Below are 113,132 nucleotides of genomic sequence, written 5' to 3'. Positions count from 1 at the left end.
TGAGCTGTTCGTCCGTCCCCAGCACCGGTTCACGGCGCATTTCCTCGATGCCGGCACCATCGTGGACATCGATGGAAATGGGCCGGACGGAGCACTGCGCACCCCGTTGGGCAGCATCGCGCCGGTCGCGCCGACGCCCGAGATGGCCGCGATCTGCATCCCGGCCGATGCGATCGCCCTCGAGGTCGACGGACCCGGCATCGCCGGCACCGTCGTGGACCTCGACTACGAACAGTCGAGCCTCACTGTGTCCGTCCAACTGAGCGGCAGCGGCATCGTCGTCAAGAGCGCCCAGCCGCTCTCCCGCGATCTGCACTCCGGCCAGCCGATCCACGTCGTCGCCGATCTCGAACGCGCCGTTCCCCTCGCCAGCTGAAAGAAGAGACCCATGAACGACCTCCTCCTGCGCAACGCCCTCGTCCACGATCCGTCCACCGCCACCTCGCGTGAGGCCCATGTCGCGATCGATGCCGGCACGATCGTCAGCCTCGACGCCTCCGACACGACGCCGGCCCGGCACGTGCTGGACGTCGAGGGCGCGCACGTCCTCCCCGGACTCATCGACCTGCACACGCACTACTACCGGTGGTCCACGCCACTGGGCTACGACCCGCGCCGCTACAGCTTCCGGGACGGTGTGACGACCATCGTCGACGCGGGAAGCGCGGGCGCACTGACCTTGCCGGGACTCGTGCAGACCGCGCGGGGCATCGGCCGGGGCAACCTCTTCGCCTTCGTGAACCTCTCCACGATCGGGATCATCCACAACGAGGTGGGTGAGCTCCACGATCTGCGCACCGCCGACATCGATCTGCTCGCGGAGGCCATCGAGGAGAACCGCGACTTCGTCGTCGGCATCAAGCTGCGCCTCTCCCGATGGGTCAACGGCGAGAACCCGGGCAACGCCCGTGAGGCATTGCGACGTGCTCTCGCGGCCGGCGAGCGGACCGGTGTCCCGCTCATGGTGCACGTCTTCGATCCGAGCCTCGCGCTCATCGAGATCCTCGACGCCCTGCGACCGGGCGACATCGTCACGCACGTCTTCTCCCGCTCGCGTGAGTCCGTCGTCGCGAGTCAGGAGAACTGGGACGCGCTGCTCCGCGCCCGAGCCCGTGGGGTCGTGCTCGACGTGGGCTGCGGACGCGGCGGGCTCGACTTCAGCGTGGGCCGTGAGGCGATCGCCCGTGGCCTCTACCCCGACACCATCTCCAGCGATCTCACCGAGGTCACGGCGGATGGACCCGTGTTCGGGCTCACCGCGACGATGTCGAAGATGCTGGCGATCGGCATGCCCTTCGAGGAGGTCCTGCGCGCGGTGACGATCAATCCGGCCACGGTCCTTCGCCGGCCCGAGCTCGCCGAGCTGCGCGAGGGCGCCGTGGCGAATCTGGCGGTCCTGGCGGTGGAGCGAGGCTCCTATGAGTTCGAGCAGCTGCAGTTCCTCGAACAGGTCGTCGAGACCGTGACCCACGATCAGTCGATCCGCGCGCTCGCGACGGTCCTCGAGGGCCGGGTGGTCGTCGGCGACGCGCGACTGTCCACACAGGAGGCCTGATGCCGGCCTCCCCGCTCGCGGTGCTGACCGCCGCCGACGTCCGGACCTCCGGAGTGCTCAGCCCCGACGTCGCGGTCGACGTGATGCGCCGGACCTTGGCCGCGAAGCGCGCCGGCGTCGCGGTGGACAGCCCCTTGTCGACGCTGACATTGGGGGAGCCGGGGCATCGGTTCGTCGCCCACCCGGCGTCCCTCGAGGACATCGCCGGGGTCAAGTGGATCGGCGCGAATCCGGAGAATCTCCGTCATGGCCAGCCGCGGGCATCGGCCTCGGTCCTGTTGAGCGACCGTCAGGACGGTCGCTCGCGCGCCGTCGTTGAGGCGACGTCCATCAGCGCCGCTCGCACCGCGGCGGTCGGCGCCCTGGCCGTCGAGGCGCTCGCATCGACGACCGCTGCGTTCTCCGTGGGCGTCATCGGGGCGGGTGTCTCGTCGCTGGCGTTCGTGGACACCGTGATCGCCCTGTATCCCGACCTGGTCCGGACGGTGACGGTCTTCGACCTCGCCGAGGAGGCCGGGGCGCGCCTGGTCGAGACGCTGCGTGAGCGTGGCGTCGCGGCGACCGTCGCGGGATCCGTGGAGGAGGCCGTCACCGCCCACGAGGTCGTGGTGCTGGGGACGAGCGACGCGGTCACCCCGTACGTCACGCCGGCGATGCTGGACGGCGTCCGGCTCGTGGTCGCGATATCGCTCAACGACCTCACCGAGGCGGCGGTCGCGACCAGCGGCCGATGGGTCACCACGGACCGGCAGCTTCTGGCCTATGATCTGTCATCGACAGCACGCGCGGTGAGATCGGGAGCGGTGTCGCCGGATCGGATCGAGCTACTCGAGGATCTGATGGTCGACCCGGCTTCCGGCGATCGGCCGGAGGGAGAACGGATCGTCTTCGACTTGTGGGGGTTGGGGATGTTCGACATCGCGCTGGCCGCGGCAGCGTGGCGGCGACAGGAGCGTGACCATGGCCAACGATGACGGACCGGCCGCCGGCGAGCAGTCCCTGCAGGTCCCGACGGTGAGTACCGCGGATCTCTCCCACATCGCCGCCTCGCCGCGAACCGGCCGTGGTGCCGGCTCGGCGACCCAGGCGGCCCACATGGAGCTCACCGGCCTGCTCGCGGCTCTCATCAACTCCGGGGAGCTGGCCCCGGGGGTGCGGCTTCCGCCGGAGCGCGACATGTGCAAGCAGTTCGGGGTCAGCCGGACCACCGTCCGTCACGTCCTGGACCGACTCGAGCGACAGAACCTGATCACCCGGCACGTCGGCCGCGGAACCTTCGTGGCCGAGCCGAAGACGGTCCACACCATGTCGGTGCCCGAGAGCATGGTGACCGCCGCGGAGGAGGCGTCGACCTACCGGGAGGTGTACCGCGACCTGCACGTCCCCAACGACCGGATGCGCGAGCTGATGACCGTGGAGGAGGACGAGGAGGTCTCGCGGACCGCCAGGGTGCGTTTCGTCGGCGGACGGTCGGTGTCGGTCGAGGTGGTGCATCTGCCGACGGCCGTCGCGGGCGCGGTGGACGACACGCAGCTGGCCACCGGCCCCCTGGGTGTCGCCCTCGCCGGGGCGGGGGTCGAGGTGGCGAAGGCACGTCAGCGCTACGACCCGGTGCTGTCCGCGCCGTGGGAGTCCGATCTGCTCGACGTGCCGCCGGGGACTCCACTGATGCTCGTCACCCGGCGCAGCTGGGATCACGAGGACCGGGTCGTGGAGTACACGCTGGAGTACCACCGGGCCGATCGCAACAGCTTCCTCATCGAGGTGACCGCCTTGCAGGGTCCGGGACGATCAGCGGGCGACGCGAATCTCGACGCCCGCGGCGTCGAGCGCGGTTCCTAGCTCGCCGCTCGGCTCGATGTCGGTGACGAGTCCGGCGAGCTGATCGAGGTCCGCGACGTGCACCGGCGCGACCACCCGGTGCTTCGAGCCATCGGCCAGCACCCACGAGCGCGCCGAGAGCGCCAGCATCCGCTGACGGAGCCGAGCCTCCTCGTAGTGGAAATCGGTGAGGCCGTCCACGGCGTCGACGCCGCCGGAGCCGAGGAAGGCGATATCGGGCCGGAAGTCGCCGAGGAACTGGTCGGCCCGGCCGCCGGAGACCGCCAGATCGCCCGCCCGCACCCGCCCGCCGAGCACGACGACCTCGCAGGAGAGGCGTTCGGAGGCGAGAGTGGCGGCGGGCAGCGAGCCGGTCAGCAGCAGTCCCTGGAAGGAGGGGGCCATCGCGGCGACGACCTGGAGCGCCGTGGTGCCGACGTCGATGACGATGGTGGCGTCGTCGGCGATCAGCTCGGCCGCGGCCCGGCCGATACGGGCCTTCTCATCGCGGCCGCTCGCGCTGCGCTCGCCGTAGCTGCCCTCGGCCCGGGGATGGTGTCCCGCCCCGACCGCGCCGCCGCGGACCCGGACCAGCGTGCCCCGGGACTCGAGTGCGGCGAGGTCGCGCCGGACCGTCTCGATGGAGACGCCCAGGACGTCGACGAGGTCCACGGTGCGCACGAACTCCCGGGCCGCGAGCTGCTGCTCGATGATGCCCCACCGCTCGGCGGGGATGGCCAGTTGCGTCACCGTGGACCTCCTCGAATCGTGCTCCGCCCTCGACCTCATGTGGTCTCGATACGGGCTCCGCTAGCGCTCCGCCCTACTCGACCACCGAGCGCGAGGGAGCGCTAGCGAGTGAGCGTATCGAGACCAGCTGCCCAGAACACTAGTGCTCCGTGGGCTCGGCATCGAGCACCGCGTCGATCGACTCCATGTCGGGCATGGTGAGCCCGGAGACGCCCTTGCGGATGAGCAGATAGGCGAAGTAGACGGCGCCGATGAGCACCATGACGCCGACGTAGGCCCAGGAGTTGGCGAACGAGGCGTCGCGGAAGATCAGCAGCTCCCACACGAGCCAGACGACCGCGACCACGAGGACCGGGGTCTCCCAGCGTCCGAGGCTGAAGCCCCGCGTCGGCGGCAGGTGCTTGCGCTTGACGATGTACAGCGCGACGGTGGACGCGTAGATGATCGCCGGCAGCAGCGTGGCCGCCGAGAACAGCGCGAACAGCGCGTCGGTGGAGAAGGCGAACACCGCGAGCACGGTCTGGCCGACCGCGAACATCATGAAGGTCGCGTTCATGGGGGTGCCGCGCGACCGCGAGATGCGGTGGAAGGCCTGCCAGCCGGGGAACCGCTCATCGCGCGACATCGCCCAGATGAGGCGCGAGCCGCTCAGCGTGATGACCAGGCCGCAGGAGAAGATCGAGATGACCACCAGGACCAGCAGCGCCTTGCCCAGGAAGGACCCGAGCACGCCCTGGATGATGTCGGCGATGGGCGTCGCCGACCCGGCGAGGGCCACCGGATCGCCGGCCAGGCCGGTCACCGCGATGAGGAACAGGAAGCCGATGATGCCCAGGGTGAGGACCGCCCGGTACATCGCCTTCGGCACGACGTGCGCGGGATCGCGGGTCTCCTCGGCGAGATTCGCGGCCGACTCGAAGCCGACGATCGTGAAGGCACCGAGCAGGAAGCCCATCGCCCACGGACCGGCCTCGGTGAGACCGCCCAGGGAGAAGTAGCCCTCAGCGGGCACGTCACCGCGGCTGAACAGTGTGCTCCAGTCGAACTGGCCGGTGGTGAAGCCGACGGCGAAGAGCAGGACGACCAGCCCGATCATGCCGATCAGCTGGATGGTGACCGCGCCGTTGTTGACCCGCTGCGTCGCCCGCGTGGACAGCGAGACGAGGGCGGCCTGCAGGGTGATGACGACGGCGGTGATGATCCAGGCATTCGCCTGCGTGCCCACGTAACCGAACAGCACCGGCAGGATCGTCGAGGCGATCGTGTAGTCGACGGCCACCACGACCACGCCGAGGAAGGTGAACGAGATCCAGCCCATGATCCAGCCCAGCACCGGGTTGGCCAGGCGCGAGACCCATTGGTAGGCGTATCCGGTGACCGGCACGCGTGCGGCCAAGGCCCCGAAGACCAGCGCCACGGCGAGCTGGCCGATGACCACGATCGGCCACGTCCAGATGCCGAGCGGCCCGGAGGTCGCGAGGACCGATCCGTAGGCCGTGAAGATGCCCGTCGCGATCGACACGAAGCCGAAGGCGACGGCGAACAGCGTGAAGGGACTCAGATCCTTGGCGAGCGTCTGCTCGTAGTGTCCGGCGGGCGCATCCGTCCCGAGGTGTTCATTGCTCATCGGTGTTCCTTGTCTCACGAGAGGTGGAGGCGGACGTCGCCGCCGTTCGGCGCGATGCCGTTCAGGACGTCCCACGGGATCCTGAAGACCCGGCCCGGGGATGCCGGCCAGGGGAGACGGCGACGGGTGACGACGCTGTCCCCTTGGGTGACCGTCACGCGCGGCACGCGCACGAGATCGTTGACCCAGGTCTCGATGCGTCCGCGGGCGGGGATGCCCGCGGACAGGTCGATCAAGCCGGGGGAGACCCATCGGAAGGACGCGTCGCCGAGGAGCCGCACGCCGCCGGCTCCGGCCGTCGTCCCGCCGAGATAGCGCAGCACGGCGTCCGCGACGTGCGTGCCGCCGAGGGCCGCGATGTCCGCGGTGTCGACCGGATGCACGACATTGCCGGCGGCGAAGACGCCCTCGCGGCGGGTGCGGCCCGCGGCATCGACCAGCGGCCCCTTGGTGTCGGGTGCCAGCTCGATACCGGCCGAGCGCACGAGCTCGTGGTCCGGGATCCAGTCGCCGGTGAACACGACCGTGTCGCAGTCGAGCACGCGCCGGTCGCCGGTCGCGAGGTCCTCGACCTCGACCCCCTCGACGCGCCGCCGTCCCAGGACCTGTGTGACGCGGTGTCCCGTCACGAGATCGGGCCGGAACAGGAGTCGCCCGCCCAGGTTGAACACACCATAGGACTCGGGGCTGTCGTAGTGGGTGACCATCGCGGCGGGCACGCAGCCGGCCTCCTTGAGGGTCATCGCGGCCGACCACGAGACCAGCTCACCCCCGACGATCACCGCTCGCTTGCCGACCGTGCCGTGGTGCAGGTGGACGCGGTTCTGCAGCTCACCGGTGGTGTAGACGCCGGCCGGACGCGAGCCGGGGATCATCCGTGCGGATCGGGGCCGCTCGCGCGCACCGGTCGCCACGACGATGGCCTCGGCGGACACGATCTCGCGGCCGCGGGGGCTCGTCAGGTACAGCGATCGCTCGTCGCGCCAGGAGGTCGCCATCGTGCCGGTGAGGATCTCCGCGCCCGCGTCGGCGGTCTCGGTGACCAGTCGGCGTGCGTAGACCGGGCCGCTGATGAACCGGCGACGATCGCGGATGCCGTAGCCGAGATGGTCCGAATGCCGGGGGATGCCGCCGGCCTCGCGTTCCCGCTCCACTACGAGGACGCGATCGACGCCCTGACGGCGCAGAGCCGTGGCGGCGCTCAGTCCCGAGGGGCCGCCGCCGATGACGACGACATCGGCTCGACGTTCGCTGCTCATCGGACCATCTCCTCGATCGTGGCGTCCACGGCGGCACCGCAGTAGAAGCCCTGACACCGGCCGTTCGTGGCGCGGGTGCGGCGGCTGACGCCGGAGCGGTCCACGGCCGGCACCGTCGCGCAGAGGGCGTCGCGGATCTCGCCGAAGCTCACCCGCTCGCAGAAGCACACGAGCTCGCCATAGGCCGGATCGCGGCGGATGACCTCGTCGCGCTCGTAGGGACGGGGCCGCGCCTCGCCGATATTCGGCATCTGCGGGGGGTCGGCGAGCGAGGAACGCCGGCGCAGCTCGACACCGGCATCGCTCAACAGTCCCTCGACGTGTTCCGCGATCGCCATCGAGGCGGTCAGGCCGGTGGATCGGATGCCGCCGACGAGCAGATAGCGCTGTTCCGGATCGGGCTCGATCAGATAGTCGCCGTGGTCGATCGCGGCGCGCAGACCGGCATAGGCGGTCGTGACCTCCTCCTCGAAGAGCGTCGGCATGAGCCGCTCGCCCTTCTCGTGCAGGAAGGCGAAGCCGTTCTCGGAGGTGCCGGTGGCGGTCTTGTCGTGCAGGTCCTCCGCGGTCGGACCGAGCATGACGTTGCCGTAGACGGTCGGGCTCACCAGAACGCCCTTGCCGAGCTTGCTCGGGACGGGCAGGACGATCTTGTCGACCAGCGGACGCGCGAGCTTGTCGAAGACGAGCAGCTCGCCGCGTCGCGGCGTGACGGTGAAGCGGTCGAAGCCGAGGGCGCGGTCCAGCACGTCCGCGCCGAGACCGGCGGCGTTGATGAGCCAGCGGGTCGTGATGTCTCCGCGGCTGGTGTGCACCACGGTGGCGTCGTCGCCGACGGTGACACCGGTGACCTCCCGGCCGAGGAGGAGGGCGGCCCCGTTGTCGACGGCCTCGGTGGCGTAGGCGATCGACGGAGTCCACGGACAGATGATCGTCTCGCCGGGCACCGTCAGTCCGCCGAGCGCCCCGGGGCCCAGATGGGGAAGCGCCGCGTAGACCGCATCGGCGTCGATGATCTCGCAGGCGTCGTAGCCGTTCTGCTCGGCCTTCTCGCGCAGCGAGGGCAGGTTCGCCAGCTCCTCGTCGGTCCAGGCGACGAGCAGGGCGCCGGTGCGTTCCATCGGGATGCCCGTCCGCTCGGCGTAGTCGCCCAGCAGCGTGTAGCCCCGACTGACTAGCCGGGACTCGAGGGTTCCGGGCTTGGCATCGAAGCCGGTGTGCAGGATCGCGGTGTTCGCCTTGCTCGTCCCCTCACCGACATCGTGGGCCGCATCGACGACCGCGATGTCCAGCTCGTAGCGGCTCAGCGCGCGGGCGATGGCCGTGCCGACCACGCCGGCGCCGACGATGGCGACGTCGTACACCCCGTCGATGCTGCGCATTGATCGCTCGCTGCGCTCGCTCATGAGACGTCCTTCCCGGTGAGGCCGGATTCCACCGCGGCGCGCCAGCGCGCCCGGAAGCCGGCGGCCTGCGCGGCCGTCCAGCGGGGTTCGTAGGTGCGGGCCGGCGACCATCCGACGAGCGCGTCGTCGAGGCTCAGGGAGTCGTCGAGGGCGAGGCGCGCGGTGGCGACGGCACCGAGGGCGGTGGCGTGCTCGGAGCCGAAGACATCGACCGGCACCTGGGACAGATCGGCCTGCGCCTGCATGAGCGTGGCGCTGCGGGTGAGACCGCCGTCGACGCGGAGGCGTTCGGGGGCCTCGCCCAGGTCGATCATCTCGGCGACGTGCGCCGCGATGCCCTCGAGCACCGCGCGCACGATCTCACCGCGTCCGGTCGACAGGCTCATGCCGTGCAGTGAGGCGCCGACGTCCGAGCGCCACCAGGGCGCCGCGAGACCGGCGAAGGCGGGGGAGCAGAGGACACCGCCGGAGTCCTCCGCGGCGATCGTGTCGAGCTCGGCGGCGGAGTCGATGAGGCCGAGGTCGCTCATCCACCGGACCGCGGAGGCCGCCGTGTAGACCTGTCCGTCGGCGCAGTAGGTGGTGTCGCCGCGCACGGTCCAGGCGACCGATGTGGCCAGGCCCCCGGGATGCGGCGAGGGATCGGAGCCGCGGTTGGCCAGCAGGAAGGCGCCCGTGCCGTAGGTGCACTTGGCCGTTCCGGGCTGGATGCATCCCTCGGCGAGCAGCGCGGCCTGCTGGTCGACGATGAGCCCGCCCACGGGGATGTCACCGCCGAACGCGCTCGTGGTGCCGACGATCGCGTCGCTCGGCACGAGGGCGGGCAGCTCCTCGTCGCCCAGGCCGAACAGCTCCAGGAGCTCGGGATCCCAGTCGACGCGGGCGAGGTCGAGGATGAGGGATCTGCTCGCGGTGGAGGTGTCGGTCACGAACTCACCGGTCAGCCGGTGCACCAGCCACGTGTCGCTCGTGGTGACGACACCTTGGCGGGTCACCTCGCGCCGCAGCCAGGTCATCTTGGGGGCGGAGAAGTAGGGGTCGAGGAGCAGCCCCGTGCGCTCGTGGATCAGGTCGGCGTGATCGGTGAGGCCGGCGCAGACCGGCTCGGACTGCCGGTCCTGCCAGACGAGGGCCGGGGTCAGGGGCTCACCGGTCGACCGGTCCCAGGCCAGCACCGTCTCGCCCTGGTTCGCCAGTGAGACGGCCGCGATCGTGGCGCCGGCCTTGGCGACGGCGTCGCGTCCGCTCGTCAGCACGCTCTGCCACAGCGCCTCCGGATCCTGTTCGACGACGCCTCCGGCGCGGTATTCCGGCCGCACCCGGCGCTCGGCGACCGCCAGCACCTCGTCCCCCTCGACGACGATCGCCTTCGTGCTGGACGTGCCCTGATCGATGGCGAGGATCGCCACGTTCACTCCTCCCCGGGAAACCGAAACATGCCCGTAATTTCCCGAAGTTAACCGTTACTGCCCGATAGTGTGGAGGAACGGTCACGCCCGTGTCAAGCGTCACCAGCGGGCGGCTCGAACCGGCGTCCCCGGCAGGGCCCGGCCGAGGCGGCCGAGGAGCGCGTCGTCGCCGTCGACGAGCACGACCGCGTCGGCGCCGCGCATCATCGGCAGATCATGCGCGGAGTCGCTGTAGACGAGGTCCCACTTCCGCCAGCCCAGGGCGGCGAGACGGGCGACCTTGCGCTCGCCGAAGCAGTGGTCGTCCCATCGCAGGCGGCCTCGATGACCGGAGACGACCGAGGCGCACACGCGGACGGGCAGGTCCAGGGCCCGCGCCCACGCCTCGATCAGCGGCGTCATCCCGGCGGAGACGATCGTCACCTCATGGCCCTGAGCGATGAGGGAGCGTGCCTCCTCCACCGCCGCGGGGCGTGTCATCGAGGGATCGTCGGCGAGGGCGGAGCCGAACTCGCACAGCTCGGCGATGAGCTCATCGGCCGGCTGACCGGAGAAGGCGATATCCATCAGGTGCCGGGTGACGCGAGTCCGAGCCGTCGGCGTTCGCGATGTCAGGGCGAATCCCGCGAGCCATGGGGCGGCACGTGCCAGCAGTAATGGTCGGGCACGCAGCCGCGGCACCAGCCACGCGGCGGTCGAGTCCGTGGTGGTGAACACGCCGTCGAAGTCCATGACGATCCGTCGCGGGGAAGAGGTCACCGGCCCAGGATGTCAGCCCTGCCCGCATCTGCCCGAAACCCTACCTTCGGTGGTCGACCTCAGGCCGGTGGCGGTACGTCATCAACCTCACGACACCGGTCGCGGTAGGTCATCAACCTCATCACGCACTCGAGGGGTTGACCAGTTACCGCCGTGCCGAGGGAGAGGTTGATGGACTACCGCGAGGTGGGCGGGTGGGTGCTCAGGTCGACGGGCCGTCGAGGAGGCTCTGGGCGGCACCGGCGGCGCGGGCGCCGTAGGAGCCACCGAAGAGCAGCGTGTGCACGAGCAGCGGATGCAGCTGGTGCAGCGCGACCCGGTCCCGCCATCCCTCGGCGAGCGGTGCTGCCTCGTCGTAGGCCTCGAGGATGCGCTGGAGGTGAGGTGCCCCGAACAGCGCCAGCATCGCGAGATCGGTCTCACGGTGTCCGCCGTGGGCCGCCGGGTCGATCACCCAGACGGCACCCTCGGCACCCCACACCACATTGCCCGACCACAGGTCACCGTGAAGGCGCGCCGGGGGCTCTGCCGGGCCGGAGAAGGAATGGATCTTGCGCATCGCGGCCTCGATCGTGGACGCCTCGCCCGAGGTCAGATGGCCACGGTCGACGGCGGCGCGCACATAGGGCATGACGCGGCGGGACGCGTAGAACTCCTCCCACGTCGGCAGCGGGCGGTTGGGCAGCGGCGCGACGCCGATATATCCGTCACGCTCCGCGCCGAAGGTGGGTGCACCAGCGGCGTGGGTCGTGGCGAGCGCCCTGCCGAACTGCTCTGCCAGCTCCTGCGAGGGCTTGCCCGGTTCGATCCAGGCGATCACGAGGCAGTCGTCGTCGACGCCGAGGACCTCGGGAGTGGGGACGCCGCCCGCCTCGCCGAGCCAGCGCAGTCCTTCGGCCTCGCGCCGGAACATTCCCTCGGGGGCCTGCGGACGCGTCTTGATGATCGCGCCGCGGCCGTCGGTGAGGCGAAGCCGGGTGGCGGTGCAGATGTCGCCGCCCGCGACCGGGGTGGTGGAGACGACGGCGGTTCCCAGCAGTGCCTCTGCCCGCGCTGCCGTTCCTGCCATCCTCGCCATACCCCCGACGTTACCGGAGGACCCGTATCAGCTCTGTCGCGAAGCGATCAGCGCCGGAATCTCGGCGACGAGGGCGTCGCTGGTGCGCTCGATCATGGCGAGGACCTCCACGAACCCCTCCTCGCCGCCGAACCACGGATCGGGCACCTCGATGTCCTGCTCCGTCGCCTGCGGGTCGAAGCTGCGGAACATGCGCAGCCGTTCGGTGTCGGCGACGGTGGGGGCGAGCTCGGCCATGTCGGCGTAGTTGCTCTCGTCCATCGCGAGGAGGAGATCGTTCTCGGCGTACCAGTCGGTGGTGAACTTGCGGGCGACGTGCCGCGAGGCGTCGTACCCGGCCTGGGTGAGCCGGTCCGCCGCTCGCGGGTCCATGGGGTCGCCGGTGTGCCAGCCCCCGGTGCCGGACGAGACGATCTCGACATCGTCCACCCCGGCCTCCTCGAGCTTCTTCTCCAGGACGACGTGTGCCATCGGGGAGCGGCAGATATTGCCCAGGCAGACCACGGCGATGCGATAGGTCACCGGGTCACTCCCCGATGATGGCGTTGACGACGGTCTGTGCGATCGAGATGACGATCGAGGCGAGCACCGCCCACCAGAATCCGTCGACGAAGAACTCGATCGCGAACTGGCCGGTGATCCATTCGGTCAGCATCAGCAGCAGGGCATTGATGACCACGAGCAGCAGTCCGAGGGTCAGGATGATGAACGGCAGCGAGAGCAGTTTGACGATCGGGCCGAGCAGCATGTTCACGATGGTGAACACCAGGCCGACGATCGCCAGCGCGAGGACGCGGTTGGCGGTGGTCTCGCCGGGGTCGCCGATGTTCATGTGATCGCCGAGCAGCAGCGCGGCGAAGGCCAGCGCGAGACTGCTCGCGAACCAGGTGGAGATGAAGCGTGCCATGAGCCCATTGTCCCAGGGCGAACCTCGGGCCGCTCGATCGCGTCATCGGCGCGCCGAGGTCGGTGGCGGTGCGTCATCAACCTCACGTCGCGGGTGGCGGTAGCTGATCAACGTCACCTCGCGGGTGGCGGTAGCTGGTCAACGTTATGCGGGCGCGGTGGGGTTGATGACGTACCGCCACCGGTGGAGGTAGGGCTGGCGAACGTCACCTCGGGAGTGGGGGTAGCTGGTCAACGTCACCTCGCGGGTGGTGGTAGCTGGTCAACGTTATGCGGGCGCGGTGGGGTTGATGACGTACCGCCACCACGGGCGTGGGGTTGATGGCGTACCGCCGCCGGGCCGAGCTGGTCAGGTCGGGGGCGGGAGCTCCTCCGGGGCGGCGAGTCGTGCGGTCTGCGCGACCACGACTCCGGTGAGCACCACGAACACGCCGATCGACTGCGCGAGGCTGAGCACCTCGGCGTACCAGAGCCAGCCCGTCACGAGCGCGACCACGGGCTCGAGCATCGCGACCACCGAGGCACGGGTGCTCGGGATGTACTGCATCGCCGCGAGATAGAGGAAGAACGGCGTGACGGTGCCGAGCAGCACGATGTAGATCATCGCCACCCACGCCGGTGCCGTGAGATGGTCGAGCCGGCCGAGCAGCGTCGACTCCTCCCCGAGCACGTCGATGGCATTCCACGCCGGTTCATACAGATTGGAGACGACCGCCGCGAGACCGAAGGACCACACCACCACGTGCAGCGGACTCGAGCCTCCCTCAGCCGCCGTCAGGGCCTCGCCGATGAGGAAGTAGCTCGCCAGGCACACGGCCGACAGGAGGCCGACGAGCAGGCCGACGGTCTCGATCGTCAGCCCGTCCCACACCTGGCCCACGAGCGCCAGCCCGACGAGCGAGACGGCGATGGCCGGATAGAGCCGCGGGTGCACGGGTTCGCGCCGCACGAAGCGCACCCACAGCACGACGAGCGCGGGGGCCAGGTACTCCAGCAGCAGCGCGATGCCGAGGGGGAGGCGGTTGATGGTGACGTTGTAGGCCGCCTGCACGCCCAGCACCCCGACGATCGCGAGGGCCGCCATCAGCACCGCCGCGCGGCCGCGCGGCACCCGGAACGCGGAGCGGTCGAAGACGAGGGCCAGGGCGATGAAGACGAGTGCGGCGCAGGTGAGGCGGAAGGTCGTGTAGGTGTCGATCGGGAGTCCGGCCTGCACGGGGATGCGGGAGACGCCGGCGTTCACGCCGAAGGTGACGGCAGCGGTGACCACGAGGGCGTAGCCGATGACGGCGGGACGTGATGACACCGGCACATCCTCGCAGGGTCACTAGGGTGGCGCCATGTCCACCGTTCCGAGACCGCGCGCCGTCTTCGAGCGGCTTCCTGCCTACCGTGCGGGGCGGCCGGCGCCCGACGATGCGCACAAGCTGTCGAGCAACGAGAACCCGTTCCCGCCGCTGCCGAATGTCCTCTCCGCCGCCACCCGCGAGCTGGGCCGGATGAACCGCTACCCCGATGCCGGGATGGGCCGGCTCTACGCGGCGATCGCGGCCCATCTTGGGGTGGAGGAGGAGCGTCTCGCGGCCGGCACGGGCTCGGTCGGCGCCCTCTTCACGCTGCTCTCCGCCTACTGCGATCCCGGCGACGAGGTCGTCTACGCGTGGCGCAGTTTCGAGGCCTATCCGATCGGCATCGAGCTCGCGGGCGCCACGCCGGTTCCCGTCCCGCTTCGGCCCGATGCCACGCACGATCTGCCGGCGATGGCGGCCGCTGTCACCGGGCGCACCCGCGTGGTGCTGGTGTGCACACCCAACAATCCGACGGGTCCCGTCGTCGCGCGCCGGGAGCTGGACGCCTTCCTGGCGGGGGTGCCGTCGAGCGTCCTGGTGGTGATCGACGAGGCCTATGTCGAGTTCGTGCGTGATCTCGATGCCGCCTCCGGCCTGGACTCCCTCGCACGTCACGACAATGTCGTGGTCCTCCGCACCTTCTCCAAGGCCTACGGGCTTGCCGGGTTACGCGTCGGCTATCTCGTGGCGCATCCGGAGGTCGCCGCGGTCGTGCGCACGGCGACTCCGCCGTTCGCCGTCAGCGACCTCGCGATCGCCGCGGTCGCGGCGTCCCTGGACGAGCTCGACGAGCTCGACGAACGCGTCGAAGCGGTGGTCGCCGAACGCGATGCGATGGCCGCGACGCTGCGGGCCGGAGGCTGGGCGATTCCCGAGTCGCACACCAACTTCCTGTGGCTCCCGCTCGGGGACGATGCCGTGACCTTCGCCGAGCACGCCTGGCCCGTCTCCGTGCGCCCGTTCGCGGGGGAGGGGGTCCGCGTCACGCTCGGCGATCCGGCCGTCAACCGCGAGTTCCTCGACAGGATCGAGGGGTGGCACCGCGCGATCGAGTAGCCGCTGGGGTACCTCCCGCCAGGGGAGGGGCGGCGTATCGGGTCGTCCTGCTCAGGACATCGCCGCGATGAAGGCGACCTCCGCCGCTCGCCCACGGAGGCTGGCATCGCGGCGGTGAGGCGGCTACGCTGATCTCACGATGTGAGCACCATCACATCGTGGCGCACCCGATTCCGCCACCCCTGGAATCAGCGCCCCAGACACCGCCGGCGGCACCCCGCCGGGCGGCGATTGGAGGATCGCATGACCCTGCCGATGACCCCGCAACCCGGCGCGCTCGACGGCGAGCACGATCTCGTGCAGCTGCTCGCCCCCGATGGCACGCGCCGCCACGACCCGCGTTATCCGCTCGAGGTCGACCACGCCCAACTCGAAGGCTGGTACCGCGACCTCGTCCTCGCCCGGCGCATCGACACCGAGGCCTTCGCCCTGCAACGCCACGGCGAACTCGGACTCTGGCCCCCGGCGCTCGGCCAGGAGGCGGCGCAGATCGGCTCGGGGCGCGCACTGCGCGGCCAGGACTTCGTCTTCCCCACCTATCGCCAGCACGGCGTGGCCTACTGTCGCGGGATCGATCCGGCCCTCCTCCTCGGCGTGTTCCGGGGCACCGAGCTCGGTGGCTGGGATCCGCAGGAGTATCGCTACGCGCTCCCGCAGATCATCATCGGCGCCCAGACCCTGCATGCCACCGGGTACGCGATGGGTCTGCTGCTCGACGGGGCGGTGGGTCATGGTGATGCTGAGCGGGACACCGCGGCCATCGCCTATCTCGGCGACGGTGCCACGAGCCAGGGCGATGTCGCCGAGGCCTTCGTGTGGGCGGCCTCCTATCAGGCTCCGGTGGTCTTCTTCTGCGAGAACAACCAGTACGCCATCTCCGTGCCCTTGGAACGTCAGACGCGCGTGCCGATCGCTCAGCGCGCCGCCGGATTCGGCTTCGAGGGCGTCCGGGTCGACGGCAACGACGTGCTCGCCTGCTACGCGGTGACCCGCGCGGCTCTCGACGCCGCACGCCAGGGATTCGGTCCGACCCTCATCGAGGCCGTCACGTACCGGGTCGGCGCGCACACCACCTCCGATGATCCGACGCGCTACCGCGAGGACGCCGAGACCGAGGCATGGCGCGCGAAGGACCCGATCGACCGCGTACGGATCCACCTCCAGCGTGAGGGCAGCGATGCGGCCTTCTTCGCCTCCGTCGAGGCCGAGGCCGACCAGCTTGGAGCGCACCTGCGGGAGGTCTGCGGCCGGCTGCCCGAGCCGGACCTCGTCGGCCTGTTCGATCACGTGTACACCGACGTGCCAGAGGAGCTAGCCCGCCAGCGCGACGATGCCATCGCCTGGCAGGCCACGGACGAGGGAGGCGACCGATGACCACCACGATGACGCTGGGTGCGGCCATCAACGCAGGACTGCGGGCCGCGATGGAGCGCGACGACAAGGTCGTACTGATGGGCGAGGATATCGGCCGGCTCGGCGGCGTCTTCCGGGTGACCGACGCCCTGCAGAAGGATTTCGGCGCCAACCGGGTCATGGACACCCCGCTCGGCGAGGCCGGGATCATGGGCACCGCCGTCGGTCTCACCACGCGCGGCTATCGGCCGGTCGTCGAGATCCAGTTCGACGGATTCGTCTACCCGGCCTACGACCAGCTGGTCGCTCAGGTCGCGCGGCTGCACTTCCGCAGCGCCGGCCGGATACGCGTCCCGATGGTGATCCGCATCCCCTTCGGCGGCGGCATCGGCGCGGTCGAACACCACTCGGACAGCCCCGAGGCGCAGTTCGCGCTGACCTCGGGGCTCAAGGTCGTCTCCTGCGCCACCTCGCACGATGCCTACTGGATGATCCAGCAGGCCATCGCCTCGGATGACCCGGTGGTGTTCATGGAGCCCAAGCGCCGGTACTGGGAATCCGGCGAGGTCGATACGGGGTCGGCGGGCGCGGAGCTCTGGTCGTCCCTCGTGCGGCGCTCCGGCACCGATGCGACCCTCATCGCCTACGGTCCCATGGTCAAGACCTGCCTGGACGCCGCGACCGCGGCTGCCGAGGAGGGCCTCGACCTGGAGGTCATCGACCTGCGGGCGCTCTCCCCGCTCGATCTCGGGCCGGTGTTCGCCTCGGTGCGCCGCACCGGACGCGCCGTCGTGGTGCACGAGGCGCAGCGCACCCTCGGCCTCGGCGCGGAGCTCTCCGCGCGGATCACCGAGGAGTGCTTCTACTCGCTCGAGGCGCCGGTGCAGCGAGTGACCGGCTACGACCTGCCGTATCCGCCGAGCCGGATCGAATCGGAGTTCCTGCCGAGTGTCGATCGCGTGCTCGATGCCGTCGACACCGCGAGGGGGTTCTGATGCCGGAGTTCTGCCTGCCCGATGTGGGCGAGGGCCTGACCGAGGCCGATATCGTCACTTGGCGCGTCTCGGAGGGCGACGAGGTGCGGGTCAACGATGTCCTGGTCGACATCGAGACGGCCAAGTCGATCGTCGAGCTGCCGAGTCCCTTCGCGGGGACCGTCGGTGCCCTGCTGGTCGCCGAGGGCGACACCGTCCGCGTGGGCGCGCCGATCGTCCGGATCGAGACGGCGGACACCGCGGAGGAGGCCGCGCCCCGCACAGCGGTGCTGGTCGGCTACGGACCGCGGGACGAGAAGGTGGGCGGGCGGCGACGTCGTCGTGCCGGCCGGGTCGCCGAGCCCGTGCCGTCTGCCGAGCCCGAGTACACCGCGTCGGTGGTCGCGCTCGCCAAGCCTCCGGTGCGCAAGTTCGCGAAAGACCACGGGGTGGATCTGCGCGCGATCACTCCCGCGGACCCCTCCGGCATCGTCACCCGGGCCGACGTGGAGAACGAGCTGCGACGCACGCCCGCTCCCGCTCCTGCCGAGAGGCCCGCGGTTGTCGGTGTCACGGAGGAGCGCCGGGTGCCGATCGCGGGGGTGCGCAAGCGCACGGCCGAGGCGATGGTGGAATCGGCCTTCACGGCCCCGCACGTCACCGAGTGGATCACCGTCGATGTCAGCGCCACGATGGAGCTGCTCGACCGGCTGCGCGCCGACCGGGCCTTCGCGGACGTCAAGGTCACCGCGACGGTTCTCGTGGCGAAGGCGGTCTGTCTCGCCCTGCGTCGCACCCCCGATCTCCACGCGAGATGGGACGGCGAGGCCGGGGAGATCGTCTTCCCCGCGCATGTCGGTCTCGGAGTGGCCGCTGCGACGGACCGGGGGCTGCTCGTGCCGGTGGTCCCGCAGGCCGACGCGCTGCCCCTTCCCGAGCTCGCCCGGGAGATCGCCGCGCTCGTGCGGACCGCGCGTGAGGGGTCGCTGCAACCCGAGCAGATGACCGGCGGCACCTTCACGATCACCAATGTCGGCGTCTTCGGTGTCGACGCTGGCACGCCGATCCTCAATCCCGGTCAGTCGGGCATCCTCGCGGTCGGTTCCGTCGAGAGACGGCCGTGGGTCGACGAGGAGGACCGCATCGTGCCGCGGTGGGTCACCACGCTCGCCTGCAGCTTCGATCACCGGGTCGTCGACGGCGAGCAGGGCTCACGCTTCCTGGCCGATGTCGCGTCCCTGCTGCGCGACCCCAGCCGGGCGATGATGTTCTAGGCGATCACCTGGTGTCAGTGGTCTCGATACGCGTCGGTCGCATGGAGCCATCGCAATAGGGGCATCGCCGCGATGGAAGCGACCTTTGGCTACTCGACCACCGTGGGTCGGGAGAACTCGGTGGTTGAGTAGCCGCGAGGAACGAGCGGCGTATCGAAACCACCACCGCGATGTGGTCTCGCTCCAGCGCGGCTACGGCCTTTGGCTACTCGACAGCCGGGCACAGTTCGGCCGGCCGGGCATGCGGAAGGGGCGGGAGAGAATCTCTCCCGCCCCTTCCGTGGGTGGATGTTCAGTCGCCGGGGCGCACCATCATGATGTTCACCGGGCCGCCTTCGGCCAGCATGCCGACTTCCTCGAAGCCGCGGCCGGAGTGGAAGGCCAGGGAGGCGTCATTGTGGTCGTAGACCTCCAGGCCGATCGGCTTCTCGCCCTCGATCGCGTCGTAGAGCTTGGAGGCGACGCCCTTGCGGCGGTGGTCCGCCGAGACGACGATCCGGTCGAGGTAGACGTACTCGGAGGTCTCGAAGTACTCGTCGAACCAGCGATACCGCGTGGAGTCGTAGGCGACCCCGGGAGGGAGGGTGATGACGAAGCCGGCGATATCGCCGTCGTCGGTCATGACGAGTGCGTCGTCGGCCATCTCCACGAGCGCTGCCGTGGCGGCGCGGTCGAGAGGACCGACGCCTTCGAGGGCGTCCTGATTGATCTCGACGATCGTGTCGAGGTCCTCGTCGGTGATGGGTCGGATGGTCGTGGTCTGCGTCAGAACTGGGCTCATCGTCTTCCGACGTTATGTCAGGTCCGGGGGTTCACGCCAGTCGAATACCCGGTTAAGTGATAGAGATCACAGTATTGCGGCCGGCGACACGGGGATCTGACCGGCTTCGTAGAATGCCTTGGTGAACCAGGCTTTTCGAGATCCTCGCTATCGCGCGGCTCTCGTGGTCTGGGGCGTCGCCGTCACGACCTATCTGCTGGCGGTCTTCCACCGTTCGTCGCTCGCGGTCGCGGGACTGGCCGCCTCGGAGCGGTTCGACATCTCGGCCGCGCAGCTGGCCACCTTCACCATGCTCCAGTTGCTCGTGTACGCGGCGATGCAGATCCCGGTCGGCCTCCTCGTCGACCGTTTCGGCCCGCGAGCGGTGATGCTCACCGGCACGATCGTGCTGGCCCTCGCGCAGGCGGGGTTCGCGGTGGCCGACACCTATCCGATGGCGATCGTGGCCCGTGTCTTCGTCGGTCTCGGCGATGCGATGACCTTCGTCTGCGTGCTGCGGCTGATCAATTCGTGGTTCTCGCCCCGACGGATCCCGATCATCACGCAGATCACCGGTCCCATCGGGCAGATCGGTGCCATCGCGGCAGCGGCGCCGATGACGTGGGCTCTGGGGACGATCGGTTGGACCTCGGCTTACCTGGTGGCGGCATCGACGAGCGTGGTCGCGGCGGTCGCGGTCCTCGTGCTCGTGCGCGATGAGCCGGCGCGCCGCAGCGTGCGCGGAGTCGAGCTGTCCTGGACCAATATCCGCACCAGCCTCGCGGCATCGTGGGCCCACCCAGGCACCCGGCTCGGCTTCTGGTGCCACTTCACCACGCAGTTCAGCTCGACGTGTCTGGGACTGCTGTGGGGCTTCCCGTTCTTCGTGCGCGGTGAGCACACCAGTGAGGCCTTCGCCAATGTGCTGCTGACGATCATGGTGGTCGCGGTCGTCGTGGCGGGGCCGCTGCTGGGGTGGTTCGTGGGCGCTTATCAGTGGCATCGGTCGTCCCTCGTCCTGGCGATCGTCTGGGCGATTATGGCGGCGTGGAGCCTCGTGCTCTTCTGGCCAGGCAGCGCGCCGAGCTGGCTGTTGATCCTGCTCGTGGTTGTGGTGGGCGTCGGCGGCCCGGCATCGATGATCGGGTTCGACCTGGGCCGCACGTCCAATCCGATCGAACGGCTGGCGAGCGCGACCGGGATCATCAACCAGGGCGGTTTCACGGCGAGCCTGATCCTCGTCGTCGCGATCGGCGTCATCCTCGATCTCGCCTCGCCCGCCTCGGGCACCTACACGCCTGAGGCGTTCACGCTCGCGATGAGCTTCCAGTACGTGCTGTGGGGGATCGGCCTCATCCAGATCTGGCGCTACCGCCACAAGGCGCGCAACTTCCTGCGCGCCGACTACCCCGAGCAGTGGAAGCGCTGGTCCGGCCGCGACTGGGACTGAGGAACGCGTTCCCGTCCCCTCTCCCGCGAATGTGCACCACGCGTCGAGGTCGGTGGAGAAGAAGCGGCGACCGATCACCAGGCCGGACACGTGAGCGGAGACCGCTCGCGAGCGACGGCGGAGGATGTGCTCCTGTGGTTGCCATGACGACCGCCGACGCACATTCTTCGTCGCCGGTCCGACAAGGATGTGTCCTCGTGCCGGATGCTCAGGTCACGTCGAAGACGACGCCGGTCGCGCTCTGTGAGGCGGACCAGAGCGCACCGGCGAGACGCGGATCGCGAGCCAGCCGGGTGGAACCGACCGTGCGGGGGTGGCGGCCGCGCAGCTGCTGGAACCCGTCCGGGCCGATGTAGTCGCCGCCCGTCAGCGTCGGATCCGTCGCCGCGCGCAGCAGCGGCAGGGCGCCGTGAGCCGCGGGCTGGCCGATGATGCCGGTGACCTGGTGGATCGCGATGCCCGGCAGCGACCTGCCCCGCAGGTTGAGACCGGACTTGGTCAGGTTCGTCGAGGCGTAGCCGGGGTGAGCCGCGACGCTCACCACCGGAAGACCCGCGGCTTCGGACCGGCGCGCGAGCTCCCACGCGAACAGCAGGTTCGCGAGCTTGGACTCGGCGTAGGCGTTCCACCGCCGGTAACGGCGTGGGGAGCCTTCGGGGGTCAGCGTCCGCAGGTCGATGCCCCGGGCGCTGGCGTGCGCGAGGGACGAGACGGTCACGACCCGGGCGCCATCGCGCAGTGACGGCCAGAGACCGGCGGTCCAGGCGAAGTGGCCGAGGTGATTCGTCCCCATCTGGAGCTCGAAGCCGTCCTGCGTGCGGGCGAAGGGCGGGATCATGACGCCGGCGTTGTTCACCAGGATGTCGATCCGCGGCTCGGCTGCGGCGAGATCCTGGGCGGCGGCGGTGGTCTGGGCGAGGTTCGCGAGATCGAGCTCGACGATCGAGATGTCGCTGCCCGGAGCCTCCTCTCGCAGCCGGCGCACGGCGTCCTCGGCCTTGCGGGTGTCACGGGCGGTCACGATGAGACGCGCGCCCCGCCGGGCGAGGCCGAGGGCCGTGTGCGCCCCCAGTCCTCCGGTGACGCCGGTGATGACCGCCGTCTGTCCGGAGAGATCGCCGATATCGGTCGTGCTCCACCGCTCGCTCATGGTCACGAGACTACGCGGGGACTCAGGGAGTGACCGCGAGTCCGGTGAGGACACGGTGGGCCAGTTCGGTGTCGCCGTCGACCTCGACCGGCACCTGCCCGGGTTTGCGCCGGCCTCCGCCGAGGACGATGAACGCCTCCGTCGACATCGTCAGCGTCGTCTCCGGGGTCGCATCGTCGTCGATGGCCGCGCGTCCGTCGTCGTTGACGACGACGGTGGCCGCGAAGGGCACGGGACCCGTCACGACGACGGCCACGGGATGACCGGACGGCGCCTTGGCTCGCTTGCCGATGACGAAGGGCAGCGCCGCCTGGAAGGACTGGACGGTCACCTGCGCGCCGGGGGAGTCGAGGTTGCCACTGCGGTTGAGGGCGCGGCGCAGATCCTGCTCGTGCATCCAGGCATCGATGACCCGGTTGCGCAGGAGCGTCTCCCAGGTCCAGGGCGCGCCCGCGGGCGTGCTGGGTGCGGGCGCGGCGGGGTCGTCGGGGAGCACCGCCAGCTGGGTGGCACGCCGGTCCACGAGCTCGCGGAGACGGACCAGGAGGTCGGGCAGGCCGACATCGTGCAGCGCATCGACCCCGGCCTGCGTGTAGTCCTGGGGCACCGTCGAGGGACCGGCGGTGTCAGCGGTCTCGGTGCCGTCGGCGAGGACGTCCTCGAGGTGGACGAGGTGGGCCAGGATGTCGCGCACGGACCATCCGGGCAGGTCGGTGACGCGGTCGGCATCCTCGGGGAGGAGTTCGAGATCGAGGATCGCGCCCATCGAGTGGCGCCACGCGTCGACATACGTCCGCAGGCTCATGGCTTCAACCTAGGGCATCGCCGTTCGCCGGCCCGTCACGAGCGCCGCCCGAGCTCGTTGAGTGTGGGGGCAGCTCCTACGAGCGCAGCGAGTAGGGGGAACGTTTGGACGGTCGAACGGGGCTTTTCACCGTCCAAACGCCCCGCTCAACGGGGAACCGGATCAGCGGAGACCGATGGGTCAGGAGGCGGCGCGGCGGCGCCAGGCGGTGACGGCGGCGAGGACGATACCCGCGGTGAGGGAAACCCAGGCGATCAACGAACCCATCAGGTCGCGTCCGTCGAGGTCGTTGACGAGCGCATAGCCGTAGCTCGCGCTGTCGGAGAGCTCGTCCCCGGGCGTGCACTCGACGGTCATGTCGGCGCGCCCGTCCTCCATCAGGGCGATGAGATGCCAGCGGGTTCCGTCCGTGGTGACCGTGACGTCGACGATCGAGTCACTCGAGATCTCGGTGCGCTCCTCGCCGGGCCCGACCGCCTCACAGGCGATGTCGCGACCGGGCTGGGGGAGATCGGTGAGGACGGCGACATCGTGGCCCTCGGCATCGAAGGGCTGACCGGACGGGATGACCGTGCTGCCGCGCAGCTCGTCCCAGGTGCCGGCCGTGAAGGCCACCGCGACGATCCATCCGACGGCGGCCACGAGGGCAGCGACGACGTACCACCAGCGAGACCTCACTGCGCCACCTTGCCATAGAGATGGCCATGCGCCGGGGAGAACTCCCCGGCGCATGGCCGTCATCACATCCGCGTCAGGTCAGAAGACGGACTCGTCGAGGTCCATGAGGTCGAGGTCGACGGATTCGGCGAGCTGGCGCTCCGCGGTGAGCTTGGGCAGCACGGTCTTGGCGAACCAGGACGCGGCGGCGACCTTGCCCTCGTAGAACGAGCGGTCCGTGCCCGTCACGCCGGCATCGAGCTGGGACAAGGCCACCTCGGCACCGCGCAGCAGCAGCCAGGAGACGACCAGGTCGCCGAGCACGTAGACGAGGCGGGTGGTGTTCAGGGCGACCTTGTAGACATTGCGGGCATCGCCCGTCTCCTCGGCCGGGTTGGCGGCCATCAGGTCGTTGAACATCGCCCCGACGATCGCCTGGGTGTCTGCGAGCCCCTGGGCCAGCAGACCACGCTCGACCTTGAGGCGGCCGTTGCCCGCCTCGCTGTCGATGAAGGACTGGATCTCGTTGTTCAGGAAGGTCAGCGCCTGGCCGTTGTCCTTGACGATCTTGCGGAAGAACAGGTCCTGACCCTGGATCGCGGTGGTGCCCTCGTAGAGCGTGTCGATCTTGGCGTCGCGGACGTACTGCTCGATCGGGTAGTCCTGCAGGAAGCCCGATCCGCCGAAGGTCTGCAGCGCCTCGGTGCCCAGCAGCACCCAGGAGCGCTCCGAGCCGTAGCCCTTGACGATCGGGAGCAGGAAGTCGTTGATCGACTCGGCCAGAGCGGCGTCCTCGCCGGCGGCCTTCTTGACGGCGATCTCGTCCTGCCAGGTGCCGGTGTAGATCATCAGCGATCGCAGGCCTTCGGCGAAGGACTTCTGCGTCATGAGCGACCGGCGCACGTCCGGATGGTGGGTGATGGTGACCCGAGGGGCCGTCTTGGCCGGGTCGAGCAGGTCGGCGCCCTGCACGCGCTCCTTGGCGTACTCGAGGGCGTTGAGATAGCCGGTCGAGAGCGTGGCGATCGCCTTGGAGCCCACCATCATGCGGGCGTTCTCGATGACGCGGAACATCTGGTCGATGCCGTTGTGGACCTCGCCGAGCAGCCAGCCGGTGGCGGGCTCGCCGTCGCCGAAGGTGACCTCGCAGGTGGTGGAGACCTTGATGCCCATCTTCTTCTCGACATTGGTCACATAGGCGCCGTTGCGCTCGCCGGTGAGCTCACCGGTCTCGAGGTCGAAGTGCAGCTTGGGCACGAGGAACAGGCTGAGACCCTTGGTGCCCGGCCCGCCGACGCCCTCGACGCCCTGGGGGCGTGCGAGGACGAGGTGCATGATGTTCTCGCTCATGTCGTGCTCGGCCGACGTGATGAAGCGCTTGACGCCCTCGATCCGCCACGTGCCGTCCTCATTGGGGAAGGCCTTGGTGCGGCCGGCGCCCACGTCCGAGCCGGCATCGGGCTCGGTCAGCACCATGGTGGTGCCCCAGCGGCGTTCGATGATGTGCTCGGCGATCTTCTGGTCGCGCTCGGTGCCGTTCTCCCACACGATGCGGGCGAAGGCCGGGCCCGCGCCGTACATCCAGATGGGCGGGTTGGAGCCGAGGATAAACTCGCCGAGGGACCAGATGAGCGAGGAGGGGGCGGGCTGGCCGCCGAGCTCCTCGGGCAGCTGCAGGCGCCACCATTCCGAGTCCATCCAGGCCTGGTAGCTCTTGGCGAACTCGGGATTCATGGTGACCGTCTTGGCATCCGGGTCGTAGACCGGCGGGTTGCGGTCGGCATCGGCGAAGGAGTCGGCCAGATCCTCGCGGGCGAGGCGCTCGACCTCCGCCAGGATGCTCTTGGCCGTGTCGGTGTCGACCTCCGCGAAGGGCCCGCTGCCCAGCACCGAGCTCCGGTCGAACAGCTCGAAGAGGTTGAACTCGACATCGCGGAGATTGCTCTTGTAGTGGCTCATGCCATCGTCCTTTGCACGAGATGGGGGTGGGCCCGGCGGGCTCGGTACTACTGCCGGGTAACTTAAGTATCTCGCGAGTAACTTACCGGATCAAGTCCGGGGTGGCGGTTGGTTCGTGCAAAAAGAAGAAGGCCCCAGCTCCTCGGGGGAGAGCTGGGGCCTTCGCTGGTCGGCAGCGGGTGGTCACTGCCAACGCGCGGGCACGCGGCGGTAGCCGTCCGTGCGTACGAGCTGCACCGTGCGGGTGACCCCCACGGCGAGCGTGATGGCTGCCAGTGCGGTGATGGCGATCATGAGGGCTCCCTTCGTTCGAGTCGGTGTCGATCTCCATGATGGCCGCACCGATTGCCAAGAACAATCGAACTGAACTACACGCAACGTGTAGTTTTTCTATATGGATGTACGCCGCCTTGGGATTCTGCGGGAATTGGCCGAGCGGGGGTCGGTCGCTGCCGTCGCCGATGAGATGAAGGTCACTCCGTCGGCCATCTCCCAGCAGCTCAAACTGCTAGAACGCGAGGCCGGATTCCAGCTGGTGGAGCCGGCGGGGCGCGGTGTCGCGCTCACCTCGGCCGGGCAGGCTCTGGCGCGGACCGCGACGGAGATCGCCGTGGCGATCGAACGGGCGGAGGCGAAGTGGCACGACTACATGTCGCGTCCGGCCGGTGACGTGCGGCTGACGACCTTCCCGACGGGTGGGGAGATGCTCCTGCCGGGCGCGTTGCGGCGGATGGCCGAGGAGCCGAGTGTGCGGCTGGTGTGTCACGACACCGATCTCTCGCGGTGGCACGATGTCGCCGAGCTGGTGCCCGACTACGACATCGTCGTGGCGGACTCGCCGGACATGCGTGAGACCTGGCACGAGCGGGGTCTGCAGGTCGTGTCGCTGATGAGCGAGCCCCTGGACGTCGCCCTCCCGGAGGACCACCGGCTGGCGCGGAAGGCGACCCTGTCGCCGCGCGATGTCGCGGAGGAGACGTGGATCGGGGTGCCGAGCGGTCATCCCTATGACGATGTGCTGATCCGGCTCGTGGCCGTCACCGGCGAGCCTTTGCGGATCACGCAGCGGATCGTCGACAACGGCATCGTCGAGGCACTGGTGGCCGCCGGCCACGGGATCGCGATCCTCCCTCGCTTCACGACACGAGAGCATGGCAACGGCCTGGTCACGAGGCCGTTGGTCGGTATCCGTGCCAAGCGGGAGATCGCGGCCGTGCTGCGACCGGACCGGCTCGAGAGGCCTTCGGTCAGATTCGTCGTGCAGGTGCTGCGCGAGGAGGCCCGTGCCGTGGCCGATGCTCACGCCTCGGTCTGACCGCGCCGGGGCCGGGCACCCCGCCCGTCTCGATCTGGAGCGACGGACGATGTGACTCGGCGGCGGTCATGGCAACCGCAGAGTCACATCGTGCGTGACCGAGTGACGGAGGATGTGACTCCATGGTCGCGCTGGCAACCGCAGAGTCACATCTTCCGTAGCCGGCGAGGGCTGGTGGAGAGGGTAGTCAGCGGCGGAACGTGGCGGAGAAGGCGGCGAACTCCTCGCTCGCGAGCGACTCGGCCTGAGCCCAGGACTCGAAGTCGAGGGATTCGTTGAGGTCGCCGGTCGCGGCGATCTGGACCGACCGCTTGATGTCGCCCATGAGGTCGGCATTGCGGGAGGTGTAGCGCTCGGCGAGTTCGCGGGCTCGACCCTTGGGGTCCTCGACGAGCTCCTGGGCGATGCCGAGACGAAGTGCCCTCTCTGCCTCGATGATGTCCCCGGCGTAGAGCGCGGCGGCGGTGTTGGCCGAGCCGATGCGCTGCGTCAGCATCCACGTGCAGCCTCCTCCGGGATGCAGGCCGATCTTCGAGAAGGTGGGGCCGAAGCCGGCGAGCGGCCCCGCGATGATGACGTCACAGCACAGGGCGATGTTGAGTCCCGCGCCGACGGCGGCGCCCTGGACGGCGGCGATGGTCGGGATGGTCAGGCCGCGCAGCCCGAGGAACGAACCGTAGACGTGCATGAGGTGCTCGCGTAGCTGCTCGGTCGGCCGGCTGGTGTCGCCGAACAGGCTGTCGACGTTCGCGCCGGAGCAGAAGGCCTTGCCCTCGCCGGTGACGACGAGGGCTTGGGCGTCGGGGTCGGCGGCGACCGCGGCGATCGCGTCGCGCAGTTCGTCGAGCAACGGCATGTCGAGGGCGTTGAGCCGGTCGGGTGCGTTGAGGGTGATGGTGCGGATCGGGCCGTCGGCTTCCAGCAACACGAGAGGCATGGCGCCACCGTAGCGTGGACGGGTCTCGCGGGGCGCTATAGTCGGGGACGTTGCCGGTGTAGCTCAATGGCAGAGCGCTTGCTTCCCAAGCAAGATACGCGGGTTCGATTCCCGTCACCGGCTCTCCCGGCGAAGCCGGCTCTTCCCGGTGGCGGGAATCGAGTTGGGCCCCTCGTCCGCGCGGAGCGCGCTGGGCAGGGATCCCGTCACCGGCTCTCGCGCGGAGCGCGCTCTTCCCGGTGTCGGGAATCGAGTCGGGCCCCTCGTCCGCGCGGAGCGCGCTGGGTAGGGATCCCGTCACCGGCTCTCGCGCGGAGCGCGCTCTTCCCGGTGTCGGGAATCGAGTTGGGCCCCTCGTCCGCGCGGAGCGCGCTGGGTAGGGATCCCGTCACCGGCTCCCCCGGACCTCCCTCTCGCGTGAAACGCATCCCCTCTTTCCCCTGCCTCCCTCGGACCGTGATGGCACAGTGGTGCGCAACCGAGGAAAGGGGCGTCATGGGGTGCGACGCGGTCACTGTGCTGGTGTCCTCCTTCGATGCGGGCCGCCGCGATTGGCGAATGGGCGCCGGACCGCAGCAGATCCTCGCGACCGGTCTGCTGGAGGTGCTCGCCGCCGATGGTGTCGATACTCGGAGTATCGAGATCGAGGCCCGCGATGCCCTGCCCAGCGAGTTGAGTCGCGGTTTCGCCGTTCAGCGCGAGATCGCCGATGCGACCGCCGATGCGCTATCCGAGGGTCGTCTTCCGATCCTGTTGTCCGGAGACTGCAATTCCTCGCTCGGCGTTGTCGCGGGCGCGCAGCGGAACGGGGCATCGCCGGCCTTCGTCTGGTGCGATGCGCACGCCGACTTCCACACGCCGGAGACGGACCGCTTCGGCTCCCTCGACTGTCAGGGCCTCGCGATGCTCACCGGGCGTGCCTGGGAGGGGCTGGTCCGGGAGACCGGTCTTCGGCCGATCCCGGACTCGCACGTGGCGCTGGTTGGAGCGCGTGCCGTCGACCCCGAGGAGGAGGTCGCCTTAACGGCCTCGGGAATAACTCGTCTCGCGGTGGCCGAGGTCGCGAACGAGCGGAAGCGGGACAACATCCTCGGTGGACTCATGGCATCGGGCGCCACCAGCGTCCACCTGCATGTCGACGCCGATGTCCTCGATTCCGGGATCGCCCCGGCGAATGACTACGCGGAGCCCGGCGGACTCCAGCTCGAGGAACTGCTCGGGCTGTTCGTCGAGACGATCTCGCGGCTGCCTCTCGGCTCGCTCAGCATCGCGTCCTACGACCCACGCCTCGATGCTGATCGCGCCTTGGCTCGTGCCCTCGTCGACGTGATTCGTCGCGTCGTGCGGTTCGGCGATGACGCTGGAGCGTCGTGATCTCTCCTACACTCTTGAGTGGCGTGCAACGGGGGTCCGGATGGTGAAGCGGCGATGGCTGTTGGGGATCGCGGTGGCTGTCATCGCGGTTCTCGTGGCGGGGTCGATCTGGTGGTGGGTCGAGCGGACTGGTGACGATGACGAGCCCGAGTTCGTCGCGACGCTGACATCGGTGAGTCCGCACGAGGTCCCCGGTTATGCCCACCCCGAATGGTGGAGCGACGGGACGACCCCCGTGCGACTGTCCTGGGATGACGAGACTCTGGTGGTGGACTCGCCGCGACCGAATATCGAACGTGTGCGCGGTACCCGTCTCGACACGGCTCTGGCCGCCCCCGCGACCGCCGATCCGGCCGCGGTCGCCTCGTTGCCGGGCGGTGAGGGGGCCCCGTGGATCGCCGTGGCCTTCGAGTCCAAGAGTGTCGATCAGGACGACAAGGAGACGACCGAGAGCCCGCTGACCTGGACGGGGTCCGATCTCACCTCCGGTGAGCGACTCGATGGCGGGGCCGCGGCGACGCTGCCGGTGAGCCTGCGCAGCAATGAGATCAGCCCGGCCGAGGGACCGAGCGCGATCATGACCGCCGACGCCGCCGTGGCGCGCCTCGGCGATACCGACACGGCCCTCGTCACCACCTCCCAGCTGGGCACCATCACACTCCACCGCTGCGCGCTGTCGGCCTGCGAATGGGAGGAAGCGGCAGGGCCCGAGGGCGAGACCCCCTTCTCGATCGCCTCGACCGGCGATGGGTTCGTCACCACCACCGGCGATCGCGACGACGGGCACACGATCTGGTTCGCCGAGGATGACGGGTTGCAGTGGCAGGCGATCGGCGAGATCCCCGCGGGGGAGACCATCAGCGAGCTCCGTGATGGGGAGAACGGCGTCCTCATGCTCACACAGAGTGGCCGCGATGATGAGACGATCTACGGCATCCGCACCGTCGATGCCGGCGGTGTCGAGCAGGTCGTCGAGCCGACGCCCTTCTCGGGATCGGGACAGGTGATGGATGTCGCCCGGAACGGTGACGACTGGTTCCTCGCCGGATTCCGTGCGAGCGATGCGCGGGTGGACCTCGGTCCCCAGTCCACCGCCGCCGAGCTGTGGACACTGGGCGACGAGGAGTGGGAGCCGCTCGGTGATCCGTTGCTCGAGTACCAGCCGCTCCAGTGGATCCGGGTCCTGTTCACGAGCCTCGACGGCGAGCTCGCCGCCGCCAGCGATGCTCCAGGCCCCGATATCACCATGACCTGGACCTTCGGCCCCGCCGAAGACTGAACCGCGAGGAAACCGGGACCGGTCGGGGTGCCCCGAGACCACCCCGACCGGTCGGGATCAGACCGTCGCCGCGCCGGCGTCCCGGACAGCTTCTCCTACCCACGGCACGACGGCATCGCTCCCCGTCACCGCTCGCGGCAAGAGACGGTTGGCGAACAGCAGATCGGTCGCACGGATCTGTGCATCGTCGGCGAAGGCCTGTGCCGCCTCGCGCGGATGTGCCGTGATCCAGGTGTCCGACTCCCGCAGCCTCGATGAGCGCTGTCAGTTCCTCCCGGCGCTGTTCGGTTACGTCGCGCCGGGTGGACCACGGCGAAGGATGCGAGAAGAGCTCTTCGGCGTCGGCGAGCGTGCGCGCCGGGGTCCGTGCCCCACTGCACGAGGTCCGTCGAGAAGTCCGATGCCGGTGAGGTCGTGCGCCGGCTGACCGACCATCTCCGGCCGGCGAAAGACATCCTCGTTCAGGCGGTCCGGGCCGATCGCGAGGAATGAACCCCGCGTCCGGCGCCGGAACACGTGGCCGGGCGATGCCGGTGACCGGTGATGTCACCTCGGCCCGATCGACGCCGTCGCTGGACAGGGCGCCGCTAGGACTCGTTCTAGTAGGGTGCGGGCATGCTCCACGCTCGTGACTGATCGGTGACCCGCGTCCCCGGGACGCGCCGCCGATCCTTCTCCTCAGCACGCCCTCGGCGTGCTCTCTCGCCTGGAGCCCTTCACCCATGTCTGCTTCGACAGCGCGTTATGTCGACGTGCTCTCCCGGCCCGGCGTCCCGATGACGTTCGGTGCCGCGCTCATCGGCCGGGCCGCCTACGCCCTGGTCTTCCTCCCACTGTTCTATGCCGTCGCCGAGGCCACCGACTCCGTGGGCCTCGCCGGCACTGCCGTCGCGGCATACGGCGCGACGGCGAGCCTGCTCGCCCCCGTCCGCGCCTGGGCGATCGACCGGTTCGGGGCACGCCCCGTGCTCACCGCGCTGACGTCGCTCTTCGCCGGCAGCCTCACCGCCCTCGCCCTCGTGTCCGTTCTCGGCGGTGGCGGGGTTGTCCTCATCGTCCTCGCCGGTGTCGCGGGTGCCTTCGCACCGCCGCTCGGCCCGACGATGCGTGTCGCCTGGGGCGAGCTCGCACCGGACAGGGCTTGGCTGCGCAAAGGTCTCAGTCTCGACGCGGTCGTCGAAGAACTGCTCTACCTCGCGGGTCCGGCCGTCGCGGGGCTCGGGCTGACGGTGATCGCACCCGGCCCGGCCCTGCTCGCTCCGGCGGCGCTCGTCGCGGGCGGCGGCCTGATCTTCGCCGCGACGCCCGCGATCGGCGCGATGGGACCTCGGTGTGACCCGGCGGACTCGCGAGACCACGGACCTCTGCTCCTCGACGGCCGTTTCGCTCGCTCTCTGTTCCCGGCCCTGGTAGCCGGCGGGGTCGTCGGCACCATCGGTGTGGCGGTGCCGGTCATGTTCACCGGGTCAGGAGGTTCCGCGGCCGCCGGGATCGCGCTCGGTTCTTTCGCGGCCGGCAGCGCCGTGGGCGGGCTGCTCTACGGCGGACTCCCGATTCCCGGTTCGCCCCCGCGACAGCTCACGGTGCTCGTGCTGGCGCTCCTCGCCTCGGCCTCGGCCCTCGTCGGCGCCTCGGGCATCATCGCCGTCAGTGCTGTGCTCGCCCTCGCCGGGATGTTCTTCGCTCCGGTGATGATCGTCTCCTACCTCGCCGCTCACACCTCCGGCGGAGAGCATCGCCGGAATGCCGCGACCACCTGGGTGAACACGAGCCACAACCTGGGCTCGTCCGCGGGCAGCGTCCTGGCCGGAGTCCTGCTTCAGTCGGTCGGAGGCGGGTGAGGGTCAACTGCGCAGCACCTTCGCCGGGACGAACCAGATGTAGAAGATCATCGCGAACAGCTCGATGATCGACTGCATGACGACGACGATCGCCGCGGTCTCCCAGCCCACGGGCAATGCCAGGGCGAACGGCAGCACGAGGAAGGAATTGCGGGTAGCGAGTGTGAACACGAGGGTTCGCCCCTCGTTCACCGGGAGCCGGGCGACGCGAGCGGTGACGACCGCGACCAGGAGCGCCACGATCAGATAGCCCACGGCGACGGCCAGCACGATCGGGAAGACCCCGACGGCTCCGAGCGCCGACTCGGCGTGTGCCATCGCCACCAGCGTGATCACCACCGTGAGCAGCGGCACGGGCCACCAGCCGCAGCGATCCCGCACCCTGCGACCCCGAGACGTCGACTCGAGCGGCCGGGCGATCGCGAGAGCCAGGAGGAGAGGAAGACCGATGACGAGCAGCGCCGGCCAGAGATCGCTCAGGGTGAACACGGCGGTGGTGTCGCCACCGGTGAAGGCGGCGAGGTAGAGCGGCAGCAACAGGAGCTGCGCGATCAGCAGTACCGGGGACGACGCGGTCGCGCGTGAGGCATCACCCCCGCCGAGCTGTGTGAAGCTGATGAACCAGTCGGTGCACGGCGCGAGCAGCACGAGGAGCAGGCCGAGTCGGAGCGCGGGGTCATCGGGTGTCAGCGAGACGAGACCCCACACGATCGGCGGCATCACGACGAAGTTGGCGATCAGCGACGTCACCAGGAAGCGTCGGTCGCGAACGGCCGACACCAGTGCGGTCGCCGGGATCTGCGTGAAGGTGGCGAACAGCAGGAGCGCGATCACCGGCCAGACGAGGGGTTCTGCGCGCTCGCCGGCCCCGGGCGCGACCGAGCCCACAGCGAGTCCGGCTCCCGCGCCGACCAGGTACCACCAGACCTGGTGGCGTTCCAGGCTCTCTCGCGCGATCACCCCTCGACCGTAGACGGGTCGGCCCCGGGGCGACTCGCCTCCCCGTGATCGCTGCGCCGAGCCCGGAGCAACAGGCGGAGACGGAGCGTTGGCTACAGTCGAAGTGTGAGTCCCGTGAAGGTCGCCGTGACCAATGACTACGCGCTCGTGGTGATCGGACTCACCGAGATGCTCCGCCCGTTCGCCGACCGCGTCATCGTGGTCGAGCAGGAGAGCGCGCTGCCCGTGACCAGCGATGTCGACGTCGTCCTGTACGACACCTTCAGCCAGGTCCAGGGCAATGAATTGGATATCGACGGGATTCTCGGGGAATCCCGGGCCCGGGCCGTCGTCTTCAGCTGGTTCACCGATCCCGAGCTGGTGAAGTGGAGCCTCGCCGCAGGGGCCCACGGCTACGTCGCGAAGTCGGCATCGGCCGCGGAGCTGGTGGAAGCGATCGAGCGAGTCCACCGGGGTGAGCTGGTGACCCCCGGCTCGTCCATCCGCGACCCCGGTGACATCGAGCAGGGCCGCTGGCCCGGTGACGACCAGGGCATCACCGCGCGGGAGGCGGAGGTGCTCGCCCTCATCTGCCAGGGATTGACCAATGAGCAGATCGCCCAGCGGGCGTTCATCGGCATCAACACGGTCAAGACCTATATCCGCAGCCTATACGCGCGTATCGGGGTGACCACCCGTACGCAGGCGGTGCTCTGGGGCGTCGATCACGGGTTCCGGCCGCAACCCGTGCGGCGGGTCGATCCGACCGGGCTCTGACGCGACCCCGAGGTGTCGCAGGAAGCCGGCGAAGCCGCCGGGTGTGCGACCATCAAGGCGTCCCGAGGTCAGCACATCGGGCACCGGCGCCACCCGTGCCCCGACCTCGCGCAGCCGTCCGACCAGGTCCACATCCTCGTGTTCCTCCAGGTCGGCGAAGCCGCCGACGCGCCAATAGGCGTCCAGTGAGACCCCGAGGTTGGCGCCATGGATGTGGCGTGACGTCCCGCCCTCGGCGTAGCGCCGGGCCCATCGCCGATACACCGCGATGCTCACATCGGCCGGATCGAGACGGGCCCGGCCGAGGACGAGGTCGGCCCCGGCGGCAGCCTGCCGAGACTGGGCGAGGAGCCAACCGATGGGGACTCGGCTGTCGGCATCGGTGCAGGCGATCCACACCCGTGTGACGGCTGTGGTCCGGACGATGTGGTCGACGCCGGCGGCGCGGGCCGCGCCGACGCTCCTCCGGCTGATGTGGACGGTCTCCGCGTGATGGGCTGCGGCGATCTCCTCGGATCGGTCGGTGCAGTCGTCCAGGACCACCACGAGGCGCGCGGTCACGCCGACACGCTTCGTCAGGTGTCTCGCGGCGGCCTGGACCGATCCCAGGCAGCGCGCCAGCAGGCGCTCCTCGTTGTGGACCGGGACCACGACGACGATCTCCTGGGGCGGCTTGAAACCCTCACGCATCGGGAGCGATCCAATCCCGTGCCATCACGAGGATCTCGACATCGTCGTCGAGGTAGCGGGCCTGCACCGAGGGCAGCTCGCCGCTCTTCTCCGCACTCGCATGGACCTGGGGACCGTCGAGGGGCCAGCCGCGCACCTCTCCTCGCCAATGGCACAGGACGACCGTCCCGCCGGGCGGGAGGGAGCGGCGGATCGCCGTCCACAGCCGCTCGAGCGCGACAGGCGACAGGAAGTAGCCGACCTCGGAGACGACGATGAGATCGAACCGGCCCTCGGGCCACGCGTCGGGCACCCGCAGGTGCTCCACATCCACGGAGGAGGGGACCCGCTCCCGCGCCAGTGACACGGCGTGCTCGCTCGCGTCGACGGCGAGCATCCGATCGGCGCGCCGGCTGAGCAGCGCACTCAGCGAGCCCCTGGAGCACCCGACCTCCAATGCCCGCTCGTAGTGGTCACGGGGCAGGCAGGCGAGCAGGAGATCGCTCTTGCGTCGCTCGTACCAGCGTTCGTCCACTCTCCACGGATCGTCGTCCTCGGCATGTAGCCGGTCGAGCGCATCGTCGACAGGGGCGTCGATGATGAAGTGCTCGTCCGTGCCCCCGAAGTGCTCGAGGAACTCAGCGCTCAGCAGGACCTCGTCCCCGGGCTCGGAGGACAGCGGGGCCACTTGTGACCGGTGGGCGGCGATGGCGGCGGCCTTCTGCTCGCGGATCGCCCCGTTCACACTCCACCGCCGTGTGGACGAGTAGGGCAGCTCGTCGATATCGGCCCAGTGCCAGAACCAGATGGGGTACTCGCCGAGCATCGCGCCGGTACGAACGGCGGCGGCAGCGGCGGCGCGACCGGCCGCCTCGTGATCGGGGTGCCCGTCGTGACGCCAGGGCGCGAGCAGCAGGGTGTGCCGGCCGTCGCCGATGATGTCGACGATGGTCGTGACGAGAGCCTCATGCTGCCCCGTCAGGTCGCCATCGCCGAAGTCCGCCGGGTGCAACCGGATCGAGGGCGAGAGGATGCGCGCGGCCAATGCCGCTTCCTGCGCCCTCATGTCGGCACGTTGTTCCGGTGTCGTGGTGGACGACTGCGGGTGGCTGTTCTCGCCGCGCGTGAGGGTGACGATGTCGACTTCCCAGGCCCGCCGTGCGAGGTCGGCGGTGATCAGTCCCGCGCCCAGCGTCTCGTCGTCGGGATGGGCCGCCACGACGACGAGCCGGTCGAACCGCTCGAAGCCCGGCTCGGAGGACAGCGCCGGTATGGCCGTCTGGTTCAGGCGTCGGGTCCAGGACCTCGCCGGCGTGCTGGCCTGGTCGTGGGTGAACGGGGGCGAGCTCATCGGCCTCTCGCATCGCGGAGCAGGCGTCCCAGGGCGGCCGCGTCGCGTTCGGCGTGGTGCTGGCGGAGGTAGAGCTGAAGATCGCGGACCCGGTTCACGAGCCGCTCGTCGGTGGTGAGGGGCCCCGGGCCCAGCGCATGCCCGGCCGTCGTCAGGACCGTCTCGGCAGCTGTCGCGGTGGCCTGCCGCACTCGGGCGGCGAGCAACCGACTGGTCTCGGGATCGTCCGGGTGTGCGTCGATCGTCGCGGCGGCACTCGCCATCGCCCGCTGTGCGGGCCAGAGGGCGGCGTCGATGGCACCGACGAGCGACCAGCCCAGCGTGTCCGCGTCACGGTGCGCCATCACCGCGAGCACCTGATCGGCGACGGCGGTCGCGGCGCCGAGCCAGATCGCGGCGACTCCGATCCCGCCCCACGCGAACCCCGGCCGTCGTAGGTACCACTCCGGATCGCCCACGGGCTTCACCGCCACCCCGTCGCAACGGACGGTGCTCGTGACGATCGGTTCGAGTCCGAGCGGAGACCAGGCCGATGAGTCGATCTCGACACCGGTCGACGCGAGGTCGACAGCGAAGAGCGCACGGCGGGAGTCGTCGACCCAGGCCGTGACGAGGGCGTGGTCGACATCGCCCGCGAGCGAGCACCACGGCTTGCCGCCGGTGAGGGTCCACTGCTCGCCGCGCTCGGCGGCGAGACGCATGCCGGGGCCCTCGGCGGCCCACACCGCCCAGCTGCCGGGTTCGGCAGCGATGCCCGCCTCGGACAGGATCGCGAGCGCGTCGAGGTGAGGTTCGACGGCCCGGGCGAGGACGAGATCGGCGCGGCCCAGCTGGGCCAGGAACTCCCAACGAAGGATGGTCCGGCCGGCGCCGGGCGGGGGCACCCGATCGGTGAGAGCGGCGATCCAGGCGAGGGCCGAGCCGGGCTCACGATCAGTCGGCGGTCCGCCGCCTGTCGCGAGCCAGTCGGCGACATCCTCGCGTCGGGCGTGGGTCTCGTCGAGGACGACGGGCTCGGCAGCTGTCGAAGGGGTGCTCATCGTGTACCGAGGTGACGGTCGCTCCACCGTGCGCGCTGGGGGAGCATGGCTGCCAGGCGGGGGACGATCTGCGCGGGCTCGTCGAGAAGCCCGACACCCGCGGCGGCCTCGTCGATCTCGGCGAGGGCGAGAGAGTCCGCCACCTCGCGCAGAGCGAGGATCGCGCAGGGACGCGAGAACGCGCCGAGCAGCAGAGTGATCAGTCGCGGGTCGGGATCGCCGTGCTCGTCGGAGGGCGCGCCGAGGAGCACCAGCGCATCGACCTCCTCGGCGGTGGTCTCGCCGAGGGGGGACTGGCCGATCCCGATGGCCTCGACCTCGCTCTCGGGGGCGATCACCCGCGGCTGGAACTCGGCGTGGGCGAGCTCGGCCACCACCGAGCCGAGTTGCCAGGAGTCCGTCTCCGGGTCGATCACGATGCCCACGACCGCAGTGGTACCCCGATCAAGGGAAGATGAAACGGGGGCCGTCGTCGATGACATGAGTTCCACGATGCTGCAGGGGCGGTCTCGCCCGCTTCACCCCAATAGGTGAAATCCCGTGCGCAGTGGTGCGGCCCCGCCGCCATCCCGACAGCGCATGTCGGGGATGGAGTGCGGGACCGGCTTCTCATCGATCGTAGACCTGTTCGCGCCAGAGCGCACCTCCTCGTGACGACGGACCTCGACTCGCCCACCGGGCCCCGTCGCGGGCGTAGCCTGACAACGACCCACCATCGAGGAGCCTCCATGTCCGCAGCGCACATCGCCGTCACCGGCTCGACAGGGGCGGTGGGGGGCCTGGTCGCCCACGCCCTGAGCGAGGCGGGCGAGCCGACTCGTCTGCTCGTCCGGGATCCAGCGCGGGCGCCGCGCCTCGAACGCGGCGATGTCCGCGAGGCGTCCTATGGCGATCGAGACGCGGTGGGTCGCGCGCTCGACGGGGTCTCCACCGTCTTCATGGTGTCCGCGGCCGAGAGCGCCGAGCGTCTGGAGGAGCACCGCACCTTCATCGACGCCGCTGCCGCCGCCGGTGTCGAGCATGTCGTCTACACCTCCTTCCAGGGGGCGGCCCCCGATGCCACGTTCACGCTCGCCCGCGACCACTGGGCCACCGAGCGGCATCTCAAGGACTCCGGCATGGCGTGGACCTTCCTGCGCGACAGCTTCTATCTCGATCTGATCCCGCTGTTCGCCGGAGACGACGGCGTGATCCGTGGACCGGCCGGCGAGGGCCGGGTGGCCGCGGTGGCCCGCCACGATGTCGCCGCCGTCGGGACGCGCGTGCTCCTCGACGGCACCTCCCACCGGGACATGAGCTACACGCTGACCGGACCCGAGGCGCTGACCCTCGCCGAGATCGCCGCGACCGTCACGCGGGTGACCGGCCGGGAGGTGAGCTTCCACGACGAGACGATCGAGGAGGCCTACGCCTCGCGCTCGGTCTGGCCGGCGCCGCAGTGGCAGTACGACGCCTGGGTCAGCACCTACACGGCGATCGCCCGCGGCGAGGTCGCCGAGGTGAGCGGAGATGTCGAACGTGTCACCGGTCGCGCACCGTTGAGCCTCGAACGGGTGCTGCGTTCGGCCGAGCGCTGAGGGCGTCTACTCCGGGCGGTCACGATGCCCACGGTCGCTACCGCCGGAGTCGCTCCCCGATCGAGGTGTGAGTTCCCACCGATGAGCGTGAGGTCGACTCGGCTTCTTTCCCAGGATTTCGTGCGAGCGCTCGGCTGCGAACCTGTGCCGTCAGGACGGTTGCACGACGATGTGAGCTGAAGCACAGTATGTTACGTTCAGCAATCGGGTCGTCAGAGAGAGGCTTCGTCGTGACGAACTGGCCGTGTCTTCGAGTTCTGGAGCTTGTTGCGGAGATCCAAGAACGGTCGAGCTTGTCCGAGGCGGCGCGCTCGCTCTCGATCCCGCAACCCACGGCGAGCAAGTCGATCGCGAAGCTCGAGCGGCAGCTGGGTCTTCAACTGTTGCAGCGCTCCACTACCGGATCACGACTCACGCCCGATGGTGAGCGGGTCGCGGGCTGGGCCCGCGACATCCTCACCGCCGGCGCTCAATTGTCCTTCGGCGCGGAGAGTCTCAGGAAGCGGAACCGGCGGTTGTCGCTGGCGGCCACGGAGAAGATCGCGATCCATCTCCTGCCGGAATGGCTCCGGGCGGTGCGCGAGTCGCAACCCACCCTGCAGTGTGATCTGGAAGTCGGCAATGCGGCGAGCATTCTCGACGGCCTGCGCCACGGGACGCGATCGCTCGGCTTCCTGGACTCGCACGAGATCCCTCGGGGGCCTTCTCCGTGACCGTGGGCAGCGACTCGCTCGTGGTGATCGTCGGCCCCAGCCACCCGTGGGCCCGTAGGACCGATGTCCTGGGCGCGAGCGAGCTCTTCTCGACCCCGTTGGTGCTGCGTGAACCCGGTTCGGGAGCGCGAACATCCTTTGACGCGGCAGTGGCCGGACATTCGGCGGCCCGCCCCGTCGCCGAACTGCCCACGGATGCGGCGGTGATGCTGAACACCGAGTTCGGAAGCGCTCCCGGGGTCGTGAGTCGACGGTCGGCGCAGTCGGCGATCGCCGACGGGAACCTCATCCAGGTCGAGTGCGATGTCTTCGAGCATCAGGAGCTCAGCGCAGTCTGGCTCCAGCCGTGGCTCTTGGAGGATGCTGCGTACCGCGCCCTGGTCGACATCGCCCGCACCGGCAAAGCCCACGATTCTTCAGCATTCGCAGCACGATGAGGTGACGAGGCGACCTCGTTATGTCGATGGGGAATGGTCGGCATAGCAGAATGATGGCTACCCAAGATGCGACGTACGTCACATGGTTGCTCCATGGACGCCACGAATCAGGCACCACGGGTCACCGCCCTCGATCGCCTGCCCATCTATTCCTGGGACGGGCTGGCCCCGCTCCTGGAGGCCGCGAAGGACTACCCGGGTCCGACCGTCAATCTCTCAGCCGGTAACCCCGTCGACCCCACCCCGGCCTTCATCGCGGAGGCCATGGCGCGAGGCTCCAACGCCCCCAGCTATGTGACGCCCGATGGCTCCGTGGAACTGCGCACGGCGATCACCGACTGGCTCGCACGGATGCGGAATGTCTCGATCGACCCGACTGCCGTTCTCCCGTTGATCGGGACCCGAGAGGTGTTGTCGTGGATCGAACTCTTCCTCGATCTCGGGCCCGGAGACGTGGTGGCCGTCGAGACCCTGGCGTATCCCGCCTACAAGATCGGGGTCGGTCTGGTCGGGGCCGAACTTCTCGTCATGAACCAGCTCGCCGACCTGCCGACCGACGGCTCGGTCAAGTTGATCGTCATCAACACGCCACAGAACCCCGGCGGCACGATCCTCGGGGTGGACGAGCTGCGGGGCCTGGTCGACTGGGCGCGTCGTCACGATGCCGTCATCCTCAGCGACGAGTGCTATAGCGAGTTCGTCTGGGAGGGGGAGGCGATCTCACTGCTCGACCCACGGGTGACGGGCGGAGACACGACGAACCTGTTGATCACCAATTCCTGTTCGAAGCGGTCCAATATGGCCGGTTACCGACTGGGGTTCATCGCGGGCGATCCACACCTGACGGGACCCATGCTCGGATTCCGGAGTCAGATGGGTCTGGGCATACCGCTGGCGATGCAGCACGCCATGATCGCAGCCCTCGGCGATGAGGAACACGTACGTGTTCAGGCCGAGCGTTATCGTGCCCGCCGCGATGGGTTGACCCAAGCGCTGCGGTCGACCGGATGGACCGTCGCCGACTGCCGAGGCGGCCTCTTCCTGTGGGCCTCGCTGCCAGGCCGGGATGGCTGGGATGCCGCCCAGGAACTGGCCCAGCTCGGCATCATCGTGGCGCCTGGAGAGCTCTATGGAGCAGCGGGGCTCCAGAACGTGCGGATCGCCTTGACCGCCGTCGACCGCGATATCACGGCGGCGATCGGACGCATCGCCGCCCGTACGGACTTCTCTGGATCATCATCGACCGGCCTCGGCCGGCAGCCTGAAGGGAAATGACCATGCCGAAATCGTTCCGATCGCTGCGGCGACTGCATCGACCGGTCGTCGTGCTGGGGGCAGTCGCCCTCGCGATGACGGCGGCCGCGTGTGGCGGGGAGGCCGCGGACACCTCGGCCTCATCGTCCGACGAGTTGACGGTCGTCATCGGCACCGGTGTCCCGACCGTCTCCGCGGCCCCGTATATCGCCGTGCCACAGCGGTTGTTCTGGGAGGAGCAGGGGCTCGACGTGAAGGTCGAATACGTTCAGGGCGGTGTCGCATCGAATCAGCTGATCCTCGCGGGCCGGGCCGACATCGGGCTGAACGGCATGAGCGGTTCGCTCGCCGCTGCCACCAAGAGCGAGGACGTGCGGGTCGCCGGCGTCACGCCGGGGAATCTTTACAACATCACCGTTCCGGGTGATTCCTCCTATCAATCGATCAAGGATCTGAAGGGAGCCAAGATCGGTGTCCCCGAAATCGGCACGGCCGACTACCTGTACGCGCGCGCCATCGTCCGGGCCAGCGGACTCGATCCCGACACGGACGTCACCTGGGTACCGGTGGGCGCCGCCGACCAGGGCGCGTCGGCGCTGAAGTCCCTCGATGTCGTGGCCTACGGGGCCCATGACGGCACCACCGGGCTGATCGGCACGAAGCTCGACGATGGCCTGCGCATCCTGCCCTCGCCCATCGCCGATCTGCCGGGCACCGGGACCTGGACTGTCAGCAAGAAGGCGCTCGAAGACAAGCCCGATCTGGTGGAGAAGTTCCTGACGGCGCAGTTCAGCGGCGCGCTATTCACCGAGACGAATCCGAAGGCCGCGATCGAGATCTTCTGGGACGCCAATCCCGACCAGAAACCGGCCGACGATGTCTACGACTCGACGCTCGAGACCACCGCCCAGGCAGTCGACCGTTTCTGGACCACCGGCTTCGCTGTCAGCCGCTACCCCGAGTACGGGTACATCAGCGACGAAGAGGTCGACGAGCTGATCAAGTTCCACGAGGACGCCGGCCTGGTCGAAGGCAACATCCTCGACCCGGAGAACTTATTCCAGCTGGAGTACGCCCGGGAAGCCATCGCGCGGGTCGACCGCCCGGCGGTCGAGAAGCTGGCGCACGACTTCACCCTCGATGACTGACGAAAGCAGGAAGCTCATGCAGGACCACTCCACGCACCACTACCACGAGCCGACCGACCGCGCCTATGTGGCGGAGATCAGGCGTGCCGCACCAGAGGTGTTCGCCGCCTACCGTGCCTTCGACGACGCGATCCTCCGAGCGCCCGAGCGGGTGATTCCGCGGAAGTACAAGGAGCTCATGGCGACGGCGGTGGCCTTGACGACCCAGTGCGCCTACTGCATCGAGTCGCATGTCGGTGCGGCACGCAAGGAGGGCGCGACCGATGAGGAGATCGCGGAGACAGTGTTCACCGCCGCAGCGCTGCGGGCCGGCGGCGCGATGGGACATGGCCTGATGGCCTTCAAACTCCTCGACGTCGCCGAGAAGTCCGCCGCGGCCAGGGAGTGACCCAGCCCGCGGGCGGGTTCATCGACCCGCCCGCGGCCGACACCGAGGAGTGAGATGAAGCTCGAGTTGACTGAAGCGGAACTGCGGGCCCGCGGCAGCGCGAAGTGGACGATGTTCCCTGCCGATGTCCTGCCCGCATGGGTGGCCGACATGGACTTTCGGGTCTGTGACCCGGTGACGGATGCGCTCCAGGCGATGGTCGAGGAGTCGAACCACGGATACCCGCTCTTGCGCGGCCGCGACAGTGTCGCCGAGGCCTTCAGCACCTATATGACCCAACGCCATGGGTGGTCACCCGACCCGGACAACACCCTGTTGTCCGCGGACCTGGTGCAGGCACTCATCGCCTGTCTCCTCGCATTGTCCGATGACCACGCGGACGTGGTGGTTCCCACGCCGGCCTATCCGCCGATCCTGGAAGCGGTCCGTGCGACGGGTCGCCGGCTGCACATGGTCGAGGCGTGTGACACGATCCCAGCCTCGTGGCCGGACGCCGTGGAGGCCGGTCGCCTGTACTTCGTCTGCAATCCGCACAATCCCACGGGCCGGATGTTCTCTCGTCACGAGCTCGAGACGGTCGCGGAGGCGGCGATTCGCCACGACGCGATCATCATCTCCGACGAAGTACATGCCGACATCGCCTACGAGCGCGACCACATCCCGATGGCCTCGCTGTCCTCGGAGGTGGCGAGCAGGACCGTGACCCTCACGGCGGCCACGAAGGCCTTCAACCTGGCCGGGGTCAGGTGCGGGGTGCTTCACTTCGGCACGGCTGAGCTGAAGAGGCGGTTTCTCCGGCGCATTCCCGCTCGCCTGCTCGGCGAGGTCAGCACCGTCGGTCAGGTGGCCACGGTGGCGGCCTGGCGTGAGGGCTCACCGTGGCTCGCCACCGTGCTGTCGAGACTCGAAGAGAATCGCGCGACCGTCGACGACTGGGTCCGCCGGACTCCCGGAGTCCGATGGACACGCCCCGAAGCCACCTACCTCGCCTGGCTGGACGTCCGCGCCCTCGACCTGGACGACCCCCACCGGTTCTTGCTGGAGACCGCCGGAGTGGCCCTCAGCGACGGGCGGACCTTCGGCACCGGCGGTGCTGGTCACGTCCGGCTGAACTTCGCCACCTCGCCACAGATCCTCGAACGGATCCTGCACCGCACGTCCGAGGCTATCGACCACCACACCGCAGCCGGGGCACTCGGCTGCACCGATTCGACCACTATGGAGATCGCGTGACCACTGAACTGACAACATCGGACCTCGCCAAGGAGGTTCCGCTCATCGCCGCGGATGAGCTGATCGCGGCATCGCAGGATTCCGCTCCGCCCGTGATCATCGATGTCCGCGAGCGTGGCGAGTACGTCGGTCGGCAGATCTCCGGTGCCGTGACCGTGTCACGAGGGTTGTTCGACCTCGTCATCGGCGACGTGGTTCCCGAGCCGTCCACACCGATCGTTCTCTACTGCGATGACGGCTATCGCAGCCTGCGGGCGGCTGAGACGGCCTCGCGACTGGGATATCGAGAGGTCTCGGTGCTCGCCGGTGGTATCGACGCCTGGATCGCCGCAGGCGGCGAGACGACGTACGGAGCCAATGTCATCGGGAAGGACTTCGGGGAGAGGCTCGCCGTCCGCGAGGAGATCGATGAGCTCGAGGCGAACGCCGTCGATGATGTGATTCGCGCCGGTGGCAGTCTGATCATCGACTCGAGAACGCCGTCCGAGTACGCCGAAGGCCATCTCCCGACAGCCGTCAACATCGCCGCGGGAGAGATCCCTGCCGCGTTGTTCGCCCTCAGGGAAGCGGGTCGCCTGCCCGCACGCGTCGTGGTGCACTGTGCCGGGCGCACACGGAGCCTGGTGGGAGCGCATATCGTCGATCGTCTGGGGATCGTCGAACATGTTCACGCGCTGCGCAACGGGACCATGGCCTGGCTCATGTCCGGGCGAGAACTCGAGCTGGAGTCCTCGAAGGCTCCGGACAACCGAGGGGGATGGCAGGAAGCGGGTCGGTTCGCCAGGGCGCTGACCGATGAGGCGGGCATCGAGGCTACGGCGCAGTCCGAACTCGGTGCGGTGCCGTCGCACGGCCGCTCCTCCTACACGATCGACGTCCGGCTGACGCCGGAATACGAGGCGGGGCACATCTCGGGATCCATCTCGATCCCCAGCGGCCAGCTCGCGAATATCGCGGACGAGTTCATCGGCGATCGTCACGGCCGAATCGTCTGCGTCTCCCATGACGAAACACGTGCCCGCCTGGCCGCGCACGTACTACGCGAGATCGGCTACCCACGAGCGAGCTGGCTCGAGGGTGGGATGTCTGCCTGGCTGGAGGCCGGGCGTCCGGTCGAGACGGGACGCGAGCAGATCAGGCACCGGTCGTATCCGGCCGTGACGGCCGCGCGGGGCCGGGTTCCCGCGGTGACGTGGGCGGATATAGCGACTGGCCAGTTCGTGGTGCTCGACGTGCGTCGAAGCAGTGAGTTCGCGGTGCGCCATGTTCCGGGATCCAGGTGGGTCCCTCGCGGAGACCTGGAACGTCGTGTCGGCGACGTGATCGCCGACAGATCCCGCCCGATCGTGGTGGTCTCCAATCGTGATCTGCGCGGAACGCTGGCGGCCTCGACGCTGCTCCGGCTCGGATACGACAACGTCTTTCGGCTGGAGGGCGGACTCGACGGTGTGCCGGACGCCCCTTCGCGTCTCGTCGAGGGTCTCGACGGAGCGGATGTAGATCTTCAGGAGGCGAAGGACGATGTCGATCTCATGGGCGAGCGCGGAACGATCCTGCAGTTCGACCGGCGGGACATGCAGCAGTACCTCGACTGGGAGATCAACCTCGGGGAAAAGTACAAGGACGAACGAAGGAAGTGAGTACATCATGAACGCCACTGCTGACCCCACCACATTTGACGCATTCGTCGAGGCCCTCGATGACCTGGTCCCGCAGATGCACCAGGGACGGCTCTCCGAGGCGGAACTGGTGGAGCAGCTGAAGTCCCCGTTCGCCACTCTCGTCTCCGACGATGTCTGGCTCGACGAGCACTATCAGCTCCCTCAGTACGACTCCGATGTCACGAACCACCTGCTGGCGAAGGCCGCCGACGGCAGTTGGACGGTGGTTTCGGTCGTCTTCCCGCCGGGGTTCAAGACGCCGGTGCACGACCATACGATCTGGGGACTGGTTGGAGTGACGCGCGGACAGGAGCACGAGTGGCGCTACTCGCGGGTGGACGACCACAGCACTCCTGGATACGCCGAGCTGGTCGAGGCCGAGGTCGCCGTCAACGAACCGCGCTCGATCTCCGGCCTGGTGCCTCCCGATGACGACATCCACGCGATCTTGAACCCGGCGACGACACCGTCGTGCTCGATCCACGTCTATGGCGGCAACATCGACGATGTCCTCCGTCATCGTTTCGACCCGGAGCGCAACACAGTGAAGGAGTGGCGCTCCACCTACATGGTCACATGCTGATGACCCCAGTGGCTTCCTCTCCGCTGGACACCGTCGTGATCAACTCCCGCGCCGGCGGGCCGGGCGGCGCGCGTCTGGGGATCGTCGACGGTGTTTTCGTCGGGACGGGTGACGACGAGGCGTGGAGGACGATCGATGCGCGTGACGGCTGGGTCATGCCGGGGGCGACGTGTCTTCACGCGAGACCCGAGGACGCGCAGAAGCTGTGCCGATTGGGCGTCACCACCGCCTGGTTCGATCGAGGGCCACTGGCGATGACCGCGGGCACGGCACACCTGCCGCCGGACGCCGCACCCGCCGGAGTCTGGCGTGTCGATCCGGCGACGGAGCGTATCGAGGTCGACGACCCGACCGCGGTGATCGATCACCGCGGCTGCGACGGTTGGCACCGGTCGGCCTCGTCCGGCAGGCACATCCTGCTGCTCGACCTGCGCGCTGCGCACGGAGACGCGGCGGCATCGGCCGCAGAGTCTGGTCGGCGAGTCATCCTCTGGGTCACGACACCGGACGAACTCGAGGCGGTCGTACCGCTCAAGCATCAGGTGCCGGCCATCCATGTCCGGGTGCCGGTGGATCTGGTCGCGACCGAGGAGCCCGCCGTGTGGGCTGCCCTCACCGATGGGCTGATCGACAGCGTCGATACCGCGGCCGACTCGTCGGTCGGTGCGCTGACCGCGTTGTTGCGACGGGGTTCTGCGGAGCTCGCGCCGGGACGGGTCGTCGATCTGGTCGCCGGCAGTCTGCGGCGTCTGACTGACGTACGAGCCGTGTTCGGCGACCTGGAGCCGGGGTCACGAGCCAGCTTCGTGGTCCTGGACTCTGCGACACCGGGGGTCTCAGACGTTCCGACAGGCGACGGTGAACTGAAGCTGACGGTCGTCCAGGGCCGGCCTGTGCACTTCCACGGACGCGACATCGACCGGGTCGTCCCCGACGATCTGCTCCCGGTGGGTCACTCGACCGACGAAGAATGTGCCGGATCGTGCGTCTGCTGACGCCCCGAGACAGCCGACCCGCAGCGCGTGTCGGGCAGGCGCACATCACAACGAACAACGCCCCCTCAGGGGCGGAAGAAGGAGAACCCATGTCAGTCGATGCAGTCATGGCGCGCCCGGCCCAATCGATCCAGATCAACGACGTCTCGAAGACCTATCTGGTCGAGAAGTCCGATCCCGTGGTGGCACTCGAGCCGGTGCGCCTCGACCTCAACCCGGGCGAGTTCTTCAGCCTCGTGGGCCCGAGCGGTTGCGGCAAGTCGACGATCCTCAACGTGGTGGCCGGCCTCCTCGACGCGACGACGGGCAATGTCGTCATCGGCGGCCGGGAGGTCACCGAACCGGATAACAATGTCGGAATCGTGTTCCAGAAGCCGACTCTGCTGCGTTGGCTCACGGTGCGCGAGAACATCATGCTTCCCGCGAAGATCGCGCGGTCGATCGATGCCGACACCCGGGCGCGAGCCACCGAGCTGCTCGAACTGGCCGGCCTCGCCGACTTTGTCGACCGTTATCCGAACGAACTCTCAGGCGGCATGCAACAGCGCGCCTCGATCGTGCGCGCGCTGGTATCGGACCCGCCGGTGCTGCTCATGGACGAACCCTTCAGCGCGCTCGACGAGTTCACCCGCGAGGTGCTGAACGATGAGCTCCTCCGGCTGTGGACCGTGCGTCCGAAGACTGTCATCTTCATTACGCACAATATCGCCGAAGCGGTCTATCTATCCGATCGCGTCGGCGTCATGACGAGCCGACCAGGGCGCCTCCAGCGCATCGTCGACATCGATCTGGCGCGACCCCGAGGCACCGAACTGAGATCCGACGACTACTTCTACGACCTGGTACGTGATGTGCGGTCCAGTATCGGGACGCCCGATCGAGGAGCTGCGGCATGACCATCGAGCACATCATCGAGCGCAGCGCGCCGGTCGAGCTGCCTTCGGCACGGGACCGGCGTCTCAACCGACTCGGCAAGATTGCCTATCAGGTGCTTCCACCGCTGGCCATGCTGGGGGTGTTGCTCACCGCCTGGTGGTGGTTCACACGGCACGGGCAGCTCCCGAGTCTCCTCTTCCCCAAGCCGTCGGAGGTCGGCGCCTCCCTGCAACGGGGCCTGATCGAAGGACTGTGGTGGCCGCACATTGGTACGACGATGTCATCGATGGTCCTGGGACTCGCCTTCGGCGTCGTGGTGGGGCTGATCCTCGGTGCGCTGTTCGCCTATGTCGACATCGTCCGCGTGATCCTCTACCCGTTCGTCATGGCCCTGCAGAGCTTTCCGAAGATCGCCATCGCACCGCTGCTGATCGTCGCACTCGGCTACGGCCAGACGCCTAAGATCGTGGTCGCCGCGCTTCTGGCGTATTTCCCGGTGATGACGGCGTCGGTGGCGGGTTTCACGCAGGTCGACCGCGAAGAGCTCAACTTCATGCGGTCGATGAAGGCGTCGAAGTACGAGGAGATGCGCTACCTGCGGTTGCCGAATGCGATGTCGTACATCTTCCCGGCGTTGGACGTGGCTCTGGTGTCCGCTCTGCTCGGCGCGGTGGGCGCTGAGCTGGTGGGGGCGAACGCCGGGCTGGGGTACATCCTGGTCGAGAGGACGGCCTTCGGTGACACTCCGTCGATCTTCGGCGTCCTGGTGGTCCTCGGCGTGATCGGTGCGCTTCTGCGGGCTGTCATGGTCACGATCCGTGTCATGCTGCCACGCAGCATCGTGCCGCGTTGATGCCGCCGCCGGTGAACATGGGCGTCGCCGATGTTCACCGGCGGGCACGGTTCATGCCGCGATACGGGTTCGATCGGGTTGGCACGTGCGCCTCGGTGAGGGGCTCCCGGCACCATCCCTCGTCGATCGGGGGGCCGCCGGGCGTGGGAGGATCGAAGAAGCCCCTATCCACCCGGACTTCGAGGAGAGAACCGTGAGCAACAGCCAGACCGTCAAGGGTGTCGTCGCCCTGAAGAAGTCCGAGCCCGTCAGCGTGGTCGACATCGTCATCCCGGCGCCCGGGCCCGGTGAGGCGGTCGTCCAGGTGCAGTCCTGCGGTGTCTGCCATACCGACCTGCACTACCGCGAGGGCGGCATCAACGACGAGTTCCCCTTCCTGCTGGGACATGAGGCCGCCGGTGTCGTGGAGTCGGTGGGCGAGGGCGTCACCGAGGTCGCGCCGGGTGATTTCGTCGTGCTGAACTGGCGCGCCGTCTGCGGCGACTGCCGCGCCTGCGACCGGGGCGAGCCCTGGTACTGCTTCGCGACCCACAACGCCACGCAGAAGATGACGCTGACCGACGGCACCGAGCTGAGCCCGGCACTCGGGATCGGCGCCTTCGCCGAGAAGACCCTCGTCGCGGCCGGCCAGTGCACCAAGGTCGATCCCGAGGCGCGCGCGGCGGCTGTCGGCCTGCTCGGCTGCGGTGTGATGGCCGGGGTCGGTGCGGCCATCAACACCGGCGCCGTCACGCGTGGCAAGAGCGTCGCCGTCATCGGCTGCGGTGGTGTGGGGGCGGCGTCGATCGTCGGCTCGGCACTCGCCGGCGCGTCGCCGATCATCGCCGTGGACATCGACGACCGCAAGCTCGAGACCGCTCGCGAGCTCGGAGCGACGCACACGGTCAACAGCAGCCAGGTCGATCCGGTCGAGGCGATCCGCGAGATCGTCGGCCATGACGGCTCGGAAGGTGCCGACGTCGTGATCGAGGCCGTCGGCCGTCCCGAGACCTGGAAGCAGGCCTTCTATGCCCGCGACCTCGCCGGTGTCCTCGTCCTGGTCGGCGTTCCCACCCCGGACATGACGGTGCCCGACATCCCGTTGATCGACGTCTTCGGCAGGGGCGGCGCGCTCAAGTCCAGCTGGTACGGCGACTGCCTGCCCAAGCGGGACTTCCCGATGCTCGTCGACCTCTACCGGCAGGGCCGTTTCGACCTCGACGCCTTCGTGACCGAGGAGATCGGCATCGGCGATATCGAGGCCGCCTTCGAGAAGATGCACCACGGCGACGTCCTGCGTTCGGTCGTGATCCTGTGACCGCGCGTGTCGAGAAGGTGGTGACCTCGGGGCAGTTCAGCCTCGACGGCGGCAGCTGGGATGTCGACAACAATGTGTGGATCGTCGGTGACGACTCCGAGGTCATCGTCATCGACGCCCCCCACGATGCCGCCGCGATCGCGGCGGCCGTAGGGGAGCGGCGAGTCCTCGCCATCGTGCTCACGCATGGCCACAACGACCACATCAATGCGGCGGTCGAGCTGCGTGACCTGACCGGTGCTCCGATCTGGTTCCCCTCGGCGGACACGATGCTCTGGGAGGCCGAGAACACCGAGGCGTCACCGGATCACGATCTGACCGACGGCACCCGCTTCACGGTGGCCGGCAGTGAGCTCGTCGCCATCGCGACTCCCGGGCATTCGCCGGGCAGCACCTGCCTCTACTCGGCGGATCTCGGCGTGGTCTTCAGCGGGGACACCCTGTTCAACGGCGGTCCCGGCGCCACGGGTCGTTCCTACTCGGACTACGACACGATCGTGGCCTCGATCAAGGAGCGCCTGTTCGCGCTGCCCGAGGACACCGTCGTCCACACCGGACACGGTGACGACACTCGGATCGGCGACGAGAAGTCCGCCCTGGAATGACCTCCCCCGGCGGGCGGTGAGTAGGCGTCCGTTCCCGACCACGAGCGGTGGGTAAGCGTCCGATGACCTCGGTGAAGGGACGCCTACCCACCGCTCGCTGCGGAGTGACAGGTGGCGCGTAGGGTCATCGGGTGTCGGTCGGCCTGATAGCGGTACTCGTGGCGGTATTCGCCGGGGCCATCGCCCAGCGGATCGCCGGTCTCGGCTTCGCCCTTCTCGTCGCGCCGTTCCTGGTGATGCTGCTGGGGGCGCACGAGGGCGTGATCGTGGTGCTCGTCTGCGGCCTCGTCTCGTCCACGATCATCATGGCCCGGGTCTGGGCCGAGGTCGAATGGTCCTCACTGTGGTGGCTCGCCGTGCCGGCCGCCGTGGCCACGATCCCGGCCGCCTTCGTGGCGCGCTGGCTGCCGCCCGCGCCGCTGTCGATCGTCGTGAGCCTGCTGGTCCTGGTGGCGCTCCTCGTCTCGCTGTTGCTCCAGCGGACGACGCTGGCGATCCGCGGACGCCTCCCGATGGGTCTGGCCGGCGTCATGTCGGGGGCGACGAATGCACTCGCCGGGGTGGGCGGTCCGGCCGTGAGCGCCTATGCGGTTATGTCGCGGTGGCCACAGCGTGGGTTCGCCGCCACCCTCCAGCCGTACTTCGTGCTCACCAATATCGTCGCGCTGACCGTCAAGTTCGCCGTGGATCCGGCACAGAGCCCCTCCTTCGGGGTGGCGATCTGGCTGGCGATCGTGGCTCTCATCGTCGCGGGTGTGGTGGTGGGCGATCGGTGCCAGCGCTACGTGCGCGACCACCACGCGCGCATGGCGCTGATCGTCATGTCATTCATCGGAGCTGTGGCCGCGCTCGCCAAGGGGCTCGCTGACCTGTAGGGGGCCGCGACTCACGGCCCGGTCGCCGCATCGGCGAGGCAGTGATCGAGAGTGTCGGCGCTCAGGTCCGGGGTCTGATCGGCCCGTCTCAGGAAATGCTCCGACAACGCCTCCGGGCTGATCCCGAGGTAGCTCGCGTACCGGTGGATCAGCACCCGGCCCTGAAGGACGCTCATCGTGCCGAACTCCGCGATCCGCCGGCTCGCCTCGTGGCCCGGGGCGTCCTCACCGATGGAGGGGTCCGGTGACAGATCGAACATGGGCCCCTTCACGACGCGTTGCTCGCCGGTACGGCTGACCGTGCGCAAGCCCATGTAGGTCGGTCTCTGCCGCGCCTGCACCGTGACGACATCGTGGATGAAAGTGAGGTGCTCTCCTTCGAGCAGACGGGCCCAGAGGGCGAAGATCCGCGGATGATCGACATGCTTGGCGTGGGCGATCGCGAGCTCGCGCGTCAACTCCGCCTCGGGGGTCTCGTAGCCGTGGAGCGCCCAGATCTCGTCGGACCAGCGCCAGATATTCGCCGCCGGGACCCACAGGACCTCATGGGCACGCACGGTGAGGTCGGGGACCGTCACGGATCACTCCTCGCGCAAGCTGATGTGCGCAGAGGAACTGGCTGACTCACCGCACGGACGCAGACAGTGAAGCACCCACAGGGAGCATGACGCCAGTCAGCACGGGTTCGGCAGGCGAGTGGTGGGAGGTGCCAGTAGCTTTGCGCCATGCCCTCGGCTGCTCCGCGACGATCGATGCTGCCGTGCGTGTGCGGAGCGATGGGCCGAATCCACGGTGCTCAGCCCGGGCGCGTGGTCGCCACCTCGTGGGATGCCGACCGGTTCTTCGAATGCTCTTATGGCGGACTGTGGCGCCTCGAGCCTCGAGCCTCGAGCCTCGAGCCTCGAGCCTCGAGCCGCGAGCCCGGCATCGGCCGGCGGCCTTCTGACCGCTCGCCTGGTGGCGGTAGATCATCAACCTTTCCATCCCGCTGGCGGTAGGTGGTCAACGTTGTCGGCGTCGGGTGGGGTTGATGCAGTACCGCCACCACGAGGGAAGCGTTGATGGCCTACCGCCAGGCTCAGCTGTCGAGTGCCGCGGCGGAGCGACAGTAGCGCCAGACCTGGTCCGCCAGGTCCCAGGAGGTGTGGTGCCAGGGCAGGAAATCGGTCGGGCGAGGACGGCGATCCTGCCAGAAGTCGCCGGTCGCCCAGGCCGCCTCGGGCGCGGCGACGAGCCAGACGGCCGTGTCGGCGCCCTGCTCGGCGGTTCGGAGGATCGGTTTGACGACCGCGGCGAACCTCGGCAGCGAGTCGGTGATGCCCGGCGTATCGGCCCAGCCCGGATGCATGGCGTGGACGACGATGCCGTCGGCGCCCATCAGCTCGGCCTCGCGCTGCGCCGCGACGACCTGCAAGCGCTTGGTGCGGGCGTAGGCGCGGGTGCCGTTGTACTCCCCGCGCCGGTACTCGGGATCGGCGACGAGCTCCTCGGTCAGCGGAGCGGAGTACATGCCTCCCGAGGACATCCAGACGATCCGGGCGTCGCCGTCCTCGCGGAGCCTGGGGCGCAGGAGGTCGTCCATCAACACCGGACCGAGCACATGGGTGGCCAGCGCCAGCTCGTGACCCTGAGCGCTCTCGGAGCGCTCCGGAGGCATGACGCCGGCACTGTGCACCACGGCGTGGATCGACTCCTCGACGGTCGAGCACCAGGATCGGACGGCGTCGAGATCGCTCATGTCGCATTCGTCGATCACCAGATCGGCGTTCGGCAGGCTCCGGTGAATCGCCCGCGCGGCCTCCTCCAACCGTGATGCGGTCCGCCCGATGAGCCGCACGCGGGCTCCGAGCCGGGCCACACCGGCGGCGGTGGCGCGCCCGAGCCCGGAGCTCGCGCCGGTGACGATCACCGTGCGGCCCGCCAGCGACCCGGGAGCGGGGGAGGGCGGGAGCCATGGCTGTCGGGCGTACCAGCCGATCGAGGAGTATCCGAGCACCAGGGACTTGTCCAACAGGGTCTCGACGGCACACACCAACGGCGAGGGGACGGGCATGCGATCAGCCTAGGAATGTTCGCCGTCTCGCGCAGGCCGTCCGCTGGTGGCGGTAGCTGGTCAACCCCACCTCGGGGCGGGCGGTAGCTGGTCAACCCCATCCGCGTCCGGTGAGGTTGACCGTCTACCGCCGGATCGAGATGACGGCGGCCGCGCGTGGAAGACTGGCCCGGTGACCGACTGGATCGATGCCGTCCTCGACACGAGTCTCGTACGAGGAGCCGCGGAGCTCGAGCAGACCGACCGGGGGCTGCTGATCCACCGCCTTCCCGCGCATGCGCGGGCCCTCGCAGACCCTCAGCTCGCGATGGTCGAGGAACAGCCCGCCGGTGTCCGCGTGGCCTTCCGCACCTGGGCCGATCGGGTCGTCATGACCGCGCACCGCACCACGGTCGAGTTCGCCGGGGTCCCACCGCGCCCCGACTCCGCCTACGATGTCGTCGTCGACGGAGAGCTGATCGAGCGGATCGCCTCGACGGGTGGCGACCGTCGGGTCCTCGATCCCTCGATCGGGGGCGTCGAGACCCACGACGGGCCTGCCACGGTACTCGACATCGAGCTGCCGTCCGGGGAGCACGACGTGGAGATCTGGCTGCCGCACTATGAGCGGCCCGAACTGATCGGGCTGCGCGCGGACGCCCCCGTACAGCCGCTGCCGCCCCGGACCACGTGGCTGCACTACGGCAGCTCGGTGAGCCAGGGATCCAATGCGATCCATCCGACGGACAGCTGGCCGGTCGTGTCGGCGCGCGCAGCCGGCGTCGACCTCGTCAATCTCGGGTTCGGCGGCAGCGCGCTGCTGGACCCCTTCGTGGCACGGGTCATGCGTGACACCCCGGCCGATGTCGTCAGCGTCGAGCTCGGCATCAACATCGTCAACGCGGACCTCATGCGCCGGCGCGCGTTCGGCCCGGCCGTCGACGGGTTCCTCGACACGATTCGCGACGGGCACCCCGACGCCCCGCTGCTGGTGGTCTCCTCGGTCTACTGCCCGATCCACGAGAAGACTCCCGGGCCGGGGGCCTTCGATCCGGCGGAGTTCGCCGCGGGACGGCTGGCGTTCCAAGCCACGGGAGATCCCGAGGAGGTCGCCGTCGGCCGCTTGACGCTGGAGGTCGTCCGTGAGGACCTGCGGCGGATCGTCGATCGACGGCGGGCCGACGACCCGCATATCGCGTATCTCGACGGCCTGGAGCTGTTCGGCCCGGTGGACCATGAGCGCGAGCCGTTGCCGGACCGCCTGCATCCGACCGCGGCGGCACACCGGCTGATCGGTGCCCGATTCGCCGATCACGGCCTCAGCCGCTGATCCGCGATGCGTTAGGTTGAGCACGTGCTGCTCTCCGACCGCGACATCATGGCCCAGATCGATGGCGGACGTGTCGCCCTCGACCCGTTCGAGCCGACGATGATCCAGCCGTCGAGCATCGACGTGCGCCTGGACCGGCTGTTCCGGGTCTTCGACAACCACAAGTACCCGCACATCGATCCGGCCGCCGACCAGTCCGATCTCACTCGCCCCGTCGAGGTGGAGGGCGAGGACGCCTTCGTGCTGCACCCGGGGGAGTTCGTCCTCGGCTCGACCTATGAATACGTCACGCTGCCCGATGACATCGCGGCCCGGCTGGAGGGCAAGAGTTCGCTCGGGCGCCTCGGCCTGCTGACCCACAGCACCGCCGGCTTCATCGACCCGGGCTTCGGCGGCCACATCACCCTGGAGCTCGCGAATGTCGCCACGCTCCCGATCAAGCTCTATCCGGGCATGAAGATCGGGCAGCTGTGCTTCTTCCAGCTCTCGTCCGCCGCCGAGCACCCCTACGGCTCGGAGAAGTACGGCTCGCGCTACCAGGGCCAGCGTGGCCCGACCCCCTCGCGCTCGCACGCGAACTTCTACCGCACCGAGATCGGCTGACCCGGGCGTCCGCGCTCTCCGGGGCTGGTCGATAGCCTCGTCGGGTGAAGGTCGATCTGTCTCCCGATGTCGCCGATGCCCTCGTCCACGGCCACCCGGTGGTGGCCTTGGAGTCCACCATCATCTCCCACGGCCTGCCGCGGCCGGACAATCTCGTGGCAGCGCGGGAGTTCGAGCAGATGCTGCGCGAGGTGGGTGTCACACCCGCCACGGTCGCGGTGCTCGACGGCCGGCTCAAGGCAGGCCTGACCGAGGACGAACTCGAGCGCGTCGCGAATGAGGACATCGTCAAGCTCTCCGTGCGCGATCTCCCGATCGCCGTCGGCACGGGCGCGAGCGGCGCCACCACGGTCGCGGCGACCTCGTTCATCGCGGACCGCGCCGGCATCCGGGTCTTCGCCACGGGCGGTCTCGGCGGCGTTCATCGAGGCGCCAGCCAGAACTTCGACGAATCGGCTGATCTCACCGTCCTGTCGCGGGTGCCGATCACGGTGGTGTCGGCGGGGGTCAAGTCGATCCTCGACATCGGCGCGACGCTCGAACGGCTGGAGACCCTGTCGATACCGGTGCTCGGCTATCGGACCAGCGAGTTCCCGAGCTTCTGGCTCGCGGGCTCGGGTCATGAGCTGGACTGGAGCGTTCCGGATGCCGACGCGGTGGCCGCGGTGATGACCGCGCGCGACGAGCTCGGTGAGGCTGCCGGGATCCTCGTCGCCAACCCGCTGCCGCTCGACCAGCAGCTCGACCCGAGGGTGCACGACGACGCGCTCGCGGAGGCGCTGAGCCGAGCCGCGGATGAGGGACTGAGCGGTAAGGACGTCACGCCCTTCCTGTTGCAGACGATCGTCGACATCACCGGCGGCGAGAGTCTGCGGGTCAATCTCGACATCGCCCGCAACAACATCCGGGTAGCGGCGGAGATCGCCACCGCCTGGGCGAGCCGATGATCCTCGTCGTCGGCGATGTCGTGGACGACATCGGGGTGCGTCCGCTCGAACCCGTGACCCCGCGCAGCGACACCAACGCCGAGATCCGGATGACGGCGGGCGGCTCGGCAGCCAACACCGCCGCGTGGCTCGGCCACCTCGGGACGCCCACGCGTTTCGTCGGCAAGGTCGGCGCGGACGGCGTCGAACGGCACGGTGACGCGCTGCGGAACGTGGGGGTGGACGCACGGCTCGTCGCCGACCCGCTTCTGCCGACGGCCACGATCGTGCTGACCCTCGACGCGGAGGGCGATCGCACGATGTACGTCGACCGCGCCGCCAACACGACCCTGTCGGTCGACGACATCGACGAGGCGGTGTGGGACGGCGTCGACTGGCTGCATCTGACCGGCTACACGTTCTTCGATCCGGAGACCCGGCCGGTCGCCACGGAGCTCGTCCGCATGGCCCGTGAGCGGGGCGTCGGGGTGAGCGTCGATCCGAGCTCGACGGGCTTCCTGCGGCAGTGCGGGGTGGAGGACTTCCTCGGCTGGACGGCGGGAGTCGACCTCGCACTGCCGAATATCGACGAGGCACGCCTGCTCGCCGGGGCGACCGGACCCGTGGTCGACTTCGACGCGCTGGCGACCGCCTACCGGCACGTGGTGGTGACGCTGGGGGTGATGGGGGCGGCCTATGTCGACGCCCAGGACCGCACCCAGGTGACCGCCCCTCGCGTGCAGGTGCTGGACACGACGGGTGCGGGAGACGCCTTCACCGCGGGCTTCCTCGCCGAATGGGTGCGGACCCGCGATCCGCGGGCGTCGCTCACCGCCGGCACGGCGACCGCCGAGCGCTGCATCACGATGCGTGGCGCCCGCCCCTGACCACCCGAAGGGACGGCACACGGAGGATGTGATTTCACGGTCGTCCTGGCAGCCGCGGAAACACATCTTTCGTCGGGCGGTGACGGAGGATGTGCTTCGACGGTTGCTATGGCAGCCACGAAATCACATCCTCCGTCCTTCCCGGGGCCCGAACGCCGAGCCCCGGGGGCGCGGGTCATCCGCCACGCTCGGCGACGACGAAGACCCGTCGGAAGGGCAGGACCGTCCCACACGGCCGCGGCGGGTACGCCTCGCGGAGCGCGGCGCGATATTCCCGCTCGAAACGCGCGCGCAGCTCCCGCGGCAGCGCTTGGAGCACCGGACGGGCGCCGGTGCCCGAGATCCACTCGAAGACCGGGTCCGGGCCGGTGAGCACGTGTAGATAGGTCGTCTCCCACGCATCGACCCGGTGACCCTGCCTCGTCAGGTCGTCGAGATACACGTCCGGGCCCGCGGCGTCCGGCCGTTCGATCCCGGTGGTGTGCGCGGCATAAGGTTCCCGGCCGGCCAGCTCGTGCAGGATCGCATGACTCGGGGCGTCGAAATTGCCCGGTACCTGGAAGGCGAACCGGCCACCGTCTCGCAGCCGCCCGATCAGCTCGGGCAGCAGCGAACGATGTCCGTGCACCCACTGGAGCGCCGCATTGCTGACGATGACGTCGACGGGCCGCTCGGGACGCCAGGTGGCGATATTGGCCTGGAGATAGGTCGTGGACGGGTCATCGTGACGGGCCCGCTCGATCATCTGCAGCGAGGAGTCGATGCCGGTCACCTCAGCCTCGGGCCAGCGTCTGCGCAGGATCGAGGTGAGGTTGCCAGCGCCGCAGCCCAGATCGACCACGGTGGAGGCTGGGCCGGGGACACGGGCGATGAGATCGGCGAACGGACGGCTCCGCTCGTCGGCGAAGCTGAGGTACTGCCGCGGGTCCCAGTCGCTCACGGGGCCACCGTACGTCGGATCGTCGCGTGCTGGTGGCCCTGTCATGCTGAAAGCACCCGACGATGAGGCCCGGCGACGGGCTGGTGAGGAGCGTGACGATGAGCGAGTCCCATGACACCGGTACGCGGTACGAGGAGTTCAAGGTCTCTGGAGACGGCTTGGTCGCCAAGGTGCGCGAGCTGATCCGCGAGGGCAATGTCCGGCGTGTCTTCATCAAGAACGAGAAGGGCGATGTCCTGCTGGAGATCCCGCTGACCGCCGGCGTGGCGGTGACCGCACTCGCGGCGATGGTCTCGCCGGTGCTGGTGGCGGTCGGCGCGATCGCCGCGTTGCTCACCCAGGCGACGGTGGGCGTCGAGCGCCGCGTGTCGGCCGATGACGAGCCCGACGACGATCACGTGGTCGTCGAGGACTGACGCCTCGGGATGGCGGTAGGCCATCAACCTCACCCCGCGAGCAGCGGTAGCTGGTCAACCTCATGCGAATCGGATGACGTTGATGGTGTACCGCCACCGAGGGGTTTCGGTGCGGTAGGTGATCAACCTTTCCGTCCGAGCAGCGGTAGCTGGTCAACGTTATCGAGCCGCGATGAGGTTGACGGTCTACCTCCAGCGCAGGCGAAGGGCTGACGGTCTACCTCCACCCGAGGCTCGCGCTATGAGGACGGCCCCACACCGATCGGTGTGGGGCCGTCCTCATGTGGCAGAACCGGTCAGGACTTGTCGTCGTCCTCGTCGGCCGCCGCCTGGGTGGCGCTGTCGCTCAGCTCGCTCCCGGAGGGATTCTCCTCGCTCAGCTCGGCGACATCCTCGGCGACCGGATCGGGCTCGGCGCCCTCCTCGACCGGGGTGATCGCACCCCGCTCCTCCTCGCGGTCGGAGTCGTCATCGGCCGTGGGGGAGTCGTCGAAGATCTCCTCGGCCGGCGACTCGTCAGGATCGTTCTCCTTGGTCGCCGGGATCTCGGGACGATCGTCCTTCGACGGGACCGACTCCTCCTCGGGGTCGGTGGCGTCACCGGCCTCCGGCTCCGGATCGGGCGTGGGCTCGTCGTCGGCGGCGGTGGACTCGGCGGTCGTCAGCGTGTCGGACACGTTTTCAGTGTCCTCCGCCTCCGTCGACTCCGCAGTCTCCTCGGTCTCCGAGGCCTCCTGCTCGTCGGCGGGCGCGGGCGTCGCCTCCGCCTCGGCGGCCTCCGCGGCAGCAGGCTCGGAATCGTCGGCGGACTGCTCGGCCTCGGGCTCCTCCTCGGAGGGAGGCTCCACGGCGCCGTGGCCCTTGCCCTCGTCGTCGACGGCGATATTGCTCTCCGCCGCGACCGCGACGTCCTCCTCGCGTCCGGCCGAGACCGGCTCGTCGAGATCGGCATTCGCCTCCGGCTCCGCCTCACCGGTCTCGGTCGCCTCAGCGGCCGCACCGACATCGGCGGTATCGGTGAGGGTCTCCGGGTCGGCCTCGGCCGCGGCATCGGGCTCGGCCTCGGTGGCCTTGTCCTCGTCCCCGCCGCCGGTGGCAGCGGCAGCGGTGGCGGCCTCCGCCTCGCTCACGATGGCCTCGGACTCCTCGGCGCTCGGCTCGCGCTTGACCGAGGCGAGCAGCATCTGGGCGACGTCGAGCACCTCGACCTCGACGCGGGCCTCGCCATCGGCCTGCTTGGCGGTCAGGCCATCGGAGAGCATGACCCGGCAGAAGGGGCAGCCCACGGCGATCTGGTCGGCGCCGGTGGCGATGGCCTCCTCGGTGCGGTTGATGTTGATGCGCGAGCCGATGGTCTCCTCCATCCACATGCGCGCACCGCCGGCGCCGCAGCAGAAGGACTTCTCACTGTGTCGCGGCATCTCGGCGTAGGTCGAGCCGGGGATCGCGCCGAGCAGCTCGCGCGGCGGCTCGTACACCTGGTTGTGACGGCCCAGGAAGCACGGATCGTGGTAGGTGATCGTCTTCTCGGCCTCACCGGCGCCCGGGGCGACCGGCTGGAGCTTGCCCTCGCGCACGAGGCGGTTGAGCAACTGCGTGTGGTGCACGACCTCGAGCTCGACGCCGAACTCCTTGTACTCGTTCTTCAGCGTGTTGAAGCAGTGGGCGCAGGTGGAGACGACCTTCTTGACCTTCGTCTCCTTGAAGACCTCGACATTCTCCATCGCCAGCTGCATGAAGACGATCTCGTTGCCGGCGCGGCGAGCGGAGTCGCCCGTGCAGGTCTCGCCATCGCCGAGCACCGCGAAGTCGACACCCGCGATGTTCAACAGCTCGGCCACCGCCTGGGTGGTCTTCTTGGCGCGATCCTCGAAGGCACCGGCGCAGCCGACCCAGAAGAGCCACTCGACCTCGTCGAGGCTCTCGACGTCCGCGCCGACCTGCTTGACCTCGAAGTCGAGGTCCTTGGCCCAGTCCATCCGGTTCTTGGGGTTCATGCCCCACGGATTGCCCTTGCGCTCCAGGCCCTTGAAGATGTTGTTCAGCTCCGTCGGGAAGTTCGACTCCACGAGCACCTGGTAGCGGCGCATGTTGTCGATGTGGTCGACGTGCTCGATGTCGACGGGGCACTGCTGGACGCAGGCGCCACAGTTGGTGCAGGACCACAGGACATCGGGGTCGATGACGCCGAAGAGGTCCTCGTCGCCGATCAGCGGACGCTCCAGCTCGCGCTTCTCGTCCTCGGTGAGGGTGTCGGCGTCCTTCTCCAGCAGCGGCACCTTGGCGTAGGCGTGCTCGCGCAGGCCCATCATGAGCAGCTTGGGCGACAGCGGCTTCTCGGTGTTCCAGGCGGGGCACTGGCTCTGGCAGCGGCCGCACTCGGTACAGGTGGTGAAGTCGAGGATGCCCTTCCAGGAGAAGTCCTCGACCTTGCCGACGCCGAGCTTCTCGAAGTCCTCCTCCTCGAGGTCCTCCATCTTCTCCATGTCGAGGCGCTCGCCGTTGAGGTAGAGCGGGACGAGGCCGCCGAGGGCAGTGCCGCCGTCGACCTCGCGCTTGAAGTAGATGTTGAACCAGGCGCTGAACCGGTGCCACGCGACACCCATCGAGATGTTGCGGGAGATGACCGCCAGCCACACCATCGCCATGAGCACCTTGGACAGCGCGAGCAGCACGATCAGGGTCTCGGTGCCGCTGCCCGACAGACCTCCGAAGAGCGTCTCGCCGATCCAGCCGGTGAGCGGGAAGTGCGCGAAGTTGGCGTGGTCGGAGCCCTCGGTCTGCAGCAGCCGGTACTCGGCGGCGCGGATGAAGACACCTGCCAGGCCTTCGCCGAGGATGATGAGCTCGACGAAGTAGGCCTGCCAGAAGGTGGAGCCGAAGAAGCGGCTCTTGCGGTCCAGCTTGCGCGGATGGTTCTTCTGGCGGATGTAGATGAGCGCCGCGATGCCGATGACGGTCAGCCAGGCGAGGAGATCGGTCAGCCAGATGAAGGGGTACCAGGTGCCGATGATCGGCAGCAGGAAGTGGGGGTCCCAGACCTGGAAGTAGCCGCTGAGCACCGCGGTGCTGAGGTAGATGAACCCGGCGAACACGAACCAGTGCATGACGCCGACGAAGGTCCACTGCAGCATGCGCGTGTGGAGCACCGTCTCCTTGAGCATGGTGCCGATGCGCTTGGCGGGCTGATCGGTGCGGCCGACGGCCGGCTGCCCGGCGCGGATGATCCGCAGCATCTGGCGGATGCCCACCACGGCCAGGTAGACGGCGACCGCGGTGACGGCGAGCGAGATGATACCCGCGACGATCGAGAGGGTGCTCATGCCGCCACCGCCTCAAGGAAACCGCACGATAGGCGGTGCCGGCATGAGGTGGAGCCCATTGTTCGCTCGCTGCGCTCGCTCATGCCGCCACCGCCTCATCGATGAAGCGACAGGCCGGTGCCGGCGTGAGGAGATGCGGGTCGCTCACTCGCTGGCGCTCGTTCATGGGGATCCTCCGGTTCGGACCGTACAGATGGTGCCGACACTAGCGCCGCCTGAGCGACCTGCCTCACTAAGGCAAGCCAAACACCACGATGCGATGGTCGACGTGAGTCGATGTTACCCGAGGGTAATCAGGTGAGCCCAGAGCGGGCGGCGATCGGCTGGATGCTCCTGTCGTGCATGTTCATCTCTGCTGGCCGGCTGCCATGGGAGCGGCTTCCTCGCGCGGAACGAGGGCCACAGCCACCGCCGCGAACACGGCCACACCGCCGAAGGCCCACCCGTAGCCCGCATGCGTGACTACTACCCCGAGCAGCGGTGGCACGGCGGCCGCCGTGAGGTACTGACCGGTGTTCTGCAGGCCGAAGGCGCGCCCGGACCAGAACGCCCCGGCTCGTTCGGCGACGGCGGTGAAGGCCAGCCCGTTGTCGGAGACCGTGACCACCGTCGCCACCACGGCGACGACGATGCCGACGGGCGAGGACTGCGCCACGCCGAGCACGACCATGACCAAAGTGGCCGCGACGGCGATCCAGCGCAGCGGGCGCAGTCGCGATCCGAGCCGGTCGGACCACCAGCCCGCGACGATCCGTCCCGCAGCCGAAAGGGCATGGGTCGCTCCCACGAGGATCGAGGCGGCCGCTACCGACCAGTCGTGCACGTCGACCAGCCACAGCAGGAGGAAGGTCCACACCGCGTACTGGGGGATCACCAGGAGTGCCGAGGCGAGGTGGATCCGCAGGAGCACGGCATCCTGCCGGTACGGGTTGGCGGCCCGTGCCTCGGCCCCGGGCGTCGGGCGCGGGGGTCGCGGCGGATCCACGATGAGCAGTGCGGCGAGCGTGGCGAGGAGCGACACCGCCGCCACCACGATGCAGGCGGCGCGCAGGCCGGCACCCGCGACGGTGTTGGGGATGATGAGCGCGGCAGAGCCGACGCCGAGAGGGAGAGCGGTCTGCCGGATGCCCATCGCCAGGCCTCGTCGATGGGCCGGGAACCAGCCGACGACGAGCCGGCCGCTGGCGGCATTGGTGCTCGCGACCCCGACGCCGCAGAGGAAGAACCAGAGGGAGAGGGTGCCCAGCGACGATGTCGTCGTCGTGCCGACGGCACCCAGCGTCACGAGGCTCAGACCGGCCAGCATGGCGCGGCGCTCGCCATAGCGATCCACGACGAGACCCCAGGCGACGAGCGTCAGCATCGTGCCCACGGCGGGGGCCGAGGCGAGCGCACCGGCGCTCACCAGGCTGACGCCCTGAGAGAGGTGGAGATAGGGAATGAGGAACGGTGGCGTGCTGATGACGAGCGTGCCTGCCCACTGTCCGGCCATCCCGACCATGAGCATCAGCCAGGGGTTGACGGGGCGACGGGTCACCCCCTCATCGTCGCAGGCGCTTCAGAGACAGCCGCTCGGACCTGCGGAGGACGCGGTAGGTCATCAACCTTTCGGCCTCGGTACAGGTGCGGCATCAACGTCATCGGGCGCCGATGGGGTTGATGACCTACCGCCGCTGGGCGGGTGACGTCGTCGACGAGGGGCGGTACGCCAGCGTCACGCGGGCACGCCGAGGTGGGCGAGCGCCTGCTTCAACAGGTGCCCGCGGCCGCCCTCGAGCTGATCGAGCACGGCAGGGCTCGCGGCGTCCTCGGGCGTCAGCCAGGACAGCTCGAGCGCGTCCTGCCGCGGGGCGCATTCACCCGTGACGGGGACGACATAGGCCAGGGCGACCGCGTGCTGACGGGGGTCGTACATCGGGGTCACGCCGGGAACGGGCAGGTACTCGGCGACCGTGAAGGGCGTGATGGTGGCTGGGAGGCGCGGGAAGGCGGTGGGCCCGAGGTCCTTCTCCAGATTGCGCATGAGGGCGCCGCGGACGGACTCACCGTGGAGCACGCGCCCCGAGACCAGGGTGTGGACGATATCGCCGGTCTGCGGCGAACCCCGCAACAGGAGTCCGATGTGCTCGACCTGCCCGAGCGCGTCCACGCGCACGGGCACGGCCTCGACGTACAGGATCGGGACGCGCGACCGCGTCTCGTCGAGCTGGAACTCCGACAGCCAGCCGGGATTCGGGTCAGGGGTACGCACCGAAGACATGTCCCCATTGTGGTGGACGGGTCCACCGATGGAGCGGTGACGCGGCGGTGATCCGGACCTCAGGAGCTCGTGGTGGCGATGATCGTGGGGGTGAAGACGGCGACGGCGAGGGCCGTCTGCGTCTCCGCGATCGCATCCTTGACGCCTGCGCTAGCCCAGTCCCCGGCGCTGACGGCTTTGGCGGCGGCCTTCGCGGGTTTGCGCTCCTCGCGGCTGGTCACCAGCTTGAGCTGGTCGCTCGCCTGGAGCAGGCCGATGAGCGGACCGGAGGTGGCGTCGACGGGCAACCCCTGGAGGAGGGTGCCTCGCACGCGGGCGATGAGGTCCTCGCGGCGGGCGATGTCGACCACGTCATAGCGTCGCAGCCCGAAGCCGAGAATGCTCTCCTTCCGGTCGCGGACCTGTCCGGCGCCGACGAGGCGGCGATAGGCGTTCTGGACGCCGTTCTTTCCGAGCCGGCTCACGGCGTCGCTCGCTTTGCGGGTCTTGCCGTCGCGCATGCGAGCGAGCGCATCCTCCACTTCCGGCTCGGGATAGGGGGAGCCATCGAGCACGTGGACGCGCACCTTCTTGGCCGTTCCCTCGACAGCCAGTCGCCGTGCCGCGACCAGCTCGAGGAGGTGGGCCCCGCCGATGATCGTGTCGTTGTCGACACTGCTCAGCGTCAGCTTGTGGGTGGTCGGATCGGTGGCCACCAGCACGAGATCGGTCGCGATGCTCATGGTCCGAGCCTAGGACGAACCCGCGTGGCACGCTGAGGGTCGTTATCCTGGCGCGATGGCCACCGAACCCGATCCGAAGCTCGTCGAACTCGCGCACCAGCTGTTCGATGAGGCGCGTGCCGGTGATGCCGAGCGGTTGGCCGCCTATGTCGACGCCGGTGCCCCGGTCGATCTGACCGATGCGAGCGGCAACACGCTGCTGATGCTCGCGGCCTACCACGGCCATCCGGCTGCGGTGGCGGCGCTCGCCGAACGCGGGGCCGATGTGAACCGGCTCAACGACCGTGGACAGAGCCCGCTTGCCGGGGCGATCTTCAAAGGCGAGGACGACGTGGTGCGGGTGCTGCGAGAGCATGGCGCCGACCTCGACGCCGGGACCCCCTCCGCGCGGGCTACGGCCGAGATGTTCGGCCGCCCCGACCTGTTGGAGTGACACAGCGCCCCTGAGTCACGCGACAGGCTTCGACGCGAGGAGCCGAGGCACGCGGGATGTCTCGGCGATGTGATCTCCGAGCGGTCTGCCCATTCGCAGCGCGATGTCGAGTAGCCGAGCGTGGTCCTGAGCCAGGTCGCGTCCGTGGATCGGCTCGTGATGGGCGATTCGATTGCGCAGTCGTCGCATCTCATTCAGTTCCGCGTGCAGTCTCCGGCGACGGACCGGTCCGTCGAAGGCATGGCGGAGAGCGGGTTGCCACAGGCGACGGTTGTACTCATCGGCGAGAAGGGACCACCAGAAGCCGAAGGGCAACTCTGCCACGACCTTCCCGTGAGACGCGGTGGTCCCGCCCGCTCGGCTCCGGGCGATGGCGACCACCGCACGGGACCGTTTCGTGAGACGTGACCGATCGCTCGTCAGCCAGTCGTCCCCCACCCGCTCCGTTGCCGCCCGGTCGAGCGCGTTGCGGAGTCCGACCTCGAGGTAGTGGAGCGATTCGAAGAAGGCTGAGCTGATGGAGGTGTTCCAGTCGTAGAGGATCAGGGCCTTCGGCCAGTCGCCGGCTGAGACGGCGAGGTACGGATGCATCCGAGCAGGTGAGAGCAGGGCGTGGATCGTCCATGGATCGCGGATCACGGTGATCTCCTCTGCTGGTCCTGTCTGCTCGGGAGCGTAGACTTCGACTCAGACAGAGAGCCCCGGGACGAACGGCGTAGCGGCGTCAGCCAGCGAACCCCCCCGGGGCCTCGTCGTTCTCGCGGACGGATGGTGCCCCCGCCTCGCTGAGCTTCCGGTGTACGGTGGGTGGCACAACGACAGGGGAGCGCCAAGCAGAGGGCGCTGAGAGTGCGGAGAAGCCGCAGACCCTTGAACCTGCTCCGGTTAGCACCGGCGAAGGGAGTCACGATGAGTTCTGCAACCCGTTCATCGATCGATCTGCGGTACCGCACCATCGATCTCGTCACCATCGCCACCTTGGGCGTCGCCTTCGGTGTCGTCTTCTGGGCCTGGGGCAAGCTCTACGAGCCGATCAGCAATGTCGCGCTGTTCGCCTTCCCGCCCTCCTCGGCATTCCTCGGCGGCGTGTGGCTGCTCGCGGGCGTGGTCGGCGGCCTGATCATCCGTAAGCCCGGGGCCGCCTTCGCCACCGAGTTCATCGCGGCCGCCGTGTCCGCGATCATCGTCGGCGGCACGCAGTGGGGGTTCAGCGTCTTCGCCTCCGGTCTCTTCCAGGGGCTCGGCGCCGAGCTGGTCTTCCTGCTGTTCTTCTACCGGCGGTTCGGCATCGGGGTCGCCGCCCTCGCCGGCGCGATGGCCGCGGCCTTCGAAGCGGTCTACGAGTGGTTCTCGTACTACGCCGACTGGGATTTCGGCTACAAGCTCGCGCACCTGGGCTTCTTCGTCGCGTCCGGCGTCCTGGTGGCCGGCGTGGGCGGCTGGGCGTTGACGCGAGCGTTCGCCAAGGCGGGTGTGCTCGACTCCTTCGCCGCGGGACGCGAGAACACCGTCGAGGTCTAGGTGAGCCGCGGAGCCGCGCGCTTCCGCGGATTCTCCTGGCGCCCGGTCGGGCGCAAGCGGGCGACGATCGCCGGAGTGGAGCTGAGCATCCGCGCGGGGGAGCGTGTGCTCGTGGTCGGGCCGAGCGGCAGCGGCAAGTCGACCCTCCTGCACGCGCTCGCCGGTGCCCTCGGCACGACGATCTCCGGAGAGGCGACGGGCGAGGTCGAGGTCGACGGACGGCTCGGGCTCGTCCTGCAGAATCCGGCGGATGCGATCGTGGCCGAGCGGATCGGCCGCGATGTCGCGTTCGGGCCGGAGAACCTGGGGCTGCCTCGCGACGAGATCTGGCGTCGGGTCGATGCCGCGCTCGCGGCGGTGGGGCTGGGATACGACCGGGATCGGTTCGCCTCGGCGTTGTCCGGGGGTGAGCAGCAGCGGCTCGTGCTCGCCGGGGTGCTCGCCACCGAGCCGGACCTCGTCCTGCTCGACGAACCGACGTCGATGCTCGATGCCGCTACGGCGAGTCAGGTACGCGATGCGGTCGTCGGTGCCCTCGGCGGCCGGACTCTGCTCGTGGTGGAGCATCGTTTCGAGCCGTGGCTGGATCACGTGGACCGCGTGGTCGCTCTCGCGCCCGGTGGGACGATCGCGTTCGACGGCACGGTGGAGGGGTTCCTCGCCTCAGGTGGTCAGCCGGGGCTCTGGATGCCCGGGGCACCGCCGCCCCATCCCTTCGACGTCCCGCTCGATCTGGTGAAACCGGTCGCCGATCCCGATCCTGTGGTGGCCCGTGATCTGACGGTCGAGTTGGTGACCAGGACGATCCGCGGATCGCGACGTTCGACCGCGTTGAGCGGTTTCGACGCGCGAGTCGATCCGGGCCGGGTCCTCGCGGTGACCGGCCCGAGCGGCTCTGGCAAGTCGACCGCGCTGGTGGCGATGACGGGACTGGTGCGTCCACGGTCGGGAACGATCGCGCCGGATCTCAGCCGTCTCCGCTCACCTGATCTGGCCCGGCGGATGGGCTGGGTGCCGCAGAATCCGGAACTCGGGTTCTTGACGACCTCGGTGCGTGAGGAGATCTCGAGGACGGCGACGGCGCTGGGAGCATCGGTCGACGTCGACGCGCTGCTCGAGCTGGTGGGATTGGCGCGTCTCGGGCCCTCGCATCCCTATCGGTTGTCCGGTGGTGAGCAGCGACGCCTGGCGATGATCAGCGCGCTCGCACACCGGCCCGGGCTGGTGGCGCTCGACGAGCCGACGGTCGGCCAGGACCGCGACACCTGGGCGATGGTGACCGGCTGGTACACGGCCGCCGCCCGCGCCGGCGCCGCGGTCGCGCTCGCCACCCACGATCCAGATGCTCCCCGCGACATGGAGGTGGTCCTGTGATCGCCCTCGCCGATGCCCGCCCCGAGACGCAGGATGTGACTCCGTGGTCCCTATCGCGACCGTCGAGTCACATCCTCCGTCGGCTCGCTGCGGACGATTGGATTCCGTGGTTGCTATCGCTGCCACGGAGTCACATCTTCGGTCCGCTGACGCGGGGGTGGGGGTCATGAGGGCGTGGGTGACGCGGGTGAACCCGCTGGTGCTGCTGGCGGTGGGCGCCTGCTCGCTGATCGGCTCGTTCGCGATCCGCTCGCTGCCGATCGCGCTGACCGCGGTCGGGGCCTACGCGGTGGCGGCGCTCCTGTTGTTGCCGACGTGGCGATATCCGCTGCTCTGTCTAGCGTTCTCGGGTTTCGCGGCGGTGACGATCGTCTACTCGACCTGGCGCCTCGGAGGCCAGGACACCGAGACCGCCGTGGTCGCGGGCCTGCGCATCCTCGTGCTCGCCTGGCCCGGCTCGGTGGTGGTCGGCTTCCTCGATCCGGGACGTCTCGGCGACTACGCCGCTCAGACCCTGCGGCTGCCCGCCCGACCAGTGGCGGCGTTCTCGGCGGCACTCCAGCGCTTCGCCGGATTCGCGCAGACCTGGACCGATCTCGAGCGCACCCGCCGCGCTCGCGGCGTCGCCCCAGGACGGAATCCGGTCGCGATGACGAGATACAGCGGCTCGATGGGCTTCGCGCTGTTGGCGCAGGCGCTGCGGGGCGCATCGTCATCATCGATCGCGATGGACGCCCGCGGCTTCGCCTCGGCGAGAACCCGCACCTGGGCTGAGCCCGCCACCTGGACCAGGCTCGACCTCGCCGGCCTCACCCTCGCAGCAGTCCTCGGCGCCCTCCCGATCGTGCTTTACGCGTTGGGTTCGTAGACACCCCGGCATCGGGTAGACGCCGAGAACGCACCCGCCGGATGAGACCTGTTCGGCGGACGACGATGGTGGGAGACTAGGAACATGAGTGCGGCCGCCCCTCTCGACCTCGCGGCGATCAGGCGCGCCTGTGAGCGCCACGGGGTGCGACGACTTCGACTGTTCGGGTCGGCACTCTCGGATCGTTTCGACCCAGCGCGCAGCGACATCGACTTCCTGGTGGATTTCTTCCCCGGCCGGGGCGATGCGTTCGGCGACTACTTCGGACTACGGGAGGAGTTGGTCGATATCACCGGCCGTGAGGTTGATCTGGTGGTTGCTCGCTCCGTACGGAATCCGTACTTCAAGGCCTCCGTCTTGGAGACCGCGAAGGACGTCTATGCGGCGTGAGTCGCCGGCCCACGTCTGGGATGCCGTCGAGTCCGCCACTGCGGTCCGTACGTTCGTCGCGGGTAGGACGGAGTCTGAGTTCCTGAGTGATCTGTTGCTGCGTTCCGCCGTGGAACGGCAGCTCGAGATCCTAGGCGAGGCGTTGAATCGGCTCCGTCAGATCGATCCGGAGACGGCGACGCGGATACCCGACCTCCGACGGATCATCGGGATGCGCAACGTGATCGCCCACGAGTACGGGACCGTCGACTATGAGATCGTGTGGTCCGCGGTCACCACGCGTGTTCCCGAGCTGATCGGATTCCTGCAGTCTCTGTTGGAGGAAGCGCCAACCACACTGGAATGATCGCGGACGTGACGTCCTAGCTGTACCTAGCCGCGCTTGCGGGAGGCGCGGGCGCGGTCGCCAGCGTTGAGGATGACCTTGCGGATGCGCACATTGTGTGGCGTGATCTCGACGCACTCGTCCTCGCGGCAGAACTCCAGGCTCTGCTCCAGCGACAGCTTCTTCGGCGGGATGAGCTTCTCGAAGTTGTCCGAGGTCGCCGAGCGGATATTGGTCTGCTTCTTCTCCTTGGTGATGTTGACGTCCATGTCGTCATCACGGGAGTTCTCGCCCACGATCATGCCCTCGTAGACCTCGGTGCCCGGCTCCACGAACAGCGTGCCGCGCTCCTGCAGCGAGGTCATCGCGTACGACGAGGCCGCGCCCGCGCGGTCAGCCACCAGCGAGCCGGACGGACGCGTGGAGATCTCGCCGAACCACGGCTCATAGCCCTCGAACACATGGTTCGCGATGCCGGTGCCGCGGGTATCGGTCAGGAACTCGGTGCGGAAGCCGATCAGGCCGCGCGAGGGCACCAGGAACTCCATGCGCACCCAGCCGGTGCCGTGGTTGACCATCTGTTCCATCCGGCCCTTGCGCACTGCGAGCAGCTGCGTGACGGTGCCGAGATAGTCCTCGGGGATGTCGATGGTGAGCCGCTCGACCGGTTCGTGCAGCTTGCCGTTGATCTCACGCGTGACCACCTGCGGCTTGCCGACGGTCAGCTCGAAGCCCTCGCGGCGCATCTGCTCGACGAGGATCGCGAGCGCCAGCTCACCGCGACCCTGCACCTCCCACGCGTCCGGACGGTCGGTGGGCAGCACGCGGATCGAGACATTGCCGATGAGCTCGGCGTCGAGGCGGTCCTTGACGAGTCGCGCGGTGACCTTGGTGCCCTTCTCGCGTCCGGACAGCGGCGACGTGTTGGTGCCGATCGTCATCGAGATCGCCGGCTCGTCGACCGAGATGAGCGGCAGCGCCACCGGGTTCTCCGGATCGGCCAGCGTCTCACCGATCATGATCTCGGGGATGCCCGCGATCGCGACGATATCGCCGGGGCCGGCCTTCTCACCGGGCTTGCGCTCCAGCGCCTCGGTCACCAGCAGCTCGGTGATCTTGACGCGGCTGACGCTGCCGTCGCGCTTCATCCACGCGACCTGCTGGCCCTTGTTCAGCTCGCCGTTCTTGACGCGCACGAGCGCGAGGCGGCCGAGGAAGGGCGAGGAGTCGAGGTTGGTGACGTGGGCCTGGAGCGGCGCACCCTCGTCGTACTCAGGTGCCGGGACGTAGTCCATGATCGTCTGGAACAGCGGGATCAGGTTGTCGTTCTCGGGCAGTCCGCCGTCGGCCGGCTGCTCGGTCGAGGCGCGACCGGCCTTCGCCGAGGCGTAGACGACCGGGAAGTCGAGGGCGTCGTCGGCCGCGTCCTCGGGCAGCAGGTCCATGAACAGCTCGTAGGCCTCGTCGACGACCTCGCTGATGCGCGCGTCGGGGCGGTCGACCTTGTTGACCACGAGGATGACCGGCATCTTCGCGGTCAATGCCTTGCGCAGCACGAAACGGGTCTGGGGGAGCGGTCCCTCCGACGCGTCCACGAGCAGCACGACGGCGTCGACCATCGACAGGCCGCGCTCCACCTCGCCGCCGAAGTCGGCGTGGCCGGGGGTGTCGATGATGTTGATCGTGACGCCGCCTTCGGCGCCGGGGCCCTCGTAGCGCACGGCGGTGTTCTTCGCGAGGATCGTGATGCCCTTCTCGCGTTCGAGGTCGCCGGAGTCCATGACCCGCTCGGTCACTTCCTGGTGTTCGGCGTATGCGCCCTGCTGCTGGAGCATCGCGTCGACGAGGGTGGTCTTGCCATGGTCGACGTGGGCGACGATGGCGACATTGCGGAGGTCAGAGCGTGTGGGCACTCAGAAATCTTATGTCGGGCTGTCGAATCCCCCGACATTGGACCGTCACAGAGGCCCCGCCGTGGAGCGATGATGATGCGTCGCGGCTGCTATGACGACCCGAACGCATCGAGTTTCGAGCAGGTCCGCACCGATGACGATGCACGGTGGCTGCCAGGGCCGCCCCAACGCATCATCATTGGCCCTACCGGGATGCTCACGCAGTGGCAAAGATCACGCTACCGAGACAGTTGCGTGAGCGTTACTATTTTGGAGTGACTGAACTGGATGCCCGCGCTGCGGCGTTCTCGGACCTCGAGGCCTTCCTGAGCCGGGTATTCATCAATGCCGAGTCGGACGCCTATGAGGTCTTCCTCGCGATGGACCTGTCCTTCTCGCAGGCTCGGACCCTGTTCACCTTGGCCCAGACCGACGATCCCCTCCCGATCGGTGAGATCGCGCAGCTGGTTTCGCTGTCGGTCGCTTCGGCGGGCCGCAATGTGGATCAGCTCGTCAAGCTCGGCCTCGTCGAACGCGATGAATCCGAGCACGATCGCCGCGTCAAGCTCGTCGCGCTGACCACGAAGGGCCGGGACCTGGCGCGCGCGCATCTGGATGCCAAGCGTGGCTCCGTGCGCGCCATGCTCGACCAGCTCGAGCCCTCCCAGTGCGAGCAGCTCTCCGCCGCACTCGCTCCACTCCTCGATCTCACGAAAGACGATCTGCATGACTAATTCTCAGTCGGCACCGGAGTATCCCGACAAGATCGACGCCGCCGTCCTGAAGGTGGCCGGCGTCGTGGTGCTCGGTGCCATCATGTCCATCCTCGACATCACCGTCGTCAACGTCGCCCTGCCGACCTTCCAGACCGACTTCGGCACCGTCGACCATCCGCTGGCCTACTCCACCGTCGCGTGGACGGTCACGGCATACACGCTCGCCCTCGCGACCGTCATCCCGCTGACCGGGTGGGCGGCGGACCGGTTCGGCACCAAGCGGCTCTACATGACCGCCATCGCGCTCTTCACGATCGGATCGGTGCTCTGCGCGATGGCGTGGAGCATCGAGGCGCTCATCGCCTTCCGCGTCGTCCAGGGCCTCGGCGGCGGCATGCTCATGCCCCTCGGCATGACGATCATGACTCGCGCCGCCGGTCCGCAGCGTATGGGCCGCCTGATGGCCATCCTCGGTGTGCCGATGCTCCTCGGCCCGATCCTCGGCCCGATCCTCGGCGGCTGGCTGATCGATGCCGCCAGCTGGCACTGGGTCTTCCTCATCAACCTGCCCATCGGCCTGATCGCCATGGTCTACGCCTGGCGCGTGCTCGACGCCGACCGCCCCGAGCCGAGCGAGTCCTTCGATGTCGTCGGCATGCTGATGATGAGCCCCGGCCTCGCGTTGTTCCTGTTCGGGATCTCCTCGATCCCCGAGGAGGGCACGATCGCGGCCCCGCGGGTGTGGATCACCATGCTGGTCGGTGCGGCTCTGGTGATCGGATTCGTGTTCTACTCCTTCAAGCCCCAGCACCCGCTGCTGGACCTGAGGCTGTTCCGCAATCGCAATCTCACCGTCAGCATCATCACGATGTTCCTCTTCGGTGCCGCGTTCTTCGGCGGCCTGCTGCTCGTGCCCACGTACTTCCAGCAGGTGCGGGGCGAGAGTGTGCTGATGGCCGGTCTGCTGGTGGCACCGCAGGGCATCGGCGCGATGCTGACGATGCCCATCGCTGGCGCGCTCGCCGACCGCTTCCCGGTCGGCCGCATCGTGCCGGTCGGCCTGCTGCTCATCCTGATCGGCATGTTCGGGCTGACGCAGATCGAGGCGGACACCTCGTACGCCTTCCTCATCGGGACGCTGTTCGTCATGGGCCTGGGTATGGGCGCCACGATGATGCCGATCATGACCAGCGCGCTGCGGACGCTCACGCACCACGAGGTGGCCCGCGGTTCGACGCTGCTCAACATCACCCAGCAGATCGCGAGTTCGGTCGGCGTGGCGGTCATGTCGGTGCTGCTGACCAATGGTCTCAAGAGCAGCGATCTGGCCGGCCCGGCGATCGCCTCGCAGGCCGATCCCTCGCTCGTCGACCGCATCGGTGGACCCGCGGCGGTCGCCAAGGGCCTGTCCGATGCCGCCGAGGCCTTCGCCCACACCTACTGGGTGGCCCTCGCCATGGTGGCCGTGACGGTCGTCTCGGCGCTCTTCCTGCCCAGGAAGCGGGAAGCCAGCCGACTGCTCGATGACGAAGGGCAGCCGCCGGTCGTGATCCACTGACCGATGTCGACAGAACGCCCCGGGGAGCACCAGCTCTCCGGGGCGTTCTGCTGTCGACGGCGTCAGCTCTTGGGCTGATTGTCGTTGCCGTCGTCCTCTTCGGTCGATTCGAAGTCGTAGTCGTCGAGCGCGGTGGTGACGCGTTCGTCGACCTGATCGCCGAAGTGATCGTCGAAGTTCTCCGAGAGCTCGTCGACGACGTGCTCCGTGAGGGCCGGCGTGATCTGCTCGGAGAGCTCCAGCTGAAGCTCGCGTTGGCGTGCTCGCAGGCTCAGCCGGCGGATCTCGCGATGCTCGGTCTTCAACGCGCGATAGGTCGCGACGCACATGGCGATCATGACGAGGCTGAAGGGCACAGCCGTCAGGATCGCGCCGGTCTGCAGCGCTGTCAGTCCGCCGGCGAGCAGCAGGCCGATCGCCACCCCGCCCTCCAGGAAGGACCACATGACGCGGCTCCACGTGGGTGGCTCGGGGTGTCCGCCATGGCTGAGCATGTCGACCACGAGGGAGCCAGAATCCGAGGACGTGACGAAGAAGATGACGATCATGATGATCGCGACTCCGGACAGCAACGTGCCGAGCGGCAGGCTGTTCAGCATGTCGAACAGAGAGTTCTCGGCTGTGACGGTGCCGTCGGCATTGGTGAGTCCGCCCTCGGTGGCCTCCTTGTAGATGGCCGTGCCGCCCATCACGGTGAACCAGGCCATCGTCACCAGCACCGGCACGAGCATGACGCCCGCGACGAACTCGCGGACCGTGCGTCCGCGGGAGATGCGCGCGATGAACAGGCCGACGAAGGGGGACCAGGAGATCCACCAGCCCCAGTAGAAGGTGGTCCAGGCCGACTGCCACTCGATGCCGGCGGCTCCGGTCAGTGCGCCGGTGTCGAAGCTCAGCGGGATGAGGTTGAACAGGTAGTTGCCGATGTTCTGCACGAAGTCGCGCAGCAGGAAGAGGGTCGGGCCGAGGATCAGGACGGTGAGCATGAAGGCGCCCGCCAGTCCCAGGTTGATATTCGACAGCCACTTGATGCCGCGGCCGACGCCGCTGACCACCGAGAGCGTGGCCATCGCGGTGATGCCGATGATGAGCGCGACGCGATGCCAGTCGAGGACCTCCTCGAAGAGGCCGAGGTGCACGAGGCCGGCGGAGATCTGCTCCACGCCCAGGCCGAGCGAGGTGGCGACACCTGCGACGGTGCCGACGATCGCGAAGGCATCGATGGCATCGCCGATCCAGCCCTTGACCCGGTCGCCGAGCAGGGGTTCGAGGGCCCATCGCAGTGACACCGGGCGGCCCTTGCGGTGGATGGCGTAGGCCATGGCGAGGCCGACGACCACGTAGATGCCCCACGCGTGGAAGCCCCAGTGCAGGAAGACCTGCGACATCGCCCCGTCGACATTGCCGTCCGTGCCCGGCTTGGGATCGGAGACGAAGGTCAGCGGCTCCGAGGCGCCCGAGAACACCAGGCCGATGCCCATGCCGGCGGCGAAGAGCATCGAGAACCAGGCGAAGATGCCGAACTCGGGCTCGTCGTCGTCCTTGCCGAGGGTGATGTCACCGAAGCGTCCGGCACCCATCCAGACGGCGAAGATGACGAAGCCGGCGACGATCAGCACGTAGTACCAGCTCAGTCCGCTGACGACATTCGACTGCAGCGTGCCCAGGACATCGCCGACGGTGTTCGGGAAGATAATGCTCAGCGCGACGACGAGGCCGAGGAACCCCAGCGCCGGGTAGAACACGCCGCGACGCAGGGTCGCGACGCCGTCTTGTGTGGCTGTGGCCACGGTCACTCCTTGGAATTGAGGTAAAAACCGTGCCCCACTGTGGCATCGAGACGTGTGTGCTGCAAATCGGCTTGCCGCTCAGCGCGGCGTCAGCGGCCCCTTCGCGACCTTGTGCGCAGCAGCCTGGGCGACGGGTTTGACCACGATCAGATCGACGTTGACGTGGGCCGGTCGCGTGGCGATCCAGGCGATCGCGTCGGCGATGTCGGAGGCGAGCAGGGGCTGGTCGACTCCGGCGTAGACCTGATCGGCGCGGTCCTGGTCGCCGCGGAACCGCGTGAGGGAGAACTCCTCGGTGTGGACCATGCCCGGAGCCACCTCGCTGACCCGGATCGGTTCGCCGTTGAGCTCCAGGCGCAGGGTCTCGGTCATCACCGTGAGCGCGTGCTTGGCGGCCGTGTAGCCGCCTCCACCCTCGTAGGCGCGATGGCCCGCGGTCGAACTGATGTTGACGATCGTGCCGGTGCCGCTCGGGGCCGATCGGAGGGCGCCGATGAGAGCGCGCGTGACATTGAGCGTGCCGATGACGTTGATGTCGTACATCCGCCGCCAGTCCGCGGGGTCGCCGTCGACCACCGCTTCCAGTCCGACCGCGCCGCCGGCGTTGTTGACGAGCACGTCCAGGTGGGGGCCGACGGCCTCGGCCAGTTCGGCCACCGCGCCGGTGTCGGTGACATCGCAGGTGACCGCCGTCCCGCCGATCTCGGCGGCGAGCGTCTCGATGCGTTCGGTCCGGCGGGCGGCGCAGACAACGTGGAAGCCTTCGGCCGCGAGGGTCCGTGCCGTGGCGGCACCGATACCGCTGCTGGCGCCGGTGACGACGGCGACGCGTGGAGAGGTCATGGGGTCCATCGTCGCATCAGGTCTTCCCGGTGGCGATCAGCAACAGCGCCTCGGCGGTCGCGGACAGCCGGCGGTCCCATGACCACAGCACGGTCAGCGGGCGGCGCAGGTCCAGGTCGGTCGCGATCTCGACGAGTTCGCCGCGGTCGAGGTGCCCGCGCACCGCGCGCCGCGAGACCACGGCCGGTCCGATGCCGGCCTGCGCGGCGCCGATGAGGCTGGCGGTCGATCCGGCCTCCAGGGCCACGGTGGGCGTCATCCCCAGTGTGGCGTCGAAGGTGCGGCGAGTGCCGCTGCCCGGCTCACGCAGGACGAGCGGTTCGGCCGCCAGGTCGGCGGCCGTCACCGGCCGTTCGGTCTCCGCCCACCGGTGCCCGGGGGCGGCGACGACCGCGAGCGCGTCGATGCCGACTCGACGCGTGGCGAGATCGGTGGGGAGGTCGGCGGTCTCGATGAACCCGAGATCGGCCTCGCCACGGCGCACGCGATCGATGACATTCGTGCTGTTGACGACGTCGAGATGGGGTGCGGCATCGGGGCGGCGCGTCCGCAGCTCGCTCAGCCACGCGGGGACGAAGAAGCCCGCCACGGTGAGGCTCGCGGCGATCCACACATCGCGATCGTGGCCGCGGCGCAGGGCGTGCAGTCCGGCGGTCATGGCCTCGACCTGCTCCATGACGGCCGCGGCCCAGCCGGCCGCGGCTCGTCCGTCGGCGGTGAGACGGGATCCTCGGGCCGAGCGTTCCACCAGGGTGAGTCCCCACCGTGTCTCCAGCGACCGCAGCCGAGCGCTCGCGGCGGGCTGGGTGATCCCCAGCCGTTCGGCGGCCCGGCCGATGCTGCCGAGCTCGTCCACCGCGAGCAGGACCTCGGCGGCCTCGAGATCGGGAGTCATAGACACAGTTTATGACCCGGGGGCGATCGCGGGTCTACTGCGGGTGGCCGATCGCGTCGAGGCTGGACCCATGGCTCTCCCGCTCCGTCCGCTCCTGCCGCTCGCGGTGGTCGCGGTGGCGGCGCTCTTCCTCGACGGCGGCCCCGTCAGCCCGCTGATGCTGGCCCTGGTGGCCGGCGTGCTGTGCGCGCAGCTCCCGTGGTCCACCGCGTCGATCGAAGTGCTGGGCAAGACCACCCTGCGACTCGGCGTGGTGCTGCTCGGATTACGTCTCAGTGCCGATGTCGTCGCGCAGGTCGGCCTCGCGGGGATCGTCATCGTGGTGGCGACCATCGCCGCGACCTACATCGCGACACAACTGGTGGGCCGATGGCTCGGTGTCGAGGAGGATCTACGCACCCTGGTGGCCGTGGGCTTCTCGATCTGCGGCGCGGCTGCCATCGCCGGTGTCCAGGACCTCGTCCGCGCCCGTCGTGAGGCGGTGGCCCAAGCCGTCGCGATGGTGACGATCTTCGGCAGCGCCATGATCCTCATCGTGCCGGCGGTCACCCGACTCCTGGAACTGAGCGACCGGCAGGCCGCGGTCTGGGCCGGCGCGAGCGTGCACGAGGTGGCCCAGGTGGTCGCGGCGGCTTCGGCGGCCGCTCCGCTCGCCGTGGGGATCGCGGTCTCGGTCAAGTTGCTGCGCGTGGTGGCGCTGGCGCCGATGTCCTTGGTCGTCTCGCGGGCCGCGGGCGGGCCCCGTGGTGTGCCGTGGTTCGTCGTCGGCTTCGTCATCGCGGTCCTGATCCGGACGACCGGACTGCTGCCCGCGGGAGTCTTGGACCTCGCCGATCACGCGACCACAGCCCTGCTCGCGGCCGGCATGTTCGCGCTCGGCCTCGGCGTGCGGCTGAGCATGCTGGCACGCGGAACCGGCCGGCTCGCCGTACTCTCGGCCGTGAGCACAGGCGTTGCGGCGGGGGTGTCGTTCCTCCTCGTCGCCTGGCTGGTCTGAGAATGAGCCACCGCTCGGAGTGCCCTTCAGGGGCGATGCGCGAGAATGCCTAGGTGGATATCAGCCGAATCGCCATGCTGTCGGCGCACACGTCGCCGCTCGAGCAGCCCGGCACCGGCGACGCGGGAGGGATGAATGTCTACGTCCTGGAGCTCTCACGCCGGCTGGCGCAGCGCGGCGTCGCCGTGGACGTGTTCACCCGCGCCACGTCGCGACATCTCCCTCCGGTCCTCGACGCCGAGCCGGGCATCCGCGTGCATCACGTCGCGGCCGGGCCCTTCGACGGGCTGACCAAGAACGACCTCCCCGCTCAGCTGTGCTCCTTCGTCCGCGATGTGATGCGCGTCGATGTCGAGAACGGACCGGGGTACTTCGATCTCATCCACTCCCACTACTGGCTGTCCGGACAGGTCGGCACAGTGCTGCGCGAGCGCTGGGGCGTCCCCCTCGTGCACTCGATGCACACGATGGCCAAGGTCAAGAACGCCGCACTCGCCGACGGCGACTCTCCCGAGCCGATGGGCCGGGTGTGGGGCGAAGAGGAGATCGTCCGGCACGCGGACTGGCTCGTCGCCAATACCGATGAGGAACGACGCGAGCTGCTGGAGCTGTACGGAGCGGACCCGAGCCGCGTCGATGTCGTCCACCCCGGTGTCGACCTCGACGTCTTCAGCGCCCGCGACCGGGAAGCCGCCCGCGACCGGCTGGGGGTGGATCGAGAGACCCCGCTCATCGTCTTCGCCGGCCGCATCCAGCCGCTCAAGGCCCCTGATCTGGTCCTCAAGGCGGCCGCGCTCCTACGGCAGCGTCACGGCATCCCCGCCGAGGTGGCCGTCATCGGCGGGGCCTCGGGCAGCGGTCTGGAGCGTCCCACCGAACTGCAGGACTTGGCGCGGGAGCTCGGGATCGCCGACGGAGTCCGCTTCGTGCCGACCGTGGACCAGGCGAGGCTCGCGGATTGGTACGCCGCGGCGTCCGTCGTCTGCGTGCCGTCGTACAACGAGTCCTTCGGGTTGGTCGCGATCGAGGCGCAGGCATGCGGCACGCCGGTGGTCGCGGCACGGGTCGGCGGCCTCACCACGGCCGTCGCCGACGGCGTGACCGGCACGCTCGTCGACGACCACGACCCGTCGCAGTACGCCGCGGCTCTCGCTCCCTATCTGACCGACACCGGCCTGCGGACCACGGCCGGTGCCAAGGCCGTCGCCCATGCCGAGCTGTTCAGCTGGGAGGCCACCGCCGATCGCATGATCGCGTGCTACGAGGCGGCGGCGCGGTGGCGTCACGCGAAGGAGGCACGATGACCGCGTCCGTACACGAGACCATCGCCACGACGCTGGACGACGCCGGCCTGACCTGGGTGCGGCACGGCGAGGACGTCTTCGAGGTGGATCTTCCCGGGGAGCGCAAGCTCACCACGACCTGCCGGCTCGAGGTCGGCCGGCACGCGCTGAGTGTGCACGCCTTCGTGGCCCGGCACCCCGATGAGAACCACGAGGGGGTCTACCGGTGGCTGCTCGAACGCAATCTCAAGCTCTTCGGGGTGGCCTTCGCCGTCGACGCGGCGGGCGACATCTATCTCGATGGCAGGATGCCGCTGCACGCCGTCACGGCCGAGGAGCTGGACCGGCTGCTCGGCTCGGTGCTCACCTACTCCGACGAGTCCTTCAACACCATCCTCGAGCTCGGATTCGCCAGCTCCATCCGCAAGGAGTGGGCCTGGCGCGAGTCGCGGGGCGAGTCGACCCGCAATCTGGAGGCCTTCCGTCATCTGCGTCCTGCCGGCGGTGACGAGTGAACGCGCTGATCTCAGTCCAGGGGGTGGCACGGTGAAGGCGACGGTCTTCGTCGACGTGACCGATGCGTGGTCGTACATCGGTGCGGTGCGCTTCGAGCGGGCGGCGGCGATGTACACGATCCTGACCGGCGAGCCCATCGACATCGGCTATCGCGCGTGCTCCGTCCCCGGTGCGCCCCCGGCCGTCGAGGTCGCGCCTGCGGCGCGGATCAGCGGCATCGAGTTCAATCTCGACGAGATCGTCCCAGCCGACTCGACGGACGCCTGGCGGCTGCTGACCTGGGCCGTCGAGTCCGGCGACGACGTCCAGCGCGAGCTATTGCATCAGCTGTGGCGCGCGCACTTCCTCGAGGGAGCCGACATCGCCGACCACTTCGTGCTCGCGAGCCGTGCCGCCCTCTACGGACTGGATCTCGAGGCCGCCGACGGCCTGCTGGCGAGCACCGAGTATGCCGAGGATGTCGCGAAACAGCGGGCCACCGCCGAGCATCTGGGTGTCGAGGTGACCCCGTTCATCGTCGTCGACGCCTCACGGACCATCAGCGGCGTGCACTCGCAGGACGACTACCTGCAGGCGCTGCACCGCATCGCTCGCGACGAGGACTGACGGGTCCTCAGCGACGCAGCGGTCGCAGCGAGGTGGGTGCGGGGAACGGCAGCGGGTAGTAGATCTGCGGCGCGCCGACGGCGCCGCCGTCGTCCTGTTTGACCGTGATGACGTCCGCGGTCACCTCGGCGACCCGCACGCGCAGCCACCTGTCGTCCTCGACCTCGAGCTCGTACAGATCGGCCAGGTAGCCGATCCCGAGCTCATCGAGTGCGGCCTCCGCGGTCTCCCAGTCGACGATCCCGGTGCGCTCGCGACCGAGCAGGTCCACGGCTACGAACCCCTCGCCATCCATCCGGATCCATCCGAGGCGCTCGCCGTCACGTCCGCGATGATGCTCGATCCACGAGGAGTCCATGGGCCCAGCCTAGGACCACGCGAGGATGTGCTTCGGCGGCCACCGGGGCGATCACGCGAGCACCTCCTCCGTCGGCGGTGAGTGGTCAACCACCGCGTCGGTCGCCGGAGGAGCCGCCGCCCTCGTTAGGTGGTTGGTGAGTCACCACGATGTGGGGAGGCGCGATCGCGGTGCGTGATGAACCAGCAGAGGTGCCCACGTCGTTGACTGGCCACCGCGATGCGTCAGGACCGAATGCTGGTGAGCTGTCAACCATCGAGGCCCCAGGTAGGAGGTTGACAGCTCACCGCCCGGCTGAGGTGCCCGGCGGTCAGCGGGGCTCGTCCGTGGGAGACCTCAGGATGGGGAGCGGGGCCGACCACTAGGCTGGGGTCATGAGCACCCTCGTCCTGCTGCGTCACGGCCAGAGCGTCTGGAACGCCACGAATCAGTTCACCGGATGGGTCGACGTCGACCTCACCGAGCAGGGAGTCGCGGAAGCCGAGCGCGCTCCTGCGCTGCTCGCCGAGGCGGGCATCCTCCCCGATGTCCTGCACACCTCGCTGCTGCGGCGGGCGATCCGCACCGCCCAGATCACCCTCGACGGCATCGACCGGCACTGGATCCCGGTCAAGCGTTCCTGGCGCCTCAACGAGCGTCACTACGGAGCGCTGCAGGGCAAGGACAAGAAGGCCACGCTCGAGGAATTCGGCGAGGAGCAGTTCATGCTGTGGCGCCGGTCCTACGCGACTCCTCCTCCGCCGCTCGACGACGACTCGGAGTACAGCCAGGTGGGCGATGCGCGCTACGCGGAGCTCCCGCCGGAGCTGTTGCCGCGTACCGAGGCGCTCGCGCAGGTCATCGACCGGATGCTGCCGTACTGGTACGACCAGATCGTCCCCGATCTGCGCGACGGCAAGGTCGTGCTGGTGACCGCGCACGGCAACTCGTTGCGCGGTCTGGTCAAGCACCTGGACGGCCTGAGCGAGGAGGCGGTCGTGGGACTCAACATCCCCACCGGCATCCCGCTCGTCTACGACCTCGACGACGACCTGCGTCCCACCCAGCCCGGTGGACGCTACCTGGACCCGGACGCCGCCGCCGATGCGATCGCCGCGGTCGCCAACCAGGGCCGCTGATCCGTCTCGCCTCCGCTCCGGTGGGCGGTGAGTGATCCCGCACTTCAACGCTCTGAGTGCGGGATAGCCCACCGTCCATCGCGCGGGTGCGGGAGGACTCACCGCCCGGCGTCGGTGTTCAGCTGCCGTACTTGTAGCCGAGCCCGCGGACGGTCGTGAGGAGGACCGGCCGGGCAGGATCGTCCTCGATCTTGGCGCGCAGACGCTTGACGTGGACGTCGAGGGTCTTGGTATCACCGACATAGTCGGCTCCCCACACCCGGTCGATGAGCTGGCCGCGGGTCAGCACCCTGCCCGGATTGCGCAGGAAGTACTCCAGCAGCTCGAACTCCTTCAGCGGGAAGCGCACCTCCTCGCCGCCCACCGTGACGGTGTGCCGGTCGACATCCATGCGCACGGCACCCACCTGGAGTGCCGACTCGTCGGCGGCCTCTGGCGCCGGGATGCCGCGCCGCAGCACCGCCCTGATGCGCGCGAGGAGCTCGCGCGGCGAGTAGGGCTTGGTGACATAGTCGTCGGCCCCGAGCTCGAGGCCGACGACCTTGTCGACCTCGGTGTCCTTCGCGCTCACCATGATGATCGGGACGGCCGAGGTCTGCCGGATGTGCCGGCAGACCTCCGTGCCAGGCATGCCGGGCAGCATGAGGTCGAGCAGGACGATATCGGCGCCGCCGCGATCGAAGAGGTCGACGGCATCCGGGCCGGTCTCGGCCACCGCCACGTCGAAACCCTCCTTGCGCAGCACATAGGAGAGGGCCTCGCTGTAGGAGGCCTCATCCTCGACGATCAGGACCTTGGTCACATGTGCTCCTCTTCGAGTCCCGGCGCCGGCAGCACCAGGGTGAACGACGAGCCGACCCCCGGCTCGCTCCAGACTTCCACGGTGCCGCCGTTGCTGGCGGCGACATGCTTGACGATCGACAGCCCGAGTCCAGTGCCCCCGGTCGCCCGGGCCCGCGCCGGATCGACCCGGTAGAACCGCTCGAAGATCCGCTCGAGCTCCTCGTCGGGGATGCCGATGCCGGTATCCGACACGGTGATCCGCACGTCCTCCCCGGCGCGCTCCGCACTGATCGCGACTCGCCCACCGCGATCGCTGTAGGTGACCGCATTCTCCACCAGATTGCTGACCGCCGAATGCAGCTGTGCGCGGTCCCCGTAGACCGCGAGCTCGGTAAGCGAGTTCACCGTGATCTCGATCTCGCGGCCATCGGCGGCCGTGGTCGAGTGCTCGACCGCCTCGGCGATGAGCTCGTCGACCTTGACGACGGCCGTGTCGTCACTCGCGGTGTCGTTCTGGAGCCGGGAGAGGTCGATGATCTGCTGGACCAGACGCGTGAGGCGGTCGCTCTCGGCCCGCATGCGCGCCGAGAACCGCACGACCGCCTCGGGATCGTCGGCCGCCTCGCCGACCGCCTCGGCCAGCAGGTTGATCGCCCCGATCGGCGTCTTGAGCTCGTGACTCACATTGGCGACGAAGTCGCGGCGGATGGTCTCGACCTGCCGCTCACGGGTGCGGTCCTGGATGAGGACGAGACGTAGCGAACTCGTCAGCGGCGCGACGCGTGCATGGACATTGAGCGGTGCGCGGCGCCGCCGACGGATCATGAGATCGGCCTCCCGGACCTGCCCGTCGCGCTGCACGTCGCGAGCGAGCGCGGCCAGTTCGGGCGGGCGCAGCTCGTCGCCGGCGACCACGCCCAGCGCGATCGCCGGTGCCGACGCCTGGACGACGGTGTCCGAGCTGTCCAGGAGCACCGCCGAGGAGGACAGCACGGCGAGCACGTCCTCGACTCCCCGCGGGACGAGCGGCTCCTCGGAAGGAGGCAGCGTCTGCTGCCGTGACTCGCTGAATCGCCAGACCCACGCCAGCGCGGCTCCGAGGACGACTCCGAGCATCCCGACGATGACGTAGCTGGCGCTGGCTTCCACACCGACGATCGTAGGCCTGCCGTTCACCCGGTGTCCCCACGCCGGCCGTGGAGGCGGCAGGGTTTCGGCTGTCGTTCATGCGGCGTTCACCACGCGTCGCCGAGTGTTCACCCGCGCGGCGTACGGTCGGCTCCATGCGTGACCAGTACTACGAGCAGCTCGACCGGATCGTCGAGGACCTCGTCTCCCTCACCACCACCGTGCGTCGAGCCGTCGCCGAGTCGACGACGGCCCTCCTCGATGCCGATACGACCATCGCCGAGCGGGTCATCGACAGCGGCCGCGATGTCGACGAGCTCATCGACGAGGTCGAGGAACGCGCCTTCGTGGTGCTCGCCACGCAGCAGCCGGTGGCCTCGGACCTGCGGCAGGTCGTCGCTGCTCTGCGGATGCTGGCGGATCTGCAGCGGATGAACGCCCTGGCGGTGCACGTCAGCAAGGTCGCGCGACGGCGAATGCCGGAGTCGGCCGTTCCTCTCGCCGTGCAGCCCACGATCCGATCGATGGCCTCGGTGGCCGACTCGATGATCGACCAGGCCTCACGGATCGTCGCGAACCGCGATGTCACCGCCGCGGCTCGGCTGGAGCTCGAGGACGACACGATGGACCGGTTGCGCACCGAGCTGTTCCGCATCGTGCTCGACGACTCCTGGGACCACGGCCTCGAGCCGGCGATCGATCTGGCACTGCTGGGCCGCTACTACGAGCGGCTGGGGGACCACGCCGTCAACATGGCCCGGCGCGTGGTCTTCCTGGTCACCGGGGAGCTGCCGGTCTCCGGCTGAGCCCCTCCCACTCCACCGACGAGAACGGGCCGCCCCGAGGGGCGGCCCGTTCTGTCAGGTATCGGAAGAACTCACTCCGTGGATTCGAGGTCCGCGGCCTCGAGCTCGGCCAGCTGTTCGGGGCTCGGGGTCTGCGATTCCGTCGCGACCGAGGAGTACATCTCGCTTCGAGCGACGACCGGGACATTGAGCGAGACCTGCTGCCCGGATGAGAGATTGAGGGTCACCAGGGCGTAGCGACCCTCGACGACCTCGTCGTCCTCGACGATGATCTCGCCGTCGGCGCCCACCGGGGCCAGGAGCTCGGCGGTGAGCTCGATGCCATTGGGCAGGTCGACGAGCGTGGGAGTGCCCGACGGCGAGGCATTGACATCGGTGCCGCTGGAGGTGACCTCCACCGACTCGACGACCTGATCCTCCGCGCGGGCGAGCAGGGCGCCGGAGAAGGTGGCGGTGCCGTCGCCATTGTCGACGAACAGCCCGTTGTAGATCTGCACCGGCGCGTCGGTGTCGCGCAGGTTGGCGCCGATCGACTGCTGATACTGCTGGTTGGTCTGCGCGCTGAAGCTCGTTCCGCAGGCAGACAGCACGAGCGGGGAAGCGGCGACCAGGGCGATGGCGGCGATGCGGCGTCGTCGAAGGCTCACGGTGTGCATCGTATCGGAGGGCGTGGCCGGGGGCGAAAACGGCCGGGAAGTACGTCCGAAACCCGTGATATCCTGGATGTCGAGGAAAGGTGCAATGTCTATGGCTTTCACTGTCGGCGAAACCGTTGTGTATCCGAATCACGGCGCTGCAGTCATCGAAGACATCGAGACACGAACGATCAAGGGGGAGATCCGCGAGTACCTCGTTCTGAGAGTCCTGGCGCAGAACGACCTCGTCGTACGCGTCCCGGCGTGCAATGTCGATCTGGTCGGCGTGCGCGACGTGGTCGATGAGGCTGGTCTGGAGCGGGTGTTCTCGGTGCTGCGAGCCGAGCACGTCGAGGAGCCCACCAACTGGTCCCGCCGTTACAAGGCGAATCTGGAGAAGCTGCACTCCGGTGATGTGCTCAAGGTGGCCGAGGTCGTCCGCGACCTGTGGCGCCGCGACCACGAGCGTGGACTGTCGGCTGGTGAGAAGCGGATGCTCTCCAAGGCCCGCCAGATCCTCGTCTCGGAACTCGCGCTCGCGGAGAACACCAATGAGGACAAGGCCGAGACGCGACTGGACGAGGTTCTCGCGTCCTGAAGTGTCCTGACTGTCGAACGGCGCCGGATCAAGGGATCGGGCGCCGTTCGTCTTTTCTCATCACCCAGGTGATGCGCGCATCGCGGCCGTTCAGCCGAGGAGGAGCGCGGTGGCGATCGCCGCGATTCCCTCGCCCCGCCCAGTGAGGCCCAGGCCGTCGGTCGTCGTGCCGGAGACCGCAACCGGGGCTCCGATCGTGTCGCCGAGGATGCGCTGGGCCTCGGCTCGTCGCGAGCCGATCTTCGGACGGTTCCCGATCACCTGCACCGCGACATTGCCGATCTCCAGCCCTTCGGCGCGCACCAGTCGTGCGGTCTCGCCGAGGAAGACCAGCCCCGAGGCGCCGGCGAACTCCGGTGACGCAGTGCCGAAGCGCTCCCCGATGTCGCCCAGTCCGGCGGCCGACAGGAGGGCGTCGACCATCGCATGGGCGGCCGCGTCGCCATCGGAATGCCCGTCCAGTCCGTTCTCGGCATCGGGCCAGTGCAGCCCCGCCAGCCAGAGCTCGCGGCCGGGAACCAGTCGATGCACGTCGGTGCCGATACCGATGCGGGGGATCGCAGCCATGTCCTCAGCGTAGTGGGCATTCGATCCCGGCCCGCCGTCCACAAGCGAGGCCGGGTTCCGCGTCATCCACAGATCTCTCGGCGCACCTGTCCGGGGGCGGTGACGCTGCCTAACGTCAGTGGAAAGGAACGACCGGATCGGTCACACTGAAGGGGTGTTGGGCATGGATCTGCAGACCTGGGTGTCGCTCTTCGCCATCGTGGCGAGCTTCGGCAGCCTCTACGTGATGCTGCGCCGCGAACTGGGCAGCTTCCGTGCCGAGCTCAAACGCGATATCGCCGATCTGCGATCGGAGGTGAAGGAAGATATCGCCGGCCTGCGGTCGGAGGTGAAGGAGGACATCGCCGGCCTGCGGTCGGAGGTGAAGGAGGACATCGCCGGCCTGCGGTCGGAGGTGAAGGAGGACATCGCCGGCCTGCGGTCGGAGGTGAAGGAGGACATCGCGGACGCGCGGTCGGAGTCCCGAGCCGCATCGGCGTCCCTCTCGGAGCGGATGAATCGCCTGGACGATCGCGTGTACCTCCTGGCGACCGGGCTGCGTCCCTACCTGGAGCAGGCTCCGCAGGTCGGCGGCAGCGGCGCCTGACGACGCCGTGCTGGACCCTCCCGGCGCGTCGGCGGTCCACAGCCCCCTGCCGATAGGGTTGGACCCGTGACCGTCCATCTGTATGACTCCGCGACCCGGCAGATCACGCCGCTCGACCCGGTGGTGCCGGGTCGTGTCGGGATCTACCACTGCGGGCTCACGGTGCAGGGTCCGCCGCATATCGGTCACATCCGCAAGGAGGTCGTCTTCGACGTCCTGCGGCGCTGGCTCGAGCGAGCCGGCTACGACGTGCGCATCGTCGCCAATGTGACGGATATCGACGACAAGATCATCGCCAAGGGAGCCGAGAGCGGTGAGCCCTGGTTCGCCGTCGCCTATCGCAATGAGCGCGCGCTCCACGCCGCCTACGAGGTCCTGGGGTGCGAACCGCCGACCTACGAGCCGCGGGCGACCGGCCACGTCCCGGAGATGATCGAGATGATCGAGACGCTCATCGAACGTGGGCACGCCTACGCGGCCGAGGACGGCTCGGGGGACGTCTACTTCGACGTCCGTTCCTGGCCCGCCTACGGCGAGCTGTCGAATCAGTCGATCGACGACATGCAGGAGGCGCCTGACGCTCCCGCCGACGGTAAGCGCGATCCTCGCGACTTCGCGCTCTGGAAGGGCCACAAGGAGGGCGAGCCGGAGTCCGCCTCCTGGCCGACTCCCTGGGGCCGTGGCCGTCCCGGCTGGCACCTGGAGTGCTCGGCGATGGCCGCCAAGTACCTCGGCCCGGAGTTCGACATCCACGGCGGCGGCCTGGATCTGCGTTTCCCGCACCACGAGAACGAGCTGGCGCAGTCGCGGGCCGCCGGTCAGCCGTTCGCGCGGGTGTGGATGCACAACGCCATGCTCAACCTCGGCTCGTCCAAGATGAGCAAGTCGGTGGGCAACACGCTCACCGTCGCGGAGGTCGTGAAGCGCGTACCCGCGATCGCCCTGCGCTACTACCTCGTGGCCGCGCACTACCGCTCGATCATCGAGTACAGCGAGGAGTCGCTCGCCGAGGCCGCCACCACGATGGCCCGGATCGAGGGCTTCGTAACGCGTGCGGCCGAGTTGGTCGGCCGATGCGACGACGGGGAGATCCCGCCGGCATTCGCCGAGGCGATGGACGACGATCTCTCGGTGCCGGCAGCGCTCGCGATCCTGCAGGACACCGTCACCACTGGCCAGCGGCTGCTCGGTGGCGGGCCGAGCGAGGACCTGCGTGCGGCCCTCGGGGCGGTGCGTGCCATGCTCGATGTCCTCGGCCTGGATCCACTGGACCCGCACTGGGGCTCGGGCCGCGATCAGGGGGCGGCGGACGCGGCGCTCGGCGCACTGGTCCAGCAGCTCCTCGACCACCGCGCCGAGGCGCGGGCCACCAAGGATTTCGCGGCCGCCGACCGCATCCGTGACCAATTGACCGCCGCGGGCGTCGCCATCGAGGACACCCCTCAGGGCGCCCGCTGGAGTGTGAAGGAGGACCGCTGATGGCCGGCAACAGCCAGCGTCGCGGCGCCATCAAGAAGACCGGCAAGGGCAACCCCACGGCCGGTTCCGGAGGCAGACGCCGCCGCGGACTCGAGGGCAAGGGACCGACACCCCGCGCCGAGGACCGCCCGAACCACAAGAAGTACAAGATGGTGCAGGCCGCCGAGAAGCGCGAGCGGGCCAAGCCCAAGCGCAAGCCGAGCGATGGCGGTGCCGAGTGGGTGGCGGGACGCAACTCCGTGGTGGAGCTGCTGCGCGCCACGGTGCCGGTCAATGCCGTGTACGTCGCCGAAGGCACCGAGCGCGATGAGCGCCTGCGTGAGATCTTCCGCCTCGCCGCCGAGCAGAATGTCTCGATGCTGGAGATCGGCCGCCCCGAGCTCGACCGGCTCACCGGCGGCGCGGTCCATCAGGGCATCGCGGCGAAGCTCGACGCCTACGAATACGCCCATCCCAACGATCTGCTGGAGATCGCCGCCGAGCGGGGGGAGCCGGCGCTCATCGTGGTGCTCGATAGCATCACCGATCCGCGCAATCTCGGGGCGATCGTGCGCTCGGCGTCCGGTTTCGGCGTCCACGGGGTCGTCATCCCCGAGCGCCGCGCGGCGCAGATGACCGCAGCGGCCTGGAAGACCTCGGCGGGCGCGGCAGCGCGGGTCAAGGTGGCACGGGCCACCAACCTGACGCGACAGCTCAAGGCGTACCAAGAGGCCGGCCTCATGGTGGTGGGCCTGGCGGCCGACGGTGATGTCGACCTCCCTGAGCTGGACCTCGCCGACGGACCGCTCGTCGTGGTCGTCGGCAGCGAGGGCAAGGGACTCTCACGGCTCGTCGGTGAGACCTGCGATCAGCTGGTCAGCATCCCGATGTCGAGCGATCTGGAGTCGCTCAACGCGGGCGTGGCCACCGGTGTCGCGCTCTACGCGATCTCCCGATTCCGGGCCTGAACGCCCCGCATCAGGTGAGTCCGGGCAGCTCGCGGCGCAGCATCATCTGCACGATCGTCGCCGGCTGGGCATCGGACGTGTTGGTCACGGTGATCCGGACCGCATCGCCGACGGTCTCGACCTCGGGGTCCGCGATCAGCTCGTCGTAGGGACGTCCGCTCGGCATGGTGCCGTCCACGGCCTCGGCAACGCGATCGCCGTCGTCCTCGTCGCCGATCAGGCAGATCGTGCTCCGCGCCTCGCCGTCGACGTCCCGCACCCCCACCGCGTGTGGTGTCTCGGCCGGAGAAGCCACCAGGGCCGCCAGCGGATCGTCGAGGCAGTCGACGAGCGCCCTCGTGGTCTCATCGTCGCCGGCCGTCTCGCCGATGCGTGAGAGATCGCTGCCGATACCGCCGACGATCACGCGGTCGTCCTCGACCCGCAGTTGGGTCACGGGAACGGTGAGCCCGTTGTCGCCCTCGCCCTCATGGCTCAGGACCTCGTCACCGGACCAGCCGGCATCCCGAGCCGCGGCCGTCACCGCAGCGGGATCCTGCCCGCCGAGGACGAGCAGGACCGCCGACGGGCCCTCGCCGCCGTACAGGACGCGATCGGCTGCGGACAGATCGATCTCCAGCTCCTCGGCGAGATAGCGCTCGTAGCTGCCCAGCGGGCCGGCGACGGAGCCGGCTGCCACTTTCCACGGGTCGTCGGCATCCTCGCCGGCGATATCACGCACCGCGGCCCGGTCGGACAGGCCGATCATGCCGCCTGCGGGGAGGGCAGACAGGTCCCCGGAGCTCGTGGACGGCTCCGGGTCGCTCGTACAGCCGGCGAGCAGGAAGGCGGAGATCGTCACACCGGCGAACAGCCCCGGAACACGCATGGCATGAGTGTAGTGACGTCGTGTGGTGGGCAGCGGTAGAACCTCAACCCCATGGTGTGGTGATGAGGTTGACGGTCTACCGCCACGCGTGAGGTGAGGTTGACGGTCTACCGCCGCCGGCGGGACGTGCGGTCAGGGCGCCGGTGTCTCGGGCGGGTGCACCGGCAGCTGGACGGTGAAGCGGGCGCCTCCGAGACGACTGTCGTCGATGCCGACCCGGCCGCCGTGCGCGCGCACGACCTCGGCGACGATCGCCAGCCCGAGGCCGCTCCCACCCGCGTCGCGGGCGCGTCCTTCATCCAGGCGGACGAAGCGTCCGAACACGCGCTCGCGATCCGCGGCCGCGATGCCGTCGCCGTCATCGTCGACCGTGATCGTCGCCCGGCCGTCCCCCTCGCTCACCGAGAACGCGACCGCTGTCCGGGCGTGGCGGGCGGCGTTGTCGGCCAGATTGCGTACCACCTGGCCGAGCAAGCGTCGGTCAGCGTCGATCCGCGCCGGTGCGATCGCCGAGCCATCGACCTCGAGTCCTGCGGCGCGCAGGCGAGTCGTCTCGGCGAGCACCAGGTCGTCCACGTCGACCGGCTGACGCCGCAGCGCCAGCCCGTGTTCGTCGGAGCGGGCCAGGACGAGCATGGCCGAGACGAGACCGTCCAGCCGGTCGGTCTCGGCCAGCACGGTCGCCGGAAGGTCCAGGTCAGCGGACGGGTGGCGTTGCAGCACCTCGGCACTCTGGCGCATCGCAGCGATGGGGGAGCGCAACTCGTGCGAGGCATCGGAGACGAACTGTCGTTGCTGGCGGGAGGAGGCGTCGAGACGTTCCAGCATCGCGTTCATGGTGCGGGCGAGCCGCGGGATCTCGTCGCGGCCGGGTGGCACCCGGACACGCCGGGTGAGGTCGCTCGCGCCGATACCGGCGACATCGCCGCGCATGCGCTCCACCGGCCGCAGCGACCGCCCGACGGTCACCCACGTGACCCCCGCGACCAGGACGACGAGCACGGGCACCGCGATCCAGAGCAGACCGCGCGTGGCATCGACGGAGTCCTCGACGTCGTCGAGCGGCACGCCGAGGGCCAGCACGCCGTCCTCGGCGGAGGACGTGACCACCACAAAACGGTCGCCGTCGACCTCGATCGTCCGCTCGTCTCCGTCGGGATCGGTGATCGCGGGCAGCCCCGAGGCCTCGTCATTGGATGCCCGCACGGTGCCGTCCTCGTCGAGCAGCTGGACGAGATCGTCGTCATCGGTGCCGGTGATACGGTCGTCGTCCTCGTCCAGGGTGCGGGCGAGCGCGTCCGCCGAGCGTTCGGCGGCGTCGGCGACCGAGGAGGTGAGGGTGCGCTCGAGCGTCCACGTGAACAGCATCGCCCCGGCGACGAGCACGGCCGCGACGATCAGACTCGCACCCAGAGTGATGCGAGCGCGCACCGAGGACATGGTCATCCTCCGTCCGCGGCGAGGCGGTAGCCGGCGCCACGGATGGTCTCGATCGCCGCGCGGTCGAAGGGCCGGTCGACCTTGTTGCGCAGGTGGCGGATGTAGACCTCGACGATATTGGGATCGCCGTCGAACTCGAAGTCCCACACATTGCCGAGGACATCGGACTTGGAGACGACCTCGCCCTTGCGACGCAACAGGTATTCGAGCACGGCGAACTCGCGCGAGGTCAGCTCGATCCTCGTGTCGTCGCGGTTGACGACCCGCGTCGACGGATCGAGGGTGAGATCGCCGGCCGTGAGCACCGCGGGGCGCGCGCTCTGACCGCGCCGCACGAGCGCCCGTAGCCGGGCGAGGAGGACGTCGAAGGAGAAGGGTTTGGTGAGGTAGTCATCGGCCCCGCCGTCGAGCGCCTCGATCTGGTCCCAGTCCCCGTCCTTCGCGGTCAGCATGAGCACGGGGGTCCAGACCTCGTGGTGGCGCAGAGACTCGCAGACCTTGAAACCGTTGAGTCCGGGCAACATGATGTCGAGCACGATCGCGTCGTAGTCGTTCTCGCGGCCGAGCCACAGGCCGTCGGTGCCGGTGCGGGCGATGTCGACAGCGAACCCCTCGGCCTCGAAGCCGGCCTCGAGCCCCGCCGCCAGCCGGACCTCGTCCTCGACCACCAGGATGCGCACGTCCTGATCCTCCCAGAACCTCACTGAAGGAGCGCTGAAGAGCGTCAGCCTTCTCCGGTGGACTTTCCTTGGACTGTCGGTGCCCGGATGTAACTTTGTCGTCCTATCCTTTAACGAGGTCGTAGAGCATGAAAGGAAAATCCATGGGGAGCTGGGAACGTCCGTACTGGGAGTCCACGGTCGACTCTGGCGTTCCCCGCGCCGCGCAGCGCTCTGGCGCTTACCGTCGGTATCTTCCCGATGCCATCGACGGCATGGCGCTGGCGATCGATGGCGACTTGTCACGAGATGTCGCGGTGGTGGAGCGGAAGCTGCGTGCGCTCAACGGTCCGGGTGCCGAAGGTCTCGCCGGCATAGCCCGTTTCCTTTTGCGATCCGAGGCCATCGCCAGCTCACGGATCGAGGGGATCGCGCCGTCGGCTCAGCAGGTCGCGATCGCCGAACTCGGGCAGTCCGAGTCAGTGCGGGGGGTCAGTGAGCAGGCCCAGCTCGTGGCGAACAACATGACGATCGTGCGTGAGGCGACGACGGAGCTGGTTGTGGCTGACAAGGTGGCCGTGGAGGACATCGTCGAGCTACATCGTTCGTTGCTGCCGAACGAACCACGCCACCATGAGCTGCGTACAGTGCAGAACTGGATAGGAACGTCGGACTGGAGCCCGATCGACGCGGCATATGTGCCCCCGGATCCGGACCGGGTCGTCGGTCTCATGACCGATCTCCTGAGGTATCTGAACGGCGCCGCACACGCGCCGCTGGTGCAAGCGGCAATCGTGCACGCCCAGTTCGAGACCATTCATCCTTTCACCGATGGCAATGGCCGTGTCGGCAGGGCCCTGATACATACGGTGCTTGCCCGACGCGGTCTGACCGAGCAGGCAGTGTTGCCGGTCAGCCTGGTGCTCGCGACGTTGACCGACGAGTACATCACGGGTCTGGACAGCTACCGGCACGATGCGGCGCCGGGCAGTCCGCCGGCCGGCATGGCAATCAACGCGTGGCTCCGGACCTTCGTGACCGCTGCTGAGATCGCGGTGGAACAGTCCCAACAGCTCGTCAGTGCCATAGAAGAACTCCGTGAACGGTGGACCGAGCGGCTCGCGGAGTACCGCATGGCCGCCGGATTGAGAGCCGCGCCTCGCGCCGATTCCGCAGTGGCGAGGGTGCTCGTGCATCTACCTGAGGCGCCGGTTCTCACCGCGACGACCCTCGCGAGGATCCTCGATGTTTCCTATCCGGCCGCCAGCGCGGCTTTGGATGAGCTTCGCCAGGCCGGAGTCCTGGCGACGAAGTCCATTGAACGCGGAACGACGGCGTTCATCGCGCGTGAGGTGCTCGATCTGGTGACGTGGTCAGAGCGAGCCTTGGCGAGCACACGATTCGATACGCGACGTGCGGAGCCGGTCCGCCCGGTCCCCGCCCGTCCCCAGCGTTGAAGAACTCTTTGCGTGTGGGCGGCCCCCACGCTCAAGGACCCGGTCAGCCGAAGCGGCCCTGGATGTAGGCCTCGGTGGCGGGGTCCGCGGGATTGGAGAACATCGTCGAGGTGTCGCCGTGCTCGACGAGCTTGCCCGGCTGGCCGACTCCGGCGAGGTTGAAGAAGGCCGTGGTGTCCGAGACACGCGCCGCCTGCTGCATGTTGTGGGTGACGATGACGATCGTGTAGTCGGTCTTCAGCTCGTGGATGAGGTCCTCGATGATGCTCGTCGAGATCGGGTCGAGGGCCGAGCAGGGCTCGTCCATGAGCAGCACCTCGGGCTGTGTGGCGATCGCGCGGGCGATGCACAGCCGCTGCTGCTGCCCGCCCGACAGCCCCGAACCGGGACGGTCCAGGCGATCCTTGACCTCGTTCCACAGTCCGGCGCTGCGCAAGGAGCGCTCGACGATCTCGTCGGCCTCCTTCTTCTTCATCCGCTTGCTGTTCAGTCGCTGACCTGCCAGCACGTTCTCGGCGATCGACATCGTCGGGAACGGATTGGGTCGCTGGAACACCATGCCGATGAGCCGGCGCACGTTGACCGGGTCCATATCGTCGGCATACAGGTCCTGGCCGTCGATGAGGACCTTGCCGTCGACGCGGGCGCCGCGGATCACCTCGTGCATGCGGTTGAGCGAGCGCAGGAAGGTCGACTTGCCGCAACCGGACGGGCCGATGAAGGCCGTCACGGATCGCGCGGCGATGGGGATGGTCACGCCCTCGACGGCGAGGAAGTCGCCGTAGTAGATGTCGAGGTCGCTGACGTCGATGCTCTTGGCCATTGGATTTACCGCTCTCCCTTGGGGCTGAAGAAGTACGAGACGAGCCGTGCGCCGAGGTTCAGCAGCATCACGATGATGAGCAGCACAAGGGCCGCTCCCCAGGCGCGATCGATGCTGGGGCCCGGCGGCACGCCCGGGACGATGATCGAGAAGTAGGTGAACACCGGCAGCGTGGCCATGCGTCCGTCGAAGAGGTTGAGATTGACCGAGTCGGTGAGTCCGGCGATGACGAGCAGGGGAGCGGTCTCGCCGATGACGCGGGCGATCGCGAGGGTCACGCCGGTCACGATCCCGGCCAGCGCGGTCGGGAGGACGACCTTGACGATCGTGCGCCATTTCGGCACACCGAGGGCGTACGACGCCTCGCGCAGCTCATTCGGCACGAGCTTGAGCATCTCCTCACAGGAGCGCACGACGACGGGGATCATCAGCACCGAGAGCGCCACAGCGCCGCCGATGCCCATCCGCACCCCGGGTCCGAAGAAGATGACGAACAGCGCGTAGGCGAAGAGACCCGCGACGATCGACGGGATGCCGGTCATGACATCGACCAGGAAGCGGATCCACGCCGCCAGCCGTGTGCCCTCGCCGTACTCGATCAGGTAGATCGCGGTGAACAGACCGATCGGGATCGAGATCGCCGCGGCCGCTGCGGTGATCAACAGCGTGCCCATCAGCGCGTGATAGATGCCGCCGCCCTCGCCGACGATATTGCGCATCGAGTAGGTGAAGAACTCGTTGCTCAGCACGGGTGCGCCGCGCGAGATGACGGTCGCCAGGATGCTGCCGAGCGGGAACAGGGTGATCGCGAAGGCGGTCGACACGAGGAGTGTCACGAGCCGGTCGGTGGCCTTGCGGCGTCCCTCGACGGCCAGCGACCAGATCGGGATGACCGCCGCGACGCACCAGCCCACGAGCACGAGCCAGGATCCGAGGGGGCCGAAGACGCCCACGAGAGCCAGCACCACAGCGGCGGCGACCAGCGCACGCGGCGCCCAGCGGGGGAGTTGCCGGCCGCGCAGGCTCGAGGCGATCGGCGACGCCCCGGACTCGGGGCGGGGGGTCTGCAGCGTGGAGGTCATCAGTTGGCTCCCGAGAAGTCCTTGCGGCGGTCCACGATGGCCCGGGCCGCGAAATTGACCCCGAAGGTGATGACGAACAGCACGAGTCCGGAGGCGATGAGCGCGTTGACGGTCAGTCCGGTGGCCTCATTGAAGGTCAGCGCGATATTGGCCGCGATCGTCGAGGGGTTCGTCGAGCTGATCAGGTTGAAGGTGACGACACCGCTGGCCGACAGCACCATCGCGACGGCCATCGTCTCTCCGAGCGCGCGGCCGAGGCCGAGCATCGAGGCGGAGATGATTCCCGAACGGGCGTAGGGGAAGATCGCCAACCTGGCCATCTCCCAGCGGGTCGCGCCGAGGGCCAGTGCGGCCTCCTCGTGTAGCCGCGGGGTCTGCAGGAAGATCTCGCGGCAGATCGCGGTGATGACCGGCAGCACCATGACCGCGAGCACGATCGAGGCGGTCAGGATCGTGCGGCCCGTGGCCGACGCGGGACCGGCGAACAGCGGGATGAACCCGAGATTGTCCTCCAGCCAGCGGTAGAGCGGTACGAGCGCCGGCGCCAGGAAGCTGATGCCCCAGACGCCGTAGACGACGCTGGGGACCGCGGCGAGGAGGTCGATGACGTAGCCGAGCGGGGCCGCCAGCTTCCGCGGGGCGTAGTGGGAGATGAACAGCGCCACGCCGATCGCGAGCGGCACCGCCATCGTCAGGGCGAGGACCGCGGCCAGCAGCGTGCCGAAGACCAGCGGGACGACGTAGTCCACGAAGGTGGTGCCGTGCTTGACGTCATCGGGCGAGGCGAGGATGCCGGGGATGCCCTCGGCGGTCAGGAACACCGCGACCCCGGCCAGGGTCGCGAGGATCAGCAGCGCCGCGGCGAGGGAGGTGCCGCGGAAGATCCGGTCACCCGGGCGGGTGGGCGTCGTCCTCCGTCGTTCGGGGGACTGGGTCGAGGTCACGATGGTGAGCCTTTCGGGGCGGTGCGGTCGTGCTGGGCGGACAACCCATGACCCCGGCGAACGAGAGGCGCCTCGTTCGCCGGGACCAAGGCCTGTCCGATCAGCTGCCGATCGTGTCGATCGCGGTCTGAACCTTCTCGCGGAAGTCGTCCGTGAGCGGTGCGGAGCCGGCCGAGTCGGCGGCGGCCTTCTGGCCCTCCTCGCTGACGACGTAGGTCAGCCAGGACTTGACGAGCTCGGCCTTGTCGGCATCGTCGTAGGTCTGGCAGGCCATCTGATAGGAGACCAGGACGATCGGGTAGACGCCGTCCTCGGTGGTCGCCCGGTCGAGCTCCAACGCGATGTCGGTGTCCTCGCGTCCCTCGACCTGCTCGGCGGTGTCGAGCACACGGGCCGCTGCCTCCTCGGTCGGGCCGACGTAGTCCTCGCCGACCTTGACCGCGACCTTGCCGAGGTCGCCGGCCTGGCTCGCATCGGCGTAGCCGATCGTGCCCTCACCGGACTCGACGGCGGCCACCACGCCCGAGGTGCCGTTGGCGGCCTCACCGCCCTGCGTCGGCCAGGTCTCGACGACTCCGGCCGTCCAGGTGCCCTCGGATGCGGCATCCAGGTACTCGGTGAAGTTCTCGGTCGTGCCCGAATCGTCGGAGCGGTGGACCGGAGTGATCGCGCCGTCGGGCAGATCGGCATCCGGGTTGTCCTCGGCGATCGCCGGGTCATTCCAGGTGGTGATCTCACCGGCGAAGATCGAGCCGATCGTCGAGGGGGAGAGCTGCAGGTCCTCCACGCCGGGCAGGTTGTAGATCACGGCGATCGGGCTCACATAGGTCGGCACGGAGACGATCTGACCGCACAGGTCGTTGGCTTTGGTCAGCTCGTCGTCGTCGAGGTAGGCGTCCGAACCGGCGAAGTCGGTACCGCCGTCCAGGAACTGCTCACGACCGCCGCCGGAGCCGATCGGGTCGTAGTTGACCGTCACATCGGAGTTCTCGGTCTGGAAGCCCTGCTGCCAGGCGGAGACGGCCGCCTGCTGGGAGCTGGCGCCGGCGCCGTTGAGCGTGCCGGACAGATCGCTGCTGCTGCTCTCGCCGCCGTCACCGGTCTCGTTCCCGGCGCCACAGGCAGTGAGGCCGAAGGCGAGCACGGCGCCTGCGCCGAGTGCCGCGGCCTTACGCATGGACTTGCTCATCACGGGCATTTCCTTCTCTGGGTCCTATCGGTCGGGTCGGTCTCGACCCGTCGGATACGACGCTAGGGAGGCTAGATGTATCGCAACCCCAACGCGGGTGAACGGAAGGTGAACGATCGGCGAAGCGTCCCGCGGAGACCCGGTGACGACGAGCTCGCCGGGCGGTGACCTAGGCACGTCTCAGGGGTGACGAGTGGTGAGATAGGCACCTCTCACCACCGGCGAGAGGTGCGTAAACCACCGCCCGAGCGGGTGAGACGTGCATAACTCACCGCCCAGGGCGAGGTGGTCGGAGGGTCAGCCGCGCCAGCGCTCGACGGCGAGGACCGCTCCCTTGCGGTGGTGCACGACCGCCGCCTCGCCGGTCGTGAGCCCGGGGTCCTCGAGGTCGAGGGCGGCGAACAGGTCCGGGAAGACCGGCCGGTGCGAGCACAGCAGCGCCCGCTTGTGCGCCAGCGCATCCCGCACGGCATCGCGGGCGGCCTTCGGGGACGTGCCTTCGAGTAGCCGGTCGTCCGCGATCACGGAGCGCCCGGTGGCCTCGGCGTAGGGGTCGAGGGTCTGGAGGCAGCGCAGGGCCGGAGAGCAGAACAGCCGTTTCGGTCCGAAGGCGTCGAGCACCGGGACCAGGCGCTGCGCGGCCGTCAGCCCGGGTGCCACCAGCGGACGGTCACGGTCATCGGGCCCGTCGAAGTGCTTGCGCTGTTCGGCCTTGGCGTGCCGTAACAGCACGAGGCTGCTGGTGGCGTGCTGCCGGGGCCCGATGAGATCTTCGACGTGGTCGAGCAGCGCGATGTCGTGCTCGTAGCTCAGTCGTTTACGGGCCGCGCGGAGCGTGCACCAGCGGAAGGAATCGACCTCCTTGGTGGGCTGGAAGTCCGAGGTCCCGCGGGTCTTCGCCATCCAGTAGTCGACCTCTTTGACGCCCCCGGCGATCCGATAGGAGACCTTCGGCAGCGGCCGGCCGAGTCGGACCCGGAACCCGGTCTCCTCGAGGATCTCCCGAGCCGCCGTGACGGGTGGTAGTTCGCCGGCCTCGGCCTTGCCCTTGGGGAAGGTCCAGTCGTCGTAGCGAGGGCGATGGATGAGCAGGACCTCGACACCATCCGTGCGTGATGAGGGCTTGCGCCACACCACGCCGCCGGCGGCGGGGACGACCTTGCGGGGCGACATGGTGAGTATTGTCCATGCTCAAGGTGACGAGGACATGTCGAGAGGGCGGGCGATGCGGCGTTCTGCGGTGATGTTCGTCGCGCTCGCCCTGATCACGGGTGGTTGTTCCGCTTCGCCCTCGGCGTCCTCGCCGCTGTCGGCTGCCCTCGCGGCGGTCCCGGCCGATGCGGTGGAGATCTCGTTCACGGACTGGTCCCACGTCGACGACGGTGATCTGGCGGCAGCCGTACGCGCGGGCCTCGCCGACGACACCCTCACGCGTTCGGCGGTCGCGCCCCAGGCCGCGCAGTGGGAGGAGGTCTTCGGCTTCTCGCCGCAGGACCTGGCCTGGGAGGCGGGGTCGCTGACGGACTCCGGCAGCTCCCTGGCCGTCGGATGGTCGTCCTCGCTCGGGCCGGATCGGATCACCGATGCTCTGGAGGCTGCCGGCTACGAGCGCGACGGCGAGCGCTGGAGGCTCGGCGAGGATGCGCCGCTCCCGGCTGCGTTGGCAGCCTCGATGACGGTGGCGGAGGTCGACGAACGCAGTCGGACTCTGCGAGCCGCGAGCGATGACACGGCACTCGAAGGCGGTCTGTCGGCACGGCGTGCCGTGCGCGATGTCGTGGCTGCGGTGGGGGAGGTGCCCGCCGCGATGCTGCTGCAACGCGGCGACCGGGCCTGCGCCACGGCGGGAGTCTCGGGCCGGGGCGGTCAGGTGGCCGAACAGGGCGAGGCCGCGGCCGAGCGCGCCGGTGGCCTCGCCGAGCCGACATGGGCCGCGCGCGCGGTGGGCGAGGGCACGTTCACGGTGGCCCTCGGCTTCAGCAGTCCCGGCCTCGCGACCGGCCAGGCTCGGGTGCGCGAACGGCTGACGACGGGCCCGTTCATCGGACGCCCCGGTGCCGTGACCGATGTGGTGACCGATGCGGATGTCACCGTGGAGGAGAACGTGACCCGGCTGTCCTTCACACGCCGCGATGGCGGCCCTTCGCTCATGGACAGCACCGGTCCGATTCTCTTCGCCGGGTGCTGACCACGACGCGCACAAGGTGCGCTCAAGAGGTGATTCGGTGGTCGCTGGGGCAACCGCAGAAACGCCTCGTGCGTCGGATCTAGGTGCCCACCGCGCCGAGAACCGCTCACCGCGGCGCCATCGCGACGGTGCCCGGGGGAGTGTCAGGGGTCCTGGCTACCGTGGGCGCCAGGAGGTCAGGGTGAGGCAGAACGCATATGCAGGGCAGTGCGCCGACTGTGGTGTCGAGGTCGGTCCGCAGGACGGCTTCCGGATCGGTTTCGGCGAGGACGGGTTCACCGTCTGCGCGGAGCACCGCCCCGCGCCACCCCCGCGCGGCGAGCATGAGGGCTGGCACACCGGCCCGCTGGCCTCCCTGGACTTCGAGACCACCGGAGTCGATCCCTGGTCGGATCGGATCGTGAGCTACGCGGCCCTCGGTCCGGACGGCCGCGATCTCATCGGGCGGGTCAACCCGCAGGTGCCGATCCCCGACAAGGCCTCGGCGATCCACGGTCTCCGCGATGCCGATGTCGCCGCCGCGCCCTCGCCGGTGGTCGCTCTCCGCGAGTTGAGCGCGTGGGTCGACGATCTCGTCGCGCGGCGGGTGCCGCTCGTGGTGTTCAACGCCGCCTTCGATCTCACGGTGCTGCGTACCGAGCTGTGGCGCTATCGCCTGTCGCAGCCGCGGTGGGACGCCTTGCTGGTCATCGATCCCTTCGTCGTGGACTACGGCATCGAGCGCGGTCGGCTCGGGTCGCGCCGTCTGGTGGACGTCGCCGACTACTACGGGATCGCGATCGAGAACGCCCACGATGCCGCCTGCGACGCGCGGGTGGCGCGTGACGTGGCGATCGAGCTGGGTGCCCGCCATCGGCGCGTGATCCGCGAGGAGCCGAGACTCGCCATGGCCCAGCAGCGGTTCTGGGCCGCGCGGCGCACCATGGACTTCAACCGGTTCGCGATGCGCCGTGGCCGGCGACTCGAGCCGATCCCGGACTGGCCGTTCGCCCCGGCGCCCTGACCGCCGCGTGCGGTGCCGGGCCGGACGGCGATACAAGAGCTAGCGTGGTCGACAGCACCGAGGAGGGACGATGAACGAAGGACATATCCGGCCACTGACTCCGGAGGAATGTCGCGAGTACCTCGCACTCACCCGGATCGGCAGGCTCGCCTTCGCCGGACCGGACCGCCTCGAGCTCCTGGTTCTCAACGCCGTCTCCGACGGCAGCACGGTGCTCCTGCGCACCGAGTCCGAGACCGTACTGGCCACGATGACGACCGCCGGCCCGGTCCCGGTCGCCTTCGAGACCGATCACCTCGACGAGCTGCTCCAGTCCGGCTGGAGCGTCACGGTCCACGGCACCGCCTCGATCGCCTCGGACGTTCAGCGGGACGCGCTGCGAGGCGTCCTGCCCCACGCGTGGGCCCCCGGCGACCGCGACCTGATCATCGCGATCGACGTTGAGACGCTCGGGGGCCGGAAGGTCCGGGCTCGGAGCGGGCCGTGAGCTCCGCGGCCTGAGCCTCGCTGGCATCGACGCGCCACTGCGGCAGCATCTGCCGGAGCGCCACGATCAGTTCGAGCCGGGAGGTCGGGTCGTCGAGACAGTCCCCGAGCAGGTCGCGCAGGTTTTTGATGCGTGAGTGAGCGGTCTGCGGCGGGATGCCCAGTTCGCGGGCGAGTCTGTTGGTGGGCTGCGGTCGCTCGAGCATGTTCAGCAGGAACTCCCCGAGGGCCAGCCGGCGGACGGCCGGTATCGCCTCCCACGGTCCTAGGTGCTTGGCGGCCAGGAGAGAGCTCAGCATGGGATCACCCTCGAGCAGCAGGATGCCGAGCAGGTCTTCGACCGGGACCAGCATCCGAGGATCGCTCGTCCCGCCGTCGGTGAGCATGCGGGCGGCGCGCCAGACCAGCGAGGCCGAGGCGGCCGCGTCGGTCGGCGCCACCATGGGCCCGAGGACGGCTTGGCGGGTGAGCTGCTCGCCGAGTCGGCCGCTGGTCCAGGTCGTCGGGACGAGGGCGAGGTGGCGGTCGCGGTCCGCGACGACCCCCGGTTGGCGGCACAGCTCGCCCGGCAGCGCGTGGGCGAACGACACCAGTACCCGGATCTGCTCCCCGGGCTCGAGGCGAGCGAGGGCGCGGCGTTGGTCGCGGTTGAACCGCGGCCCGTCGTCGCCGTGATCGGGGTCGAGGGGTGCCGGCATCACCGTGGCCGCGCCGACCCGGCGGTGCTCGTTCTCCAGGCCCTGGCGGGCGTGGTGATAGAGCAGGTTCAGATAGGTCATGAGCTCTTCGCGCAGCCGGATGAAGCGATCCCCGGTGATGGCATCGCCGATGCCGTAGCTGAGCCCTCGCTGCATCGCCGCGCGTGCGGTCCGGAAGGCCAGGCGCAGGGCCGCGACGTCGTCGCCGCGCCGGGCCTGCCGTCTCCCGATCTCCTCGAAGTACAGCCCGACGAGGTCGGCCGCTCGCAGCGCGTCGGCGTCGCTGTCGGCGAAGGCGCGCACGGCCTGGGCGATCGCATCGTCGAGCTGGCGATCGCCGACGGTGCCGGGGCTGGACACGGATCGGCGGATCTGCAGCCGCAGATGCGCCAGCCGCTCCTCCGACAGCGCGTGACGCGCGGCGACTGCCTCGTCTTCGGAGACCACGAGTGACATTCCCATCAACTCCCCATCACTGCGTGTCGTCCGGCCAGGCCGGACGGCATGTCGTGAGGGGGCGACGCCTCGATGAAGCCACATCACCACCCGATGACGCAATGCGCGGCGGCGTTCTCGTGGCCAGTTCGTCCACTTCTTGTGATGTACATGACAAAAGCAGGTTACGTTTCGATTACGAAGCGCCCTGATCTTCGAAGTCGGTGGCGTCGTGACCTGAGCCACACCTAGCGTCTCGGCCAGGCACCGATCCATCTGAGGGGGCGGTTCGGTGCCGCCTACCTATCCATACCGCGTCAACGCGGACAACCGCTGGGGAGATGCACCGCATGGGTGGAACCGTCGAGGTCGAAGGCCTCACCAAGAGCTTCGGCAGCCAGAACATCTGGCGCGACGTCACGCTGACGTTGCCCCCAGGGGAGATCACGGCGCTCCTGGGCCCCTCGGGCACCGGCAAGTCGGTGTTCCTGAAGTCGGTCATGGGCCTGCTCGAGCCCGAGGCCGGCTCCTGTCTGGTCAACGGCGTCGACATGGTGCGCGCCAATGAGGCCCAGCGCCTGGAATTGCGCAAGAGCTTCGGCGTGCTGTTCCAGGACGGTGCGCTCTTCGGCTCGATGAGCGTCTACGACAATGTCGCGTTCCCCCTGCGCGAGCACACCAAGTTCAACGAGGACAAGATCCGCTCGATCGTCATGGAGAAGCTCGACATGGTCGGGCTGGTCGGCCAGGAGCACAAGCTCCCCGGCATGATCTCCGGCGGTATGAAGAAGCGCGCCGGCCTGGCCCGCTCGCTGGTCACCGACCCGGAGATCATCCTCATCGACGAGCCGGACTCGGGCCTGGACCCGGTCCGCACCTCCAACCTCGCCCAGCTGCTCATCGACATCAATGCCGTCACCGACGCCACGATGCTGATCATCACCCACAACATCGAGCTCGCCCGCACGCTGCCGGACAACCTCGGCATGATCTACCTCCAAGAGCTGGTGATGTTCGGCCCGCGCGAGGAGTTCCTGCTCACCGACCACCCGGTCGTCTCGCAGTTCATGAGCGGCGATCCCGAGGGTCCGATCGGCATGAGCGAGGAGACCGACCACCGGCGCGGCGAGGCGCTCGACAGCGACCTTCCGCCGTACCCCGGCGGTGGCACGGTCGTCATGTCCAGGCATGCCGGCGCCCGCTCGATCGAAGTGCTCCCGCGACAGCTCCTTCCCAAGTCCGGCGCCATCCGTCCGAGCGCCGAACGGCATCGTGAGCGCGTCGCCGCGGGTGCGGCGCCGCTGTACGTCGCCGACGACGAGGAGCGGGACCGAGTCCCGACCATCCCGCGCAAAGGAGTCGTCACCCGGGCGCTGAGCTCCACCGGAAGCCTGTTCGCCCTCGGGCTGGACACCATCCGCTCGACCTTCAAGCGGCCCTTCGCCGCTCGCGATGTCCTCGAGCAGTTCTGGTTCGTCGTCAGCGTCTCGTGGATCCCCGCGATGCTCGTCGCCATCCCTTTCGGCGCGGTCATCGCCCTGCAGCTCGGCACCTTGACCGTCCAGGTCGGCGCTCAGTCGTTCACCGGCGCCGCGAGCGTGCTGGCGGTGGTCCAACAGGCGGCGCCGATCGTGACCACCCTGGTCATCGCGGGCGCCGGCGGCGCCGCGATCTGTGCCGATCTCGGCTCCCGCACCATCCGCGACGAGATCGACGCGATGAAGGTCATGGGCGTCTCGCCGATCCAGAAGCTCGTCGTCCCTCGCGTCCTGGCCTGCATCATGGCCGCGGTGCTCCTCAACGGCCTCGTCTCGGTGGTCGGCGTGCTGGGCGGCTACTTCTTCAATGTCGTCGTCCAGGGGGGAACCCCGGGCGCCTATCTGGCGAGCTTCACCGCGCTGGCGCAGATCTCCGATCTGTGGGTCGGCGAGCTCAAGGCCGTCATCTTCGGCTTCATCGCGGGCGTGGTCGCGGCCTACCGCGGCATCAACACGGCACCCGGCCCGAAGGGCGTCGGCGATTCGGTCAACCAGTCGGTCGTCGTGACCTTCATGCTGCTCTTCTTCGTCAACACGATCATCACGATGCTCTACCTGCAACTGTTCCCCGGCAAGGGAGCCTGACATGACCTACACTCCGCCCGTCCGCCGCGCCCGCTGGTGGGACAAACCGGTCGACGCGCTGGGCTCGCTCGGCCAGGACCTGCGGTTCTACGGTCGCGTCCTGGCGTGGATCCCCGCCACGATCCGGCGCTATCCGAAGGACATCCTGCGACTGCTCTCCGAGGTGAGCTTCGGCTCCGGCGCCCTCGCGGTCATCGGCGGCACGATCGGCGTCATGGTCGGCATGACCCTCTTCGTCGGCACGGTCGTCGGCATGCAGGGCTATGCGGCCCTCGACCAGATCGGCACCTCGGCGCTCAACGGCTTCATCTCGGCCTACTTCAATACCCGCGAGATCGCGCCGCTGGTCGCCTCGCTCGCCCTGTCGGCCACGGTCGGCGCGGGCTTCACCGCCCAGCTCGGGGCGATGCGCATCAACGAGGAGGTCGACGCGCTCGATGTCATGGCGGTGCCGAGCCTTCCCTATCTGGTCACCACGCGTGTCATCGCCGGCTTCATCGCGATCATCCCGCTGTACGTGCTGGGCCTGCTCACGTCCTATGCCGGCTCCCGGCTGGTGACGGTCTATCTGCACGGCCAGTCCGCCGGCACCTATGACCACTACTTCAACCTGTTCCTGCCGCCCATCGACATCCTCTTGTCCTTCGTGAAGGTGCTGATCTTCGCGGTGCTCATCATCCTCATCCACTGCCGGATGGGCTTCACCGCATCCGGCGGACCCGCGGGCGTGGGCCTGGCCGTCGGGCGGTCGGTGCGCACCACGATCGTCACCGTCGCGGTGCTCGACCTCGTCTTGTCGATGGCGCTCTGGGGCACGACCACGACCGTGAGGGTGGCCGGATGAAAAAGACCTCTCGCCTGCTCGATGCCGTCCTCGGCCTCGGCTACCTGGCGCTCGGCGCGGCCCTCGTGGTCGCCTCGATGCTGGCCTACAACAAGGCTTTCACCCCCACGACCGACGTCCTGTTGCGTACCGGGGCGATCGGCAACGCCCTGCAGACGGGCTCGGACGTCAAGCTCAACGGCGTCCCGGTCGGTGAGGTATCTCGGGTCCACACCGACCCCGGTGGCGCGGAGCTGACCCTCGCGTTGGAGCCCGGCACCGCCGAATCGCTGCCCGCCGGCACCACGGCCAGACTGCTGCCGAAGACGCTCTTCGGCGAGCGATACGTCTCCCTGGTGGTTCCGGCGACCTCCACGCAGAACGGGCTCGCGGCCGGCGACGTGCTGCACCAGGACGACTCGGACGAGGCCGTCGAACTCGAGGAGCTCTTCGACGAGCTTCTGCCGGTGCTGCAGGCGATCCAGCCCGAGAAGCTCCAAGCGACGCTGGGCGAGCTCTCGACGATGCTGCGCGGCCGTGGCGAGGAGCTCGGCGCCTCGATGAGCGACTGGTCGAACTACCTGGAGAAGCTCAACCCGCATGTGCCGATGATGGCCGAGGATCTCGCCAAGCTGGCCGAGGTGGCCGATGTCTACGAGGAGGCCCTGCCGGACCTGCTCTCGGCCTTCGACTCGATGACCACCACTTCGGCGACCCTGGTCGACCAGCGGGCCACGCTGTCGGAGGTCTGGGCGAATGTCATCACCGCCTCGAACACGACCGAGGAATGGATGCGCGCCAACCAGCAGACGATCGTGGTGCTGTCGGCCGAGAGCCGGCGGGCCCTCGAGGCGGCGGCTCCCTACGCACGTCAGTTCCCGTGCCTCTTCGACGCCGCCCGCAACTTCATCGAGCCGATGGACCGCACGCTGGGCAAGGGCACGAACGAGCCGGGCATCCACGTGGTGCTCAACGTCGTTCCCGCACAGGGCAAGTACGTTCCGGGTGCCGATGCTCCGCAGTACGCCACCGGCGGGCAGCCCCGATGCCCGTACCAGACCGGTCAGACCGGGTCGAGCGGTGCGAGCGCGTTGTCGGCACCGGCGCAGGCCGACGAGCCCGAGGCGATCGAGCAGATCGCCGCACCGCGCTCGGACTTCGCCCGCCAGCAGGCTGCGCTCACGGGCCTCGGCGACGCGAACTCGCCGGCGGAGAACCAGCTGTTCGCCGAGCTCCTGGCGCCCGCCGAGGGCGTGGCGCCGTCCGACTACCCGCAGTGGAGCAGCCTGGTCGTCGGCCCGGCGTTGCGCGGCGCGGAGGTGACCCTGCGATGACCAAGATCCTCATCAAGAGCATCGTCTTCACACTCGTCACGGTGCTGGCGACGATGTTGCTGGCGGGAACGATCCGCAACAGCGTCGGCGGTTCGGCGACGGAGTACAAGGCCCTCTTCACCGATGTCACGAGTCTCAACAACGGTGACGACATCCGCATGGCGGGAGTCAAGGTCGGCACGGTCCGCAAGATCGAGGTCTCCCAGAACCGTCTCGCCGAGGTCACGTTCACCGTGCAGAACAAGGCGCCTATGAGGGCCGGCACCACCGCCGAGCTGCGTTTCCGCAATCTCGTCGGCCAGCGTTACATCGCCCTCGAGCCGCCGTCGGCGAGCGCCGAGGTGCTGCCGGCGGGATACACCCTCCCGGCCTCCTCGACCAGTCCCGCACTGGACTTGACGATGCTCTTCAACGGCTTCCAGCCGCTGATGAAGTTTCTCTCGCCCGAGGACGTCAACAAGCTCTCCGAGGAGATCATCGCGGTCTTCCAGGGTGAGGGCAGCACGGTGGAGGGCCTGCTCTCGAGTACCTCGAGCCTCACCCAGACGATCGCCGAGAAGGACGAGGTCATCGGCCAGCTCATCGACAGCCTCACCGTCGTGCTGACCACGATCAACGATCGCTCCGATCAGCTCGACCGGACGATCATCACCCTGCAGCAGCTGGTCTCGGGGCTCGCCGAGGACCGCGAGGTCATCGGCAGCACGCTCGACGGCCTGGGCGACCTCACCACGAGCGTGTCCGGACTGCTCGAGGAGGGCCGGGCTCCGCTCAAGGGCTCGATCGAGGCTCTCGACCGGCTCAGCGGCAATCTGTCCAATGCCAGCGCGGTGCTCGACTCCTTCTTCGAGGTGCTGCCCGTCAAGCTCGACCGGATCGGCCGACTCGGCAGCTACGGCTCCTGGCTGAACTTCTATGCCTGCTCGATCCAGGGCAAGATCCCCGATCCCGAGGGCTACATGGGCGATCTGGGTATCTCACCGGGTCCGAACGTGACGAGGTGTGTGAACTGATGGCGCGCTATCCCAAGGCGTTCGCGGAGCGCAACAAGGTCGTCATCGCGGTCGTCGGGCTGGTCTCGCTCAGCTTGGTGTTCCTCGCGACCTTCAACGCCAACTCGCTCCCGGTGATCGGCGGAGGCAAGGTCTACACGGCGCAGTTCGAGGAGGCCGGCGGCCTCAAGAACGGCAACGAGGTGCGCGTGGCGGGCGTCAAGGTCGGCGAGGTCAGCGGTATCTCGCTGGACGGCACCACGGTCGAGGTGCGCTTCCGCGCCAAGGGCGTCGATCTGGGCGACCAGACGCGTGCGTCGATCAAGGTCAAGACGATGCTCGGCCAGAAGTTCCTCGCCCTCGACCCGCTCGGGACCGGTGAGCTGGACGACCCGATCCCGGTCTCACGCACCACGACGCCCTATGACGTCAACGCGGCGTTCTCGGATCTGTCGGAGACGATCGGCGAGATCGACACCGAGCAGATGGAGGCCAGCTTCACGGCCCTCGCCGATACCTTCCGGGACACTCCCGAGTCGGTGCAGGGCGTGGTCCGCGGCCTGACCGACCTGTCGCGCACCATCTCCAGCCGTGACGAGGAGCTCGCTCAGCTGTTCTCCGCCACAGCCGATGTCTCCGGCACGCTCAAGGACCGCAACGCCGAGTTCGCTCGTCTCATCAATGACGGCAGCTCGCTGCTGGAGGAGCTGGAGAGCCGGCGCGAGACGATCCGCGCGATGCTCCAGGGCACGGCCCGGCTCGGCACCGAGCTCGAGGGCCTCGTCCGCGACAACGAGGAGCAGCTGCGGCCGGCCCTCGCCAAGCTCGACGAGGTCGCCGCGATCCTGCAGCGCAATCAGGACAACCTGGAGTCGGCGATCAAGCAGATGGGCCCCTACTACCGCGGTCTGGCCGCGGCGACCGGCAACGGTCGCTGGGTCGATTCCTATATCTGCGGTCTGTTCGACGGGCAGGGCGCTCCGGTGCTCGACAACTCGGTCGACCGCAACTGCACCCCGGGAGGCCAGTGATGAGTTCGGTCCTGAAGCAGACGGTCGCGTTGGTGGTCGTCCTCGCACTGGTGGTCGGTGCCTGGCTGGGATTCCGGTGGCTCTCGGAGCGCCAGGCGACCCAGTTCGATGCGCTCTTCGAGTCCTCGATCGGCCTCTATCCGGGGTCGGACGTGCAGATGCTCGGTGTGGCGGTCGGCAAGGTCACCGATGTCGAGCCTGATGGCGACCAGGTGCGCGTGTCGATGCGGCTGGACGGCGACTACGCGGCATCGGCGGACACCGAGGCCGTGATCATCGCCCCGACCCTCGTCAGCGATCGCTTCGTCCAGCTCACCCAGCCGCACGAGAGCGGTCCGGAGCTGGAGTCCGGCACCACCATCACCGAGACGGCCGTGCCGGTCGAGATCGACCAGATGTACGAGAGCCTCGAGGACATCGGTACCCAGCTCGGCCCCGACGGCGCGAACAAGAACGGCGCGCTCGCGGACCTGCTGACGGTCTTCGCGGAGAATCTCGACGGCCAGGGAGCGGACCTCAATCAGATGATCGAGGAGTTCGGCAAGATGACCGGCACCCTGTCGGCGACCGATGAGGATCTCTTCGCGACGATCGCGAACTTCAAGGAGTTCAACGACATGCTCGTGGAGAACGACCGAACGCTCGCGACCGCCAACACGCAGCTCGCGACCGTCGCGGACTTCCTCGCCGAGGACCGCCAGGACATGCAGTCCGCGATCGCCAATCTCGGTCAGGGGCTGGGCATCCTCGACGACTTCATCCGCGACAACCGCGACAACCTGCAGACGAGCGTCGAGAACCTCATCGGTCCCACGCAGGTGCTCGTCAACCAGAAGCAGGCCTTGGAGGAGTCGGTCCGCACGATCCCGCTGGTGCTGCAGAACTTCCTCAACGCCTATGAGCCCGGCTCGAACACCCTGCACGGCCGCGGCAACCTCAACGAGCTCACCGTGTGGTCGAACAGCGGCCTGGCGGCCCAGACCTCCGATCAGGCGCCGCTCACGCTCTTCAGCGAACTGGAGGACGGCCAGTGAACACCAAACCCAAGCGGTTCCGGCTCGCCGCCGTCGCGGCCGTCGCGGCCATCACCCTGAGCGGCTGCGGCATGCTCAGCGGCGGAGTCTACGACGCGCCGCTCCCCGGTGGCGCCGACGTCGGATCCGATCCGCTGCGCATCAGCGCCGACTTCGAGGATGTCCTCGATCTCGTGCCGCAGTCCAGCGTCAAGCTCGACAATGTCGACATCGGCCGCGTCCAGCGCGTCGAGCTGAATGAGGACGGCGAGAGCGCGCGCGTCGACCTCGTCATCAACCGCGAGGCCGATCTGCCGGCCGGCACGGTCGCCCGGATCCAGCAGACCTCGCTGCTCGGCGAGAAGTACGTCGCGCTGGTGCGTCCGTCCGAGGATGCCGAGGTGGCCGCCGGGTCCACGATCGCCGATGGCGATCACATCGGCCTGGCCGAGACCTCGCAGGCCGCTCAGGTGGAGCAGGTGCTCGGCGCCCTCTCGCTCGTGCTCAACGGCGGCGGTATCGAGCAGTACCAGGAGATCTCCCGCGAGCTGCAGCAGGTCTCCGCCGACCGTCCTGAGGAGATCAAGGGGTTCCTGCGGCAGATGGAGGCCTTCGTCTCGGTGCTGGACGATCGCAAGGAGTCGATCACCGGCGCGCTCGACAGCCTCAACTCGCTGTCGCAGACGCTCGAGGGCGACACCGATCGCATCGTCAAGGCCCTCGACGGGCTCAGCCCGGGTATGGAGGTGCTGGTCGATCAGCGCACCCAGCTCGTGGCGATGCTGGAGGCGCTGGACCGCCTCTCCGATGTCACCGTCGAGACGCTTAACGCGGCCCAGGACGATATCGTCGCCGATTTCACGGCACTCGAGCCGATCCTCGATCAGCTCGCCAAGGCCGGATCCGCTCTGCCGGAGTCGTTGCAGATCCTGCTGACCTATCCGTTCCCGGACTCGGTGCTGGGGGCGATCAAGGGCGACTACATGAACGTCTTCATCACGACCAACTTCCGCACGCTGCCGGCGAACTGCGCCGTGGGCAGCTGCGACTGGCCGCAGGTCAACAGCGCGTCCTCGCCGACCACGGGTCAGAGCCTGCAGCGTCAGGCATCTCCCGATGAGGCGCCGCCCAGTGAGGAGCCCGGGGTCCCGGGGGATGTGCCGCCGACCCTGCTGCCGCCGACGGACTCGGCGGTGCCGGGACTGCCGTCGCCGACCATCGGGGTGCCGCCGTCGCAGCTGCCGGGCACCGATCCCAGCCCGAGTGCGCCACCGAGCCCCGAGGCTCCGCCCGAGTCCATGCCTCCGCGAGGTGATGAGTGATGCTGACCGGTTCGATCAAATCCAAGCTGATCGTCTTCGTGGCGGTCGCCCTGGTCGCCACGAGCTACCTCGGCGCGACCTATGTGGGCATCAACCCGTTCAGCTCCTCGTACCGCGTGACGGTCGAGCTGCCTCAGGGCGGCGGTGCCTTCACCAACGGCGAGGTGACCTATCTCGGCGTGCCGGTCGGGCGCATCAAGGACCTCACGGCCACCGACGAAGGAGCCGAGGCCGTGTTGCAGATCAACGGCGATGCTCCACCGATCCCGTCCGACGTCACCGCCACGGTGACCAACCGGTCGGCGATCGGCGAGCAGTACATCGATCTGCGTGGCGCCGGCCGGTCGAGCGAGGACCTGCAGGCCGGGGATGTCATCAAGGCCTCGTCGAAGGCCGTCCCTCCGCCGATCGAGAACCTGCTGCGCACGGGCCGCGACTTCGCGGCCTCGGTGCCCGAGGAGGATCTCAAGACCGTCATCGACGAGGCCTACGAGCTCTCGCGCGGGGCGGGTGAGCATCTGGGGCAGCTGATCGACACCTCGCGTGAGTTCGTGGAGGTCGCCGACCAGAACTTCCTGGTGACGCAGGGTCTCATCGAGAACTCTGATCGGGTGCTGTCCACCCAGATCGAGTCGGCCGAGAGCATCAAGAGCTTCAGCGCCGATCTCGACCTCTTCTCCGCGGCCTTGCGCGACTCCGACACCGATCTGCGGACGCTCATCGAGAACTCGCCGGTCGCCGCGCAGGAGATGCACCGGCTGTTCGATCAGGTCGGGACACCGCTGGGCACGCTCATGGCGAACCTGGTCACGCCGGCGCAGATCTTCGGCATCAACTCCGCGGGGGTCGAGGATGCGCTGATCCGGGCCCCGGAGGCGCTGAGCGTCGGCTGGGCGATCAACGGCTCGCAGGGATTGAACCTGGGACTCGCGCAGACCTATTTCGATCCGCTGCCCTGTGTCGCGGGCTACAGTGGCACCGACCAGCGAAGCGGACTCGACACGTCGCCGGGGCGCCCGTTCAACACCGCGGCCGGCTGCACCGCCGATCCGAATAGCGGCACGAATGTCCGTGGGCCGGGGAGCATCGCGGGCGGCCTGCCGGCGGCTGCGGCGAATGTCTCATCGGCACAGGGGTTGGGAGACCTCTTGGGAGGAGTGGGATGACCATGGCGGAGGCCGAAGCTCAGACCGAGGAGGCTCGGAGCGAGGAGGCTCAGGCCGAGGGCACGGCACCGCCGGAGGACCGTCCGCCGCGTCGCATCGCCGGAGGCTGGGCAGCCTGGCTGGGCATCGGCGTGGCCGTGGTGCTCGCTCTGTCCGGAGTGCTCGCGGCGTGGGCCGCCCTCAATGACGACACGATCGAGCGCGCGGAGACGCGTGACGCGGTGCTCGTGC

The 113,132-nt window shown here is 68.8% G+C and carries 110 protein-coding genes, 1 tRNA gene, 2 pseudogenes and 1 riboswitch (2 of these 114 only partly in view); of the genes and pseudogenes, 66 read left to right on the top strand and 47 right to left on the bottom strand.

Annotated elements, in window-relative coordinates; all coding sequences use genetic code 11:
- The 4 genes in view from JL108_RS03335 to JL108_RS03320 are tightly spaced (at most 12 nt apart) and all read left to right on the top strand, a layout consistent with a single transcriptional unit that may run on beyond the window.
- Positions 1-376: the 3' end of an ABC transporter ATP-binding protein gene (locus JL108_RS03335; protein ID WP_205197009.1), read on the top strand. The gene continues 662 nt to the left of window position 1, outside the view; 376 of the gene's 1,038 nt are visible here — the last part of the coding sequence; the start codon falls outside the window, past its left edge; it ends in the stop codon at positions 374-376.
- A 12-nt stretch (positions 377-388) separates the two neighbouring features.
- On the top strand, positions 389-1,555 hold the full coding sequence (locus JL108_RS03330; protein ID WP_205197007.1) for an amidohydrolase/deacetylase family metallohydrolase: 1,167 nt from the start codon (positions 389-391) through the stop codon (positions 1,553-1,555).
- Positions 1,555-2,529, top strand: coding sequence for a hypothetical protein (locus JL108_RS03325; protein ID WP_205197006.1), 975 nt, complete (start codon positions 1,555-1,557; stop codon positions 2,527-2,529). Before JL108_RS03330 ends, JL108_RS03325 begins: the two co-directional genes overlap by 1 nt.
- On the top strand, positions 2,516-3,397 hold the full coding sequence (locus JL108_RS03320) for a GntR family transcriptional regulator (RefSeq protein WP_143911007.1): 882 nt from the start codon (positions 2,516-2,518) through the stop codon (positions 3,395-3,397). The genes JL108_RS03325 and JL108_RS03320 overlap by 14 nt, the downstream gene beginning before the upstream one ends.
- Here the strand turns inward: JL108_RS03320 and JL108_RS03315 are convergent.
- From JL108_RS03315 to JL108_RS20395, 10 genes are all read right to left on the bottom strand, one after another.
- Complete coding sequence (locus tag JL108_RS03315) at positions 3,347-4,126, bottom strand: DeoR/GlpR family DNA-binding transcription regulator (protein WP_205197004.1); 780 nt, start codon at positions 4,124-4,126, stop codon at positions 3,347-3,349. The two genes, JL108_RS03320 and JL108_RS03315, sit on opposite strands and share 51 nt — an antisense overlap.
- 139 nt (positions 4,127-4,265) lie before the next feature.
- Positions 4,266-5,753 (bottom strand): APC family permease, encoded by a 1,488-nt coding sequence (locus tag JL108_RS03310; protein WP_205197002.1) that lies wholly within the window; start codon positions 5,751-5,753, stop codon positions 4,266-4,268.
- A gap of 14 nt (positions 5,754-5,767) precedes the next feature.
- On the bottom strand, positions 5,768-7,012 hold the full coding sequence (locus JL108_RS03305) for an NAD(P)/FAD-dependent oxidoreductase (protein WP_205197000.1): 1,245 nt from the start codon (positions 7,010-7,012) through the stop codon (positions 5,768-5,770).
- Positions 7,009-8,418 (bottom strand): NAD(P)/FAD-dependent oxidoreductase, encoded by a 1,410-nt coding sequence (locus tag JL108_RS03300; protein ID WP_205196998.1) that lies wholly within the window; start codon positions 8,416-8,418, stop codon positions 7,009-7,011. The genes JL108_RS03305 and JL108_RS03300 overlap by 4 nt, the downstream gene beginning before the upstream one ends.
- A complete protein-coding gene (locus JL108_RS20400) occupies positions 8,415-9,827 on the bottom strand; it encodes an FGGY family carbohydrate kinase (protein WP_205196996.1) in 1,413 nt (470 codons plus the stop codon). Before JL108_RS20400 ends, JL108_RS03300 begins: the two co-directional genes overlap by 4 nt.
- A 99-nt stretch (positions 9,828-9,926) precedes the next feature.
- Positions 9,927-10,586 carry an HAD family hydrolase gene (locus JL108_RS03290; protein WP_205196994.1) on the bottom strand — a complete coding sequence of 220 codons (660 nt, stop codon included), beginning with the start codon at positions 10,584-10,586 and terminating at the stop codon, positions 9,927-9,929.
- A gap of 202 nt (positions 10,587-10,788) precedes the next feature.
- On the bottom strand, positions 10,789-11,664 hold the full coding sequence (locus JL108_RS03285; RefSeq protein WP_205196992.1) for a fructosamine kinase family protein: 876 nt from the start codon (positions 11,662-11,664) through the stop codon (positions 10,789-10,791).
- A 27-nt stretch (positions 11,665-11,691) separates the two neighbouring features.
- Positions 11,692-12,186 (bottom strand): low molecular weight protein-tyrosine-phosphatase, encoded by a 495-nt coding sequence (locus tag JL108_RS03280; protein ID WP_307837172.1) that lies wholly within the window; start codon positions 12,184-12,186, stop codon positions 11,692-11,694.
- Positions 12,187-12,190: 4 nt separating this feature from the next.
- Positions 12,191-12,571 (bottom strand): phage holin family protein, encoded by a 381-nt coding sequence (locus tag JL108_RS03275; protein ID WP_205196990.1) that lies wholly within the window; start codon positions 12,569-12,571, stop codon positions 12,191-12,193.
- A 348-nt stretch (positions 12,572-12,919) separates the two neighbouring features.
- Positions 12,920-13,876: a DMT family transporter gene (locus JL108_RS20395; protein ID WP_205196988.1), complete on the bottom strand. Its 957-nt coding sequence runs from the start codon at positions 13,874-13,876 to the stop codon at positions 12,920-12,922.
- Positions 13,877-13,910: 34 nt separating this feature from the next.
- On the opposite strand from JL108_RS20395, the gene JL108_RS03265 reads away from it, so the two are divergent.
- The 4 genes from JL108_RS03265 to JL108_RS03250 all read left to right on the top strand — a co-directional run bounded on the left by JL108_RS03265 (position 13,911) and on the right by JL108_RS03250 (position 18,576).
- Positions 13,911-14,975: a histidinol-phosphate transaminase gene (locus tag JL108_RS03265; RefSeq protein WP_205196986.1), complete on the top strand. Its 1,065-nt coding sequence runs from the start codon at positions 13,911-13,913 to the stop codon at positions 14,973-14,975.
- A gap of 243 nt (positions 14,976-15,218) precedes the next feature.
- Positions 15,219-16,349, top strand: coding sequence for a pyruvate dehydrogenase (acetyl-transferring) E1 component subunit alpha (pdhA, locus tag JL108_RS03260; RefSeq protein WP_205196984.1), 1,131 nt, complete (start codon positions 15,219-15,221; stop codon positions 16,347-16,349).
- A complete protein-coding gene (locus JL108_RS03255; protein WP_205196982.1) occupies positions 16,346-17,323 on the top strand; it encodes an alpha-ketoacid dehydrogenase subunit beta in 978 nt (325 codons plus the stop codon). The genes pdhA and JL108_RS03255 overlap by 4 nt, the downstream gene beginning before the upstream one ends.
- Positions 17,323-18,576 carry a dihydrolipoamide acetyltransferase family protein gene (locus JL108_RS03250; protein WP_205196980.1) on the top strand — a complete coding sequence of 418 codons (1,254 nt, stop codon included), beginning with the start codon at positions 17,323-17,325 and terminating at the stop codon, positions 18,574-18,576. Before JL108_RS03255 ends, JL108_RS03250 begins: the two co-directional genes overlap by 1 nt.
- 292 nt (positions 18,577-18,868) lie before the next feature.
- Here JL108_RS03250 and JL108_RS03245 read toward each other — a convergent pair whose 3' ends face one another.
- Entirely contained in the window at positions 18,869-19,357 is a 489-nt protein-coding gene (locus JL108_RS03245) for a GNAT family N-acetyltransferase (protein ID WP_205196978.1), read from the bottom strand.
- A 121-nt stretch (positions 19,358-19,478) separates the two neighbouring features.
- On the opposite strand from JL108_RS03245, the gene JL108_RS03240 reads away from it, so the two are divergent.
- A complete protein-coding gene (locus tag JL108_RS03240; protein ID WP_307837171.1) occupies positions 19,479-20,786 on the top strand; it encodes an MFS transporter in 1,308 nt (435 codons plus the stop codon).
- A 208-nt stretch (positions 20,787-20,994) separates the two neighbouring features.
- On the opposite strand, the gene JL108_RS03235 is transcribed toward JL108_RS03240, so the two are convergent.
- From JL108_RS03235 to JL108_RS03220, 4 genes are all read right to left on the bottom strand, one after another.
- On the bottom strand, positions 20,995-21,936 hold the full coding sequence (locus JL108_RS03235; protein WP_205196976.1) for an oxidoreductase: 942 nt from the start codon (positions 21,934-21,936) through the stop codon (positions 20,995-20,997).
- A 22-nt stretch (positions 21,937-21,958) separates the two neighbouring features.
- On the bottom strand, positions 21,959-22,741 hold the full coding sequence (locus JL108_RS03230; RefSeq protein WP_205196975.1) for a maleylpyruvate isomerase family mycothiol-dependent enzyme: 783 nt from the start codon (positions 22,739-22,741) through the stop codon (positions 21,959-21,961).
- A 180-nt stretch (positions 22,742-22,921) separates the two neighbouring features.
- Positions 22,922-23,419: a hypothetical protein gene (locus tag JL108_RS03225; RefSeq protein WP_205196973.1), complete on the bottom strand. Its 498-nt coding sequence runs from the start codon at positions 23,417-23,419 to the stop codon at positions 22,922-22,924.
- 78 nt (positions 23,420-23,497) lie between these two features.
- Entirely contained in the window at positions 23,498-25,357 is a 1,860-nt protein-coding gene (locus tag JL108_RS03220) for an acyl-CoA dehydrogenase (protein WP_205196971.1), read from the bottom strand.
- Positions 25,358-25,751: 394 nt separating this feature from the next.
- Between JL108_RS03220 and JL108_RS03215 the strand changes: the two genes are divergently transcribed.
- The gene (locus JL108_RS03215) at positions 25,752-26,672 is read left to right on the top strand and encodes a LysR family transcriptional regulator (RefSeq protein WP_205196969.1); all 921 of its coding nucleotides are present in this window, start codon (positions 25,752-25,754) and stop codon (positions 26,670-26,672) included.
- 187 nt (positions 26,673-26,859) lie between these two features.
- Here the strand turns inward: JL108_RS03215 and JL108_RS03210 are convergent, their stop codons facing one another.
- On the bottom strand, positions 26,860-27,609 hold the full coding sequence (locus JL108_RS03210; RefSeq protein ID WP_205196967.1) for an enoyl-CoA hydratase: 750 nt from the start codon (positions 27,607-27,609) through the stop codon (positions 26,860-26,862).
- 52 nt (positions 27,610-27,661) lie between these two features.
- Between JL108_RS03210 and JL108_RS03205 the strand changes: the two genes are divergently transcribed.
- The 4 genes from JL108_RS03205 (at position 27,662) to JL108_RS03190 (ending at position 32,103) form a co-directional block, all read left to right on the top strand.
- Positions 27,662-27,732 (top strand) — tRNA-Gly (locus JL108_RS03205).
- Between the two features lie 399 nt (positions 27,733-28,131).
- The gene (locus tag JL108_RS03200; RefSeq protein WP_205196966.1) at positions 28,132-28,983 is read left to right on the top strand and encodes an arginase family protein; all 852 of its coding nucleotides are present in this window, start codon (positions 28,132-28,134) and stop codon (positions 28,981-28,983) included.
- A 40-nt stretch (positions 28,984-29,023) separates the two neighbouring features.
- Positions 29,024-30,262, top strand: a complete 1,239-nt coding sequence (locus tag JL108_RS03195; RefSeq protein WP_205196964.1) for a hypothetical protein — start codon at positions 29,024-29,026, stop codon at positions 30,260-30,262.
- Positions 30,263-30,984: 722 nt separating this feature from the next.
- Positions 30,985-32,103, top strand: a complete 1,119-nt coding sequence (locus JL108_RS03190) for an MFS transporter (RefSeq protein WP_205196962.1) — start codon at positions 30,985-30,987, stop codon at positions 32,101-32,103.
- 3 nt (positions 32,104-32,106) lie between these two features.
- Here the strand turns inward: JL108_RS03190 and JL108_RS03185 are convergent, their stop codons facing one another.
- Positions 32,107-33,063 carry a bile acid:sodium symporter gene (locus tag JL108_RS03185; RefSeq protein WP_205196960.1) on the bottom strand — a complete coding sequence of 319 codons (957 nt, stop codon included), beginning with the start codon at positions 33,061-33,063 and terminating at the stop codon, positions 32,107-32,109.
- Between the two features lie 105 nt (positions 33,064-33,168).
- Here JL108_RS03185 and JL108_RS03180 point away from each other — a divergent pair, with 105 nt between their 5' ends.
- Positions 33,169-33,819, top strand: a complete 651-nt coding sequence (locus JL108_RS03180; RefSeq protein ID WP_307837170.1) for a response regulator transcription factor — start codon at positions 33,169-33,171, stop codon at positions 33,817-33,819.
- Here the strand turns inward: JL108_RS03180 and JL108_RS03175 are convergent.
- The 4 genes from JL108_RS03175 to JL108_RS03160 are packed head-to-tail and all read right to left on the bottom strand — an operon-like array spanning position 33,712 to position 37,304.
- Positions 33,712-34,509 (bottom strand): glycosyltransferase family 2 protein, encoded by a 798-nt coding sequence (locus JL108_RS03175; protein ID WP_205196958.1) that lies wholly within the window; start codon positions 34,507-34,509, stop codon positions 33,712-33,714. The two genes, JL108_RS03180 and JL108_RS03175, sit on opposite strands and share 108 nt — an antisense overlap.
- Positions 34,502-35,839 (bottom strand): bifunctional PIG-L family deacetylase/class I SAM-dependent methyltransferase, encoded by a 1,338-nt coding sequence (locus JL108_RS03170; RefSeq protein ID WP_205196956.1) that lies wholly within the window; start codon positions 35,837-35,839, stop codon positions 34,502-34,504. Before JL108_RS03170 ends, JL108_RS03175 begins: the two co-directional genes overlap by 8 nt.
- Complete coding sequence (locus JL108_RS03165) at positions 35,836-36,879, bottom strand: acyl-CoA dehydrogenase (RefSeq protein ID WP_205196954.1); 1,044 nt, start codon at positions 36,877-36,879, stop codon at positions 35,836-35,838. The genes JL108_RS03170 and JL108_RS03165 overlap by 4 nt, the downstream gene beginning before the upstream one ends.
- Positions 36,876-37,304 carry a hypothetical protein gene (locus tag JL108_RS03160; protein WP_205196953.1) on the bottom strand — a complete coding sequence of 143 codons (429 nt, stop codon included), beginning with the start codon at positions 37,302-37,304 and terminating at the stop codon, positions 36,876-36,878. Before JL108_RS03160 ends, JL108_RS03165 begins: the two co-directional genes overlap by 4 nt.
- A 303-nt stretch (positions 37,305-37,607) precedes the next feature.
- Between JL108_RS03160 and JL108_RS03155 the strand changes: the two genes are divergently transcribed.
- From JL108_RS03155 to JL108_RS03085, 14 genes and pseudogenes are all read left to right on the top strand, one after another.
- Positions 37,608-38,456, top strand: coding sequence for an SDR family oxidoreductase (locus JL108_RS03155; RefSeq protein WP_205196951.1), 849 nt, complete (start codon positions 37,608-37,610; stop codon positions 38,454-38,456).
- A gap of 188 nt (positions 38,457-38,644) precedes the next feature.
- Positions 38,645-39,606, top strand: a pseudogene (locus tag JL108_RS20580) (LysR family transcriptional regulator).
- A gap of 93 nt (positions 39,607-39,699) precedes the next feature.
- Positions 39,700-40,881: a succinyldiaminopimelate transaminase gene (gene dapC, locus JL108_RS03140; protein ID WP_205196948.1), complete on the top strand. Its 1,182-nt coding sequence runs from the start codon at positions 39,700-39,702 to the stop codon at positions 40,879-40,881.
- Positions 40,882-40,883: 2 nt separating this feature from the next.
- The gene (locus JL108_RS03135; RefSeq protein ID WP_205196946.1) at positions 40,884-42,008 is read left to right on the top strand and encodes an ABC transporter substrate-binding protein; all 1,125 of its coding nucleotides are present in this window, start codon (positions 40,884-40,886) and stop codon (positions 42,006-42,008) included.
- Positions 42,009-42,024: 16 nt separating this feature from the next.
- Positions 42,025-42,396, top strand: a complete 372-nt coding sequence (locus tag JL108_RS03130) for a carboxymuconolactone decarboxylase family protein (protein ID WP_205196944.1) — start codon at positions 42,025-42,027, stop codon at positions 42,394-42,396.
- 54 nt (positions 42,397-42,450) lie between these two features.
- Complete coding sequence (locus tag JL108_RS03125; RefSeq protein ID WP_205196942.1) at positions 42,451-43,629, top strand: MalY/PatB family protein; 1,179 nt, start codon at positions 42,451-42,453, stop codon at positions 43,627-43,629.
- Positions 43,626-45,269 carry a rhodanese-like domain-containing protein gene (locus tag JL108_RS03120; RefSeq protein WP_205196940.1) on the top strand — a complete coding sequence of 548 codons (1,644 nt, stop codon included), beginning with the start codon at positions 43,626-43,628 and terminating at the stop codon, positions 45,267-45,269. Before JL108_RS03125 ends, JL108_RS03120 begins: the two co-directional genes overlap by 4 nt.
- Positions 45,270-45,276: 7 nt before the next feature.
- Positions 45,277-45,873 carry a hypothetical protein gene (locus tag JL108_RS03115; RefSeq protein WP_205196938.1) on the top strand — a complete coding sequence of 199 codons (597 nt, stop codon included), beginning with the start codon at positions 45,277-45,279 and terminating at the stop codon, positions 45,871-45,873.
- Positions 45,873-46,868 (top strand): hypothetical protein, encoded by a 996-nt coding sequence (locus JL108_RS03110; RefSeq protein WP_205196936.1) that lies wholly within the window; start codon positions 45,873-45,875, stop codon positions 46,866-46,868. Before JL108_RS03115 ends, JL108_RS03110 begins: the two co-directional genes overlap by 1 nt.
- Before the next feature lie 89 nt (positions 46,869-46,957).
- Positions 46,958-47,764, top strand: a complete 807-nt coding sequence (locus JL108_RS03105; RefSeq protein WP_205196934.1) for an ABC transporter ATP-binding protein — start codon at positions 46,958-46,960, stop codon at positions 47,762-47,764.
- Entirely contained in the window at positions 47,761-48,597 is an 837-nt protein-coding gene (locus tag JL108_RS03100; protein WP_205196933.1) for an ABC transporter permease, read from the top strand. The genes JL108_RS03105 and JL108_RS03100 overlap by 4 nt, the downstream gene beginning before the upstream one ends.
- A 193-nt stretch (positions 48,598-48,790) precedes the next feature.
- Entirely contained in the window at positions 48,791-49,894 is a 1,104-nt protein-coding gene (locus tag JL108_RS03095; RefSeq protein ID WP_205196931.1) for an S-(hydroxymethyl)mycothiol dehydrogenase, read from the top strand.
- Entirely contained in the window at positions 49,891-50,499 is a 609-nt protein-coding gene (locus JL108_RS03090) for an MBL fold metallo-hydrolase (protein WP_205196929.1), read from the top strand. Before JL108_RS03095 ends, JL108_RS03090 begins: the two co-directional genes overlap by 4 nt.
- Before the next feature lie 131 nt (positions 50,500-50,630).
- Positions 50,631-51,374, top strand: a complete 744-nt coding sequence (locus JL108_RS03085; RefSeq protein WP_205196927.1) for a sulfite exporter TauE/SafE family protein — start codon at positions 50,631-50,633, stop codon at positions 51,372-51,374.
- Positions 51,375-51,385: 11 nt separating this feature from the next.
- On the opposite strand, the gene JL108_RS03080 is transcribed toward JL108_RS03085, so the two are convergent.
- Together JL108_RS03080 and JL108_RS03075 are read right to left on the bottom strand one after the other, a co-directional pair.
- A complete protein-coding gene (locus JL108_RS03080) occupies positions 51,386-51,952 on the bottom strand; it encodes a hypothetical protein (protein ID WP_205196925.1) in 567 nt (188 codons plus the stop codon).
- 500 nt (positions 51,953-52,452) lie between these two features.
- A complete protein-coding gene (locus tag JL108_RS03075) occupies positions 52,453-53,427 on the bottom strand; it encodes an SDR family NAD(P)-dependent oxidoreductase (protein WP_205196923.1) in 975 nt (324 codons plus the stop codon).
- Between the two features lie 172 nt (positions 53,428-53,599).
- On the opposite strand from JL108_RS03075, the gene JL108_RS03070 reads away from it, so the two are divergent.
- Genes JL108_RS03070 through JL108_RS03055 form a run of 4 tightly spaced genes read left to right on the top strand, consistent with a single transcriptional unit; the run spans position 53,600 to position 57,152 of the window.
- Complete coding sequence (locus JL108_RS03070) at positions 53,600-54,736, top strand: SGNH/GDSL hydrolase family protein (RefSeq protein ID WP_205196921.1); 1,137 nt, start codon at positions 53,600-53,602, stop codon at positions 54,734-54,736.
- 24 nt (positions 54,737-54,760) lie between these two features.
- A complete protein-coding gene (gene dcd, locus JL108_RS03065) occupies positions 54,761-55,339 on the top strand; it encodes a dCTP deaminase (RefSeq protein ID WP_143911114.1) in 579 nt (192 codons plus the stop codon).
- Positions 55,340-55,383: 44 nt separating this feature from the next.
- Complete coding sequence (locus JL108_RS03060; RefSeq protein WP_205196919.1) at positions 55,384-56,286, top strand: pseudouridine-5'-phosphate glycosidase; 903 nt, start codon at positions 55,384-55,386, stop codon at positions 56,284-56,286.
- Positions 56,283-57,152, top strand: a complete 870-nt coding sequence (locus tag JL108_RS03055; RefSeq protein ID WP_205196917.1) for a carbohydrate kinase family protein — start codon at positions 56,283-56,285, stop codon at positions 57,150-57,152. Before JL108_RS03060 ends, JL108_RS03055 begins: the two co-directional genes overlap by 4 nt.
- A 175-nt stretch (positions 57,153-57,327) precedes the next feature.
- Here JL108_RS03055 and JL108_RS03050 read toward each other — a convergent pair whose 3' ends face one another.
- Entirely contained in the window at positions 57,328-58,092 is a 765-nt protein-coding gene (locus JL108_RS03050; RefSeq protein WP_307837168.1) for a methyltransferase domain-containing protein, read from the bottom strand.
- 98 nt (positions 58,093-58,190) lie between these two features.
- On the opposite strand from JL108_RS03050, the gene JL108_RS03045 reads away from it, so the two are divergent.
- The gene (locus tag JL108_RS03045; protein WP_205196913.1) at positions 58,191-58,508 is read left to right on the top strand and encodes a DUF4342 domain-containing protein; all 318 of its coding nucleotides are present in this window, start codon (positions 58,191-58,193) and stop codon (positions 58,506-58,508) included.
- A gap of 296 nt (positions 58,509-58,804) precedes the next feature.
- Here JL108_RS03045 and JL108_RS03040 read toward each other — a convergent pair whose 3' ends face one another.
- The 4 genes from JL108_RS03040 to JL108_RS03025 form a co-directional block, all read right to left on the bottom strand.
- On the bottom strand, positions 58,805-61,831 hold the full coding sequence (locus JL108_RS03040) for a heterodisulfide reductase-related iron-sulfur binding cluster (RefSeq protein WP_205196911.1): 3,027 nt from the start codon (positions 61,829-61,831) through the stop codon (positions 58,805-58,807).
- A 346-nt stretch (positions 61,832-62,177) separates the two neighbouring features.
- The gene (locus JL108_RS03035; protein WP_205196909.1) at positions 62,178-63,368 is read right to left on the bottom strand and encodes an MFS transporter; all 1,191 of its coding nucleotides are present in this window, start codon (positions 63,366-63,368) and stop codon (positions 62,178-62,180) included.
- A 177-nt stretch (positions 63,369-63,545) separates the two neighbouring features.
- Positions 63,546-64,091: an NUDIX hydrolase family protein gene (locus JL108_RS03030; RefSeq protein WP_205196907.1), complete on the bottom strand. Its 546-nt coding sequence runs from the start codon at positions 64,089-64,091 to the stop codon at positions 63,546-63,548.
- Positions 64,092-64,150: 59 nt separating this feature from the next.
- Entirely contained in the window at positions 64,151-64,813 is a 663-nt protein-coding gene (locus tag JL108_RS03025) for a GPP34 family phosphoprotein (protein WP_205196905.1), read from the bottom strand.
- Between the two features lie 55 nt (positions 64,814-64,868).
- Between JL108_RS03025 and JL108_RS03020 the strand changes: the two genes are divergently transcribed.
- Positions 64,869-65,246 (top strand): ankyrin repeat domain-containing protein, encoded by a 378-nt coding sequence (locus JL108_RS03020; RefSeq protein ID WP_205196904.1) that lies wholly within the window; start codon positions 64,869-64,871, stop codon positions 65,244-65,246.
- A gap of 15 nt (positions 65,247-65,261) precedes the next feature.
- Here JL108_RS03020 and JL108_RS03015 read toward each other — a convergent pair whose 3' ends face one another.
- Positions 65,262-65,885 (bottom strand): hypothetical protein, encoded by a 624-nt coding sequence (locus JL108_RS03015; protein ID WP_205196902.1) that lies wholly within the window; start codon positions 65,883-65,885, stop codon positions 65,262-65,264.
- Between the two features lie 171 nt (positions 65,886-66,056).
- Positions 66,057-66,166: riboswitch (TPP riboswitch) on the top strand.
- Here JL108_RS03015 and JL108_RS03010 point away from each other — a divergent pair.
- The 5 genes from JL108_RS03010 to JL108_RS02990 all read left to right on the top strand — a co-directional run bounded on the left by JL108_RS03010 (position 66,156) and on the right by JL108_RS02990 (position 69,745).
- Positions 66,156-66,767 carry an ECF transporter S component gene (locus tag JL108_RS03010; protein WP_143911124.1) on the top strand — a complete coding sequence of 204 codons (612 nt, stop codon included), beginning with the start codon at positions 66,156-66,158 and terminating at the stop codon, positions 66,765-66,767. Its footprint overlaps the riboswitch before it by 11 nt.
- Positions 66,768-68,141, top strand: a complete 1,374-nt coding sequence (locus JL108_RS03005) for an ABC transporter ATP-binding protein (RefSeq protein WP_205196900.1) — start codon at positions 66,768-66,770, stop codon at positions 68,139-68,141.
- 166 nt (positions 68,142-68,307) lie between these two features.
- The gene (locus JL108_RS03000) at positions 68,308-69,009 is read left to right on the top strand and encodes an energy-coupling factor transporter transmembrane protein EcfT (RefSeq protein ID WP_205196898.1); all 702 of its coding nucleotides are present in this window, start codon (positions 68,308-68,310) and stop codon (positions 69,007-69,009) included.
- 84 nt (positions 69,010-69,093) lie between these two features.
- A complete protein-coding gene (locus JL108_RS02995) occupies positions 69,094-69,399 on the top strand; it encodes a nucleotidyltransferase family protein (RefSeq protein ID WP_143911127.1) in 306 nt (101 codons plus the stop codon).
- Positions 69,389-69,745, top strand: coding sequence for a DUF86 domain-containing protein (locus JL108_RS02990; protein WP_143911128.1), 357 nt, complete (start codon positions 69,389-69,391; stop codon positions 69,743-69,745). The genes JL108_RS02995 and JL108_RS02990 overlap by 11 nt, the downstream gene beginning before the upstream one ends.
- 26 nt (positions 69,746-69,771) lie before the next feature.
- On the opposite strand, the gene typA is transcribed toward JL108_RS02990, so the two are convergent.
- Positions 69,772-71,637, bottom strand: coding sequence for a translational GTPase TypA (gene typA / locus JL108_RS02985; RefSeq protein ID WP_205196896.1), 1,866 nt, complete (start codon positions 71,635-71,637; stop codon positions 69,772-69,774).
- A gap of 254 nt (positions 71,638-71,891) precedes the next feature.
- Between typA and JL108_RS02980 the strand changes: the two genes are divergently transcribed.
- Together JL108_RS02980 and JL108_RS02975 are read left to right on the top strand one after the other, a co-directional pair.
- Entirely contained in the window at positions 71,892-72,350 is a 459-nt protein-coding gene (locus tag JL108_RS02980) for a MarR family winged helix-turn-helix transcriptional regulator (RefSeq protein ID WP_205196895.1), read from the top strand.
- The gene (locus JL108_RS02975) at positions 72,343-73,890 is read left to right on the top strand and encodes a DHA2 family efflux MFS transporter permease subunit (RefSeq protein WP_205196893.1); all 1,548 of its coding nucleotides are present in this window, start codon (positions 72,343-72,345) and stop codon (positions 73,888-73,890) included. The genes JL108_RS02980 and JL108_RS02975 overlap by 8 nt, the downstream gene beginning before the upstream one ends.
- Positions 73,891-73,952: 62 nt before the next feature.
- On the opposite strand, the gene JL108_RS02970 is transcribed toward JL108_RS02975, so the two are convergent.
- From JL108_RS02970 to JL108_RS02960, 3 genes are all read right to left on the bottom strand, one after another.
- The gene (locus JL108_RS02970) at positions 73,953-75,680 is read right to left on the bottom strand and encodes a BCCT family transporter (RefSeq protein WP_307837167.1); all 1,728 of its coding nucleotides are present in this window, start codon (positions 75,678-75,680) and stop codon (positions 73,953-73,955) included.
- Between the two features lie 78 nt (positions 75,681-75,758).
- A complete protein-coding gene (locus JL108_RS02965) occupies positions 75,759-76,523 on the bottom strand; it encodes an SDR family oxidoreductase (protein WP_205196889.1) in 765 nt (254 codons plus the stop codon).
- 16 nt (positions 76,524-76,539) lie between these two features.
- Complete coding sequence (locus tag JL108_RS02960; RefSeq protein ID WP_205196887.1) at positions 76,540-77,418, bottom strand: LysR family transcriptional regulator; 879 nt, start codon at positions 77,416-77,418, stop codon at positions 76,540-76,542.
- 70 nt (positions 77,419-77,488) lie between these two features.
- On the opposite strand from JL108_RS02960, the gene JL108_RS02955 reads away from it, so the two are divergent.
- Genes JL108_RS02955 through JL108_RS02940 form a run of 4 tightly spaced genes read left to right on the top strand, consistent with a single transcriptional unit; the run spans position 77,489 to position 80,820 of the window.
- A complete protein-coding gene (locus tag JL108_RS02955; RefSeq protein ID WP_205196885.1) occupies positions 77,489-78,415 on the top strand; it encodes a YeiH family protein in 927 nt (308 codons plus the stop codon).
- A gap of 53 nt (positions 78,416-78,468) precedes the next feature.
- Entirely contained in the window at positions 78,469-79,719 is a 1,251-nt protein-coding gene (gene mshA / locus JL108_RS02950; protein WP_307837166.1) for a D-inositol-3-phosphate glycosyltransferase, read from the top strand.
- Positions 79,716-80,213, top strand: coding sequence for a YbjN domain-containing protein (locus JL108_RS02945; RefSeq protein ID WP_143911138.1), 498 nt, complete (start codon positions 79,716-79,718; stop codon positions 80,211-80,213). The genes mshA and JL108_RS02945 overlap by 4 nt, the downstream gene beginning before the upstream one ends.
- Before the next feature lie 31 nt (positions 80,214-80,244).
- Positions 80,245-80,820, top strand: a complete 576-nt coding sequence (locus JL108_RS02940; RefSeq protein WP_185972909.1) for a DsbA family protein — start codon at positions 80,245-80,247, stop codon at positions 80,818-80,820.
- A 7-nt stretch (positions 80,821-80,827) separates the two neighbouring features.
- Here JL108_RS02940 and JL108_RS02935 read toward each other — a convergent pair whose 3' ends face one another.
- On the bottom strand, positions 80,828-81,178 hold the full coding sequence (locus JL108_RS02935) for a hypothetical protein (protein WP_205196884.1): 351 nt from the start codon (positions 81,176-81,178) through the stop codon (positions 80,828-80,830).
- 374 nt (positions 81,179-81,552) lie between these two features.
- Here JL108_RS02935 and JL108_RS02930 point away from each other — a divergent pair, with 374 nt between their 5' ends.
- Positions 81,553-82,296 carry a phosphoglyceromutase gene (locus JL108_RS02930; protein ID WP_205196882.1) on the top strand — a complete coding sequence of 248 codons (744 nt, stop codon included), beginning with the start codon at positions 81,553-81,555 and terminating at the stop codon, positions 82,294-82,296.
- A 118-nt stretch (positions 82,297-82,414) separates the two neighbouring features.
- Here the strand turns inward: JL108_RS02930 and JL108_RS02925 are convergent, their stop codons facing one another.
- Both JL108_RS02925 and JL108_RS02920 read right to left on the bottom strand, forming a co-directional pair.
- Complete coding sequence (locus JL108_RS02925; RefSeq protein ID WP_205196880.1) at positions 82,415-83,098, bottom strand: response regulator transcription factor; 684 nt, start codon at positions 83,096-83,098, stop codon at positions 82,415-82,417.
- The gene (locus tag JL108_RS02920; protein WP_205196878.1) at positions 83,095-84,228 is read right to left on the bottom strand and encodes a cell wall metabolism sensor histidine kinase WalK; all 1,134 of its coding nucleotides are present in this window, start codon (positions 84,226-84,228) and stop codon (positions 83,095-83,097) included. The genes JL108_RS02925 and JL108_RS02920 overlap by 4 nt, the downstream gene beginning before the upstream one ends.
- Positions 84,229-84,362: 134 nt before the next feature.
- Here JL108_RS02920 and phoU point away from each other — a divergent pair, with 134 nt between their 5' ends.
- Complete coding sequence (gene phoU / locus JL108_RS02915; protein ID WP_143911144.1) at positions 84,363-85,013, top strand: phosphate signaling complex protein PhoU; 651 nt, start codon at positions 84,363-84,365, stop codon at positions 85,011-85,013.
- Between the two features lie 71 nt (positions 85,014-85,084).
- Here the strand turns inward: phoU and JL108_RS02910 are convergent, their stop codons facing one another.
- Positions 85,085-85,660, bottom strand: coding sequence for a hypothetical protein (locus JL108_RS02910; protein ID WP_205196876.1), 576 nt, complete (start codon positions 85,658-85,660; stop codon positions 85,085-85,087).
- A 100-nt stretch (positions 85,661-85,760) separates the two neighbouring features.
- Here JL108_RS02910 and JL108_RS02905 point away from each other — a divergent pair, with 100 nt between their 5' ends.
- Positions 85,761-86,246, top strand: coding sequence for a CarD family transcriptional regulator (locus tag JL108_RS02905; RefSeq protein ID WP_143911146.1), 486 nt, complete (start codon positions 85,761-85,763; stop codon positions 86,244-86,246).
- A 90-nt stretch (positions 86,247-86,336) separates the two neighbouring features.
- Here JL108_RS02905 and ispF read toward each other — a convergent pair whose 3' ends face one another.
- The gene (gene ispF, locus JL108_RS02900) at positions 86,337-86,813 is read right to left on the bottom strand and encodes a 2-C-methyl-D-erythritol 2,4-cyclodiphosphate synthase (RefSeq protein WP_205196874.1); all 477 of its coding nucleotides are present in this window, start codon (positions 86,811-86,813) and stop codon (positions 86,337-86,339) included.
- A gap of 163 nt (positions 86,814-86,976) precedes the next feature.
- Here ispF and JL108_RS02895 point away from each other — a divergent pair, with 163 nt between their 5' ends.
- From JL108_RS02895 to rlmB, 3 genes are all read left to right on the top strand, one after another.
- Positions 86,977-87,399: a hypothetical protein gene (locus tag JL108_RS02895; protein ID WP_205196872.1), complete on the top strand. Its 423-nt coding sequence runs from the start codon at positions 86,977-86,979 to the stop codon at positions 87,397-87,399.
- Positions 87,400-87,465: 66 nt separating this feature from the next.
- Positions 87,466-88,878, top strand: coding sequence for a cysteine--tRNA ligase (gene cysS / locus JL108_RS02890; RefSeq protein WP_143911148.1), 1,413 nt, complete (start codon positions 87,466-87,468; stop codon positions 88,876-88,878).
- Positions 88,878-89,825: a 23S rRNA (guanosine(2251)-2'-O)-methyltransferase RlmB gene (gene rlmB, locus JL108_RS02885; RefSeq protein WP_143911149.1), complete on the top strand. Its 948-nt coding sequence runs from the start codon at positions 88,878-88,880 to the stop codon at positions 89,823-89,825. The genes cysS and rlmB overlap by 1 nt, the downstream gene beginning before the upstream one ends.
- Before the next feature lie 10 nt (positions 89,826-89,835).
- Here the strand turns inward: rlmB and JL108_RS02880 are convergent, their stop codons facing one another.
- From JL108_RS02880 to JL108_RS02870, 3 genes are all read right to left on the bottom strand, one after another.
- A complete protein-coding gene (locus JL108_RS02880) occupies positions 89,836-90,693 on the bottom strand; it encodes a hypothetical protein (protein ID WP_205196870.1) in 858 nt (285 codons plus the stop codon).
- Positions 90,694-90,825: 132 nt separating this feature from the next.
- The gene (locus tag JL108_RS02875) at positions 90,826-92,133 is read right to left on the bottom strand and encodes a cell wall metabolism sensor histidine kinase WalK (protein WP_205196868.1); all 1,308 of its coding nucleotides are present in this window, start codon (positions 92,131-92,133) and stop codon (positions 90,826-90,828) included.
- A gap of 2 nt (positions 92,134-92,135) precedes the next feature.
- The gene (locus tag JL108_RS02870) at positions 92,136-92,813 is read right to left on the bottom strand and encodes a response regulator transcription factor (RefSeq protein WP_205196867.1); all 678 of its coding nucleotides are present in this window, start codon (positions 92,811-92,813) and stop codon (positions 92,136-92,138) included.
- Positions 92,814-92,956: 143 nt separating this feature from the next.
- On the opposite strand from JL108_RS02870, the gene JL108_RS02865 reads away from it, so the two are divergent.
- Positions 92,957-94,249: a Fic family protein gene (locus tag JL108_RS02865; RefSeq protein WP_205196865.1), complete on the top strand. Its 1,293-nt coding sequence runs from the start codon at positions 92,957-92,959 to the stop codon at positions 94,247-94,249.
- Positions 94,250-94,292: 43 nt separating this feature from the next.
- Here JL108_RS02865 and pstB read toward each other — a convergent pair whose 3' ends face one another.
- The 5 genes from pstB to JL108_RS02840 form a co-directional block, all read right to left on the bottom strand.
- Positions 94,293-95,072 (bottom strand): phosphate ABC transporter ATP-binding protein PstB, encoded by a 780-nt coding sequence (gene pstB / locus JL108_RS02860; RefSeq protein WP_205196863.1) that lies wholly within the window; start codon positions 95,070-95,072, stop codon positions 94,293-94,295.
- Between the two features lie 5 nt (positions 95,073-95,077).
- Positions 95,078-96,154: a phosphate ABC transporter permease PstA gene (gene pstA, locus JL108_RS02855; RefSeq protein WP_143911154.1), complete on the bottom strand. Its 1,077-nt coding sequence runs from the start codon at positions 96,152-96,154 to the stop codon at positions 95,078-95,080.
- Positions 96,154-97,098: a phosphate ABC transporter permease subunit PstC gene (pstC, locus tag JL108_RS02850; RefSeq protein WP_307837165.1), complete on the bottom strand. Its 945-nt coding sequence runs from the start codon at positions 97,096-97,098 to the stop codon at positions 96,154-96,156. The genes pstA and pstC overlap by 1 nt, the downstream gene beginning before the upstream one ends.
- Positions 97,099-97,198: 100 nt before the next feature.
- A complete protein-coding gene (pstS, locus tag JL108_RS02845; protein ID WP_240190518.1) occupies positions 97,199-98,287 on the bottom strand; it encodes a phosphate ABC transporter substrate-binding protein PstS in 1,089 nt (362 codons plus the stop codon).
- A 297-nt stretch (positions 98,288-98,584) separates the two neighbouring features.
- Positions 98,585-99,460, bottom strand: a complete 876-nt coding sequence (locus JL108_RS02840; protein ID WP_205196859.1) for an NUDIX domain-containing protein — start codon at positions 99,458-99,460, stop codon at positions 98,585-98,587.
- A gap of 34 nt (positions 99,461-99,494) precedes the next feature.
- Here JL108_RS02840 and JL108_RS02835 point away from each other — a divergent pair, with 34 nt between their 5' ends.
- The 3 genes from JL108_RS02835 (at position 99,495) to JL108_RS02825 (ending at position 101,965) form a co-directional block, all read left to right on the top strand.
- Positions 99,495-100,475, top strand: coding sequence for a hypothetical protein (locus JL108_RS02835; protein ID WP_205196858.1), 981 nt, complete (start codon positions 99,495-99,497; stop codon positions 100,473-100,475).
- A 181-nt stretch (positions 100,476-100,656) separates the two neighbouring features.
- Positions 100,657-101,478, top strand: coding sequence for an exonuclease domain-containing protein (locus JL108_RS02830; protein WP_205196855.1), 822 nt, complete (start codon positions 100,657-100,659; stop codon positions 101,476-101,478).
- Between the two features lie 70 nt (positions 101,479-101,548).
- Positions 101,549-101,965, top strand: a complete 417-nt coding sequence (locus JL108_RS02825; protein ID WP_205196854.1) for a pyridoxamine 5'-phosphate oxidase family protein — start codon at positions 101,549-101,551, stop codon at positions 101,963-101,965.
- Here JL108_RS02825 and JL108_RS02820 read toward each other — a convergent pair.
- On the bottom strand, positions 101,904-103,118 hold the full coding sequence (locus JL108_RS02820; RefSeq protein ID WP_205196852.1) for a helix-turn-helix domain-containing protein: 1,215 nt from the start codon (positions 103,116-103,118) through the stop codon (positions 101,904-101,906). The two genes, JL108_RS02825 and JL108_RS02820, sit on opposite strands and share 62 nt — an antisense overlap.
- A 320-nt stretch (positions 103,119-103,438) precedes the next feature.
- On the opposite strand from JL108_RS02820, the pseudogene JL108_RS19700 reads away from it, so the two are divergent.
- From JL108_RS19700 to JL108_RS02775, 10 genes and pseudogenes are all read left to right on the top strand, one after another.
- Positions 103,439-104,044, top strand: a pseudogene (locus tag JL108_RS19700) (ABC transporter ATP-binding protein); the annotation flags it as partial.
- 396 nt (positions 104,045-104,440) lie between these two features.
- On the top strand, positions 104,441-105,220 hold the full coding sequence (locus tag JL108_RS02815; RefSeq protein WP_307837175.1) for an ABC transporter permease: 780 nt from the start codon (positions 104,441-104,443) through the stop codon (positions 105,218-105,220).
- Position 105,221: 1 nt separating this feature from the next.
- A complete protein-coding gene (locus JL108_RS02810) occupies positions 105,222-106,064 on the top strand; it encodes an ABC transporter permease (RefSeq protein ID WP_205196850.1) in 843 nt (280 codons plus the stop codon).
- Positions 106,061-107,377, top strand: a complete 1,317-nt coding sequence (locus JL108_RS02805; protein ID WP_205196848.1) for an MCE family protein — start codon at positions 106,061-106,063, stop codon at positions 107,375-107,377. The genes JL108_RS02810 and JL108_RS02805 overlap by 4 nt, the downstream gene beginning before the upstream one ends.
- Entirely contained in the window at positions 107,374-108,390 is a 1,017-nt protein-coding gene (locus JL108_RS02800) for an MCE family protein (RefSeq protein ID WP_143911164.1), read from the top strand. Before JL108_RS02805 ends, JL108_RS02800 begins: the two co-directional genes overlap by 4 nt.
- Positions 108,390-109,400: an MCE family protein gene (locus tag JL108_RS02795; RefSeq protein WP_240190516.1), complete on the top strand. Its 1,011-nt coding sequence runs from the start codon at positions 108,390-108,392 to the stop codon at positions 109,398-109,400. The genes JL108_RS02800 and JL108_RS02795 overlap by 1 nt, the downstream gene beginning before the upstream one ends.
- Positions 109,400-110,434, top strand: a complete 1,035-nt coding sequence (locus JL108_RS02790) for an MCE family protein (RefSeq protein ID WP_205196846.1) — start codon at positions 109,400-109,402, stop codon at positions 110,432-110,434. The genes JL108_RS02795 and JL108_RS02790 overlap by 1 nt, the downstream gene beginning before the upstream one ends.
- Positions 110,431-111,735 (top strand): MCE family protein, encoded by a 1,305-nt coding sequence (locus tag JL108_RS02785; protein ID WP_205196844.1) that lies wholly within the window; start codon positions 110,431-110,433, stop codon positions 111,733-111,735. The genes JL108_RS02790 and JL108_RS02785 overlap by 4 nt, the downstream gene beginning before the upstream one ends.
- Complete coding sequence (locus JL108_RS02780) at positions 111,735-112,901, top strand: MlaD family protein (RefSeq protein ID WP_205196843.1); 1,167 nt, start codon at positions 111,735-111,737, stop codon at positions 112,899-112,901. Before JL108_RS02785 ends, JL108_RS02780 begins: the two co-directional genes overlap by 1 nt.
- Positions 112,898-113,132: the beginning of a hypothetical protein gene (locus JL108_RS02775; protein WP_205196841.1), read on the top strand. The gene runs 368 nt beyond the window's last position; the window shows 235 of its 603 coding nt (coding positions 1-235); the start codon lies at positions 112,898-112,900; its stop codon lies beyond the right edge, outside the window. The genes JL108_RS02780 and JL108_RS02775 overlap by 4 nt, the downstream gene beginning before the upstream one ends.

The organism is Aeromicrobium sp. YIM 150415, from assembly GCF_016918125.1.
GTDB classification, from domain to species: Bacteria; Actinomycetota; Actinomycetes; order Propionibacteriales; family Nocardioidaceae; genus Aeromicrobium; species Aeromicrobium piscarium.
This window is presented reverse-complemented; position numbering and strand designations above follow the sequence as displayed.

Bases quoted from the DNA above. Each gene is read 5' to 3' on its own strand.
- JL108_RS03330 (WP_205197007.1), top strand. From the start codon at position 389: ATGAACGACCTCCTCCTGCGCAACGCCCTCGTCCACGATCCGTCCACC.
- JL108_RS03325 (WP_205197006.1), top strand. From the start codon at position 1,555: ATGCCGGCCTCCCCGCTCGCGGTGCTGACCGCCGCCGACGTCCGGACC.
- JL108_RS03320 (WP_143911007.1), top strand. From the start codon at position 2,516: ATGGCCAACGATGACGGACCGGCCGCCGGCGAGCAGTCCCTGCAGGTC.
- JL108_RS03310 (WP_205197002.1), bottom strand. From the start codon at position 5,753: ATGAGCAATGAACACCTCGGGACGGATGCGCCCGCCGGACACTACGAG.
- JL108_RS03305 (WP_205197000.1), bottom strand. From the start codon at position 7,012: ATGAGCAGCGAACGTCGAGCCGATGTCGTCGTCATCGGCGGCGGCCCC.
- JL108_RS03300 (WP_205196998.1), bottom strand. From the start codon at position 8,418: ATGAGCGAGCGCAGCGAGCGATCAATGCGCAGCATCGACGGGGTGTAC.
- JL108_RS03285 (WP_205196992.1), bottom strand. From the start codon at position 11,664: ATGGCGAGGATGGCAGGAACGGCAGCGCGGGCAGAGGCACTGCTGGGA.
- JL108_RS03275 (WP_205196990.1), bottom strand. From the start codon at position 12,571: ATGGCACGCTTCATCTCCACCTGGTTCGCGAGCAGTCTCGCGCTGGCC.
- JL108_RS03265 (WP_205196986.1), top strand. From the start codon at position 13,911: ATGTCCACCGTTCCGAGACCGCGCGCCGTCTTCGAGCGGCTTCCTGCC.
- pdhA (WP_205196984.1), top strand. From the start codon at position 15,219: ATGACCCTGCCGATGACCCCGCAACCCGGCGCGCTCGACGGCGAGCAC.
- JL108_RS03255 (WP_205196982.1), top strand. From the start codon at position 16,346: ATGACCACCACGATGACGCTGGGTGCGGCCATCAACGCAGGACTGCGG.
- JL108_RS03250 (WP_205196980.1), top strand. From the start codon at position 17,323: ATGCCGGAGTTCTGCCTGCCCGATGTGGGCGAGGGCCTGACCGAGGCC.
- JL108_RS03245 (WP_205196978.1), bottom strand. From the start codon at position 19,357: ATGAGCCCAGTTCTGACGCAGACCACGACCATCCGACCCATCACCGAC.
- JL108_RS03235 (WP_205196976.1), bottom strand. From the start codon at position 21,936: ATGAGCGAGCGGTGGAGCACGACCGATATCGGCGATCTCTCCGGACAG.
- JL108_RS03230 (WP_205196975.1), bottom strand. From the start codon at position 22,741: ATGAGCCTGCGGACGTATGTCGACGCGTGGCGCCACTCGATGGGCGCG.
- JL108_RS03220 (WP_205196971.1), bottom strand. From the start codon at position 25,357: ATGAGCCACTACAAGAGCAATCTCCGCGATGTCGAGTTCAACCTCTTC.
- JL108_RS03215 (WP_205196969.1), top strand. From the start codon at position 25,752: ATGGATGTACGCCGCCTTGGGATTCTGCGGGAATTGGCCGAGCGGGGG.
- JL108_RS03210 (WP_205196967.1), bottom strand. From the start codon at position 27,609: ATGCCTCTCGTGTTGCTGGAAGCCGACGGCCCGATCCGCACCATCACC.
- JL108_RS03195 (WP_205196964.1), top strand. From the start codon at position 29,024: ATGGTGAAGCGGCGATGGCTGTTGGGGATCGCGGTGGCTGTCATCGCG.
- JL108_RS03190 (WP_205196962.1), top strand. From the start codon at position 30,985: ATGTCTGCTTCGACAGCGCGTTATGTCGACGTGCTCTCCCGGCCCGGC.
- JL108_RS03175 (WP_205196958.1), bottom strand. From the start codon at position 34,509: ATGCGTGAGGGTTTCAAGCCGCCCCAGGAGATCGTCGTCGTGGTCCCG.
- JL108_RS03170 (WP_205196956.1), bottom strand. From the start codon at position 35,839: ATGAGCTCGCCCCCGTTCACCCACGACCAGGCCAGCACGCCGGCGAGG.
- JL108_RS03165 (WP_205196954.1), bottom strand. From the start codon at position 36,879: ATGAGCACCCCTTCGACAGCTGCCGAGCCCGTCGTCCTCGACGAGACC.
- JL108_RS03155 (WP_205196951.1), top strand. From the start codon at position 37,608: ATGTCCGCAGCGCACATCGCCGTCACCGGCTCGACAGGGGCGGTGGGG.
- dapC (WP_205196948.1), top strand. From the start codon at position 39,700: ATGGACGCCACGAATCAGGCACCACGGGTCACCGCCCTCGATCGCCTG.
- JL108_RS03135 (WP_205196946.1), top strand. From the start codon at position 40,884: ATGCCGAAATCGTTCCGATCGCTGCGGCGACTGCATCGACCGGTCGTC.
- JL108_RS03130 (WP_205196944.1), top strand. From the start codon at position 42,025: ATGCAGGACCACTCCACGCACCACTACCACGAGCCGACCGACCGCGCC.
- JL108_RS03125 (WP_205196942.1), top strand. From the start codon at position 42,451: ATGAAGCTCGAGTTGACTGAAGCGGAACTGCGGGCCCGCGGCAGCGCG.
- JL108_RS03115 (WP_205196938.1), top strand. From the start codon at position 45,277: ATGAACGCCACTGCTGACCCCACCACATTTGACGCATTCGTCGAGGCC.
- JL108_RS03110 (WP_205196936.1), top strand. From the start codon at position 45,873: ATGACCCCAGTGGCTTCCTCTCCGCTGGACACCGTCGTGATCAACTCC.
- JL108_RS03105 (WP_205196934.1), top strand. From the start codon at position 46,958: ATGTCAGTCGATGCAGTCATGGCGCGCCCGGCCCAATCGATCCAGATC.
- JL108_RS03100 (WP_205196933.1), top strand. From the start codon at position 47,761: ATGACCATCGAGCACATCATCGAGCGCAGCGCGCCGGTCGAGCTGCCT.
- JL108_RS03075 (WP_205196923.1), bottom strand. From the start codon at position 53,427: ATGCCCGTCCCCTCGCCGTTGGTGTGTGCCGTCGAGACCCTGTTGGAC.
- JL108_RS03055 (WP_205196917.1), top strand. From the start codon at position 56,283: ATGATCCTCGTCGTCGGCGATGTCGTGGACGACATCGGGGTGCGTCCG.
- JL108_RS03045 (WP_205196913.1), top strand. From the start codon at position 58,191: ATGAGCGAGTCCCATGACACCGGTACGCGGTACGAGGAGTTCAAGGTC.
- JL108_RS03040 (WP_205196911.1), bottom strand. From the start codon at position 61,831: ATGAGCACCCTCTCGATCGTCGCGGGTATCATCTCGCTCGCCGTCACC.
- JL108_RS03030 (WP_205196907.1), bottom strand. From the start codon at position 64,091: ATGTCTTCGGTGCGTACCCCTGACCCGAATCCCGGCTGGCTGTCGGAG.
- JL108_RS03025 (WP_205196905.1), bottom strand. From the start codon at position 64,813: ATGAGCATCGCGACCGATCTCGTGCTGGTGGCCACCGATCCGACCACC.
- JL108_RS03020 (WP_205196904.1), top strand. From the start codon at position 64,869: ATGGCCACCGAACCCGATCCGAAGCTCGTCGAACTCGCGCACCAGCTG.
- JL108_RS03010 (WP_143911124.1), top strand. From the start codon at position 66,156: ATGAGTTCTGCAACCCGTTCATCGATCGATCTGCGGTACCGCACCATC.
- JL108_RS03000 (WP_205196898.1), top strand. From the start codon at position 68,308: ATGAGGGCGTGGGTGACGCGGGTGAACCCGCTGGTGCTGCTGGCGGTG.
- JL108_RS02995 (WP_143911127.1), top strand. From the start codon at position 69,094: ATGAGTGCGGCCGCCCCTCTCGACCTCGCGGCGATCAGGCGCGCCTGT.
- JL108_RS02990 (WP_143911128.1), top strand. From the start codon at position 69,389: ATGCGGCGTGAGTCGCCGGCCCACGTCTGGGATGCCGTCGAGTCCGCC.
- JL108_RS02975 (WP_205196893.1), top strand. From the start codon at position 72,343: ATGACTAATTCTCAGTCGGCACCGGAGTATCCCGACAAGATCGACGCC.
- JL108_RS02965 (WP_205196889.1), bottom strand. From the start codon at position 76,523: ATGACCTCTCCACGCGTCGCCGTCGTCACCGGCGCCAGCAGCGGTATC.
- JL108_RS02960 (WP_205196887.1), bottom strand. From the start codon at position 77,418: ATGACTCCCGATCTCGAGGCCGCCGAGGTCCTGCTCGCGGTGGACGAG.
- JL108_RS02955 (WP_205196885.1), top strand. From the start codon at position 77,489: ATGGCTCTCCCGCTCCGTCCGCTCCTGCCGCTCGCGGTGGTCGCGGTG.
- JL108_RS02945 (WP_143911138.1), top strand. From the start codon at position 79,716: ATGACCGCGTCCGTACACGAGACCATCGCCACGACGCTGGACGACGCC.
- JL108_RS02935 (WP_205196884.1), bottom strand. From the start codon at position 81,178: ATGGACTCCTCGTGGATCGAGCATCATCGCGGACGTGACGGCGAGCGC.
- JL108_RS02930 (WP_205196882.1), top strand. From the start codon at position 81,553: ATGAGCACCCTCGTCCTGCTGCGTCACGGCCAGAGCGTCTGGAACGCC.
- phoU (WP_143911144.1), top strand. From the start codon at position 84,363: ATGCGTGACCAGTACTACGAGCAGCTCGACCGGATCGTCGAGGACCTC.
- JL108_RS02905 (WP_143911146.1), top strand. From the start codon at position 85,761: ATGGCTTTCACTGTCGGCGAAACCGTTGTGTATCCGAATCACGGCGCT.
- ispF (WP_205196874.1), bottom strand. From the start codon at position 86,813: ATGGCTGCGATCCCCCGCATCGGTATCGGCACCGACGTGCATCGACTG.
- JL108_RS02895 (WP_205196872.1), top strand. From the start codon at position 86,977: ATGGATCTGCAGACCTGGGTGTCGCTCTTCGCCATCGTGGCGAGCTTC.
- rlmB (WP_143911149.1), top strand. From the start codon at position 88,878: ATGGCCGGCAACAGCCAGCGTCGCGGCGCCATCAAGAAGACCGGCAAG.
- JL108_RS02880 (WP_205196870.1), bottom strand. From the start codon at position 90,693: ATGCGTGTTCCGGGGCTGTTCGCCGGTGTGACGATCTCCGCCTTCCTG.
- JL108_RS02875 (WP_205196868.1), bottom strand. From the start codon at position 92,133: ATGTCCTCGGTGCGCGCTCGCATCACTCTGGGTGCGAGTCTGATCGTC.
- JL108_RS02865 (WP_205196865.1), top strand. From the start codon at position 92,957: ATGGGGAGCTGGGAACGTCCGTACTGGGAGTCCACGGTCGACTCTGGC.
- pstB (WP_205196863.1), bottom strand. From the start codon at position 95,072: ATGGCCAAGAGCATCGACGTCAGCGACCTCGACATCTACTACGGCGAC.
- pstA (WP_143911154.1), bottom strand. From the start codon at position 96,154: ATGACCTCCACGCTGCAGACCCCCCGCCCCGAGTCCGGGGCGTCGCCG.
- pstS (WP_240190518.1), bottom strand. From the start codon at position 98,287: ATGAGCAAGTCCATGCGTAAGGCCGCGGCACTCGGCGCAGGCGCCGTG.
- JL108_RS02840 (WP_205196859.1), bottom strand. From the start codon at position 99,460: ATGTCGCCCCGCAAGGTCGTCCCCGCCGCCGGCGGCGTGGTGTGGCGC.
- JL108_RS02835 (WP_205196858.1), top strand. From the start codon at position 99,495: ATGTCGAGAGGGCGGGCGATGCGGCGTTCTGCGGTGATGTTCGTCGCG.
- JL108_RS02825 (WP_205196854.1), top strand. From the start codon at position 101,549: ATGAACGAAGGACATATCCGGCCACTGACTCCGGAGGAATGTCGCGAG.
- JL108_RS02820 (WP_205196852.1), bottom strand. From the start codon at position 103,118: ATGTCACTCGTGGTCTCCGAAGACGAGGCAGTCGCCGCGCGTCACGCG.
- JL108_RS02810 (WP_205196850.1), top strand. From the start codon at position 105,222: ATGACCTACACTCCGCCCGTCCGCCGCGCCCGCTGGTGGGACAAACCG.
- JL108_RS02805 (WP_205196848.1), top strand. From the start codon at position 106,061: ATGAAAAAGACCTCTCGCCTGCTCGATGCCGTCCTCGGCCTCGGCTAC.
- JL108_RS02800 (WP_143911164.1), top strand. From the start codon at position 107,374: ATGACCAAGATCCTCATCAAGAGCATCGTCTTCACACTCGTCACGGTG.
- JL108_RS02795 (WP_240190516.1), top strand. From the start codon at position 108,390: ATGGCGCGCTATCCCAAGGCGTTCGCGGAGCGCAACAAGGTCGTCATC.
- JL108_RS02790 (WP_205196846.1), top strand. From the start codon at position 109,400: ATGAGTTCGGTCCTGAAGCAGACGGTCGCGTTGGTGGTCGTCCTCGCA.
- JL108_RS02780 (WP_205196843.1), top strand. From the start codon at position 111,735: ATGCTGACCGGTTCGATCAAATCCAAGCTGATCGTCTTCGTGGCGGTC.